100 protein-coding genes and 1 tRNA gene (1 of these 101 running past the window's edge) are annotated in these 115,343 nt (G+C 64.8%); 61 read left to right on the top strand and 40 right to left on the bottom strand.

Translation table 11 applies throughout. From position 1 onward, the window contains the following. The 5 genes from atpA to POM99_RS03790 form a co-directional block, all read right to left on the bottom strand. On the bottom strand, nucleotides 1-360 hold the start of the coding sequence (atpA, locus tag POM99_RS03810; protein WP_277275478.1) for a F0F1 ATP synthase subunit alpha. The gene continues 1,170 nt to the left of window position 1, outside the view; the window shows 360 of its 1,530 coding nt (coding positions 1-360); the start codon lies at nucleotides 358-360; the stop codon falls past the left edge of the window. 31 nt (nucleotides 361-391) lie between these two features. Beyond that, nucleotides 392-949, bottom strand: a complete 558-nt coding sequence (locus POM99_RS03805; protein WP_277275477.1) for a F0F1 ATP synthase subunit delta — start codon at nucleotides 947-949, stop codon at nucleotides 392-394. Nucleotides 950-1,128: 179 nt separating this feature from the next. Further along, complete coding sequence (locus tag POM99_RS03800) at nucleotides 1,129-1,416, bottom strand: type II toxin-antitoxin system RelE family toxin (RefSeq protein WP_277275476.1); 288 nt, start codon at nucleotides 1,414-1,416, stop codon at nucleotides 1,129-1,131. Next, nucleotides 1,403-1,651: a type II toxin-antitoxin system Phd/YefM family antitoxin gene (locus POM99_RS03795; RefSeq protein WP_277275475.1), complete on the bottom strand. Its 249-nt coding sequence runs from the start codon at nucleotides 1,649-1,651 to the stop codon at nucleotides 1,403-1,405. Before POM99_RS03795 ends, POM99_RS03800 begins: the two co-directional genes overlap by 14 nt. Nucleotides 1,652-1,682: 31 nt before the next feature. Beyond that, a complete protein-coding gene (locus tag POM99_RS03790; RefSeq protein ID WP_277275474.1) occupies nucleotides 1,683-3,236 on the bottom strand; it encodes a S1C family serine protease in 1,554 nt (517 codons plus the stop codon). A gap of 98 nt (nucleotides 3,237-3,334) precedes the next feature. Here POM99_RS03790 and ada point away from each other — a divergent pair, with 98 nt between their 5' ends. From ada to POM99_RS03775, 3 genes are all read left to right on the top strand, one after another. Then, entirely contained in the window at nucleotides 3,335-4,378 is a 1,044-nt protein-coding gene (gene ada, locus POM99_RS03785; protein WP_277275473.1) for a bifunctional DNA-binding transcriptional regulator/O6-methylguanine-DNA methyltransferase Ada, read from the top strand. A 53-nt stretch (nucleotides 4,379-4,431) separates the two neighbouring features. After that, nucleotides 4,432-4,932, top strand: coding sequence for a hypothetical protein (locus POM99_RS03780; protein WP_277275472.1), 501 nt, complete (start codon nucleotides 4,432-4,434; stop codon nucleotides 4,930-4,932). A 67-nt stretch (nucleotides 4,933-4,999) separates the two neighbouring features. Further along, nucleotides 5,000-5,230, top strand: coding sequence for a hypothetical protein (locus POM99_RS03775; protein ID WP_277275471.1), 231 nt, complete (start codon nucleotides 5,000-5,002; stop codon nucleotides 5,228-5,230). 1 nt (nucleotide 5,231) lies between these two features. On the opposite strand, the gene POM99_RS03770 is transcribed toward POM99_RS03775, so the two are convergent. Next, the gene (locus POM99_RS03770) at nucleotides 5,232-6,791 is read right to left on the bottom strand and encodes a cryptochrome/photolyase family protein (RefSeq protein WP_277275470.1); all 1,560 of its coding nucleotides are present in this window, start codon (nucleotides 6,789-6,791) and stop codon (nucleotides 5,232-5,234) included. 102 nt (nucleotides 6,792-6,893) lie between these two features. Continuing rightward, nucleotides 6,894-9,059: a primosomal protein N' gene (locus POM99_RS03765; protein ID WP_277275469.1), complete on the bottom strand. Its 2,166-nt coding sequence runs from the start codon at nucleotides 9,057-9,059 to the stop codon at nucleotides 6,894-6,896. Nucleotides 9,060-9,135: 76 nt separating this feature from the next. On the opposite strand from POM99_RS03765, the gene POM99_RS03760 reads away from it, so the two are divergent. The 17 genes from POM99_RS03760 (at nucleotide 9,136) to POM99_RS03680 (ending at nucleotide 33,411) form a co-directional block, all read left to right on the top strand. Next, the gene (locus POM99_RS03760; protein WP_277275698.1) at nucleotides 9,136-9,804 is read left to right on the top strand and encodes a DUF4197 family protein; all 669 of its coding nucleotides are present in this window, start codon (nucleotides 9,136-9,138) and stop codon (nucleotides 9,802-9,804) included. A 203-nt stretch (nucleotides 9,805-10,007) separates the two neighbouring features. After that, nucleotides 10,008-10,661, top strand: a complete 654-nt coding sequence (gene fsa / locus POM99_RS03755) for a fructose-6-phosphate aldolase (protein WP_277275468.1) — start codon at nucleotides 10,008-10,010, stop codon at nucleotides 10,659-10,661. Nucleotides 10,662-10,826: 165 nt separating this feature from the next. Further along, nucleotides 10,827-12,644 carry a cobaltochelatase subunit CobT gene (gene cobT, locus POM99_RS03750; RefSeq protein ID WP_277275467.1) on the top strand — a complete coding sequence of 606 codons (1,818 nt, stop codon included), beginning with the start codon at nucleotides 10,827-10,829 and terminating at the stop codon, nucleotides 12,642-12,644. 132 nt (nucleotides 12,645-12,776) lie between these two features. Continuing rightward, a complete protein-coding gene (locus POM99_RS03745; protein WP_277275466.1) occupies nucleotides 12,777-14,801 on the top strand; it encodes an adenylate/guanylate cyclase domain-containing protein in 2,025 nt (674 codons plus the stop codon). Further along, nucleotides 14,788-15,537 carry a hypothetical protein gene (locus POM99_RS03740; RefSeq protein WP_277275465.1) on the top strand — a complete coding sequence of 250 codons (750 nt, stop codon included), beginning with the start codon at nucleotides 14,788-14,790 and terminating at the stop codon, nucleotides 15,535-15,537. The genes POM99_RS03745 and POM99_RS03740 overlap by 14 nt, the downstream gene beginning before the upstream one ends. Before the next feature lie 20 nt (nucleotides 15,538-15,557). Next, entirely contained in the window at nucleotides 15,558-16,331 is a 774-nt protein-coding gene (locus POM99_RS03735; RefSeq protein WP_277275464.1) for a hypothetical protein, read from the top strand. A 48-nt stretch (nucleotides 16,332-16,379) separates the two neighbouring features. Beyond that, entirely contained in the window at nucleotides 16,380-17,861 is a 1,482-nt protein-coding gene (gene cysS, locus POM99_RS03730) for a cysteine--tRNA ligase (protein ID WP_277275463.1), read from the top strand. Then, nucleotides 17,858-18,352: a DUF3828 domain-containing protein gene (locus tag POM99_RS03725; protein ID WP_277275462.1), complete on the top strand. Its 495-nt coding sequence runs from the start codon at nucleotides 17,858-17,860 to the stop codon at nucleotides 18,350-18,352. Before cysS ends, POM99_RS03725 begins: the two co-directional genes overlap by 4 nt. A 96-nt stretch (nucleotides 18,353-18,448) precedes the next feature. Then, the gene (locus tag POM99_RS03720; protein WP_277275461.1) at nucleotides 18,449-18,574 is read left to right on the top strand and encodes a type II toxin-antitoxin system HicA family toxin; all 126 of its coding nucleotides are present in this window, start codon (nucleotides 18,449-18,451) and stop codon (nucleotides 18,572-18,574) included. Next, nucleotides 18,571-18,969, top strand: a complete 399-nt coding sequence (locus POM99_RS03715; protein WP_277275460.1) for a type II toxin-antitoxin system HicB family antitoxin — start codon at nucleotides 18,571-18,573, stop codon at nucleotides 18,967-18,969. Before POM99_RS03720 ends, POM99_RS03715 begins: the two co-directional genes overlap by 4 nt. Before the next feature lie 23 nt (nucleotides 18,970-18,992). Next, the gene (locus POM99_RS03710) at nucleotides 18,993-19,916 is read left to right on the top strand and encodes a D-2-hydroxyacid dehydrogenase (RefSeq protein WP_277275697.1); all 924 of its coding nucleotides are present in this window, start codon (nucleotides 18,993-18,995) and stop codon (nucleotides 19,914-19,916) included. Between the two features lie 165 nt (nucleotides 19,917-20,081). Continuing rightward, on the top strand, nucleotides 20,082-21,761 hold the full coding sequence (locus POM99_RS03705) for an acetolactate synthase large subunit (protein WP_277275459.1): 1,680 nt from the start codon (nucleotides 20,082-20,084) through the stop codon (nucleotides 21,759-21,761). 110 nt (nucleotides 21,762-21,871) lie between these two features. Then, a complete protein-coding gene (locus tag POM99_RS03700) occupies nucleotides 21,872-23,308 on the top strand; it encodes an aldehyde dehydrogenase family protein (protein ID WP_277275458.1) in 1,437 nt (478 codons plus the stop codon). 200 nt (nucleotides 23,309-23,508) lie between these two features. Next, entirely contained in the window at nucleotides 23,509-24,927 is a 1,419-nt protein-coding gene (locus POM99_RS03695) for a multiheme c-type cytochrome (RefSeq protein WP_277275457.1), read from the top strand. Continuing rightward, on the top strand, nucleotides 24,927-26,900 hold the full coding sequence (locus POM99_RS03690) for a heme-binding protein (protein WP_277275456.1): 1,974 nt from the start codon (nucleotides 24,927-24,929) through the stop codon (nucleotides 26,898-26,900). Before POM99_RS03695 ends, POM99_RS03690 begins: the two co-directional genes overlap by 1 nt. Next, nucleotides 26,897-28,840 (top strand): hypothetical protein, encoded by a 1,944-nt coding sequence (locus POM99_RS03685; RefSeq protein ID WP_277275455.1) that lies wholly within the window; start codon nucleotides 26,897-26,899, stop codon nucleotides 28,838-28,840. The genes POM99_RS03690 and POM99_RS03685 overlap by 4 nt, the downstream gene beginning before the upstream one ends. Further along, nucleotides 28,840-33,411 carry a hypothetical protein gene (locus POM99_RS03680; RefSeq protein WP_277275454.1) on the top strand — a complete coding sequence of 1,524 codons (4,572 nt, stop codon included), beginning with the start codon at nucleotides 28,840-28,842 and terminating at the stop codon, nucleotides 33,409-33,411. The genes POM99_RS03685 and POM99_RS03680 overlap by 1 nt, the downstream gene beginning before the upstream one ends. Nucleotides 33,412-33,476: 65 nt before the next feature. On the opposite strand, the gene POM99_RS03675 is transcribed toward POM99_RS03680, so the two are convergent. Beyond that, a complete protein-coding gene (locus POM99_RS03675) occupies nucleotides 33,477-33,887 on the bottom strand; it encodes a hypothetical protein (RefSeq protein WP_277275453.1) in 411 nt (136 codons plus the stop codon). After that, nucleotides 33,877-34,065 (bottom strand): hypothetical protein, encoded by a 189-nt coding sequence (locus POM99_RS03670; protein WP_277275452.1) that lies wholly within the window; start codon nucleotides 34,063-34,065, stop codon nucleotides 33,877-33,879. Before POM99_RS03670 ends, POM99_RS03675 begins: the two co-directional genes overlap by 11 nt. A 102-nt stretch (nucleotides 34,066-34,167) precedes the next feature. Between POM99_RS03670 and POM99_RS03665 the strand changes: the two genes are divergently transcribed. Continuing rightward, nucleotides 34,168-34,890, top strand: coding sequence for a S24 family peptidase (locus POM99_RS03665; protein ID WP_277275451.1), 723 nt, complete (start codon nucleotides 34,168-34,170; stop codon nucleotides 34,888-34,890). Between the two features lie 235 nt (nucleotides 34,891-35,125). Then, the gene (locus POM99_RS03660; RefSeq protein WP_277275450.1) at nucleotides 35,126-35,791 is read left to right on the top strand and encodes an MBL fold metallo-hydrolase; all 666 of its coding nucleotides are present in this window, start codon (nucleotides 35,126-35,128) and stop codon (nucleotides 35,789-35,791) included. Between the two features lie 297 nt (nucleotides 35,792-36,088). Here POM99_RS03660 and POM99_RS03655 read toward each other — a convergent pair whose 3' ends face one another. Beyond that, nucleotides 36,089-36,478 carry an MAPEG family protein gene (locus tag POM99_RS03655; protein ID WP_277275449.1) on the bottom strand — a complete coding sequence of 130 codons (390 nt, stop codon included), beginning with the start codon at nucleotides 36,476-36,478 and terminating at the stop codon, nucleotides 36,089-36,091. A 217-nt stretch (nucleotides 36,479-36,695) separates the two neighbouring features. Between POM99_RS03655 and rpmF the strand changes: the two genes are divergently transcribed. The 5 genes from rpmF (at nucleotide 36,696) to POM99_RS03630 (ending at nucleotide 39,877) form a co-directional block, all read left to right on the top strand. Continuing rightward, nucleotides 36,696-36,875 carry a 50S ribosomal protein L32 gene (gene rpmF, locus POM99_RS03650; RefSeq protein WP_147091317.1) on the top strand — a complete coding sequence of 60 codons (180 nt, stop codon included), beginning with the start codon at nucleotides 36,696-36,698 and terminating at the stop codon, nucleotides 36,873-36,875. A gap of 29 nt (nucleotides 36,876-36,904) precedes the next feature. Then, nucleotides 36,905-38,008, top strand: coding sequence for a phosphate acyltransferase PlsX (plsX, locus tag POM99_RS03645; protein ID WP_277275448.1), 1,104 nt, complete (start codon nucleotides 36,905-36,907; stop codon nucleotides 38,006-38,008). Beyond that, nucleotides 38,005-38,982: a beta-ketoacyl-ACP synthase III gene (locus POM99_RS03640; protein ID WP_277275447.1), complete on the top strand. Its 978-nt coding sequence runs from the start codon at nucleotides 38,005-38,007 to the stop codon at nucleotides 38,980-38,982. Before plsX ends, POM99_RS03640 begins: the two co-directional genes overlap by 4 nt. Before the next feature lie 134 nt (nucleotides 38,983-39,116). After that, the gene (locus POM99_RS03635; protein ID WP_277275446.1) at nucleotides 39,117-39,416 is read left to right on the top strand and encodes an integration host factor subunit alpha; all 300 of its coding nucleotides are present in this window, start codon (nucleotides 39,117-39,119) and stop codon (nucleotides 39,414-39,416) included. Nucleotides 39,417-39,421: 5 nt separating this feature from the next. Beyond that, nucleotides 39,422-39,877 carry a MerR family transcriptional regulator gene (locus POM99_RS03630; RefSeq protein ID WP_277275445.1) on the top strand — a complete coding sequence of 152 codons (456 nt, stop codon included), beginning with the start codon at nucleotides 39,422-39,424 and terminating at the stop codon, nucleotides 39,875-39,877. Between the two features lie 93 nt (nucleotides 39,878-39,970). On the opposite strand, the gene POM99_RS03625 is transcribed toward POM99_RS03630, so the two are convergent. Next, nucleotides 39,971-40,516, bottom strand: a complete 546-nt coding sequence (locus POM99_RS03625) for a SixA phosphatase family protein (RefSeq protein ID WP_277275444.1) — start codon at nucleotides 40,514-40,516, stop codon at nucleotides 39,971-39,973. Next, a complete protein-coding gene (locus POM99_RS03620) occupies nucleotides 40,513-43,248 on the bottom strand; it encodes an ATP-dependent DNA helicase (RefSeq protein ID WP_277275443.1) in 2,736 nt (911 codons plus the stop codon). Before POM99_RS03620 ends, POM99_RS03625 begins: the two co-directional genes overlap by 4 nt. Before the next feature lie 322 nt (nucleotides 43,249-43,570). Here POM99_RS03620 and POM99_RS03615 point away from each other — a divergent pair, with 322 nt between their 5' ends. Both POM99_RS03615 and POM99_RS03610 read left to right on the top strand, forming a co-directional pair. Continuing rightward, nucleotides 43,571-44,020 (top strand): DUF2442 domain-containing protein, encoded by a 450-nt coding sequence (locus tag POM99_RS03615; RefSeq protein ID WP_277275442.1) that lies wholly within the window; start codon nucleotides 43,571-43,573, stop codon nucleotides 44,018-44,020. Between the two features lie 160 nt (nucleotides 44,021-44,180). Further along, entirely contained in the window at nucleotides 44,181-45,062 is an 882-nt protein-coding gene (locus tag POM99_RS03610) for a flagellin N-terminal helical domain-containing protein (RefSeq protein ID WP_277275441.1), read from the top strand. 274 nt (nucleotides 45,063-45,336) lie between these two features. Here the strand turns inward: POM99_RS03610 and POM99_RS03605 are convergent, their stop codons facing one another. The 3 genes from POM99_RS03605 to POM99_RS03595 form a co-directional block, all read right to left on the bottom strand. Beyond that, a complete protein-coding gene (locus POM99_RS03605; RefSeq protein ID WP_277275440.1) occupies nucleotides 45,337-47,532 on the bottom strand; it encodes a putative bifunctional diguanylate cyclase/phosphodiesterase in 2,196 nt (731 codons plus the stop codon). 88 nt (nucleotides 47,533-47,620) lie between these two features. After that, complete coding sequence (locus POM99_RS03600) at nucleotides 47,621-49,402, bottom strand: hypothetical protein (protein WP_277275439.1); 1,782 nt, start codon at nucleotides 49,400-49,402, stop codon at nucleotides 47,621-47,623. 113 nt (nucleotides 49,403-49,515) lie between these two features. Next, on the bottom strand, nucleotides 49,516-50,094 hold the full coding sequence (locus tag POM99_RS03595; RefSeq protein ID WP_277275438.1) for a hypothetical protein: 579 nt from the start codon (nucleotides 50,092-50,094) through the stop codon (nucleotides 49,516-49,518). Nucleotides 50,095-50,208: 114 nt separating this feature from the next. On the opposite strand from POM99_RS03595, the gene POM99_RS03590 reads away from it, so the two are divergent. Further along, the gene (locus POM99_RS03590) at nucleotides 50,209-51,804 is read left to right on the top strand and encodes a lysine--tRNA ligase (RefSeq protein WP_277275437.1); all 1,596 of its coding nucleotides are present in this window, start codon (nucleotides 50,209-50,211) and stop codon (nucleotides 51,802-51,804) included. Between the two features lie 10 nt (nucleotides 51,805-51,814). Next, a complete protein-coding gene (locus POM99_RS03585) occupies nucleotides 51,815-52,417 on the top strand; it encodes a DUF1003 domain-containing protein (RefSeq protein WP_277275436.1) in 603 nt (200 codons plus the stop codon). Between the two features lie 3 nt (nucleotides 52,418-52,420). On the opposite strand, the gene POM99_RS03580 is transcribed toward POM99_RS03585, so the two are convergent. From POM99_RS03580 to POM99_RS03570, 3 genes are all read right to left on the bottom strand, one after another. Continuing rightward, nucleotides 52,421-53,521, bottom strand: coding sequence for a S41 family peptidase (locus POM99_RS03580; RefSeq protein ID WP_277275435.1), 1,101 nt, complete (start codon nucleotides 53,519-53,521; stop codon nucleotides 52,421-52,423). An 87-nt stretch (nucleotides 53,522-53,608) separates the two neighbouring features. After that, the gene (locus POM99_RS03575; protein WP_277275434.1) at nucleotides 53,609-55,495 is read right to left on the bottom strand and encodes a DUF885 domain-containing protein; all 1,887 of its coding nucleotides are present in this window, start codon (nucleotides 55,493-55,495) and stop codon (nucleotides 53,609-53,611) included. Then, nucleotides 55,486-56,163 carry a prolyl hydroxylase family protein gene (locus POM99_RS03570; RefSeq protein WP_277275433.1) on the bottom strand — a complete coding sequence of 226 codons (678 nt, stop codon included), beginning with the start codon at nucleotides 56,161-56,163 and terminating at the stop codon, nucleotides 55,486-55,488. Before POM99_RS03570 ends, POM99_RS03575 begins: the two co-directional genes overlap by 10 nt. 339 nt (nucleotides 56,164-56,502) lie before the next feature. Here POM99_RS03570 and POM99_RS03565 point away from each other — a divergent pair, with 339 nt between their 5' ends. Beyond that, nucleotides 56,503-56,865, top strand: a complete 363-nt coding sequence (locus tag POM99_RS03565; RefSeq protein ID WP_277275432.1) for a MarR family winged helix-turn-helix transcriptional regulator — start codon at nucleotides 56,503-56,505, stop codon at nucleotides 56,863-56,865. A 214-nt stretch (nucleotides 56,866-57,079) separates the two neighbouring features. Here the strand turns inward: POM99_RS03565 and POM99_RS03560 are convergent, their stop codons facing one another. Both POM99_RS03560 and ettA read right to left on the bottom strand, forming a co-directional pair. Next, complete coding sequence (locus POM99_RS03560) at nucleotides 57,080-58,117, bottom strand: RcnB family protein (protein WP_277275431.1); 1,038 nt, start codon at nucleotides 58,115-58,117, stop codon at nucleotides 57,080-57,082. Between the two features lie 219 nt (nucleotides 58,118-58,336). After that, the gene (ettA, locus tag POM99_RS03555; protein ID WP_277275430.1) at nucleotides 58,337-60,016 is read right to left on the bottom strand and encodes an energy-dependent translational throttle protein EttA; all 1,680 of its coding nucleotides are present in this window, start codon (nucleotides 60,014-60,016) and stop codon (nucleotides 58,337-58,339) included. Between the two features lie 150 nt (nucleotides 60,017-60,166). Here ettA and POM99_RS03550 point away from each other — a divergent pair, with 150 nt between their 5' ends. Together POM99_RS03550 and POM99_RS03545 are read left to right on the top strand one after the other, a co-directional pair. Further along, on the top strand, nucleotides 60,167-61,360 hold the full coding sequence (locus POM99_RS03550) for a calcium-binding protein (protein ID WP_277275429.1): 1,194 nt from the start codon (nucleotides 60,167-60,169) through the stop codon (nucleotides 61,358-61,360). A 40-nt stretch (nucleotides 61,361-61,400) separates the two neighbouring features. Continuing rightward, nucleotides 61,401-62,717 carry a M28 family peptidase gene (locus tag POM99_RS03545; RefSeq protein WP_277275428.1) on the top strand — a complete coding sequence of 439 codons (1,317 nt, stop codon included), beginning with the start codon at nucleotides 61,401-61,403 and terminating at the stop codon, nucleotides 62,715-62,717. Between the two features lie 4 nt (nucleotides 62,718-62,721). Here the strand turns inward: POM99_RS03545 and POM99_RS03540 are convergent, their stop codons facing one another. Beyond that, the gene (locus POM99_RS03540; protein WP_277275427.1) at nucleotides 62,722-63,723 is read right to left on the bottom strand and encodes a sensor histidine kinase; all 1,002 of its coding nucleotides are present in this window, start codon (nucleotides 63,721-63,723) and stop codon (nucleotides 62,722-62,724) included. A 93-nt stretch (nucleotides 63,724-63,816) separates the two neighbouring features. Further along, nucleotides 63,817-65,064, bottom strand: coding sequence for an acetyl-CoA C-acetyltransferase (locus tag POM99_RS03535; RefSeq protein WP_277275426.1), 1,248 nt, complete (start codon nucleotides 65,062-65,064; stop codon nucleotides 63,817-63,819). A 122-nt stretch (nucleotides 65,065-65,186) separates the two neighbouring features. Between POM99_RS03535 and POM99_RS03530 the strand changes: the two genes are divergently transcribed. The 4 genes from POM99_RS03530 (at nucleotide 65,187) to POM99_RS03515 (ending at nucleotide 68,867) form a co-directional block, all read left to right on the top strand. Then, a complete protein-coding gene (locus POM99_RS03530; RefSeq protein ID WP_277275425.1) occupies nucleotides 65,187-66,386 on the top strand; it encodes a M20 metallopeptidase family protein in 1,200 nt (399 codons plus the stop codon). A 168-nt stretch (nucleotides 66,387-66,554) separates the two neighbouring features. Continuing rightward, nucleotides 66,555-67,634 (top strand): PAS domain-containing protein, encoded by a 1,080-nt coding sequence (locus POM99_RS03525; protein ID WP_277275424.1) that lies wholly within the window; start codon nucleotides 66,555-66,557, stop codon nucleotides 67,632-67,634. A gap of 62 nt (nucleotides 67,635-67,696) precedes the next feature. Further along, the gene (locus POM99_RS03520) at nucleotides 67,697-68,047 is read left to right on the top strand and encodes a response regulator (protein ID WP_277275423.1); all 351 of its coding nucleotides are present in this window, start codon (nucleotides 67,697-67,699) and stop codon (nucleotides 68,045-68,047) included. Nucleotides 68,048-68,090: 43 nt separating this feature from the next. Continuing rightward, nucleotides 68,091-68,867, top strand: a complete 777-nt coding sequence (locus POM99_RS03515) for a tyrosine-protein phosphatase (protein ID WP_277275422.1) — start codon at nucleotides 68,091-68,093, stop codon at nucleotides 68,865-68,867. Between the two features lie 6 nt (nucleotides 68,868-68,873). On the opposite strand, the gene POM99_RS03510 is transcribed toward POM99_RS03515, so the two are convergent. Beyond that, nucleotides 68,874-69,605 carry a hypothetical protein gene (locus tag POM99_RS03510; RefSeq protein ID WP_277275421.1) on the bottom strand — a complete coding sequence of 244 codons (732 nt, stop codon included), beginning with the start codon at nucleotides 69,603-69,605 and terminating at the stop codon, nucleotides 68,874-68,876. Nucleotides 69,606-69,771: 166 nt separating this feature from the next. Here POM99_RS03510 and trxB point away from each other — a divergent pair, with 166 nt between their 5' ends. Next, nucleotides 69,772-70,743 (top strand): thioredoxin-disulfide reductase, encoded by a 972-nt coding sequence (gene trxB / locus POM99_RS03505; protein ID WP_277275420.1) that lies wholly within the window; start codon nucleotides 69,772-69,774, stop codon nucleotides 70,741-70,743. Between the two features lie 57 nt (nucleotides 70,744-70,800). On the opposite strand, the gene POM99_RS03500 is transcribed toward trxB, so the two are convergent. Genes POM99_RS03500 through POM99_RS03485 form a run of 4 tightly spaced genes read right to left on the bottom strand, consistent with a single transcriptional unit; the run spans nucleotide 70,801 to nucleotide 73,601 of the window. Beyond that, nucleotides 70,801-71,595 (bottom strand): hydrolase 1, exosortase A system-associated, encoded by a 795-nt coding sequence (locus POM99_RS03500; protein ID WP_277275419.1) that lies wholly within the window; start codon nucleotides 71,593-71,595, stop codon nucleotides 70,801-70,803. Further along, nucleotides 71,592-72,263 (bottom strand): alpha/beta hydrolase family protein, encoded by a 672-nt coding sequence (locus tag POM99_RS03495; protein WP_277275418.1) that lies wholly within the window; start codon nucleotides 72,261-72,263, stop codon nucleotides 71,592-71,594. The genes POM99_RS03500 and POM99_RS03495 overlap by 4 nt, the downstream gene beginning before the upstream one ends. Further along, nucleotides 72,260-72,520, bottom strand: a complete 261-nt coding sequence (locus POM99_RS03490) for an acyl carrier protein (RefSeq protein WP_277275417.1) — start codon at nucleotides 72,518-72,520, stop codon at nucleotides 72,260-72,262. Before POM99_RS03490 ends, POM99_RS03495 begins: the two co-directional genes overlap by 4 nt. Before the next feature lie 34 nt (nucleotides 72,521-72,554). Beyond that, nucleotides 72,555-73,601, bottom strand: a complete 1,047-nt coding sequence (locus POM99_RS03485) for a GNAT family N-acetyltransferase (protein ID WP_277275416.1) — start codon at nucleotides 73,599-73,601, stop codon at nucleotides 72,555-72,557. Nucleotides 73,602-73,632: 31 nt separating this feature from the next. On the opposite strand from POM99_RS03485, the gene POM99_RS03480 reads away from it, so the two are divergent. The 13 genes from POM99_RS03480 (at nucleotide 73,633) to POM99_RS03420 (ending at nucleotide 91,738) form a co-directional block, all read left to right on the top strand. Then, complete coding sequence (locus POM99_RS03480; protein ID WP_277275696.1) at nucleotides 73,633-75,162, top strand: acyl-CoA ligase (AMP-forming), exosortase A system-associated; 1,530 nt, start codon at nucleotides 73,633-73,635, stop codon at nucleotides 75,160-75,162. Continuing rightward, on the top strand, nucleotides 75,159-76,397 hold the full coding sequence (locus POM99_RS03475; protein ID WP_277275415.1) for a pyridoxal-dependent decarboxylase, exosortase A system-associated: 1,239 nt from the start codon (nucleotides 75,159-75,161) through the stop codon (nucleotides 76,395-76,397). Before POM99_RS03480 ends, POM99_RS03475 begins: the two co-directional genes overlap by 4 nt. 187 nt (nucleotides 76,398-76,584) lie before the next feature. After that, nucleotides 76,585-77,232 (top strand): XrtA/PEP-CTERM system exopolysaccharide export protein, encoded by a 648-nt coding sequence (locus POM99_RS03470; protein ID WP_277275414.1) that lies wholly within the window; start codon nucleotides 76,585-76,587, stop codon nucleotides 77,230-77,232. Between the two features lie 22 nt (nucleotides 77,233-77,254). Continuing rightward, nucleotides 77,255-78,772, top strand: a complete 1,518-nt coding sequence (locus tag POM99_RS03465) for an XrtA system polysaccharide chain length determinant (protein WP_277275413.1) — start codon at nucleotides 77,255-77,257, stop codon at nucleotides 78,770-78,772. A 14-nt stretch (nucleotides 78,773-78,786) separates the two neighbouring features. Continuing rightward, entirely contained in the window at nucleotides 78,787-79,767 is a 981-nt protein-coding gene (locus POM99_RS03460) for an AAA family ATPase (RefSeq protein WP_277275412.1), read from the top strand. Beyond that, nucleotides 79,764-81,470 (top strand): preprotein translocase subunit YajC, encoded by a 1,707-nt coding sequence (locus POM99_RS03455; RefSeq protein WP_277275411.1) that lies wholly within the window; start codon nucleotides 79,764-79,766, stop codon nucleotides 81,468-81,470. The genes POM99_RS03460 and POM99_RS03455 overlap by 4 nt, the downstream gene beginning before the upstream one ends. Before the next feature lie 12 nt (nucleotides 81,471-81,482). Beyond that, nucleotides 81,483-82,718 carry an XrtA/PEP-CTERM system-associated ATPase gene (locus POM99_RS03450; RefSeq protein ID WP_277275410.1) on the top strand — a complete coding sequence of 412 codons (1,236 nt, stop codon included), beginning with the start codon at nucleotides 81,483-81,485 and terminating at the stop codon, nucleotides 82,716-82,718. 17 nt (nucleotides 82,719-82,735) lie between these two features. After that, complete coding sequence (locus POM99_RS03445) at nucleotides 82,736-83,623, top strand: XrtA system polysaccharide deacetylase (RefSeq protein ID WP_277275409.1); 888 nt, start codon at nucleotides 82,736-82,738, stop codon at nucleotides 83,621-83,623. Beyond that, nucleotides 83,620-84,681: a FemAB family XrtA/PEP-CTERM system-associated protein gene (locus POM99_RS03440; RefSeq protein WP_277275408.1), complete on the top strand. Its 1,062-nt coding sequence runs from the start codon at nucleotides 83,620-83,622 to the stop codon at nucleotides 84,679-84,681. The genes POM99_RS03445 and POM99_RS03440 overlap by 4 nt, the downstream gene beginning before the upstream one ends. Continuing rightward, complete coding sequence (locus POM99_RS03435; protein WP_277275407.1) at nucleotides 84,678-85,895, top strand: TIGR03087 family PEP-CTERM/XrtA system glycosyltransferase; 1,218 nt, start codon at nucleotides 84,678-84,680, stop codon at nucleotides 85,893-85,895. The genes POM99_RS03440 and POM99_RS03435 overlap by 4 nt, the downstream gene beginning before the upstream one ends. After that, on the top strand, nucleotides 85,885-87,447 hold the full coding sequence (gene xrtA, locus POM99_RS03430; protein ID WP_277275406.1) for an exosortase A: 1,563 nt from the start codon (nucleotides 85,885-85,887) through the stop codon (nucleotides 87,445-87,447). The genes POM99_RS03435 and xrtA overlap by 11 nt, the downstream gene beginning before the upstream one ends. A 9-nt stretch (nucleotides 87,448-87,456) precedes the next feature. Then, nucleotides 87,457-89,346: an XrtA/PEP-CTERM system amidotransferase gene (locus POM99_RS03425; protein ID WP_277275405.1), complete on the top strand. Its 1,890-nt coding sequence runs from the start codon at nucleotides 87,457-87,459 to the stop codon at nucleotides 89,344-89,346. A gap of 148 nt (nucleotides 89,347-89,494) precedes the next feature. Then, nucleotides 89,495-91,738: an EAL domain-containing protein gene (locus POM99_RS03420; protein WP_277275404.1), complete on the top strand. Its 2,244-nt coding sequence runs from the start codon at nucleotides 89,495-89,497 to the stop codon at nucleotides 91,736-91,738. Between the two features lie 296 nt (nucleotides 91,739-92,034). On the opposite strand, the gene zapE is transcribed toward POM99_RS03420, so the two are convergent. The 3 genes from zapE to POM99_RS03405 are packed head-to-tail and all read right to left on the bottom strand — an operon-like array spanning nucleotide 92,035 to nucleotide 94,443. Next, entirely contained in the window at nucleotides 92,035-93,168 is a 1,134-nt protein-coding gene (gene zapE / locus POM99_RS03415) for a cell division protein ZapE (RefSeq protein WP_277275403.1), read from the bottom strand. After that, nucleotides 93,165-93,635, bottom strand: coding sequence for a PaaI family thioesterase (locus tag POM99_RS03410; protein WP_277275402.1), 471 nt, complete (start codon nucleotides 93,633-93,635; stop codon nucleotides 93,165-93,167). The genes zapE and POM99_RS03410 overlap by 4 nt, the downstream gene beginning before the upstream one ends. A gap of 25 nt (nucleotides 93,636-93,660) precedes the next feature. Then, nucleotides 93,661-94,443 carry a succinate dehydrogenase iron-sulfur subunit gene (locus tag POM99_RS03405; RefSeq protein ID WP_277275401.1) on the bottom strand — a complete coding sequence of 261 codons (783 nt, stop codon included), beginning with the start codon at nucleotides 94,441-94,443 and terminating at the stop codon, nucleotides 93,661-93,663. 192 nt (nucleotides 94,444-94,635) lie between these two features. Here POM99_RS03405 and POM99_RS03400 point away from each other — a divergent pair, with 192 nt between their 5' ends. Beyond that, nucleotides 94,636-96,597, top strand: coding sequence for an alpha/beta hydrolase family protein (locus POM99_RS03400; RefSeq protein ID WP_277275400.1), 1,962 nt, complete (start codon nucleotides 94,636-94,638; stop codon nucleotides 96,595-96,597). A gap of 142 nt (nucleotides 96,598-96,739) precedes the next feature. After that, nucleotides 96,740-98,155, top strand: a complete 1,416-nt coding sequence (locus POM99_RS03395) for a porin (protein WP_277275399.1) — start codon at nucleotides 96,740-96,742, stop codon at nucleotides 98,153-98,155. Between the two features lie 63 nt (nucleotides 98,156-98,218). Here the strand turns inward: POM99_RS03395 and POM99_RS03390 are convergent, their stop codons facing one another. Both POM99_RS03390 and POM99_RS03385 read right to left on the bottom strand, forming a co-directional pair. Beyond that, a complete protein-coding gene (locus tag POM99_RS03390; RefSeq protein ID WP_277275398.1) occupies nucleotides 98,219-100,726 on the bottom strand; it encodes a TonB-dependent receptor domain-containing protein in 2,508 nt (835 codons plus the stop codon). 214 nt (nucleotides 100,727-100,940) lie between these two features. Then, nucleotides 100,941-101,123, bottom strand: a complete 183-nt coding sequence (locus POM99_RS03385; RefSeq protein ID WP_277275397.1) for a Flp family type IVb pilin — start codon at nucleotides 101,121-101,123, stop codon at nucleotides 100,941-100,943. A gap of 194 nt (nucleotides 101,124-101,317) precedes the next feature. Between POM99_RS03385 and POM99_RS03380 the strand changes: the two genes are divergently transcribed. Next, entirely contained in the window at nucleotides 101,318-101,947 is a 630-nt protein-coding gene (locus POM99_RS03380) for a class I SAM-dependent methyltransferase (protein ID WP_277275396.1), read from the top strand. A gap of 110 nt (nucleotides 101,948-102,057) precedes the next feature. Here POM99_RS03380 and POM99_RS03375 read toward each other — a convergent pair whose 3' ends face one another. From POM99_RS03375 to pdeM, 5 genes are all read right to left on the bottom strand, one after another. Beyond that, entirely contained in the window at nucleotides 102,058-103,467 is a 1,410-nt protein-coding gene (locus tag POM99_RS03375; protein WP_277275395.1) for an NAD(P)H-dependent flavin oxidoreductase, read from the bottom strand. A gap of 188 nt (nucleotides 103,468-103,655) precedes the next feature. Then, entirely contained in the window at nucleotides 103,656-104,783 is a 1,128-nt protein-coding gene (gene prfB / locus POM99_RS03370; protein WP_277275394.1) for a peptide chain release factor 2, read from the bottom strand. A 210-nt stretch (nucleotides 104,784-104,993) separates the two neighbouring features. Next, nucleotides 104,994-105,551: a peroxiredoxin gene (locus POM99_RS03365; protein ID WP_277275393.1), complete on the bottom strand. Its 558-nt coding sequence runs from the start codon at nucleotides 105,549-105,551 to the stop codon at nucleotides 104,994-104,996. Nucleotides 105,552-105,668: 117 nt separating this feature from the next. Next, the gene (gene infC, locus POM99_RS03360; RefSeq protein WP_039335224.1) at nucleotides 105,669-106,190 is read right to left on the bottom strand and encodes a translation initiation factor IF-3; all 522 of its coding nucleotides are present in this window, start codon (nucleotides 106,188-106,190) and stop codon (nucleotides 105,669-105,671) included. 132 nt (nucleotides 106,191-106,322) lie between these two features. Continuing rightward, nucleotides 106,323-107,021 carry a ligase-associated DNA damage response endonuclease PdeM gene (pdeM, locus tag POM99_RS03355; RefSeq protein WP_277275392.1) on the bottom strand — a complete coding sequence of 233 codons (699 nt, stop codon included), beginning with the start codon at nucleotides 107,019-107,021 and terminating at the stop codon, nucleotides 106,323-106,325. A 64-nt stretch (nucleotides 107,022-107,085) separates the two neighbouring features. Here pdeM and hemF point away from each other — a divergent pair, with 64 nt between their 5' ends. From hemF to POM99_RS03335, 4 genes are all read left to right on the top strand, one after another. Next, complete coding sequence (hemF, locus tag POM99_RS03350) at nucleotides 107,086-107,949, top strand: oxygen-dependent coproporphyrinogen oxidase (protein WP_277275391.1); 864 nt, start codon at nucleotides 107,086-107,088, stop codon at nucleotides 107,947-107,949. A gap of 398 nt (nucleotides 107,950-108,347) precedes the next feature. Then, a complete protein-coding gene (locus POM99_RS03345; protein WP_277275390.1) occupies nucleotides 108,348-108,524 on the top strand; it encodes a hypothetical protein in 177 nt (58 codons plus the stop codon). A 119-nt stretch (nucleotides 108,525-108,643) separates the two neighbouring features. After that, on the top strand, nucleotides 108,644-109,168 hold the full coding sequence (locus POM99_RS03340; protein WP_277275389.1) for a winged helix DNA-binding protein: 525 nt from the start codon (nucleotides 108,644-108,646) through the stop codon (nucleotides 109,166-109,168). Between the two features lie 47 nt (nucleotides 109,169-109,215). Beyond that, nucleotides 109,216-109,848 carry a GNAT family N-acetyltransferase gene (locus tag POM99_RS03335; protein WP_277275388.1) on the top strand — a complete coding sequence of 211 codons (633 nt, stop codon included), beginning with the start codon at nucleotides 109,216-109,218 and terminating at the stop codon, nucleotides 109,846-109,848. On the opposite strand, the gene POM99_RS03330 is transcribed toward POM99_RS03335, so the two are convergent. Continuing rightward, nucleotides 109,835-111,013 carry a glycosyltransferase family 87 protein gene (locus POM99_RS03330; RefSeq protein WP_277275387.1) on the bottom strand — a complete coding sequence of 393 codons (1,179 nt, stop codon included), beginning with the start codon at nucleotides 111,011-111,013 and terminating at the stop codon, nucleotides 109,835-109,837. The genes POM99_RS03335 and POM99_RS03330 overlap by 14 nt on opposite strands. 170 nt (nucleotides 111,014-111,183) lie before the next feature. On the opposite strand from POM99_RS03330, the gene POM99_RS03325 reads away from it, so the two are divergent. Continuing rightward, a complete protein-coding gene (locus POM99_RS03325) occupies nucleotides 111,184-113,277 on the top strand; it encodes a RelA/SpoT family protein (RefSeq protein ID WP_277275386.1) in 2,094 nt (697 codons plus the stop codon). Nucleotides 113,278-113,297: 20 nt separating this feature from the next. Next, a tRNA-Ser gene (locus POM99_RS03320) sits at nucleotides 113,298-113,382 on the top strand. A 526-nt stretch (nucleotides 113,383-113,908) separates the two neighbouring features. On the opposite strand, the gene POM99_RS03315 is transcribed toward POM99_RS03320, so the two are convergent. Next, complete coding sequence (locus POM99_RS03315) at nucleotides 113,909-114,502, bottom strand: Swt1 family HEPN domain-containing protein (protein WP_277275385.1); 594 nt, start codon at nucleotides 114,500-114,502, stop codon at nucleotides 113,909-113,911. Continuing rightward, nucleotides 114,499-115,343, bottom strand: an 845-nt coding sequence (locus tag POM99_RS03310; protein WP_277275384.1) for a DUF5343 domain-containing protein, incomplete at its 5' end; no start/stop codon positions are given. The genes POM99_RS03315 and POM99_RS03310, both read right to left, overlap by 4 nt.

Here is a 115,343-nt window from a genome sequence, read left to right as displayed (position 1 = left end):
CGGGCCCTTGCCGTCGATCGGGTTGCCCAGCGCGTCAACCACGCGGCCCAGCAGGCCCTTGCCCACGGGCACGTCCACGATGGTGCCGGTGCGCTTGACGACATCGCCTTCCTTGATCTCGGCGTCCGAGCCGAAGATCACGACGCCGACGTTGTCGGCTTCGAGGTTCAGGGCCATGCCCTTCACGCCATTGGCGAATTCCACCATCTCGCCGGCCTGGACCTTGTCCAGCCCGTGGATGCGGGCGATGCCGTCACCAACCGACAGCACCGAGCCGACTTCCGACACCTGCGCGTCGGTGCCGAAGCTGGCGATCTGGTCCTTGATGACCTTCGAGATTTCAGCGGCGCGGATTTCCATGTTCTGTCCTTCCTGGAACCTTTGCGGGCCGTTAGGCCTTCATCGCCTGGGCGAGAGAATTGAGACGGGTGCGGATCGAGCTGTCGATCATCTGGCTGCCGATCTTGACGACAAGGCCACCGAGGATCTCGGGATCGACCGTGGTCTTGAGCTTCACCGTGCGGCCGCTTTCGCGGGCCTGCAGCTTGGCGGTCAACGCGGCCAGCTGGGCATCGTCGAGCGGGTGCGCGGTGGTGACTTCGGCGGTCACTTCGCCGCGCATGGCGGCGGCGATGGTGAAGAAGGCGCGGATCACGTCAGGCAGGGCCGACAGGCGGCGGTTGCCGGCGAGCACGCCAAGGAAGTTCCGGGTGGTCTGCGACAGGCCAAGCAGCGCAGCAACGCCATCGACCGCGCGGCCGGCGGCTTCGCGGGTGACCAGCGGATTGCGGATCAGGCCGGCAAGGTCATCCGATTCGCGGATCGCGGCAGACAGCTTTTCGAGGTCCGATTCCACGGCCGCGACGAAGCCCTGTTCGCTCGCCAGTTCATAGAGCGCTGAAGCGTAACGCCCTGCCAAGCTGGCCGTAATGCCGCCGGAAATCTCCACGCGCCTGAATCCCTTTCGTACCGATGAGCCGGGCAGGCCACCTGACGCGCAAAAGTCACGCAACGGCCCGCAGACGGGGCGCGCCTAGCAACGTCGGTACCGAATGACAAGACACCAGTTGGCCGCAGTTGCATTCCGCTGTGCAGACGTATGCGTGAAGCCAGTGTTGCGCTGCCCCTTCAGAGCCTTTGCGAGGCCTTCTGGTATACCATGTTCCTGTTGCGCTGACCTACGGCGACCACGACGACCGTCACCCGCATATCCTCTACGCGATAGACCAGACGGTATCCCGCAGCCTTCAGCTTGATCTTGTAGCAATCAGGCATGCCGGGCAGTTGCGCTGCGTCCACGCGCGGATCGTCCAGCCGTTCGCGCAGCTTCTTCCGGAACTGCGTGCGCACGGTTGCGCCCAGCTTGTCCCACTCCTTGCGGGCGCTGGGCAGGAATTCGAGCTTATAGGTCGTCAATGTCGACCGGGATTGGCGTCTCGTCAGACCTTGCCTTCACGATCCGGGCAAGTTCCACATCCTCGACGATGTCCATCAACTCTTCCCATGCCTCTGCAGGGACAAGGTAGGCGGCCGGCGAGTTGCGATTGAGGATGGCGACTGGAAAGCCATCCGCCGCAGCGATCACTGCGGACGGATTCTTCTTGAGATCCGAGATGCTGACGCCCGTTGGCGCAAGAAGCGGTCTGTTCATGACCTGTTTATAGGTCTTTTAAATGGTCATTTCAAGGTGCCGCCTGGCAGCTGTATCGCATCCGCTCGTTCGGCTCTGCCGGCAACAGCGCCTTGATCGTCTGTTGTGCCGCGCCGAACTGGCGGGCCATGGCTTCGCCCGAACCGCAGGCGGGCACGGTGATCTTTGCCCGTTCGCCGCGCGCCTGTTCCATCGCCTCAAGCCCCATCAGGAAGCGTTCGACGGTATAGCTGCGGCTGGCCGGGTCGTAATGCGTGACCGAGATCGTATCCTCGCCATTGGGCACCAGCACGCGGCTCCACCCGTCCTGCGCCAGGCCATATTGCGTGCGACCGTTGACGCAGCCATCGGCGCGCCAGTCCAGCGGCACATCCGTGATATCGGAAACGGTCACCCGGCTGCGCTGCGGATCGAGCACGCAGATCATCTTGCCGGCGCCGTTAGTGGCGGCATCGGCCACCGGCTCGGCCGATGCGGATGATTCGGGCGCAGGCTCGGCCAGGATGTCCTTCGCGCGCTCGTCGATGGAATCGAGGCCCGGCCGCAGCAGCCAGACGAGGATCGCGCCGAGCAGCAGCACGCCCGCCGCGCCGCCGGCGATCTTCAGGTGGCGCTGGTGGGCGCGCTGCGCGGAAAGGAAGGCGTAGCCGCCCGCCGCCAATGCGCCGACCAGCAGGAGTGCGGCCAGCGCCATGCCGTTGTCGCGTTCTGAAAGCACGGCCAGCTCCGCCTCGCGCCGGGCGGATTCGGCCTTCTTCTCCTTGGCGGCAAGGCGCGCCTGCGCTTCTGCCGCCATGCGCGCCTGGTCGCCCGCCGCGCGTGTTGCATCGGCGCGGTCAAGATCGGCGATGCTGGTGCAGGGCAGGGCGGAAAGGTGCGCGGAGACCCCGGCCTGCTTCAGGAACGAGGCCAGTTCGCGCATCGAAATGGCGAAATAGAACGAGGAATCGGTGCCGTTGTCGCTGATCGTGCCGAAGCTGTTGACGCCGATCACACGCCCGCAGGCATCGAGCAGCGGCCCGCCCGAATTGCCCGCGCCTATCGGGGCGGTGTGCAGGATCGTGTCATACTGGCGCGATGTGCGCCCGGCCGAGACATAGCCGCGCGTCTTCACCGCAGCCTGCGGGCTGACCATCTCGTCCATGCCCAGCCCCTGCGCCAGATCGACATTGCCGGGATAGCCGACAGCGGCCACTTCCTCGCCATCGGTCACCGCGCCGGGAAACAGCGAGAGCGCGGGCAGGCGCGCGCCATTGCCCACTTCCAGCAGCGCGAGGTCGTTACCCGGCGAAAAGGCGACGATCCGCGCGGGGAAACCGCCGCGCCCTTCGGGCGGGACCACGCCCGCCACCAGCGCCGAATTGCCGCGCAGGTCCTCCACCACATGGGCGTTGGTGACGACAAGGTTCGGCCCCACGGCAAAGCCGGTGCCATGCCCCACCAGCCGCGCCACCTGCCCATCGCTTTCGATCAGCACCACGCGCACCACGCCGCGGCTGGCGGCCGCGATATCTGCCGGATCGGCCAGCGCCGGTGCGGCGATGAACAGGGTGAGGAGGGCGAGGAGCAGGCGGAAGGCGGTCATGACCGGCTTTCTTGCCGCAATCGGCTTTGACCGCAAGACGCGGGACGCATCGGCGCAGGGAACATGGCAGGTCCTTTCGGGATCGAAGGAGACCTGCCATGTTGCCTGCCGTGACGACCATCGACCTTTCCGATGACGACTGCTGGACCGCCGTGAAGGCGCGTGACCGGGCGTTTGACGGGCGCTTCGTTACGGGGGTGCTCTCCACCGGCATCTATTGCCGGCCGAGCTGCGCGGCGCGGCATCCGCGGCGGGAGAACGTGCGCTTCTTTGCCGATGGCGCGGCGGCGCAGGGCGCGGGGTTGCGGCCCTGCCGGCGCTGTTCGCCCGACGAAGTGGCGCGCGACGAGCGCGCGGTGCTCGATGCCATCGCCGCGATCCGCTCCGCCGGGCAGGTGCTGGCGCTGGGCGATCTGGCGGCGCGGGCGGGATACAGCCCGGCGCATTTCCAGCGGGTGTTTTCGCGCCATACCGGCCTTTCGCCCGCCGCCTATGCCCGCGCCCTGCGCGCCGGGCGCGCGGCGGATGCGCTGTCCACGGGCGGACGGGTGACCGATGCGATCTATGATGCGGGCTATTCCGGCCCGTCGCGCTTCTACGCGGCCAACGAAGGGAGACTGGGCATGGCGCCATCGGCATGGGCCAACGGCGGGCGCGGGGTGACGATCCGCTGGGCAGTGGTGGAGACCGGGCTGGGGCAGATGCTGGTGGCGGCGACCGACAAGGGCGTGTGCCGCCTTTCGTTCAACGAGGGCGAGGCGGACCTGCGCGCACGCTTTCCGCAGGCGGAACTGGTGCAGGGCGGGGCCGAGTTCGCGGCGTTGCTGGCGCAGGTGATCGCTGCAGTGGAGGCCCCGGCAACGGGGGCGCACATCCCGCTAGACGTGGCAGGCACCGCCTTCCAGGAAGCGGTGTGGCAGGAACTGCGCCGCATCCCGCCCGGCGAGACGCGCAGCTATGCGCAGATCGCCGCCGCAGTGGGAAGGCCAGGCGCGGTGCGTGCAGCGGGCAGCGCCAACGGGGCCAACCACGTGGCGGTGCTGATCCCCTGCCACCGCGTGGTGCGCAGTGACGGCACCCTGGGCGGCTATGCCTATGGGCTTGATATCAAGCAGCAGTTGTTGGACCGGGAAAGGTCTTAACTGCACAATTAAGGTATGGCATGGTCGGGGCATAAGCAATTGGGAGAACGATCATGTCCGTTGCACTCGAACCCGGCTGGCCGCAGTCCATTGGCGAGGCCTTTGCCCATATCGGCACGGTCAAGGCGCCCAGCGTGGATGACCTGAAGATCATGGTGCTGGTCGAGGCGGCGAGCGAAACGCTCTATCGTGCGACTGCCGAAGGCACCGACCGCGCCGACGTGATCGAGCTGCTGCACCATAACGGGCGCGAGGAGATGAAGCACGCCCAGCGGGCCTCGCAGGCGGTGGCGCTGCTTGGCGGTGGAGAGTTCCCGCCGCCTCTGGCCGATGAGAACCCCTATCTGGCGGCGGGCAAGTTTCCCTTTGCGCCGGTCACGCCGGAAGGCTTGCGCAAGCTGGCCCAGGGCGAGTTCGGCGGCGAAGCGCTCTACGAAGGATGGGCGGCGAGCCTCGACAATGCCGAGGCGGCGACGCTGCTGCGGCTGAACGGCAAGGAAGAGACTGATCACGGCAACCGCCTGCTGCAGGCGGCAGCGCTGCTGGAAGGATAAGGGTAGACTTGACGGGGGTGGCGGCCTGCGCTTGACGCGGGGCTGCAACCATTCACGAGGCACCGCTTTGACCGCGCCCCTTTCCCCGTCAGATCGGCGGGATCACTTCGCCCACTGCGTCCAGGTGTTCGGCGGGCCGACCCCGGCTTCGCGGCGGCTCGACATAGACCAGCGCGCGATCCGGCGGTTCGTCAGCGGCGAACTGCCGATCAGCGACAGCCTGCTGGCCGATACCGCCAAGGCCCTGCGCGCCCTGATCGAGGAGGCGACGGCGGCCGAGGCGGCGATCGACCGGTAGATCAGGCTTCCCGCGCCCAGCCGGGCTTTGCGGGCATGAGCGTGGCGAGGAAGGCTTCGGCGCTGGCAAGGTATTCCGCCTGCCTGTCCGCGCCCATCCGCCGCCAGTTGGCATAGGGCTGAAACAGGCGGGCGTTGCCGGCCAGGCGCTTTTCATTGCGGGCAAGGAAGTGCCAGTAGAGCGCGTTGAAGGGGCAGGCATCCGGGCCGGTCTTGACCTTCACCTTGAAGGCGCAGGTGCCGCAATAGTCGCTCATCCGGTCGATATAGGCGCCGCTGGCGGCATAGGGCTTTGACGCGAGGCGGCCCCCGTCGGCGTGCAGCGCCATGCCCGCCACGTTGGGCAGTTCCACCCATTGATAGGCATCGGCATAGACCGCGAGGAACCAGTCGGCCACTTCCTGCGGGCGGATGCCGGCGAGCAGGGCAAAGTTGCCGAGCACCATAAGTCTTTGAATGTGATGGGCATAGGCGTTGTCTCGCGTGGTCCGCACCGCTTCAGACAGGCAGCGCATCCGCGTTTCGCCGGTCCACCAGAAATCGGGCAGGGGGCGCGTGGCGTCTAGCGCATTGGCCTCGGCCATGCCCGGCATGTCCAGCCAGTACATGCCCCGGATGTACTCGCGCCAGCCGATCACCTGCCGGATGAAGCCCTCCACCGCCTCGATCGGCGCGCGGCCCTCGCGCCACTCCGCCTCGGCGCGGCGGCACAGCTCCACGGGATCGATCAGGCCCAGGTTGAGCGCGGGGGAAAGCAGGGCGTGGAACATGGAGTCCTGCCCCGCCACCATCGCATCCTGATAGCGGCCGAACAGCGGCAGGCGTTCTGACAGGAAGGCCGCAACGGCCCGATCGGCTTCCTCTGCTGTGACGGGCCAGTTGAAATTGTCGAGCGTTCCGAAGTGGTTGCCGAAGCGGTCTGATACGAGATCGAGCACATCGCGCGTCAGGCCATCGGGTTCGAAGCGGGGCGGCGCGGGCGGGGTGAGGCCGGATTCCGGGCCGCCGCGGTTTTCGGGGTCGAAGTTCCAGCGGCCTCCAGCAGGCTTGTCCCCCTCCATCAGCAGGCCGGTCTTGCGGCGCATGTCGCGGTAGAACCATTCCATGCGCAGTTCGCGGCGCGCGGCGGCCCACTGGAAGAAATCGGGCAGGGGGCAGACGAAGCGGGTATCGGGCAGCACCCGCACGCGCACCCCCAAGTCCTTGCGCCACTTGTCAAAAATACGTGCGAGCCGCCATTCGCCGGGCTCTGTCACCTGCACCCCGCGCGGGGCGTGGCGGGCCATGGCGCGCTGCACTTCGCCGGTGAAACTGCCGGTGTTGGCGGGATCATCGAGCGTCACATAGTCCACCTTCCAGCCCGCTTCGCGCAAGGCAGCGGCAAAGTGGCGCATGGCGGACAGCACCAGCGCGATCTTGGCCTTGTGGTGGCGGACATAGGTGGTCTCTTCGGCCACCTCCATCATCAGCACGATGGTATCGGCCGGAGTCCGATCGGCCAGGCTGGAGATCGATCGGCTCAGCTGGTCACCGAGGATGGGGACGAGAACGGGGGCGGTCATGGCACCGAATTGGGCCCCTCCCAGCCGGGTTCAACCTGCCTTCAAGGGCTTTCAACCCGTCTCAGTCGCTCTCAACCCCTTCTCAGTCGTTCTCAATCTACGTCAAACGAAGCTGTAGGGATCGATATCCACGGCCACGCGCACGCCGGGCGGGAAGCGCAGCGGTTCCAGCCATTCGCGGATCACCTTCTGCACCTCGCTGGATCGGCGGGCGTTGATCAGCAGGCGATAGCGATAGCGGCCGCGCAGCAGCGAGAGCGGGGCAGGGGCGGGGCCGAGGATCATCACGTCGTTGAAGTCTGGCCGGGTGCCACCGATGGCGCGGGCGGCTTCCTTGGCCTCGGCCTCGTCCTCGCTCGATACGATGATCGCGGCCCAGCGGCCGAAGGGTGGGGCGCCGGCATCGCGGCGGGCCTCGGTCTCGGCCTCGTAAAACGCGTCGCGGTCTCCACTGGCCAGCGCGGCGATCACGGCGGCTTCGGGATGGCGGGTCTGGATCAGCACTTCGCCCGGCTTTTCGGCGCGGCCGGCGCGGCCGGCGACCTGGGCGATCTGTTGATAGGTGCGCTCTGCGGCGCGCAGGTCTCCGCCTTCCAACCCCATGTCGGCATCGATCACGCCGACAAGGGTGAGATCGGGGAAGTGATAGCCCTTGGTGACAAGCTGGGTGCCGACGATCACGTCGATCGCCTTGTTCGCCGCCATCTCCACGAATTCGGCCGCCTTGGCCGGGCTGGTCAGGGTATCCGACGTGACGAGGGCGACGCGCGCTTCGGGCACGATTTCCGCCACTTCGTCGGCAATGCGTTCAACGCCGGGGCCGCAGGCGACGAGGCAATCGGGCTCGCCACATTCGGGGCAGCGTTCGGGCGTCGGCACCTCGTGCCCGCAGTGGTGGCAGGCAAGGCGGCGTGACAGGCGGTGTTCGACCAGCCAGGCCGAGCAGTTCGGGCACTGGAAGCGGAAGCCGCAATGGCGGCAGAGGGTGAGCGGGGCATAGCCGCGACGGTTGAGGAAGAGCAGGCTCTGCTCGCCGCGCTCAAGCCGCTCCTTCAGCGCCTCGACCAGTGGGGGGGCGATCCAGCGGCCGCGCTCGGGCTGCTTTTCGCGCAGGTCCACGATGTGGATTTCGGGCAAGCTGGCACCGCCGAAGCGCGCGGGCAGGACCAGCCGTTCATAGCGCCCGGCCTCGGCCATCTGCAGGCTTTCCAGCGCGGGGGTGGCGCTGGCGAGGATCACCGGCACCTTCTCGAAATGCCCGCGCATCACTGCCACGTCGCGCGCGTTGTAGCGCACGCCATCATCCTGCTTGAATGAGATCTCGTGCGCCTCGTCCACCACGATCAGGCCGAGGCGCGGGAAGGGCAGGAACAGCGCGGAGCGCGCGCCGACAACGACCTTGGCCTCTCCGAAGGCGACCTGCCGCCAGGCGCGGCGGCGTTCGGATGACTTGAGCGAGGAATGCCAGCTGACTGGGGCGACGCCGAAGCGCGCCTCGAACCGTTTGAGGAAGCTTTGCGTCAGAGCGATTTCGGGCAGGAGCACGAGCACCTGCCGCCCGGCCTCGATGGCGGCGGAGACGGCTTCGAAGTAGGTTTCGGTCTTGCCCGATCCAGTTACGCCATCGAGCAGGAAGGGCTGGAATTCATGGGCCTTTACCGCCGTGACCATGCGGTCTGCCGCGCCGCGCTGGTCCGGCGAAAGGTCGTGCTCGGCAAAGTGGGGGTCCGGCTCGGGATAGGGGCGATCGCTGTCCACCAGCACGGGTTCGAGGATGCCGGTGTTGACCATGCCGCGCAGCACGCCTTCGGAAACGCCGGCGATCTCGGCCAGTTCGCGGATGGTGGCCTGCTGGTCGTGCAGCAGGTCTATCGCCTGCAGGCGTTGCGGCGTGAGGCGGGCGGGTTCGTGGCCGGTGAGGCGGTATTCGGTGACGGTGCCGCCGCCGCGCAGGGCCGCGCTGCTCGAAAGGGCCATGCGCGCCACGGCGGCGAGCGGGGCGACGTAATAATCCGCGCACCATTCGATCAGGCGGCGCAAGGGCGCAGGCAGCGGCGGCACGGGCAGGACATGCAGGATCGGGCGCAGCTTGTTGGCCGGAACCTCGGTGGCGGGCAGGCGTTCGGCCTCCCACACCACGCCGATGATCTGGCGCGGGCCGAGCGGTGCGACCACCACGCTGCCCGGCTCCACTTCAACGCCTTCGGGCACGCGATAGTCCAGCGGACCAAGCGCGGCATTGAAGACGAGGCATCGGATACGGTTCATGTTGAGGCGTCTATATGGGGGACCACGCCGCAGGGGAAACCCTGCGCCCACGAAATCCGAGGAGAATGCCGTGCCGATGCAGAACCGCCGCCTGTTCCTGGGCTCCGTTGCCGCCACGGCCGCCGTGGCCGGGCTTTCCGCCTGCACCAGCATGGGCGGGTTCAGCCTGACCGAGGCGGTGCGGCGGCTGCTGCAATTGTCGGCCAACCGCGCGTTCGACCGGCTGCTGCAGCCCGAAGGGTTCTGGGACGACCAGGTGACGCGGCTGGCCCTGCCCGACATGGTGGGCAACGGGCGCGGCGATGTGCTGGCGCGGATCCTGACCGGGCCGATGTTCAAGGACCGGCTGGCCCACGCCTTCAACCGCACTGCCGCCCGCGCCGCGCGCAACGCCGCGCCTGCCGTGGCAGAGGCGGTGCGCGGCATCGGCATCCGCAACGCGCTGGCCCTGCTGCACGGGCGGCCCGACGAGGCGACGACATACCTGCGCGGCGAGATGGCCGGGCGACTGATCGACGTGATGCTGCCCGAATTCGGCGATGCGCTGCACACCGCAAGCGACCCGCTGATCGGCGAGGTGATGGCCGCGCTTACGGGCGTGAACACCGCCGCGCTGGCCAATGACCTGGCGGTGAAGGCCGACGACGCGATATGGCGCGCGATCGGGCAGGAAGAGGCCGCGATCCGGGCAGATCCGCGCAGCACCAACGATCCGGTGCTGATCGGGGCGCTTTCGGTGCGGTGAGGTTTCGGGATGTGTTTGCGGGCGAGGGAGCGCTGTGATGGTTCGACAGGCTCACCATGAGCGGTTTCAATATGGCCAGGCCCGATCCGCTCATCCTGAGCTTGTCGAACGATAGCGCTCACAGGGCAAGGTGACGCGGGGGCCGAGGGTGGGTATAGGGCCGGGGAATCATTCCTCCCCGCCGCAAAGCAGGATTGCCCACCATGAAGTTCTTCGTCGATACCGCCGACACTGCCGAAATCGCCGACCTTGCCGCAACCGGCCTGCTGGACGGGGTGACCACAAACCCGTCGCTGATCGCCAAGTCCGGCCGCGACTTCATCGAGGTGACCAAGGAAATCTGTGGCCTGACCAAGGGTCCGGTCTCTGCCGAAGTCGTGGCGCTGGACCACGAAGGGATGATGCGCGAGGCCGAAATCCTGCGCAAGATCGCCGACAACGTGTGCATCAAGGTGCCGCTGACCATCGACGGGCTGAAGACCTGCAAGGCGCTGACCGGCGATGGATCGATGGTCAACGTGACGCTGTGCTTCTCGGCCAACCAGGCGCTGCTGGCGGCCAAGGCGGGCGCGACGTTCATCTCGCCGTTCGTGGGCCGTCACGATGACAACGGCTTCGACGGCATGGACCTGATCCGCGACATCCGCCTGATCTATGACAACTATGCCTTCGAGACCGAGATCCTCGTCGCCTCGATCCGCCACGGTGTGCACATCCTGGAAAGCGCGAAGATCGGCGCGGATGTGATCACGGCGCCGCCGGCGGTGATCAAGGGCCTGTTCAAGCACGTGCTGACCGAAAAGGGCATCGAAGGCTTTCTTGCCGATTGGGCCAAGACCGGGCAGAGCATTGGCTGAGCGGGCCGCACTTCCGCCCAGGCGGGCCTGCAAAGCGCGATTTTCTCCGTTCCGATGCTCACGTACTTTAATTACGCTGTGCTTCGGTACTCGAAAATCACGCTTTTCGGCTCCACCTGAACGAAACAGCGACCCACTCAGGGGAGCAACAACACGGCAGATTTGATGCGCGACGACACGCCCCTCGACCAGTTCCGTTCCGCCCTAGCCGGCACCGCGCGTGCGCTGTCGGACGAGCCGGAGATCGAGGTGGCGTGGACCGCCGACGCGGCGAGCCAGACCGGCGCGCACCTGCGCGTGCCGATGCCGGGCCGCGCCCTGCCGGCCGAGCAGGTGGCGGAGGCACGCGGCTTTGCCGATTCGATGGCGCTGCGGCTGCGGCTGCACAACGATGTGCTGCACCAGCGCGGCGCGCCCAGCGAGCCGCTGGCGCGCGCCGCCTATGACGCGGTGGAGCAGGTGCGCTATGAAGCGCTGGGATCGGAAGGTTATGCCGGGATCCGCGGCAACATCGGCGCGGCGACCGACATGCGCATGATCTCCGACCCGATCGCGCGCGCCAGCCGGCCCGAGGAAGTGCCGCTGCCCACGGCGCTGGCCATGCTGCTGCGCGAGAAGCTGACCGGCCAGCCGATCCCCCAGGCGGCGCGCACGGGCACCGACATGGTGCGCAGCTGGATCGAGATGAAGGCCGGCGGCGACTTTGCCGCGCTGGCCAGTTCGCTGGACAACCAGAAGGCGTTCCAGCAGCTGACGCTGGACATGCTGGGCCACCTGGACCTGACGCAGGTGGCCGAGAACCCCGAGCCCGAGAACGAGGACGACGAGGGCGAGGACGAGGAAGACACCGGCGAGGAACAGCCGGAAACGTCGGAAGACAACCAGGAGCAGCAGCCGAGCGAGGTGGCCGGCGACACCAGCGAGGGCGACCAGGACGGCGACGAAGAGCAGGAGATCGACCAGCAGGAAGATTCCGCCGACGCCGACATGGCGGACGAGGGCGAGGAGGGCATGCTGCCCACCCGGCCCAACCGCCCGTGGACCGACCTGCCCGACACCTTTGACTACAAGGCCTATACCGAGCAGTTCGACGAGGTGATCGCCGCGACCGACCTGTGCGACGAGGAAGAACTGACGCGGCTGCGCGCCTATCTCGATACGCAGCTCAAAGGGCTGCAGGGCGTGGTCACCAAGCTGGCCAACCGGCTGCAGCGGCGGCTGATGGCGCAGCAGAACCGGTCATGGGATTTCGACCAGGAAGAGGGGCTGCTGGATGCGGCCCGGCTGGCGCGCGTGGTGATCTCGCCCGGCCATTCGCTGAGCTACAAGATCGAACGCGACGTGGAGTTCAAGGACACCATCGTCACCCTGCTGATCGACAATTCGGGATCGATGCGCGGGCGGCCGATCTCGATCGCCGCGATCAGTGCCGACATCATGGCGCGCACGCTGGAACGCTGCGGGGTGAAGACCGAGGTGCTGGGCTTCACCACGCGCGCGTGGAAGGGCGGACAGAGCCGCGAGGCCTGGCTGGCGGGTGGCAAGCCGGCGCATCCGGGCCGCCTGAACGACCTGCGCCACATCGTTTACAAAAAGGCGGACGAGCCGTGGCGGCGCGCGCGCAAGAACCTGGGCCTGATGATGCGCGAAGGCCTGCTGAAGGAAAACATCGACGGCGAGGCGCTGTTGTGGGCGCACACCCGGCTGCTGGCGCGGCCCGAGGACCGGCGCATCCTGATGGTCATTTCCGATGGCGCTCCGGTGGACGATTCGACGCTTTCGGTAAACAACGCCGGCTATCTGGAAACGCACCTGCGCAAGGTGATCGACTGGATCGAGAAGCAATCGCCGGTGCAGCTGGTGGCCATCGGCATCGGCCATGACGTGACCCGCTACTATCGCCGCGCTGTGACGATCATGGACGTGGAGCAGCTGGGCGGCACCATGGTGGAACAGCTGGCCGACCTGTTCGAGGACGATTGATCGGCGCTCCTTGGCGCAATCTCCATTCCCGTCGCATCCGTACAAGCCCGGAGGGCCTGCCTGTGCCAGACGGCATAGGCAGGGGGGGCCGGACGCGATAAGACCGGCGCAAAGGTTGGGGAGCCAGTGCGGATGCCGGATTCGGCGGGGAACGTTGCGCAAGGGGTAAGGCGCGGGCTGAAGCAGCTCGGGCCGCAGCGGATGGTGGTGGCGGCGGTGCTGCTGGCGCTGGCGCTGTATCTGGCGCTGAACAGCTGGAAGCTGCCGCTGCTGGGCGATGCCGAGCGCGCGCTTTATGACATCCGCGCGACGTCATTCGCGCCCGCGACCGACCCGGACCAGCGGGTGACGCTGGTGGTCTATACCGCCGACACCAACCGCAAGACCGGCAAGATCTCGCCCGTGGACCGGTCCATCCTGGCCAAGGCGCTGGCGCAGATCGACGCGATGGGCGCGAAGGGCGTGGGCATCGACATCCTGTTCGACAGCCCGCAGGTGGAGGATGCCGAGCTGCTGGGCGTGGTGCATGGCATGAAGACGCCGGTGTTCCTTGCCTATGCCGACAACAAGACCAATCCCGAGGCGATCACCTGGGAGCAGGAGCAGGACCTGCGCCGCTTCATCGCCACGGCGAAGACCACGGTGGTGCAGCCCGCCAGCATCCTGCTGGAGACCGACGCGGACGGCGTGGCGCGGTACTGGCCGCGGCAATATGCCGGGCTGCCGCCGCTGCTGTCGCTGGCGCTGACCAACCGCACCGGCGATGCCGATCCGCAGTTCGCCGGCTATCGCGGGCGCATCCGGTATCGCACCCCGACGTCCGTAGACCGCCCGGTGTTCGACAAGATCCCCATCGACATGCTGGCCGACCCCGATCTCGCGCCGCTGATCGCAGACAAGGTGCAGGGGCGTTACCTGCTGATCGGTGGCGACTTTTCGGACTTTGACCAGTTCTACACCCCGTTTTCGCGCACCGGCAACGCGGTGACGGGCGAGACGCGGATGATCGGCGTGGAAGTGCACGCATCGATGCTGGCGCAGCTGCTGGACAAGGCGATGCCGGCCACGGTGCCGGGCTGGGCCAAGCTGATCGGCGCGCTGGTGGCGGTGGGGCTGGGCGTGGCGACGGCATTGGCGCGCACGCGCACCTGGGTGCTGGCGCTGGCGGTGATCGCGCAGTTCGCAGGCTTCCTGGTGTTCCCCTTCGTGGTGGAGCGGGCAGGGTTTGACACGCTGGGCTTTCCCGCCACGGGCTGGGTGGTCGGCTGGCTGGTGGCGTTCACTGCGGTGTCATCGGCGCTGCGCGCGATCAACGCGGCGCAGCGCGAATTCGCGCAAGGGGCGCTGGGCAAGTACCTGCCGCGATCGATCGCCAGCGAGATCATGCGCAATCCCGAGCGGCTTTCGCTGCATGGTGAAAAGCGCGAGATCTTCTGCCTGTTCAGCGACCTGGAAGGGTTCACCAAGCTGACCCATGCGGTGGCGCCGGAGATGATCGCGCGGTTGCTGAACGATTATCTCGACCGGCTGAGCGCGGTGGTGCTGGAGCATGGCGGCACGCTGGACAAGTTCGTGGGCGATGCGGTGGTGGCGTTCTGGGGCGCCCCCTTGAGCAAGCCCGACGATGGCGAGCGCGCGGTGAAGGCGGCGCGGGCGATGTATCTGGCGGGCGAGGAATTCCGCCGCAACGTGCCCGAGGGCGTGCCGCCGATCGGGCGCACCCGCGTGGGGCTGCACTTCGGCGAGGCGATCGTCGGCAATTTTGGCGGCGAGGGGCGCATCCAGTACACCGCGCTGGGCGATGCGATGAACACCGCCGCGCGGCTGGAAAGCGCGAACAAGCCGCTGGACACCACGGTGCTGGTCAGCCGCGAGGCGATGGAGCGATCGGGGCTCGACTGGTTCCGCCCGATGGGCCGCGTGACCTTGCGCGGGCGGGCCCAGCCGGTGGAGGTGTTCGAGCCGGTGCCCGACGCCAGTGACGAGGCGAAGGCGCTTGCGGGCGAGATCGTGGCGGCGCACGATGCGGGAGACGCGGCGGCAGTGCGGCGCCTCACAGCACGAATCGACGAGATCGCGCAGAGCGATCTGGCATTGAAGAATCTCGCCGGCAGGCTGGCGCAGACGGAAGAAGGAGAGAGCCATGTCCTTGGTTAGCCGCAGGCCGATGAAGGCACTGGCATTGGGCATTGCCGCAGCCACGATGGTGGGCGGCGCAGCGCAGGCGCTGGCGCAGGCGGTGGTGGTCCGCTCCACCGGGCCATCGGCCGCCGCCTATCCCATGGGCAAGAAGCTGCCCGCGAACGCCAGCGTATCGCTGAAGCCCGGCGATCATGTGACCGTGCTGGACAAGAGCGGCACGCGCGTGCTGTCCGGGCCGGGCATCTTCACCATGACCGGGGCGGTGGACCGCAATGCGGGCGTGGGCACCGCGCTGGCCAGCCTGATGGCGCGCAGCGGCGGCGCGCGCACCCGCACCGGGGCGGTGCGCGGCGCACCGACCGAAGCGCCCGTGGGCCCGCCCGCGCCCGAAAGCGTGTGGTACATCGACGTGAGCAAGGGCGGCACATACTGCGTGGCCGATCCGGCGCAGGTGATCCTGTGGCGCCCCAACCGCGATGCCGACGGCACGGGCAAGCTGGCCGCACCCGATGGCGCCATGGCCGATGTGGCGTGGCGCGCGGGCAATGCGCTGAAGCTGTGGCCGGCGGCGAGCGTGCCGGTGACGGACGGGCAGACATACAAGTTCGTGAACCCGGTGGGCCAGACCGTGCAGATCACCACGAAGGTGCTGGCCAGCGTGCCGGAAGACCCGCTGGAAGTGGCGAACCTGCTGGCCGACGATGGCTGCACCGCGCAGCTGGGCCTGATCGCCAACGCGGCCGGTAACTGACAGGCGCAGGGGAAGGGACCATGACCATGCGCAAGACGATTGCCGCCATCGCGCTGCTGCTGGGGACAGGAGCCTCTCTGCCCGTACTGGCACAGGCCGTGGTGGTGCGCTCCACCGGGCCTTCCGCCGCGCAGTATCCGCCGGGCAAGCGGCTTCCTTCGGGAACGGCGGTGGCGCTGCGGGGTGGCGATGTGGTGACCGTGCTGGACCGCGTGGGCACGCGCGTGCTGAAGGGTGCGGGCAACTTCACCATCGAAACGCAGATTACCCGCACCTCAGCCACGGCGGCGCTGCTGGCGCGTTCGCTCAGCATGCCGCAGGCGGTGCGTGCAGGGGCGGTGCGCGGCGAAGGGGGGACTTTGCCTTCTGATGCGCCGGTGCCGGTTTCAGTCTGGCTGGCCGACATAGACAAGGCGGGAGCCGGCGGCGCGCGGGTGTGCCTGCCGCGCGGCAGCGACCTGTATCTGTGGCGCGGCAACACGCAGGCGCGCCGGTTCATCTGGCTTGGCGAAGCGGACGGCGGCGGCACGGTGCGCGTGGCCATGCCGATGGGCACGGCGGGTGTGGCGTGGCCCAAGGCGATGCTGGGCCTGGCCGAAGGGCACCACTATCGCATGACGGACGAGGCCGACCAGACCAAGTCGGTGGAGTTCGAGCTGGTGATGCTCGACCCCGAAGCGGTGCCGGCGGATGCGGCGAGCCTTGGCACGCTGTTGCTGGACAACGGCTGCAAGGCGCAGTTCGACGCGCTGGTGGATGCGGTGGAGCGGATCGACGGGACAGCAGGCGGATAATCGCGAGAGGTTGACCGGAGAGGCCCGGGCAGGGCAAGGCCGCGCACCATGACCGATGCTGCTTCTACCCCGCTGACGCTGTTCAACAGCCTGACCCGCCGCCTCGAACCGTTCGAGCCGGTGCATCCGGGCGAGGCGCGCGTCTATTCCTGTGGGCCCACGGTCTATAACTATCCCCACATCGGCAACATGCGCGCCTATGTGTTTGCCGATGTGCTGGGCCGCACGCTGAGCTTCAAGGGCTACAAGCTGACCCACGTGATCAACATCACCGACGTGGGCCATCTGACCGACGACGCCGACGCGGGCGAGGACAAGATGGAGCGGATGGCGGCTGCACAGAAGCAGTCGATCTGGGACATCGCCGAGCATTACAAGCAGGCTTACTGGGCCGATGTGCGCGCACTGAACATCCGCCAGCCCGCGCAGTGGACTGTGGCGACCGACTACGTGCCGCAGATGATCGACTTCGCCAAGGGCATCGCGGAGCGGCACTGCTACGAGCTGCCGAGCGGGCTCTATTTCGACGTTTCGACCGTGGCCGATTATGGCCGGCTGGCGCGTGCGGCGACCGAAGAGGGTGAAGGGCGGATCGAGCAGGTGGACGGCAAGCGCCACCAGGCCGACTTCGCCATCTGGCGCAAGACGCCCGAGGGCGAGACGCGGCAGATGGAGTGGGACAGCCCGTGGGGCAAGGGTGCGCCGGGCTGGCACCTGGAATGCTCCGTGATGTCGGGCGCGGTGCTGGGTTTTCCTTTCGACATCCACACCGGCGGGATCGACCATCGCGAGATCCACCACCCCAACGAGATCGCGCAGAACCAGGCGCACTGCTGCACCAATGGCCTCGACGTCCCGTCGAATTCCGGCGCGAAGATGTGGATGCACAACAACTTCCTGGTCGAACGCAGCGGCAAGATGTCGAAGTCGAGCGGCGAGTTCCTGCGGCTGCAGCTGCTGATCGACAAGGGCTACCACCCGCTGGCGTACCGGCTGCTGTGCCTGCAGGCGCATTACCGCAGCGAACTGGAGTTCAGCTGGGAAGGGCTGGGTGCGGCGCTGACCCGGCTGAAGCGGATGCTCAACCAAGCCGAGTTGCTCGCCAATCCGCCTACAGAACCGCTTATCAGACACCCCAAGTTTGAAGCCGCACTTGCCAAGTTCGACGCCGCTATCTCCGATGACTTGAACACACCGTTGGCCCTTACCGCGTTCGAAGAGGCGCTCGCTATTAAGAAGGTCGACGAAGCCATCAAGCGCAGCGTTATTGCCCACATGGATTCGGTGCTCGGCCTCGGCTTCTTCAGCTCCTACGGCAGCAACGAGGAACTGGAGCGCAAAGATCTGCGCATCCGCCCCAAGTCCGCCACCATCACCGAAGCCGAAATCGAAGCCACGCTCGCCGCCCGCAAGGAAGCGCGCGCCGCCAAGGACTTCGCCCGCTCTGATGCGCTCCGCGATGAACTGGCGGCGAGGGGCGTCGAAGTCATGGACGGCGATCCGCTCGGCTGGGAATGGAAGTTGGGGTGATCGGGCGCTGCGTCCTCGCGCTTGCCTTGGCGGCGGCGCTGCTGCCGGCTGCGGCCGTGGCAAAGCCCGCGCCGGGTTCGATCGATGCCGCCCTGGCCAAGGCCTATGGCCCTTACTACACTGAAAGCGGCGGGGAATCCGATTGGGACCGCCCCGTCTGGTCCACCTCCACCCGCCGCCTGATCCAGGCTTGGAAGCGCCACATCGGCGAGGAACTGACCGGCCTATCCGACTATGGCTGGTTTTGCGATTGCCAGGACTGGTACTGGAAGCAGTTCGCCTATCGCCGCATTGCCTTGCGCCAGAAGGGGCAGGATCGCGCCGAGGTGACCGTGCGCGTCACCGTGATGCGCGGCGCGGTGGTGACGCAGCGGCTGGCCATGGTGCGCGAAGGAAAGCGCTGGGTGATCGACGACCTGTTCAACGACAGCGAGCCGAAAGGCGTGAAGGCCTCGCTGCGGCGGGAACTTCGGGAAAAGCCGGGCGAGTGAGGCCCACTTGATTTCTGCGGCGGTTGTGTAAATATATACACATGGAGCGACAGCCGACAGATTGTCCAACGGCTGCTCGCGGATGGATTCGTGCTGGTGAGCGTGAAGGGATCGCACCACAAGTTTCGCAAGGGCAGGCTGGTGGTGATTGTCCCGCATCCGAAGAAGGACCTGCCCACCGGAACCGCACGCAGCATCGCCAGAATGGCAGGATGGGAATGAAGTACTTCTACGCCGTGGTCCACAAGGACGCAGACAGCGCCTTTGGAGTGCATTTCCCGGATTTGCCCGGCTGCTTTTCTGCGGCTGACGAGGTTGAGCAGCTTGTGCCCAATGCGTGCGAGGCGCTGGAACTGTGGTTCGAGGATGCCGACGGAGAGGTAGAGCCGCGCAGTGTGGAGGCCATCAGGCAGGCGGTTGCCGAAGAACTGGCCGTCGGCGCCTTCCTCATTGCCGTTCCGCATATCCGGCGGACGGGCAAGCAGGTGCGCGCCAATATCTCGATGGACCGTGGCATGCTGGATGCGATCGACCGCGCTGCGGCGGAACGCCACCTGACGCGCAGCGCCTTCCTTGCCGATGCCGCGCGCAATGAGATCGAGCAGAGGCGCGCCTGATCGTGACCAAGACAGTTCTGGTCATGAACGCCATGGCGGCGCCGGTGATCGCGCCGCATCTGCCGGAGTGGGTGGAGCCGCATTACTTCAGATCGACCGAGGAACTGTTCGAACTGGCGCCGCAAGCCGAGATCGGCTGGTTCGACCTGTACCAGCCGCAGGGCATGGCCGAGGCGATCCGGCGGGCGGGGCGGCTGCGGTGGCTCAATTCGATCTATGCCGGCGTCGATTTCTTCCCGCTGCCGCTGCTGGCCGAGCGCGGCGTGGTGCTGACCAACGGGGCCGGGATCAACGCCATCACCATTGCCGAATACGTGGTGATGGGCATGCTCACCATCGCCAAGGGCTATCGCGAGGTGGTGCGCGCGCAGGACCGGCACGAATGGCTGCTCGATTCGCCGGGCAAGGTGGAACTGGCGGGCAGCCGCGCGCTGATCCTTGGCGCGGGCGAGATCGGCGGGCGGGTGGCGCGGATGCTGGCGGGGTTCGAGGTGGAGGTGACCACCGTGCGCCGCGCGCCGGGCGAGGGCACGCTGACGCCGGACCAATGGCGCGCGCGGCTGGGCGAGTTCGACTGGGTTATCCTGGCCGTGCCCGCCACGCCCGAGACCGACGGCATGATCGGCGCAGCGGAACTTGCCGCGATGAAGCGCTCCGCCGTGCTGATCAATGTGGCGCGTGGGACGGTGGTGGACCAGGAAGCGCTGATTGCGGCGCTGGAGGACAAGCGCATTGGCGGCGCGTTCCTCGACGTGACCACGCCCGAGCCGCTGCCGGCAGAACACCCTTTGTGGAACCTGCCGAATGCGCACGTGACCATGCATCTGTCCGGCCGGGCGCAGGACCGGATGTTCGTCCGTGCCGTGCAGCGTTTCCTCGCCAATCTCGGCCGCTTCCAACGTGGTGAGCCTCTCTCGCATCGGGTGGACCTTTCGCGCGGTTACTGACGAAGGCGCAAACGGGGTGACTCCCGCCACCATGCCTGTTACCTCCCTGCACCAAGGGGCAAGGCAGGGTGGCCATAACGACATCGCCAGCTCCACGAGGTCGCACCGGATTGGGGAGGGGACGCGCCGCGATGGCCGCGCGTGTCCCGTTGGTGGAGTAACACGATGTCCGAAGGTGGTGGGTCCCAAGGTGGTGCCGGAAAGAAGGCGTCCGACCTGTTTATCGAATGCCTTGAGGAAGAAGGCTGCGAATACATCTTCGGCGTTCCCGGCGAAGAGAACCTCGATTTCCTCGATTCGCTGTCCCGGTCGAAGAAGATCAAGCTGATCCTCACCCGGCACGAACAGGGTGCGGGCTTCATGGCCGCCACGTATGGCCGCCACACCGGCAAGACCGGCGTGTGCATCGCCACGCTGGGGCCGGGTGCGACCAACTTCGTCACCGCCGCCGCCTATGCCACGCTGGGCGGCATGCCCATGCTGATGATCACTGGCCAGAAGCCGATCAAGAAATCAAAGCAGGGCCGCTTCCAGATCCTCGACGTCGTCTCGATGATGGGGCCGATCACGAAGTTCACGCACCAGATGGCATCGTCTGACAACATCCCCAGCCGCGTGCGCGAGGCCTATCGCCTGGCCGAGGAGGAAAAACCCGGCGCCACGCATATCGAGCTGCCCGAGGACATTGCCGACGAGCACACCGAATCGGTGCCGCTGAAGCGCAGCCTGGTCCGCCGCCCCAATGCCGACGCCAAATCGGTGGCGCAGGCCGTCCACGCGCTGCAGAACGCCAAGGCCCCGGTGCTGGTGATCGGCGCGGGCGCGAACCGCAAGATGACCGGCAAGATGCTGCGCGAGTTCGTGGAGAAGACCGGCATCCCGTTCCTCACCACCCAGCTGGGCAAGGGCGTGATCGATGAACGGCATCCCAAGTTCCTGGGTTGCGCCGCGCTGTCCGCCGGAGACTTCGTCCACCGTGCCGTGGAGGATGCCGACATCATCATCAACGTTGGCCACGACGTGATCGAGAAGCCCCCGTTCTTCATGCGCGAAGGCGGAACGCCGGTGATCCACGTTTCCACCAAGACGGCGGAGGTCGACCCGGTCTATTTCCCCAGCATCGAGGTGATCGGCGATATCGCCAACGCCATCTGGCAGATGAAGGAAGCGATCACGCCCAACCCGGCGTGGAACTTCGACCACATGCTGGCCTATCGCGCGGCGGAAGTGGCGCACACCGCGCCGCTGGCGGCTGACACCCGCTTCCCCATCTTCCCGCCGCACCTGGTGCAGCAGATCCGCGATGCCCTGCCGGAAGACGCGATCATCTGCCTCGACAACGGCGTGTACAAGATCTGGTTCGCGCGCGGCTACACCGCCTATCAGCCCAACACCGTGCTGCTTGACAACGCGCTGGCGACGATGGGGGCTGGGCTGCCTTCGGCGATGATGAGCGCGATGCTCTATCCGGATCGCAAGGTGATGGCGGTGTGCGGCGATGGCGGGTTCATGATGAACAGCCAGGAGATGGAGACTGCGGTGCGCCTTGGCCTCAATCTTACCGTGCTGATCCTCAACGACAATTCCTATGGCATGATCCGCTGGAAGCAGGCCAACATGGGCTTTGAGGACTTTGGCCTCACTTATGGCAACCCGGACTTCGTGAAGTACGCCGAAAGCTATGGCGCCAAGGGGCACCGGGTGGAGAGCGCGGCGCACCTCAAGGAACTGCTGGCGCATTGCCGCGATACGCCCGGCGTGCACCTGATCGATTGCCCGGTCGATTATTCTGAGAACGACCAGATCCTGAACAAGGACATCAAGGCGCTGTCCAAGGCGCTGTAACGGTTGCTTGTTCCCCCTCCCGCTTGCGGGAGGGGGCAGGGGTGGGCATTGCGCCAGCCCCGGCCCACCCCCGACCCCTCCCGCAAACAGGAGGGGGGAGTTGAGACACCATGGTTCAATTGAAAGACGTCTACCCGCTTTACCTGAACAACAAGGCGGTGCAGCCCAACACCGATCTTGTCGTGACCGACAAGTACACTGGCGAGGTCGCCTTCCGCACCGCGCTGGCCACGCCTGACGTGATCGACGAGGCGATTGCCGGGGCCGTGCGCGCCGCACCCGCAATGGCAAAGCTTGCCAGCTATGAAAAGCGCGACGTCCTCGACCACTGCGTGCGCCGCTTCACCGAGCGCAAGGACGAGCTGGCCTATGCCCTGTGCGTGGAGGCGGGCAAGCCGATCGCGGATTCGGAAGGGGAGGTCGGACGTCTGATCGACACGTTCCGGATCGCTGCGGAAGAAGCGACGCGCAATTACGGAGAGATCCAGCCGCTCGACATCAGTCCGCGCGCCAAGGGCTATATCGGCATGTGGAAGCGCGTGCCGATCGGGCCGTGCAGCTTCATCAGCCCGTTCAACTTCCCGCTGAACCTGGCTGCACACAAGATTGCCCCGGCGATTGCGGTGGGCGCGCCCTTCGTGATGAAGCCTGCCAGCCTGACGCCGCTGGGCGCGATCATCATGGGCGAAGTGCTGGCCGAATGCGACGTGCTGCCCGAAGGCGCGTTCTCGATCCTCCCCGCCAGCCGCGACGGGGCGGACCTGTTCACCACGGACGAGCGGCTGAAGCTGCTGTCGTTCACCGGATCGCCCGGCGTGGGCTGGGACCTGAAGGCCAAGGCGGGCAAGAAGAAGGTCGTCCTGGAACTGGGCGGCAATGCTGCCGTGATCGTGGACAAGGACGCGGATCTCGATCACGCGCTCGCCCGCATCATCTTCGGCGGATACTACCAGTCGGGCCAGAGCTGCATCCACGTGCAGCGGGTGATCATCCACGCCGACATCTATGACACCTTCCGCGACATGCTGGCCGTCAAGGTGAAAACGCTGGTCTCGGGCGATCCCAAGAACCGCGACACCTTTATCGGTCCGATGATCTCGGAAAAGGAAGCGCGCCGTCTGAAGGGCTGGATCGATTCGGCTGTGAGCGGTGGTGCAACGCTGCTGGCCGGCGGGGGTTGCGAGGGCGCCATGCTGGAGGCCACGCTGCTCGAAGGCTGCAGTCGCACGATGGACGTCTACACCGAAGAGGCGTTCGGCCCGGTGGTGATCCTGTCGAAGTTCACCGACTGGAACGCGGCGCTGGAAGAGGTGAACGACAGCAAGTTCGGCCTGCAGGCGGGCCTGTTCACGCGTGACATCCACAAGGTGCTGGAGGCGTGGGACGATCTCGACGTGGGTGGCATCGTGGTGAACGACGTGTCGAGCTACCGCGTGGACAACATGCCCTATGGCGGCGTGAAGGATTCCGGGCTGGGGCGCGAAGGCATCCGCTTTGCCATGGAAGACATGACGGAAATCCGCAACATGGTCATCCGGCGGGCCTGACGGGATGAAAGCATTGCAAGGCAAATGCTTGGGGTTGTTGCGAGTTTTTCGCAGGTGAAGGGGGCAATTCCGGTCTTGAACCGCACACTCCGGATGGATAGGGTCACATCCACAAGGGGTCGCATTGCGGTATCATCGCCGGGCGCTGGCCAGGGGCAAAAGCTCCGGTTGGCGGGATCGATGGCGGGGAACGAGGGGCAATGCAGGGCATAACCATGATCATCCGGCGGCTTGCCGCTGTGTGCCGTTCGCTTCCGCGCCCCGCTGGGGCGGCGCTTTTCCTGTGCCTTGCCATGGCAGGCGGCGCACTGGCGACCGCGTGGGCGGTTGCGCCCGCGCCGGTCCGTGCCGAAAATCCTGCCGCCTCGCTGCGCGCGCACATGGGAGTCGCCAGCTGTGCCGGCTCCACCTGTCATGGCCGCTCGGTCGCCAGTGGCACCCCGGTGCGGCAGGACGAACTGCTGCGCTGGCAGGAAGAATCCAGCCCCACCGGTGCGCACAGCCGTGCGTGGCGCGTCGTCACCGAAGCGCGCGGGCAGGCCATCGCGCGCCGGCTCGGGCTTGATGGTGCGGGCGTGGTGCGCGAATGCGCCGGCTGCCATGCCTCGCAGGGCGCCAAGAACCTCAACGATGGCGTCGATTGCGAAGCCTGCCACGGCAATGCCGGCGGCTGGCTCTCGACCCACTATACCGTCGGCGCCAGCCACGCGCGCAACGTGGGGCAGGGGATGGTGGACCTGACCGCGCCCAAAGTGCGCGCCGGGGTCTGCCTCGATTGCCACCTTTCGGGTGACGGGCAGGGCCAGTTCATCGCCCACCGCATCATGGCCGCAGGCCACCCGCGCATCTCGTTCGAGCTGGACCTGTTCTCCACGCTGCAGGCCCACCACGATGAGGACGCGGACTATATCCAGCGCAAGGGCCACCGCACCAATTCGATGCAGATGTGGGCCGTGGGCCAGGCCGAAGCGGTGAAGCGCGGGCTTGAGCTCTACAGCCAGCCGGCCAAGGCGCAGGACGGGATCTTCCCCGAATTCACCTTCTACGATTGCCATTCGTGCCATCGTCGCATCACCGACAACGAAGACGGCGCAGTCACGGCGGTGCCCAATCCGGGCCGGCCGATCCACCTCGGCATGCCGCCCTACAACGACGAGAACATCATCCTGCTGCTCGCCGCGGCAAAGGTGGTGGCGCCCGATCTTGCCGCGCAGTTCGACGCGCGCAGCAAGGCGTTCCACCGTGCGATGGGGGCGAACCGGGCAGAAACGGTGGCTGCGGCGCAGGCGCTGCGCCAGTCGGCGGAGGCCTTGGCCAGCCGCATGGGCGGGGCCGACTTCAGCCGCGAACGCACCTTTGCAATCATGGACGCCATCGCCAGCGAGGCGATTTCCGACCGCCTGACCGACTATCAAGGATCGGTGCAGTCGGTCATGGCCATTGACACGCTGCTGAACGGCATGGTCAATTCCGGCATGGTTTCCGCCGGGGCATCAACCGGCCTGCGCGGCCAGATCAACCAGGCCTATGCCGCGGTGCGCGATCCCAACGGGTTCCAGCCGATCGGCTTCCGTCGCGCACTTGGTGGCGCGATCCGTTCGATCCGGAGCCTGCGCTGATGGGTTTGCAGGCGCTTGTCCGCTGGCCGGTGGCGGTTGCCGCCTCGCTGTCGCTCGCCGTGGCCGGTTGCGGCGGCGGGGATTCGGGTGGCGGCACGCCAGCACCCACGCCATCGCCCAGCCCGGGCCGCGTCTATGTCGCTCCGGCGCAGGTCTCGCTCAGCGTTTCCGATGTGCAGAAGATCGTCGCCCAGGCGGTGGGTGAGGCCAAGGCACGGGGCAAGCCGGGCATCATCGCGGTGACCGACCGCGTGGGCAACGTGCTCGCCGTCTATCGCATGAACGGCGCGCCGATGCAGATGACAACCAGCCGCCTGACCGGCGCGGGAACCGAAAACCCTGCGTCCTTCATGCTGCGCGGCGTCACCGTCGACGCCTCGCTTGGCGCCATCGCCAAGGCGGTGACCGCGGCCTACCTTTCGTCCAGCGGAAATGCGTTCTCCACCCGCACCGCCAGCATGATCGTACAGCCGCACTTTCCGCCCGCGCCCAGCACGCCGGGGCTGGAAAGCGGCCCGCTGTTCGGCGTGCAGTTCAGCCAGCTGCCCTGTTCCGATCTCAACACGCGCTACGTGTCTGGCAATGCGGGCAGTGCCGCGTTCATCGGGCCGAAGCGTTCGCCGCTCGGCCTGGCGGCAGATCCCGGTGGGCTGCCGCTTTACAAGAACGGCGTGGTCGTGGGCGGTATCGGCGTGATGGCTGATGGCGACTATGGCTTTGATCCCAACGTGCTTGATACCGACAGCGACGACGAGGAATTCGCCGCGCTGGCCGGCACGCAGGGGTATGAGGCACCAACCGCCATTCGTGCGGAAAAGATCACCGCCGACGGCACCTCGCTGCGCTTCTCGGATGCGACGACGAAGGGGCTTCACACCCTGCAATCGAGCTATGCCGCGATCGACGGCGTGGGTGGCGCGCTGATGGCGGTCACCGGCTATTTCGATGGCGCATCCATCGTCGCCGGAGTCGCCTATGGCACCGAGGCTTCTGGCTATCGCTATGCCACTGCGGGCGAATTCTCGAATCAGGATGCCTATGTCCTCACCAACGGTTCGGGCGCTGATCGCTATCCCATCCGCGCGGGCACCGATGCGGCCGCCGTGGGGCAGGCGCTTTCCGCCGCCGAAGTGCGGGCCGTGCTGGAGCAGGCGTTCAAGGTGATGAGCCGCGCCCGCGCGCAGATCCGCCAGCCGCTCGATTCCCCGGCGGAAGTCACGATCTCGGTCGTCGATACCTATGGCACCCCGCTTGGCATCGTGCGTTCGCCCGATGCGCCGATCTTCGGCACCGACGTTTCGCTGCAGAAGGCGCGCACCGCCGCGCTGTTCTCCAACCCGGTGGCGGGGGCGCAACTGGCGGGTGATCCCGATCCGCTCGTGGCCGATTTCGTCGCCAAGGCTCGCGCCTTCATCGGCGATCCCACCGCGCTCACCGGCAAGATCGCCTTTGGCGACCGCTCGGGCGGCAACCTCTCGCGCCCCTATTACCCTGATGGCGAAGTGGGCAAGCCCAACGGCCCGTTCTCCGAACCCATCGACCAGTGGAGCCCCTTCGCCACCGGCCTTCAGACCGCGTTGATCCTGCAGGATGTGGTCACCCACGTCGGCTATGTGCAGTCGGGCGGTGCGTCTCCGGACGTGAAGCAGCAGTGCTCGAACCTGCCCGATGCGCCGGGCGGCAAGAAGCGCGTGGCCAACGGCATCCAGATCTTCCCAGGCTCGGTGCCGATCTATCGCGGCAATACGTTGGTGGGCGCCATCGGTGTTTCGGGTGACGGCATCGACCAGGACGACATGATCTCGTTCCTTGGGGCGCACAATGCCGGGGTGCAGGTCGGCTCCATCGGCAACGCGCCCAAGGCCATCCGCGCCGATACGCTGGTGATCAACGGGGTGCGGCTGCGCTATGTGAACTGTCCGTTCGCGCCATTCCTCGACACCAGCGACCAGAACGTCTGCGAGGGGCTGTGATCGTCTCCGCCGCCCTCATCGCCCCGGCGCTGGTCCTGTCGGAACCGCTGCGCCAGTCTGTTCCAGCCGCTGCGCTTGCCGCGTCGCAGGATCCCGGCGCCGAACCGCCAATCACTGCTGACGACGCGCTGATCGATGGTCGCCGCCGCCCAGGCCACCAGAAGGAGCTGCCGGACAAGGTCGAGCAGGACAATCCCGGCGCCGTCAACGCGCCCGAGCCCGAGGCGTTCTACGAAAAGTACGATGGCGACGGGCCGTTGGATGCGGACATGCTGGATACCGGCTTGCCCGATCGCTGGCGCATCGTCTCTTCGCTGTGCCCCACGCGCAGCGCGAGTGATCAGGGGCCACCGGCGATCTACACGCTGTTCCCCAAGCTCGCCTACATGTGCCATTCGAAGGCCGACCCCTTTCACCACAACACGCTGAAGGGTGACCGCCCTCTCGCGCGCGGCAAGAAACCCGGCTTCCTCAAGGGCGACGACTGGTTCTTCATCGCCAACGGCGTGTCCGACACGCTGGTGGAACCGCGCAGCTTCCCCATTCCGGTCGGCAACCAGACCACCACCGATTCCAACGAGATCGACGTGTTCGGCCGCAGCCACAGCCTGGTCCTGGCGCAGACCTTCGTCGCCGGCTTCTCGCTGCTCAAGGGCCTCACCGCGTTCAAGCCGCCGATCGTCGAATACCGCATCGCGATTGCCGGCAACATCAACCACGTGGAAGTGCCCGAACGCCGCGTGCTCTATGTGGAACCGTCAAAGGGCACCAAGCGTACCGATGGCTTTATCGGCCTGCAGGAAGCCTTCATCGACTATCACATCGGCCGGTTCGACACCAAGCGGTACGACTTCGTGTCCCTGCGCGTCGGCATCCAGCCGTTCCAGTCGGACTTCCGCGGCTTCCTGTTCAATGACAACCAGCTTGGCGTGCGCCTGTTCGGCAACCGCGACAACAACCGCGTGCAGTTCAACCTCGCCGCGTTCTGGCGGATCGAGAAGGACACCAATTCCGGCCTCAACGACATCGGCCAGCCGTTGCGGCGTGACTGGATCTTCACCGGCAACCTCTATCGGCAGGATTTCCCCGTCGTCGGCCTGACCAGCCAGATCTCGGTCACGTGGAACCGCAACCGCGAAACCAAGCTCTATTCCGACAAGAACGGCTTCCCCGTGCGCCCCGCGCTGCTCGGCACCCTGCGCCCGCGCACATATGACGTGGTCTATCTCGGCTATGGCGTCGATGGCCACATTGGCCGCCTGAACCTTACCGGCCAGGTCTATGGCGCGCTGGGCAAGGACCGCGACAGCTTCCTCACCAATGCCCCCGCCAATATTCGCGCGTGGTTCGCTGCGGCAGAGGCGAGCTATGACCGTGACTGGATGCGCTTCCGCGCCTCGGGCCTTTATGCCAGCGGTGACAGCAACCCTTATGACAATACCGAGGGCGGCTTCGACGCCATCCTCGAAAACCCGCAGTTCGCGGGTGCGGATGCTTCCTACTGGATCCGCCAGACCATTCCCTTTGCCGGCGGCGGCCGCGCGGTTTCGGTCAATGGCCGCAACGGCATCCTCAATTCGCTGCGCTCGTCGAAGGATCAGGGGCAGTCGAACTTCAACAACCCCGGCACCGTCCTCACCGGGCTCGGCGCGGATTTCGACCTCACGCCAAACCTGCGCGTGTCGGCTGACGCCAACCATCTGTGGTTCGCCAATACCAAGGTGATCCAGGTGCTGCGCAACGAAGGGTCGATTCCCAAGGATATCGGCTGGGACCTCTCGCTCTCCACCATCTATCGCCCCAAGGCGGCGCAGAACGTGATCTTCCGCCTGTCGGGCGCTATGCTTCAGGCGGGCAGCGGCTTCCGTGACCTGTTCGACAAGCGCGGCCACGGGCAACAGTTCTATTCCATCCTCGCCAACGCGACGCTGAGCTTCTGATGCGGGTTATCAACATGATCGGGCGGGCCCACACGCTTTCGCTGAAGCTGCTGTTCGTGGCGTTCCTGGCGCTGCTGGTGCCCAGCGCGCTGCTCGCCTCGGGCGAGGAAACGCCGCAGAAGATCACCTATGTCCGCGCCCCTGCCGCTCCGCGCGGCCAGCCGGGTGAGACGGCGGCAGAGCAGTGGGCCTATGTCGACAAGCAGAACGCAGGCTGCGTCTCCTGCCACACGGCCAGCGATCACAAGACCATGCACGCCAGCCCGGCGGTGGTCCTCGCCTGTGTCGATTGCCATGGCGGCAACCGGGAAGTGGTGGCGGACCGATCGTGGAACCGGCACTCGATGGAATATGTCGCCGCGCTGAAGCAGGCGCACGTGCTGCCGCGCTTCCCGGTGGCATGGGGTTGGCCCAGCTCGGCCAATCCCAAGCGTTCCTATGCCCTGCTGGCCAAGGAAAGCCCGGAATTCATCCGCTTCGTCAACCCTTCGGACTATCGCGTGGCGCGCGATTCCTGCGGCGCGTGCCACATGTCGATCATCGAGGCATCGGAACGCTCGCTGATGTCCACAGGCGCGATGCTGTGGGGCGGCGCGGCCTATAACAACGGCATCGTCCCCTTCAAGAACTACATGTTCGGTGAAAGCTTCACGCGAAAGGGCGAGCCTGCGCTGCTCAAGTCCGCGTCGAAGCAGATCGGCCCCGATGGAAAACCGATGTGGGGCACGGTGACTCCGGCGGAAAAGGCGCGTGGCGCGTTGCCGATCCTCTATCCGCTGCCGCGCTGGAACACCATTCCGCCGGGTGACGTGTTCCGCGTGTTCGAGGATGGCGGTCGCGTCATCAACCCGCAGTTCCCGGAAATCGGCCTGCCCAATTCCACCGGTTCCATCCAGAAGCTGGACGAACCCGGCCGGCCCGATCTGAAGCAGTCGAACCGCGGCCCCGGCACCGGCCTGCGCGTGGCGATCCCGGTGCTCAACATCCACAAGACGCGCCTGAACGACCCGTTCCTGTTCCAGATGGGCACCAACGATCAGCCGGGCGACTATCGCTCGTCGGGCTGTGCTTCGTGTCACGTGATCTATGCCAACGATCGCGAACCGCGCCATTCGATGAACTATGCGCAGTGCGGGCGTGACGGGCAGACCATCACGGCCGATCCCACCATCAATTCCCTGCGCGAAGGCGAACACCGCCAGGGCGCCTATGGCACCTATGACGCCGCCAAGGAGGAGCATCACGAACGCGTGCGCGCCACCGTGCTCGGCGGCAAGGGCAAGTACCTGGGCGGCGACGGCACCGATCCCGAGGAAAAGTCCGATCTGGCTGCCAACTGCGCCCGCGCGATCGCCTCGGCCGAACAGCTGACCTTCTCGCCGGCCGAGGGCCAGGCGCCGCACGGCACCAGCAGCGAGCATGCGATGAGCCAGGCCGAGGCGCATGCCGCAGCCGGGCTGGACAAGGACGGACATGCCGCCAGTGGTCATGTGGGCGGGCCTGCCGCCGATCACTATGTCGCCATGCAGGATCGCGAACGCGGCCACCCGCTGGTCCACGCTTTCACCCGCGCCATCCCCACGGCGCAGTGCATGAACTGCCACATGCACCAGCCGAACATCTTCCTGAACACCTACCTCGGCTACATCATGTGGGATTATGAATCCGATGCGCCGCGCATGTGGCCGGGGCCTGAGAACACCGCGCCCAAGCCCTCCGGTATGTCGGACGCCGATTGGCAGAAGGCGTTCAAGAAGCAGTTCCACCCCAACATGGCCGAACAGCGCGAAGTGCTGGACCGCAATCCCGAGGGCGCAGCCACCCGGGGCCTGTGGCGTGACGTGGAATTCCTGCGCAACGTCTATGACCTGAACGCCGAAAACAAGGACACCCAGTTCGCCGACTACCACGGCCACGGCTGGAACTTCCGCGCCATCCTCAAGCGTGATCGTCGCGGCAACCTGCTCGACGACGATGGCGACATGACGAGCTATGGCACCGACACCGCGCACATCATCGATCCCAACGATCCGCAGAAGTGGCGCAAGGCGGGCGAGGGCAAGTTCGTCCAGCCGGGCTATGACAACCCCGGCAAATCGGTCCACATGATGGATATCCACGCCCAGGTCGGCATGCAGTGCGCCGATTGCCACTTCGCGCAGGACAGCCACGGTAACGGCATGATCTATGGCGAAGTCGCCAACGCGGTGGAGATCGGCTGCAAGGATTGCCACGGCACGCCCGATGCATACCCCACGCTGATGACCTCGAACATGGCGGCGCCGGAAAAGGGCAACAACCTTGCCCTGCTGCGCAACGCCGATGGCCAGCGCCGCTTTGAATGGACCACCGAGGCCAATGGCCGCCGCGTGCTGATCCAGCGCTCGATCATCGATCCCAAGCTCAGCTGGCGCGTGTCGCTCGTCAAGGAATCGGTCGATCCGCAATATGCCGGGCAGACCGAGCCCGACGGCCGCCCCGTGTTCAATCCCAAGGCGGCGCGGGCGAAGCTCATGGCCAAGTCAGCCGCGGATGACGGCATGTACAAGTTCGGGCTTGGCGTGGCCAAGGAAGCGCGCGCCCATCGCGACGACGACATGGCCTGCTTCACCTGCCACCTCAGCTGGACCACCAGCTGCGCCGGCTGCCACCTGCCGATCGAGGCGAACTGGAAGAGCACGACGCACAAGTACGAAGAGGACTACACCCGCAACTACGCGACCTATAACCCTCAGGTTGCGCGCGATGACATGTTCCAGCTGGGCAAGCACCAGCGCAACAAGTCGTCCGGTTCCGATCCGGTGAAGTTCGATGCGGCGGGCAACCCGATCAGCGGCAAGGCGATCACCGCGCCGATCCGCTCCACTTCGGCGCTGATCCTTTCGTCCACCAACATCAACCGCGAACGCATCTATGTGCAGCAGCCGCCGATCTCCTCGATCGGTTACTCCTCGCAGGCCTTCGCCCCGCACTTCCCGCACACCGTGCGCAAGAACGAGACGAAGCAGTGCACCGACTGCCACGTCAGCCAGGATGACGACAACAACGCCATCATGGCGCAGCTGCTGCTGCTCGGCACCAACTACGTCAACTTCGTCGGCATGAACGCGTGGACCGGCCTGCAGGGCGGGTTCGAGGCAGTGCGCGTCACCGAATGGGACGAGCCCCAGGCCGTGATCGGCTCCTACCTCCATCGCTATGCCTATCCGGATTTCTACAAACTCCACGTCGAAAAGAACGATCGCGAGCTGAAGAACTGGACGCGCGGCGCCATCATGGATGGCAAGCTTTCGGGCGAGACCACGGGGCGTGAACAGTTCACCAACCCCACCAAGGGCACGGCCGATGCGGTCCGCTGCCTGCAGATGCGCGGCGAATACATGTTCGTGGCCGAAGGGAAGGGCGGCTTCCGCGCCTATGACATCGCGCAGGTGGGCGACAAGGGCTTCTCAGAACGCATCACCACCGCGCCGTTCTCGCCGCTTGGGCATGATACGCATGTGAAGACCAGCAACGCCACCTGCACGGCGCTGCCCACCAACCAGGCGATCGCGCCCACGCGCAATACGCCGGAACTTCGCGGCCTGAACCAGGAACAGCCGTTCAGCCCGGTCTATCACTATGCCTTCGTCACCGATTCCGTCGAAGGGCTGATCGCGGTGAACGTCGACACGCTGGCCGATGGCGAGTTCCGCAACAACTTCTTCAGCCGCGCGCTCACCTTCAATCCCGATGGCGTACTCACCGGCGCGCGCCACATCACGCTGGCGGGCGACTATGCCTATATCGTCACCGACAAGGCGCTGGTCACCGTCCACCTCCCGGATGCATGGAGCCCGGACAAGCCTTGCGAGGTGAGTGACAAGAACACCTGCCTCGCGCCGCGCATTACTTCGGTCGTGCCGCTGAAGGATCCGCGCGCCACTGCGGTGCAGTTCCGCTATCTGTGGGTCACCACCGCCAACGGGCTTGAACTGATGGATGTGACCAACCTCGCATCGCCGCGCCCCGTGCCGCAGGCCACGGTGCCACTGGCCGACGCCCGCCGCGTCTACCTCGCGCGCACTTACGCCTATGTCGCGGCCAAGGCGCAGGGGCTGGTGATCGTTGACATCACTGCGCCCACGCGCCCTTCGATCTACCAGGCCTATACCGCCAACGGGCAGCTGAACGATGCCGAGGACGTGATCGTCGCGTCCACCAACGCCTCGCTCTTCGCCTACGTGGCCGACGGGCGGAACGGGATGAAGGTGCTGCAGCTGACCTCGCCCGCCAGCCAGCCCAATTTCTACGGCTTCTCGCCCGAGCCGAAGCCCGAACTGATCGCCTGGGCCCGCACGCCCAGCCCGGCGCTCGCCATGTCCAAGGGGCTGGACCGCGATCGCGGCGTGGATGAAACCGGCGGGCAGATGGCCATCTTCGGCCGCCTCGGCTCCCGCCCGTTCAACCGGCCCGAGATGGAGGAGCTGTTCCTCAACAGCCGGGGCGAGGTGTTCCGCGTATCGAACAAGGTGGACATGAGCATGTGGGTCGGCGCGAAAACCGCCCCGCAACTGATGGCTCCGAACTGATCAGGGTTGGAGAGGAAGGCCGCGCCCCGGAATCGAGGGCGCGGCCACAATCTCATCCCGCCACGTCAGGCATCCTCAAGCAGCAGCAGCTCGATCTCCATCTCGATCCGCGGATCGGGCAGCAGGTGCTGCTCCATGCGTGCCACCGCGGCATCGGCCACCAGCACGTTGGGAATGGCAAACTCGTGCTCGGGCAGTGCCGCGATCAGGTGCTCGGCATCGTCGCAGGCTTCCCACCCTTCGAAGCGCAGAACCACCGTGTGGCGCGCGCCGGAAAAGGTCACGCTGGCCCATGGCACTTCGGCATGGCTCACCAGCTCGGCCCGCGATCCGGCCAGTTCCAGCACGCTGCGCAGCAGCCGCTCTCCAGAAGTCACGCGGCGGCGCTTGGGCGGCGGAACCTCCGCGGCCTCTGCGGCAAAGGGCAGGCTCTTGCGCTCGAAGGCTTGGGCAAAGTGGCAGAAATCAAGCAGCATGGCTCTTGCTCCGGTAAGTGTTCATGAAATGTTCCACGCGTAAGGTCAGCTTGGCACGCGGTTCCCGGCCATTGCGAAGGTCGCTCACCAGCCGCGGGTCTCCCGCAGCCAGGCGGCCGAACTTGGTCTCCGGCATCCCGCTGCGGGCGAGGTACCTTTCCACCTTCCAGATCAGCATGAACGATCTCCACGACTCGAAATAGGATTTTTCCTATGTTGACGGAGAAATCCTACATTGCTAGGAAAAGTCCTTCGAAATTGGTGCAAGGACTCGGTAAGCATGGCCACCACGGTCCAGATCGACGGGGAAGGGGAGGACGGGGGCGCCCGTGCCCGCCTGCTCGCGCTATCCACGCAGCGCGGGGTCAGCCTCTCCGCGCTCAGCGCACTGATTGGCCGCAACACCACCTATCTGCAGCAGTTCGTGCGCAAAGGCTCCCCGCGCAAGCTTGAGGAGAATGACCGCCGCACCCTCGCCGAATTTTTCGGAGTGGGGGAAGAGGAACTGGGCGCCCCCCCGCGTGGTGGCGTGATCACCATCGCCACGGCCGCTCGGCTCCCGGTTTCGCGCGCCACCGCCGCCACCGCCGCCACCATTGCCGAATGGGCCGATATTCCCCGCCTGCCGCTCGGTGCCTCCGCCGGTCCCGGCGCGCACGCGATGGAGGAAATCCCTTCGGGCGCGCTGCGCTTCAACAATCGCTGGCTCAAGGGGCAGGGGCTCGAACCCACGATGCTCTCGGTGATCGAGGTCGAAGGCGATTCGATGGAGCCCACCCTGCGCGATGGTGACGAGATCCTTGTCGACCGCACCCCCCGCCCGATGCGCGCCGGCATCCACGTGATCCGGCTGGACGACGTGCTGCTGGTCAAGCGGCTGGAGCCCGGCCCTGCCGGCACCCTGCGCGTGATCAGCGACAACCCCGCCTATCCCCGCATGGAACGCAGCCTGCACGACATCGAGATCATCGGCCGCGTCGTCTGGAAAGGCGGCCGGCTTTAGTCAGGTTCCGCGCAAAGACGCGAGGACGCAAGGGATCTGGTTCGCGCAGATTTCGCAGAGTTCGCTGGGAGAAGCATCAGCGGCGAAGCTGCCCCTATCTCGTCTTCTCTGCGTCCTCTGTGCTCTCTGCGCGAAACCCATTTCATCTCTGCGTCTTCGCGCGAACCAATCTTCTTTCCGCCCTCCGCCAGCGCAAAGCTTGCCATCCAGCGCAACCCGCGCCATCTCCGCACGCATGACCAACCAAGCCGAACCTCCGATGCGCGTGGCGATCATTCCGGTCACGCCGTTGCAGCAGAACTGCACGCTGGTGTGGTGCACCAAGACCATGCGCGGCGCCTTCATCGATGCCGGCGGAGACCTGCCGCGCCTGAAGCAGGCGGTGGAAAAGACCGGCGTCACCATTGAAAAGCTGCTCGTCACCCATGGTCATATCGATCACTGCGGCGGCACCGGCATCTTCGCGCGTGAACTCGGCGTGCCGATCGAAGGCCCGGAAGAGGCCGACCGCTACTGGATCGCCAAGCTGGGCGAAGATGGCCGGAAATACGGCATTGAAGGTGAACTGTTCGAACCCACCCGCTGGCTGCATGATGGAGACAAGGTCATCGTCGGCGAACTGGAGCTGGATGTCATTCATTGTCCCGGCCACACGCCCGGCCATGTGGTGTTCTTCCACGCCCCTTCGCGCTTCGCCATTGTGGGTGACGTGCTGTTCCAGGGCTCGATCGGTCGCACCGATTTCCCGCTGGGCAACCACCAGGATCTGATCGATTCGATCACGCAGAAGCTTTGGCCGCTGGGCAATGATGTCACCTTCGTCCCCGGCCACGGCCCGGTCAGCACCTTTGGCCAGGAACGCAAGACCAACGCCTATGTCAGCGACTACGCATTGAGCTGATCGATGTCTCGAAGGTTGCGCCAGCATCCTTCGACAAGCTCAGGATGGGCGGGACTCAGCGGTTACATCAACGCAAACCGCTCGTGGTGAGCCTGTCGAACCACCACAGCACAACGCGTGCCCCAAACAGTTTCGCGCAGAGCCCGCAGAGGCCGCAAAGAGACGACAAAAGCGGCGAAGCCACCCCAATCCCTTTCCTCTCTGTGCCTCTGCGCCTCTGCGCGAACCAATCTCTTCCTCTTCGCGTCTTCGCGTCTTTGCGCGAACCAAATCAATCCAAATGGCCGTCGTGGATTCTCACATATCCAGCGCGATCGTCACCGCCCACACGGCCAGGCCCAGCTGGCTCAGCATCGTGGTCAGCGTGCCCACGCTGCGGCCCGGGCCGAACACGCCACCGTCCATGCCCACGCCATGCGCCACGCGGCCCAGGGTATAGGCGGCCGCCACGCCCATCAGCCACGGATTGGGCCCGCGCGCCAGTTCCACCGCGGCGATCAGGACCAGTACGATCGGGGTATTCTCGATGAAGTTGGCCTGTGCGCGCATCCGGCGGATCAGACCTTCGTCGCCGCCGTCGCCGATGGAAATCTTCTTCTGGGTGCGGATCATGCCGATGCGGATCGACAGCCAGATGTTCAGCACGGCTGCCGCCGCTGCGGAAGCGAGTGTAATGGGCAGGATCATGTGGTTGTTTTTCCCTCTCCGTCTTGTCGGATTCTTCTAGCGGTCCAAAGCTTGCAAATCATCCAGAAATCCGTATAGGCGCGCCTTCGCCTGCGATGGGGCGAAAGGCCATTCCAGCATCTTCTGCGGCTGCGTTCGCACGGGGGTTGTGCGGCAAGGTGCTTTTCCCTATCGCGCCCAAGACAGACAGTTTGCAAGATCAGGAATAGGTGCCGAGATGGCCGTCCCCAAGCGTAAAACCTCGCCGTCGCGTCGCGGCATGCGTCGCAGCCACGATGCGCTGAAGGTTGAAGCATTCCACGAATGCTCGAACTGCGGTGAGCTGAAGCGCCCGCACAACCTGTGCACCGCTTGCGGTCACTACAACGGTCGCGAAGTCATCGCCGTCGGTCTCTGAAGGCCGGATAACGGGGGGATTGCCGGAACATGAGCCTGCCGCGTATCGCCGTTGATGCGATGGGCGGCGATGAAGGCGTGCGCGTTATGGTCGAAGGCGCGGCGCTTGCCCGTCGCCGCCATGATCAGTTCAAGTTCCTGCTCGTCGGGGACGAAGCGCGCATCCGGCAGGCGCTGGAAAACCACCCGAATCTTCGGGCGGCGTCGGAAATCCTTCACGCCCCCGATGTCGTTTCCGGTGATGAAAAGCCCACGCAGGCGCTGCGCCGGTCGAAGACGACCTCGATGGGGCTTGCCGTTGATGCGGTGAAGCAGGGCCTTGCCGGCGCTGCGGTCAGTGCAGGCAACACCGGCGCGCTGATGGCCATGTCCAAGCTGGCGCTGCGCACCATGCCCGGCATTGATCGGCCGGCGCTTGCCGCGCTGCTGCCCACGCTGGGCGAACACGATCTCGTCATGCTCGATTTGGGCGCCAACACCGATTGCGATGCCCGCAACCTGGTGCAGTTCGCCATCATGGGCGCGGCCTATTCGCGGATCGTCAACGGGCTCGAATCGCCCCGCGTCCGCCTGCTCAACATCGGCACGGAAGAGACCAAGGGTACCGGCGATCTTCAGGACGCCGCCGCCTTGCTCAAGCGGGCCGATGGCCAGCTCGCCTTCACCTTCGATGGATTTACCGAAGCGGACAAGCTTTCGCGCGGCGATGTCGACGTGGTGGTGACCGATGGCTTTTCCGGCAACATCGCGCTCAAGGCGATGGAGGGCGCGGCCCGCTTCGTGGCGGACCTGCTGCGCCGCAGTTTCTCATCGTCGCTGCGCTCGAAGTTCGGTTTCCTGATCTCGCGCCCGGCCACGGAGCTGCTCAAGCACCATCTTGATCCGAACAATCACAACGGCGCGGTCTTCCTTGGCCTCAATGGCGTGGTGGTGAAAAGCCATGGCAGCGCATCGGCGCTGGGCGTGGCGCATGCCGTGGCGGTCGCTGCCCGCCTGCTGGAGGAAAACCTGACCGAGCGTATTGCCGCCGACCTTGCCCGCGTGGGTGAGGAGGCCATCCGCACCTCGGGCCGCACCAACGGCAAGGCTGCTGTGAATCCGGAAGTGGCGCCTGCGGCGGAGAAGCGGGCATGACGGTGCGTTCCGTCATCCGTGGCAGCGGATCAGCCCTGCCGCGCCGCGCCGTCTCCAATGCCGAACTGGCAACGATGGTGGATACCTCCGACGAATGGATCGTCGAGCGCAGCGGCATCCGTACCCGCTATTTCGCGGGGGAAGGGGAAAGCACCTCCACCCTTGCCACCGACGCTGCAAGGCGCGCAATGGAAGCCGCCGGGTTCGATGCGAACAGCGTTGACCTGATCGTGCTCGCCACCTGCACGCCGGACCAGACCTTTCCTGCCACGGCGACCATCGTGCAGCACAACCTGGGCTGCAACGGCGGCATTGCCTTCGATGTCGCGGCAGTGTGCTCGGGCTTCCTCTATGCACTCGCCACCGCGGATTCGCTGCTGCGGACCGGGATGGCAAAGCGGGCGCTGGTGATTGGCGCCGAAACCATGAGCCGCATTCTCGACATGGAAGACCGCACCACTTGCGTGCTGTTTGGCGATGGCGCGGGTGCGCTGGCGCTTGAGGCGGTCGATGTCGATGCGTCCGATCCGTTGGCGCCGGGCATCATTTCCAGCCGGCTCCATGCCGATGGCAAGCACAACGAACTGCTCTATGTGGATGGCGGTCCGTCCACCACCGGCACCGTTGGCAAGATCCGCATGAAGGGCAAGGAAGTGTTCCGCCACGCGGTCACCAACCTCGCATCCGTGCTGGAAGAAGTGCTTGAAGAAGCGGGGAAAACCGCCGCCGATATCGATTGGGTGGTGCCGCATCAGGCCAATTACCGCATTCTTGATGCCACCGCGCGCAAGCTGTCGCTGCCTGCGGAAAAGGTCATCGTCACGGTTGATCACCACGCCAACACCAGCGCCGCCTCGGTGCCGTTGGCCTTCGACACGGCGGTACGCGATGGGCGGATCAAGCCGGGGCAACTGGTGATGTTCGAGGCGATGGGTGGCGGATTTACCTGGGGCGCATCGCTCGCCCGCCTCTGATCCGGCCCCCTGTCTCTGGTTCGGACAGGTTTGCTTCAGTAATAATCCTTCCCTTGCAAGGCATTGCATTGCGCTGCCGCGAAAACGCGTTATGTTCGATCCCCGGACCGTCATATCTGGGGGGATGTTTGGGGATGCGTTCTGTCGGTACTTTGACTCGCGCCGATCTGGCCGAGAGCATCAATCGTCGCGTCGGCTTGTCGCGCGCGGAATCGCTTGAGATGGTCGAGGCCATTCTCGGCCACATGTGCGAAGCGCTGGGCGAGGGTGAAAACGTAAAGATTTCAGGCTTCGGCACCTTCCTGCTGCGCGACAAGGCGGAGCGTGTGGGCCGCAATCCCAAGACCGGGGTGGAAGTGCCGATCACGCCGCGCCGGGTCCTGACCTTCCGTGCCAGCCAGATGCTGAAGGACCGCATCTGCGCCGGTAACTGACCGGAATGTCTGCGTCTTTCCAAGGGTTTGGCGACGGGAAGGAGCCCGGGGCGCTGCGCACCATCGGTGAGGTGGTCGCCGCGCTGGGGATCAAGGCGCATGTGCTGCGGTATTGGGAGGACCAGTTTCCGCAGCTCAAGCCGCTTACCCGCGCTGGCGGACGCCGCTATTACCGAGCGGAAGACATTGAATTACTGGTGGAAATTGATCGGCTGCTGCACCGCGAGGGCTATACCATCCGCGGTGCCAGGCAGGCCATGAAGGGTTGGCGCCCGGGTATGGGACAGGTTGCCGTCGAACCGCGCGAACAGGCGCATGAACCGCAGGAATCCGCCGTTTCCGCGCCTGTCCGGCTGGAATCCGAAGAGCCCGAGGACCAGATCGTGGAGGCGCTGAAGATCCTGCGCAGCCATCTGGAAGCGATCCGTGACCGGCTGGGCGGAGCGCTGGCGCAGGCCTGAAACGGCAAAAAAGACGTAAGTTGAGAACGACTGAGAAGGGGTTGAGAGCGACTGAGCGCGACTGAGACGGGTTGAGCCCGCCTTGAGATGCACTCAGGCGGGCAGTTCCGGGCCCAGTGCCGGGTCCAGATCGCGGGGGCGCTTCAATTCCACCAGCCTTGCGCAGCGATCGTCGATATCGGCCCAGGAATCGATCGCCAGTTCCATCACCGCAAAGGTCGCGGTCGGGAATTTCTGTTCCACCACATCGCGCAGGGGGCTGGACCCGTCATCGGGCACCAGATCGAAGATCAGGTCTTCAAGGCCGGGGTTGTGACCGACCATCAGCACCGCCTTGGGATCGCCCTCAAGATCGCGCAGCAGGTCCATCAGCGTGGCCGAACTGGCGAGGTAGATGCGGCGGTCCCATTCCACGGCAAAGGTGCGGCCCCATGCCTTGCTGGCGGTTTCGATGGTTTCGGCAACGCGCACTGCAGGGCTGGCGATCATCCTGTCAAAGCGATGGCCGCTGTCACGAATATAGCCGCCCATTGCCAGTGCGCCGCGCTGACCGCGCTCGTTCAGCGGCCGGTCGAAATCGCGCGCACGCGCATCCGTCCAGTCGCTCTTGGCGTGGCGAAACAGCGCGAGCGTTTTCAAGCGGTCCCCTCTGGCGCAGCCGGTGCAGGGGCCACTGAAACACCGGTCCCCACGCTTTGTAAAGCGACATCGAGCGTGACGCGACGAACCGGGGTGCCCGGCGGGAAGGCGGAGAGCAGGCGCGAGGGAAAAGCGGCGGAGAGCACGACGAAGTGGCCCCGATCGGTGCCAGAGCGGATCAGCCGGCCAAAGGCCTGCGCCAGGCGGGCGCGGATGATGCGGTCATCATGCGCCTGCCCGCCACCGGCAAGGCGGCGGGCGCGGTGGAGGATCGAGGGCTTGGGCCAGGGCACCTGCTCCATGATCACCAGCCGCAGCGAATCCCCGGGAACGTCCACCCCGTCTCGCAGCGCATCGGTGCCGAGCAGGCTGGCGCGCGGATCATCACGGAAAATGTCGACCAGCGTGCCGGTGTCGATCGGATCGACATGCTGGGCATAGAGCGGCAATCCGGCGCGGGCGAGGCGATCGGCAATGCGGCCATAGACCGCGCGCAACCGGCGGATGGCGGTGAACAGGCCAAGCGCGCCACCGCCCGAAGCCTCAATCAGCCGACCATAGGCGCCGGCGAGCGCGGGAATATCGCCCTTGGGCACGTCGGTGACGATCAGCACTTCGGCCTGGCTGGCATAATCGAACGGGCTTTCCGCCGAGAACATGCGCGGCGCGATGTCGAGGTGTGGCACGCCGCTGCGCACCACGGCGCTGTCCCAGTCGCCACCGTCGGTCAGGGTGGCGCTGGTCATCATCACGCCGTGGGCGGGGGCAAGCACCACTTCGGCAAAAGGCTTCATCGGATCGAGATAGTGCCGGTGCAGTCCGAAATCCCATTCGCGCCCTTCGCTGCGCTCCACCGCCAGCCAATCAACAAAATCGGGATCGGCTGGCCCGCCGAGCCGCGCAAGCAGGCCGATCCAGCCCGAAAGCAGATCGCACCGCCACTGGATGGCCCCGCGCGCGCCTTCGATACGGGCGCGGGCCGGGCCATCGAGCCAGTCAGGACCATCCTCGACAAGGGCTTCCAGCCGTGCGGACAGCTTCACCAGCGGCTTGCGCAGCACCTCCAGCGCTTCCTGTGCGCGGCCGGCCACTTCGATGAAGGCGCCATCGAGCTGGGCGACTTCGGTTTCAAGCCCATAGCCCGCTTCCTGCCCACCGCTTTCATCGCGCGCATGGACAAGGGCGCGGGTGGCGGCGAGGAGATCTTCCAGCGGGCCGGATGGGGTGCCTTCAACCACCCGGGCCAGCCAGCCATCACCGGGCAGGGCCTCGGCCGCCTCACGCGCGCGTTCGATGGCTAGGCCGCCTTCTTCATCATAACTGGCGACATCGGCCAGCCGGGCGGAAAGGCCGCGGCGGCGGCCCCTGCTCTTGCCTTCGGGGCCGATCACCCAGCGGCGCAGCTCGATCGCTTCGGCGCCGGTCAATGCGGCGGCAAAGGTTGAATCCGCCGCTTCGAACACGTGGTGTCCTTCGTCGAAGACTATGCGGGTGGGGCGCTGTGCGACATCGCGGCCCCGCGCGGCGTTGACCATGACCAGCGCATGGTTGGCGATGACGAGTTCAGCCTCTGCACTGGCGCGCGCGGCGCGTTCGATGAAGCACTTCCGGTAATGCGGGCAGCCGGCATAGACGCATTCGCCGCGCTGGTCGGTGAGGGCGGCGATGCCGCGCTTGCGGAACAGCGTGCCGAGCCAGCCGGGCAAGTCCCCGCCGATCATGTCACCATCCAGCGAATAGGCGGCCCAGCGCGCCACGAGCTGCGCCAGGATGGCGGGGCGGCCCTGAAACCCGCCCTGCAGCGCGTCTTCGAGGTTCAGCAGGCAGAGGTAGTTTTCGCGCCCTTTGCGGACCACGACGGCCGGTCTTCCATCACGGTATTCGGGAAAGGCGCGGCGGCTTTCACGGCGCAGCTGGCGTTGCAGGGCCTTGGTATATGTGGAGACCCAGACCGTGCCGCCGCTGCGTTCGCTCCACAGCGAGGCGGGTGCGAGGTAACCCAGCGTCTTGCCGGTGCCGGTGCCGGCCTGGGCCAGTACCACGTGCGGCTGGCGCGCGGTGGTGCGGGGGGCGAAGGCGTGGCCTGCTTCGGCGGCATAGCTGCGCTGTGCCGGGCGTTCCTCGGCCCCTTCGCCGGTCAACGCGCCGAGACGGCCGACGATTTCCGCATCGGTGAGCGCAACCTGCGCAGGCTGGGGCCGGTCACGCGCTTCCTCCCATTCCGGCAGCTTGGAAAAAAGCCACTTTTCGGCCCGTTCGGGCCGGCGGATGCAATCAGTGAGGACATTGGCCCAGGGCCAGCGGAGGCGAACCAGCGATTGCAGCGCGGTCCATGCGCCTTCGCGTTCGGCCCAGTCTTCGCTGCGGCAGGTTTCCATCAAGGCGCCCGCCGCCTGTTGCAGCAGCAATGCCACGGCATCGTCACCCGCCGGTTCGGGCAGGCCGAGCGCATGGGCCAGCCCCTTGGGCGTGGGCACCACGAAGCGCGCGGGATGGACGAAGGCGTAAAGCTCAAGCAGGTCAAGCCCCGAGAGATCGGGATAGCCAAGGCGGCTGGCCACGAGCGGGGCATTGAGCATGAGCAGCGGCGTATCGGCCGCGGCCATGATCGCCTCGCCCTTGCCGATCGCACGGGTAACCATGCCGCCCGCGCGCCCTTCGCGCAGCCAGCACCCGCCATGGCTGGCATGGATAGCGGGCAGGAGCAGCGCGGAATCGCCAGTTTCGGGCATCAGGGCAGCAGTGAACGAAAACGGAACGGGCGGCAAGGGGGCGGAGATAAGGGATGCGTCTGCCTTGAAATGGTGCAACGAATGCACTAGTTTACGGCATCGTCACCCTGTTCCGCGCGCAACGCTGGAAGATCGCCGTTTATGCGCGGGACCATGGCGTACCCCATTTTCATGTAGAGGGTCCGGACTTTCGTTGATCGATCAGCATAGCTGACCTTGATGTTATTGTTGGCAAGGCGCCGCCGGTCGTTTTGCGTGATGCAATTGAATGGGCCATTGCGAACAAGCAGGTGCTGGTTGAAACTTGGCAGGAGTTGAACGGATGAGCGGCGACACGATGCGCGTGATCAGCGCGGTTCAAGCTATTGCCCCGGCCTCGCTGGCCCTGACATGGTCGGATGGCAGCAAGGCCGAGGTCGACCTTTCTGCTTGGCTTGACCATCCGGCGCTCCATTCGCTTCGAGACGTCGATCGGTTCAGGGCGGCGGAACTGGGTGACTGGGGCCACAGCATCGTCTGGCCGGGGGACGTGGAACTTGGAGCCGATGCGCTGTGGCTCGAGACGCTTTCCGCCAAGGGGCAGGGAGATACCCGTGCCTTCCTGGAATGGCGCATGCGCAACAGGCTGTCGTTGACGAAGGCGGCGGAGGCACTCGGGCTTTCCCGGCGCATGATCGCCTACTATTCGAATGGCGAGAAGAAGGTGCCCAAGGCGATCCTGCTGGCATGCACAGGGTGGGAAATGGGCAAGGGGCTGCATCAGGCAGCGTGATCGCGGGCCTGAGTGGACAATCTTAACCAAGCAGAAGCGCGGGTTTGGGGGTTTTTGCTGGCCTAGAAAAAAATCCCCTTAATATCCCTTACCGCGTGCCGTCCTTCACCGTGGGACATGTACCGGGGTACCCGCCCGGACCCATAGTGGAGAATGGGACATGGCAGTTATCAACACGAATATCGCGGCCACGCGTGCCGCGAATGCATCTAATAGTGCCTCAAAAATGGCGGGCGTTGCAATGGAACGCCTTTCGACCGGCAAGCGCATCAACGGCGCCAAGGACGACGCCGCCGGCCTTGCGATCACCACGACGATGACGTCGCAGATCAAAGGCATGGGCCAGGGCATCCGCAACGCCAACGACGGCATCTCGTTTGCACAGACCGCAGACGGCGCGCTGAACGAAGTGACCGCGATGCTGCAGCGCATCCGCGAACTGGCCATCCAGGCAAAGTCGGGCACGTATTCGACACAGGACCGCACATCGATGCAGGCCGAAGTGGCGAACCTGACCCAGCAGGTCAGCGACGTGCTCAACCAATCGGAATTCAACGGCAATCCGCTGTTCACCGTTGTCGGCACCACGCCGGCGGCAAACGGATCGGACGACGCCATCGTGACCATCCAGACCGGCAGCAACAGCACCGACACGGTGGACCTGCGCAGCAAGGCCATGGACGGTTCGGCGCTGTTCGGCACTGGCCTGACCGCCTATGACCCGCTTGCCGCGACGCAGGCCCTGGACGTGAGCGACCCGACGCTGGCCGGCACGACCATGGACAACGTGGACACCGCGCTCAACGCCATCAGTGTGGCGCGTGCCGAGTACGGTGCGGGACAGAACCGGCTGGAATCGGTCATCAACAACCTGACCGACAACGTGACGAACCTCTCGGACGCACGCAGCCGCATCCTCGACACCGATTATTCGGCGGAAACGACGGCGATGGCCAAGGCGCAGATCCTGGCGCAGGCTTCGACCGCGATGATCGCCCAGGCGAACCAGGCCCAGCAGAACGTGCTGTCGCTGCTCAAGTAAGCAGCAGCGACAGGCACCTGGAGCCTTCTTAACCAGAACTTCCAGGACACTGGCCGGAATTGCCCTCCCGGTCAGACTCCACGGGAAGGCGGGGAGCCCTTGCTGGCGCCCCGCCTTTTCGTGCTTGTGTTTTCTGGGGGCGGCGCGCCTTTCGATACGTGTCTCGACCTCGGGCTATGCCCGAAGTCCATCCCGAGCTTGTCGAGGGGCTCGACACGAACGGCGGTGGGACGAGGCGGAATGAGAAGCGGGGCGTTGGCCCGCGTGGGTGCGTTCAGCCGCGGACGAGGCGGGGGCGCCTGGGGCCGATGTTGAGGTGCTGCTGCGCGAAAGCCGCAGCGGGGCAGGGGGCGCCGAAGAGGAACCCTTGCGCCTTGTCGCAGAAGTGGCGGCGCAGGAATTGCGCGGCGGACTTGGTTTCCACGCCTTCGGCAATCACCTCAAGCCCGAGTTCGCGGGCGAGGCGGATCACCCCGGTGACGATCGTGCGATCGCGCGGGGAGGACTGCATCGACTGAATGAAGCTGCGGTCGATCTTGAGCAGCCCCACGGGAAAATCGCGCAGCATGGTGAGCGACGCGAAGCCCGTGCCGAAATCATCGAATGACAGATGCACGCCCATGGCGCGCAAGGGGCGCAGCTGATCCAGCACGCTGTCCTGCCCGTCGAGGATGATGTTCTCGGTGATTTCCAGTTCCAGCGCCTCTGCCGGCAAGCGGTGCCGTTCAAGCACATCGCGGACGGCGGAGGCGAGGTCACCTTCACGGAACTGCGAGGCGGAGAGGTTCACGCTCATGCGGAAATCGGGATCGGCCTCGCGCCATTCGGCGGCCTGGGCGCAGGCGGTATCGAGCACCCATTGCGCCACGGGGAGGGCGAGTGGCCCTGCTTCGACCGCAGGCAGGAAGGCTGCCGGATCGAGCAGGCCGTGCGCGGGGTGGCGCCAGCGGATCAGCGCTTCGGCCCCGGTCAGCTCGGCGGAATGGAGCGAGACCTGCGGCTGATAGAACAGTTCGAGCTGGCCATGTTCCAGCGCGGTGATGAGGTCCGCCTCCACCATGCGGCGGGCGACCGCGCTCGCGCGCATGTGCGCGGCGAACATGGCGGCTTCGTTATGCCCGCCCTTGCGCGCCTGCAGCAGGGCGAGTTCGGCATTGCCCATCAGTTCGTCGGGCGTATCGGCATGATCGGGCGCCATGGCCATGCCGCAATCGCTGCCCACGCGCACTTCGCCATCGCCCGCGAGCATGGGGCGGGCCAGCGCGCGGTTGATCGCCCGCGCTGCGGCACCGAGCGTGAGCGGATCGCGCAGGGGCAGCATGGCGGCGAATTCGTCTCCACCCAGCCTTGCGAGGTGGGCATCGGGCCCGGCTGCGTCGCGAATGCGGGCGGCGGCCTGGCGCAGTACGTCGTCGCCTGCGGCATGGCCCATTGTGTTGTTGATGTCGGTAAAGCCGGAAAGGTCCGCCACGATCAGCCCCACCGGCTGGCGCGCGGCAAAGGCGGCTTCGAGATGCTGCATCAACAGCGCGCGGTTGGGCAGGCCGGTGAGCGGATCGTAGTAGGTGAGGCGGTGCAGCGCCTCGTCCTCGCGCAGGCGGAAGGTCAGATCATCGACCACGAGGCCGAAGTGGATGCGCTCACCCTCCGGCGTTTCCTCGTGCCAGTGCGAGAAGTGCAGCTCGGCCTTGAAGGGCAGGCCGCCGGGGCCGATGGCGGTGACGATGGTGCCCTGCGTGATCGGCAGGGTGCCGTTGCGCGCCTGATCCAGGCCATGATGCACCAGGGCGCCATCGGCCGCGGCAAACAGCTGTTCAACCGGGCGATCGCGCAAGGCTTCCTCGCCATGGCCGAACAGGGCGCAGGCGGCCGTGTTGGCCGAGGTGATCAGGCCGGCCTCATCGCATGAGAGAATTGCGCCGGAACTGGTGCTCGCCATGGTGCGGAAGGGATCGGCGCCGCCCTGCGCGGCGACTTCGAGACGGCGCAGCTCAAGCTTGTCTGACACCAGGCGGGCGAGCGCGGCGAGGCGTTCACGGTCGGGCGGGGTGAAGCCTTCGTGCGGCTGTGTGTCGATCACGCAGAGTGCGCCGAGCGCATGGCCCGAGGGCGCGCGCAGGGCGATGCCGGCGTAGAAGCGGATCATGCCGGCGGAGACCAACGGGTTGTCGTTGAAGCGCGGATCGCTGCGCGCGTCCTCCACCACCATCACCTCGGTCTGGTTGATGGCGTGGGCGCAGAAGCTGGCATCGCGCGAATGATCGAAATCGCCCTCGATCCCGAAGCTGGAGGCGAGGAAGACGCGCTCCTCACCCACCATGTTCACCGCCGCAGCCGGACAGCCGAACAGGCGCGCCGCCATGTCGACGATGGCGTCGAGGCTGGGCAGGCCGTCGGCCTCGTCAATGCTGTACTCGGCAAGCGCGCGCAGGCGGCCGGGCTCGTCAGGTGAACGATCAGGACAACGCAAGGGGAAAACCTCCTCACGCGTGGCCTAACCCGATGATGGGAAACAATTATCGAGGATGTAGATACGTAGTTTTGTCAGGAGAAAGACGCTACTCGAAGTTGTGGTACCGGCACTTGTCCTGCGTACCATCAACGGCCATGCGGGCGTTGCTGATCAATTCGGTGTAGGCAAGGGCATTGGCCACCGGATTGGCCGCGCCCACCACATCCGCGGTTCCGTTCGCGCAGGTTAGCCGCACACGAAGCTGTTGCGAGATGTCCTCTTCCTCGAAGGTGACGATGAACGCCAAGATCGAAGGGAGCTTCGCGTTGCGATGCAGATCTTCCATCCGCACGCTGAAAGAATGATCGACGCTCGGCGTTTTAAAGATCGGGTTCGTCCGCCCCGACAACCAAAGGTATTGCGATGTACGCTGATATTCCTGCGTGATGGAATTGCGTTTGTCGCTTGCTTCCCCATCGCCAAATTTGATCGTGGAATTTGGATGCGGGCGCTTGCCACTCCTTGGCGTGCCCTCATCTTGCGTCGCTTCCTTCGAGGGCGCGGCGTGACGGTCCCTAAGCGCTTCAGCTTCAAGCTTATTTGAGTCTGCTGCCCGATCTTGCGCGGATTGCCTTTTCCGCGAGGGATTAGCGCTATTTCCGTTCAACTGGTCCGCTGCGTTCACGGTGTACGGTCGTTCGGAATTGGCAAGTGAGTCCTCCCACTGTTCGGTCGCCGTGCCATCGCGATAAACGATCTTCGCGTTGGGTCGCTGATTCAGGCAGATTTCCGCGAGTGACTTGTTGATTGCCCACGCGTCGGCGAGGATCGACAGGGTTGGTTGCGTGATGTCCCGCCTGCCGCCTTCTTCGTGTTTCCAACGGAAGTCTATGACCTGGGGGCAAATGCGGGATTTGAACTTTGCATTTTCGGCCCGCCCGACCTTCGGCTTTCGGATATCCCGCCGCATCTTCTCCATCGCGTTGGCAAGCCGCGTGCTCGCGTCACGGAAATAGACCTGGGTGACGGTTGGTTGCATATCCAGCGTGCAAAGCAGTTCACTGGGTGCATCCAAGTCATCCTCTGATTTGCATCCGGTTGACAAGCCATTGATTTCATGGACATCATTTGCCAATGCTGATGTGACGCCTTCCGCAGCGTTCGGGACTTCTGCTGGCGCCTTGTCGGTGGTCTGATCCGTGTCTTGGGGTGGAGCAGGGGACTTGGTGGCGCTATCAGAGGTCGGGGCTAGGGTGCTAAGCCTGTCTGGAGCCAGACCGATCAGCATCGCCCAGAATCGTGTTCCTCCAGCAGATCCCGTGATCTGAATTGGTGAGGACTTCAGCATCCCGCTGGTGTCCATGTTCGCAGCTGTCTGTCTCGCTGCGATCGAATATCCATAGCCGACCTGGTATTCGATCAATTCACCGGGTTCTCGTGATTTGTACGCACTCAGGAGAGTGGCATCTTTCGCTTCCTGGCTGGTGAACACCCTGTTAAACGGGATCTCGATTTCGGTGTAGTGCAGTTCCTGCCCTGTTCCCCAGAAGGCCTGTGCCCCGAATCCGAGGATGCCCGCTTTCCTCGAATGTTCCTTGTTTTCCCGGTAATACCGTTCAAACATCTGTGAACATTCTGCATCCGATCTCGCGCAGGCTTTCTTTATAAGCGTGATTTTTTCTGCAAATTTTATGCTATCCGACGATCTTTTGGGATCGGATAACTTGAAGGTCTTGAAATATTCGGGTATATTTTTAAACTTAAGAACTTCTTCAAGATCCTCTTTCTCGACGAAGATATCGACAGGTACACTGTCCGCTGCTGTTGCGCTGCCTCCGGCAGCGATAGCCGCCACGCTGCCGACCAAACCAGCCAAACGCGCTTTCATCGAATCCCCCAAGAGTCGGTATCGAACAGAGATTAGTATTTATACTTAGCTCGCTGCTGCAAAGCACAATCGACATCGTTTGTCCGAAATGGCGACAACTCTTTCTCTGTCGCTCAGCCAGCGGCCTTGTCGGTTCGCGCTCGCAGCAGGAGTTCTTCCAGCCTGGCGACATTGGGCACGGCGGGTACTTCGAAGCGCAGCACATGGCGGTCGCCGTCGCTGTCGATGTGGGTGCCGGTTTCGATGCGCAGGGTGCCGTACCCCTGGGCATCGGCGGTCACATTGATCGGGCCCATCTGGCTGAACAGGACGCTGGCTGATTCCCGCTTGCGGCCTGCCGTCACCTTCAGGATGCGACGGTCGGTGAGTCCGTAGATCGAGACGGAGGCCTGCTTGCGCGCGCGGAACGGGGTGGCCAGCATCCAGAAGCCAGTGAGCACGAAGGGCAGGCCGAACAGCGGGAAGATCACGCCGATCAGCATGGTGATCCCATCGGGCGGTCCATCCTTGGCGAACCACATGGACAGGGCCATCGTTTCCCAGAACAGGGCGAATACGGTCCATGGAATGGCGAAGAACCAGATGCCGAAAGCGGCCTTCATGCGCTGCGGATCGGGGCGACCGGTCCAGGCCAGCCGCTCACCCGGCAGAAGTTCGCGCCGCAGCACCGCTTCAAGTTCGAAATCGTTCATCGGTCCCCCTGCCGCACGCTATTGCATGGCAAGGTTACCGAAATGTCCAACTGTCGCCCGCCAGCCCAGCTTTTCCTTGCACTGGCGGCGCAGAATCGCGAAAGGGCGCGCATTATGACAGACGACGCCCTTATCGCCGCCGCGCAGGTCTCGAAGGCCTGGCCCTTCGAGGAAGCCCGCAAGATCATCAAGCGGTTCCCGAACGGCAAAGAGGGAGCGCCAGTGCTGTTCGAGACCGGATATGGCCCATCGGGCCTGCCGCATATCGGCACGTTTCAGGAAGTGCTGCGCACCACGCTGGTCCGTCGCGCCTATGAAACGCTGACCGGTGGCGCGCCGACGCGGCTGGTGGCGTTTTCGGACGACATGGACGGGCTGCGCAAGGTGCCCGACAACGTGCCGAACAAGGACCGGCTGGGCGAGTTCATCGGCCATCCGCTGAGCCGCATTCCCGATCCGTTCGGGAAGTTCGAGAGCTTTGCGCATCACAACAACGCAATGCTGCGTGATTTCCTGGATCGCTTCGGCTTCGACTATGAGTTCGTTTCGGCGTCGGACCGCTATAACTCCGGCGGGTTCGACGATGCGTTGAAGAACGTGCTGCGCCACTATGACGCGATCATGGGCATCATGCTGCCCACGCTGCGCGAGGAGCGCCGCCAGACCTATTCTCCGGTGCTGCCAGTTTCGCCCACCAACCAGCAGGTGCTGCAGGTGCCGATCGAGGTGGTGGATGCCGATGCCGGGATCGTGCGCTTTACCGACGTGACCGGCGAAGTGGTGGAACAGTCGATCCTTGGCGGCCAGTCAAAGCTGCAATGGAAGGTTGACTGGGCGATGCGCTGGGTGGCGCTGGGCGTCGATTACGAGATGTGCGGCAAGGACCTGACCGACAGCGTGACGCAGAGCGGCAAGATCGCGCGCGTGCTGGGCGGGCAGCGGCCCGAAGGCCTGATCTATGAACTCTTCCTCGACGAAAAGGGCGAGAAGATTTCGAAGTCCAAGGGCAACGGGCTGACCATCGAGCAGTGGCTGGAATACGGCAGCGAGGAATCGCTGGGCTTCTACCTGTTCCGCGAGCCCAAGAGCGCCAAGAGCCTGCACGTGGGCATCATTCCGCGCGCGGTGGACGAATACTGGCAGTTCCGCGAAAAGCTGCCGACGCAGCCGGTGGAGCAGCAACTGGGCAATCCGGTGTGGCACCTGCTGCGCACCAATGGCTATCACGGTGGCGAAGGGGACAGCCTGCCGGTGACCTATGGCCTGCTGCTGAACCTGGTGGGCGTGCTGGGCGCCAAGGCAACGCGTGAGCAGGTCTGGTCGTACCTTGGCAACTATGTGGAGAATGCCGATCCGGCGGCGCATCCGGCGCTCGACGGGCTGGTGACGCGTGCTCTGGCGTACAACCGCGATTTCATCGCGCCCACGCTGCAGCGCCGCAAGCCCGAGCCGAACGAGGCCGAGGCGCTGGCCGCGCTGGACGAGGAGCTGGCCGGGACCAGCGACGACGCCACGGCGGAAGAGCTGCAGAACATCGTCTACGAGATCGGCAAGGACCCGCACTATGGGATCGAATCCCTGCGCGACTGGTTCAAGTGTCTGTACGAGACGCTGCTCGGATCTGCGCAGGGGCCGCGCATGGGCAGCTTCATTGCGCTGTATGGTGTTGAAAACACGCGAAAGCTGATTGCGGAGGCGCTCGCCTCCTGAAGGAGACGGCTTGAAGCTAGACATCAGCCCGGAGGCGCTGGCGGAGGACCTGCTGGGTCGCTCCTATGATGATCTGGACGAGGCGGAGCAGCGCGCGCTGTGCCGCGTCGCCTCCACCGATATCCAGCTCGATCCTGATGAACTGGAGCAGGCCCGCGAGGGCTTGGGCGAACGGTTGGCCGATCGGGTGGCGCGGGTTGGCGGATCGTGGAGCTTCATCATCGGCTTTGGACTGGTGCTGGCGGCGTGGATGCTGGTGAACGGGCCGCTGTCGCCGTTCCTGCACCTGCAGTGGGACGCCTATCCCTACATCTTCCTCAACCTGATGCTGTCCACCCTGGCCGCGTTCCAGGCGCCGATCATCATGATGAGCCAGAACCGGGAGGCGCGGAAGGACCGCATCTCCAACCGCCACGATTACGAAGTGAACCTGCGCACGACGGTGGAGATCCTGCGCCTGCATCGCAAGGTGGACAAGATCTTCAACAAGCTGGGCCAGTTGGACCGGACGGTGGAAGAGGTGGCGGTGGTGACGGAGAGCGCAGTGGAAATGGCGATCGACATGCCGCCACCCGATCCGTCTGCCACACCCGCACAGCAGGCGGAGACCTGAACGTCAGACTGCGGTCTTGCGGCGCTCCATCGACTTGGCCGGAGCCACCTCGTCAGACAGCTTCTGCGCCTGTGCCGGGGCGATGCCTTCGCGTTCGAGCACGGTGACCAGCGCGTCCATGGCAGGAACGGCGATGTCTGGCGCAACGCCATTGCCTTCCCAGTCCTTGCCGGTGGCGGGGTCATAGGTGCGTCCCACGGGCACGAAGGCGACAAGCTGGCCAGGGAGTTCCAGGCCATAGCCGAAGTGGTTGGCTCCGGCGGTTGTTTCACCCACCAGCGTGGCGCGGCCGCTGATCTTCATCGCCAGCGAGAAATGTTCTGCCGCTGATGCCGTGCGGCCCGAGGTGAGGACATAGACCTTCGTCTTGCGCAGGCCCGTTTCGGGATCGGGCGTGATCCAGTGCTCCTGCGTGACGAAGGCGGGATCGCCCGGCACGGTGCGCAGCGAAGCGATGCCGTGCAGCGGGCCGCCATCACGATCATGGACAGACTTGCGCGTGGCCATGCGCACCAGCGGCGTCGGCTTGTCGAACAGGAAGGGGAACAGGGCGTCCATTTCGGCCAGGCCGCCGCCGTTGTTGGTGCGCAGGTCCACGATCAGCACGTTCGCGCCGAGATGACCGAGCGCGAAGGCCCGGGCATTCGCAGCGTCGGCATCTTCACTGGCCATCAGGTTGAACCGGACGAAGGCGAGCCCGGGCGCGATCCAGCGGCCGGCCTCAAGGTTGGGCACCTTGACCGGTGCAGGGGTGGCCGATGGCCCCGCCGCAGGGGTTTCGGCAACAGATCGCACGCGCACGTGGCCATCGGCCTGAACCGCCTGAAGGTCTGCCGTCAGCCGCTCGGCAAGCGCGGTGCCGGCAAGCGCATCATAGGCACCGGCTGCAGCATTGGCGCGCAGCATTGCAGCATAATGCGCGCCGACATCGGGATAGACGAAATCGCTGCCGAGCGCATCGGCCAGTTCTGCCGCCACGGCGCGAGCGACAGGCTGTGCGGGCGTGGCGGGAGCCGGAGGTGCTGCAAGCGCATCGGCCATGGCGTGCAGGGGCAGAGAGGCGAACAGGGCGGCGAGCAGGGCAGGGGCCAGACGTGCGGTCATCAGCGTGTCTCCTTGCCAGCGTGATACTTTCACCGCCTTTTCAGGGCGATGCCGGATCGACCAACGGCCAACCGGCATCCACCGGTGTCAGCCCGCTTTCTCGGCGGCGATCCACCGGTTCACCTTGTCTTCCAGCACGGGCAGGGGAAGCGCGCCGCTGCCCAGCACCTGATCATGGAAGGCGCGGATATCAAAGCGCGGGCCAAGCTCGGTCTCCGCCTTGCGGCGCAGGCGCTGGATGGTGAGGCCGCCGACCTTGTACGCCACGGCCTGCCCGGGGTTGGCGATATAGCGATCGACTTCGGCAGCGGCATCGCTGCGCCCGATGCCGGAATTGGCGAGCATGTAGTCAATGGCCTGCTGGCGGCTCCAGCCCTGCACATGGATGCCGGTATCGACCACGAGCCGCATGGCGCGCAGCATTTCGTCGTCCAGCGTGCCCCAATGCTGCATCGGATCGGCGAACAGGCCCATTTCATACCCCAGCGTTTCGGCATAAAGCGCCCAGCCTTCGACAAAGGCGGTGTTTCCGTCGAAGCGCTGGAACGGGGGAAGGCTTTCATTCTCCTGCGCCAGGCTGATCTGGAAGTGGTGGCCGGGCTCGCCCTCGTGCAGATAGAGCGTGGTGATGCCAGTCAGATAGCGGCTCTTGAGATCGAAGGTGTTGTAGAAGAACACGCCGGGCTTGCTGCCATCGGGCGCGCCGGGGGCATAGCCGCCGCCAGCCTCGAACCGATCGCGATAGAGCGGATACGGCTGGATGGTCAGCGCCGTGCGCGGCAGGTTCAGGAAATAGCGCGGCACCAGCGCAGCCACGCGCGCGCCGACGCGGGCAAAGCCCTTTTGCAGATCGAGCGCGGTGCGTGGATGGTAGCGCGGGTTGGTGCGGATTTCGTTGAAGAAGGCGGGCAGTGGCCCGGTGAAGCCCAGTTGCAGCTTCACCTTCTCCATCTCGCCATGGATGCGATCGACTTCGGAGAGGCCCAGCTTGTGCACGGCGAGCGGATCGAGATCCTCTGTGGTGTGGAGGCGCACCAACAGGCGATAGAGCCGCTCACCTCCCTTCATCGCCGAGAGGCCCGGCGCCTCGCGCGCGGCGGGCAGGTACTGGTCCTGCAGGAATGCGCGGAAGGCGCGGTAGGCGGGCAGGACCTGCTGCTGCGTCGCTGCGCGAAACGCGGCGGCGATGCGGCGGCGTTCGGTGGGGCGCATGGTGGGCGGCAGGCGGCGCACGGGTGCCATGAACTGCGATTGCTCGACCGGCTGGGCCAGGATCGCATCAATCTGCGCGATCATGTTGGTCACGGTCAGCCGCGATTCCACAACGCCGCTGGCCATCCCTTCGCGAAAGCGCGCCTCGGCATGGGCGAGCACTTCGGGCAGGGTGCGCAGCAGGGCAATCCGCGCCTCGAAATCTTCAGCACGGTCAAGCGGCGTCGCCTCAGCTGCGGCAAGTTGTGGAAATTCCACATGGAAGCCGCCGAAGTGATTGAACGGACGCACGGCGACCAGCGCCTGCGTATCGGGAGACAGCAGGTCCGCCTCGTCGCGCTGCGCGGCGAGGAAGACATCATATGAGATGCGGTGTTCCTTGCCCAGCGCGTCACGGTCAATCTCGCGCAGGCGCTTCAGCGTGCGGGCATTCAATGCGCGCTGCAGGTCCGCCAGTTGGGGTGTGAACAACAGGCTGAAACGGTCAGGGTCCGGCGCGTCGCCACGCTCCAGTTCGCCCAGTGGGTCCAGCGTCTGCGCATCGCGCGTGTCGTCAAGGAAGATCCGATCGAGCGCGCGTTCCACATCTGGAGAGACTGCCTGGCGCTGCGGCGGGGCGACGGTGGTCGGCGGCGTGGGTGGCGCGTCGATCAGTGCGGGTGGCGGTGGAGGCGCAAGTGGAGGCGCCGCCTGCGGTGCCGCGCACGAGGCCAGCAGCAGCGCGATCACGCCGGTGGAAGCGGACCTGTGGATCAATGCCATGCGCGCGCACGGTACCACTTGGTCAGCACGTATTTCGTGCCGCGGATCACCGGCGTGCCGGCGTGCAGCGCCTTGCTGTTGGGCGTGCCATCGGGCTTCATGTTGTTCCAGATCAGCAACGCGCCGGGTTGTGGCGGGATGGACAGGTTCACCAGCGGGAAGTCGGTCGATCCGCCTTCATCAACGGCGTTGAGGTAAGCCATCGCGGTCCAGCTGCGTTGACCGCCGCGCGTCTGTTCATCCGCCCACATCTTGTGCGACGGATTGAAGTGGTCGTAATGCGGGCGGAATTCCTGCCCCACGCTATAGCGCTGGCCCTGGATGGTCTCGCCGAAATCCGGCTCGAAGCCGAGCAGGTCGTCAATCCGCCGCTGCAGCATGCGGATGAACGGGTCCAAGGGATCGACATCGCCGGAATAGCTGGTGCGGCCGTTATCGTAGACGTTGCCATAACTGAGCGATGGCACCGCCACATCGTCGACTATGCTGCGCAGGCGCGCGCATTCCTCGTCGCTGAAGAAGCCGGCCACACCATAGATCTCCAGTTCCTCCACCGGAAGGCGATAGGCCGCAGGGTCTGCATCGAGCCGCGCACGCACGCGCTCGCCAATGCGCCGCAGCGCCGCGGTATCGGGGTGATGGGCGGAAAGCCGTTCGCGCGAAGCCATTGTCCTTGCAGGCATGGCCCATGGCGCGATCGGGGGCAAGAGGGGAGGCGAGGGGCCTTCGGCAAAGGTCGGAACCAAAGATATCGGGCAGATGTGTCCCGATATCGTACCATTTGTTTTGGTCCGATCCGGACCTGACCCATTGCTAATTCTTTCCAAATACCGTGAATAAAGCTGTTGGGGAATACGTTCACGTACTGCGGTGGATCTAGGTCGCACGAGGCCACTACTTTAGTGGCGGGTGGGAACTGGCATACGGCAGGTGGATAAACCTGTTATGCCGGACAATCCGCTCTCGGGTCGGGTCCGTCGCGCAGGGGTCGCTAGGAGGTCGCGTTCTTGGAAGCTTTCGTGGAGATCGAGGCCGAGACATTTCGTCTTGCCAAGTCGCTTTACGCGCTGCGGCGCCGGCGAGATTCGGCATTACGGATCAAGGGCCTGTTCGGCGAACCCGCGTGGGACATCCTGCTGGACCTGTACATCGCACGCCTGAGCCGGGCCGAACTGCAGGTATCAAGCGTTTGCATCGAAGCGGGTGTGCCCTCGACCACCATCCTGCGCTGGATAGCACGGTTGGAAACCGAAGGACTGGTTTATCGCACCGCAGACAAGGTGGACGCGCGCAGGCGCTATGTCCGGCTGACCGACAAGGGCCACGAGACAATGCTCGAAGTGCTCCGGGCGATCGCCAACGGAGCCTGATCGAAGGGTCCCGCCACGCCGCGCAGGCTTTGCGCGGCGATATGGATCAGGGCGATCCTGCAAGTAATTCAGAAATTTCGTCTGGCGGACCCAAATAGAGAAAACGTAACGTTACGATCCAGGCGCAATGCCTGGCGCTTCCATGCTATGCTGAAGGCTCTCCGCCAGCCGTGCCGGCGAAGAGCCTCTGGATTCCTGACTTTACCCGGGTCGCCTACCAGAAGAAATCGTAGATCACGTCGACCACTTCGCCGCTGAAGGTATCCACCAGCATCACGTCGTCATAGTATCGCACCCAGCGGTAGGGGCCGTAAGCCGGCGGCAGGCGATACTGCCACGGATCAGAGATCCAGTAGCGATCCGCGTAGAACGGGGAGCCGAGGACGAAACCGATGCTTAGCCGGCTGTAGGAGTAACCGCGATAGGGGGCGTAGTAGTAGCCGCCGCGGAAAACATTGCGGTGGTTGTTGCGCCAGGATGACCAGTCATAGCGGCGGTCCCTGCGCCAATCGTGGTTGTTCCACCGGCGATAGTCATTGCCGCCCCGCCAGCCGCGATCGCCCCGCCAGCCGCGATCGCCCCGCCAGCCGTCATTGCTGCGCCAGCCGCGGTCGTTGCGCCATCCATCCTGGTTGCGCCAGCCGTTGGCACCGCGCCACCCATCGTTGCTGCGCCAACCGTTGTTGCCCTTCCAGCCGTTGTTGCCCTTCCAGCGATCACCATCGCGGTCGTGGGCACGGTCACGGTCACGGTCCCGATCACGGTCGTTGCGCCAAGCGGTCTGCGCGTTGTCGCGATTGCGATCACGGTTCCAGTCGCGACCATCGTTGCGGCGATCGGGATTGTCGGCACGCCAAGCGGGCGGACGATTTTCGCGGCGTATATCCGGGCGGGCATCGGCCCGCGCATCGCCCCTCACATCACCGGAGCGGCCTTGCCATGCCGGTTGCTGGCGCTGGAAGTCAGGCCGTTGGAAATCCGGGCGCGGTGTGTCCACGCGCGGCGTACGCGGCTGCGCATCGATCCGCGCCTGCGGAGCAGGGCGCGCCCAATCCCGTTGCTGCTGCATCTGCGCACCGCGGTTTTCGAACCCGCCGCCACGCTGGCCACGGTCACCCCGATCAGCGCGTTCGGCACGGTCCTGACGTTCCCAACCGGGCGCCGCGACTGCGGTGGCCGGAATGGCGGTAAGCGAGGTTGCAGCGATCAGCGCCGCCAGCATGCCCTTCCTGATTGTCGACCTGGCAGTCATGGCCATGTCTCTCCGATTCACGGGGCCGCGATTCATTCGCGCCTTGTATGACACCGGTCTAACCGAGTCGCGCTGTCGCGGTCCTGAACCAACCCAGCGTCATTTGTTAATCTTGCTGCACGGTTCTCTGAATGGAATTCTGCGAGCCAGAACGCAAGCGACCCGGAAAGGCTGTACCTTTCCGGGTCGCTTTCTGTCGCAATGTGAACGGCTTCGGCCTTAGCGGGTCAACTTCTTGTAGGCGAGCCTGGTCGGACGATCCGCGGCATCGCCAAGGCGACGGCGCTTGTCTTCTTCATAGGCGGCAAAGTTGCCTTCGAACCATTCAACATGGCTGTTGCCTTCAAACGCCAGGATGTGGGTGGCGAGGCGATCGAGGAAGAAGCGGTCGTGGCTGATCACCACGGCGCAGCCCGCGAAGTTTTCGATCGCGTCTTCCAGGGCGGCCAGCGTTTCAACGTCGAGGTCGTTGGTCGGTTCGTCGAGCAGCAGCACGTTGCCGCCCTGCTTCAGCATCTTGGCCATGTGCACGCGATTGCGTTCACCGCCCGAAAGCTTGCCGACGTTCTTCTGCTGGTCCGGGCCCTTGAAGTTGAACGCGCCGACATAGGCACGCGTGCTCATGTCCTGGCCGTTGACCTTCATGTAGTCGAGCCCGTCGGAGATCTCCTCCCACACGTTCTTCTTCGGGTCGAGGTCATCGCGGCTCTGGTCGACATAGCCGAGGTGGACGGTCGACCCGATCTCGATCGAACCGCTGTCGGGCGTTTCCTTGCCGGTCAGGATCTTGAACAGGGTGGACTTGCCCGCGCCGTTCGGACCGATGACGCCCACGATGCCGCCCGGGGGCAGGATGAACGAAAGGTCTTCGAACAGCAGCTTGTCGCCATAGGCCTTGGTGATGTTCTTGGCCTCGATCACCTTTCCGCCAAGGCGCTCTGGCACCTGGATGACGATCTGTGCCTTGCCCACCGGGCGATTGTCCTGCGCGTTCTGCAGTTCCTCGAACTTGCGGATACGCGCCTTGCTCTTGGTCTGGCGCGCGGCCGGGGTCTGGCGGATCCACTCGAGTTCGCGGGCCAGCGCCTTCTGCTTGCCGCTTTCCTCGCGCTCTTCCTGGGCCATGCGCTTGGCCTTGGTTTCCAGGTAGGTGGAATAGTTGCCTTCGTAGGGGAAGTACTTGCCCCGATCGAGTTCGAGGATCCAGCCCACCACGTTGTCGAGGAAGTAGCGGTCGTGGGTGATCATCAGCACCGCACCGGCATATTCCTTCAGATGGTGTTCAAGCCATTCGACGGATTCGGCGTCAAGGTGGTTGGTGGGTTCGTCCAGCAGCAGGATCGAAGGCTTCTGGATGAGCAGGCGTGTGAGCGCGATACGACGCTTTTCACCGCCCGAAAGGCTGTCCACCGGCCAGTCACCCGGCGGGCAGCGCAGCGCTTCCATCGCGATTTCCAGCTGGTTGTCCAGCGTCCAGCCGTCGACCGCGTCGATCTTGCCCTGCAGCTCGCCCATTTCCTCCATCAGAGCGTCGAAATCGACGTCTTCCGGCGGATCGGCCATGATGTTGGAAATCTCGTTGAACCGGTCGACGAGGTCGGCGGTTTCGCGCGCACCGTCTTTCACGTTTTCCAGAACGGTCTTGCTGTTGTCGAGCTGCGGCTCCTGCTCCAGATAGCCGACCGTGATGTTCTCGCCCGGCCATGCTTCGCCGGTAAAGTCCTTGTCGATGCCCGCCATGATCTTGATCAGGGTCGATTTGCCCGCGCCGTTCGGACCGACGATGCCGATCTTCGCGCCTTGGTAGAACTGTAGGCTGATGTTGTTGAGCACCGGCTTCTGCGCGCCGGGGAAAGTCTTCGTCATGTTCTTCATGACGTAGGCATACTGGGCAGCCATGTTGGGTCCTTGGTCGGTATGGCGAAAGTGTTGCCGCGCGCTCTACAGGGGCGCGGGCGGCGGAGCAAGCGTGGCGCGGTGCGGAGGCCGCCAAGGTGGATATCGGAGACGATATAAGCAATAATACTTATATCCTCTGGAGTCGGCGCAATGGCCTTCGTATCCGCTCAATCTGCATTCGACATTGCGCAATTAACCGATCCCGCACTTTATGATTTTTCCGACGGGCGACTTCTGCGGGACCCGGTCTTCGGGCTGTTTACCTTCAAGCGTGCAGTCGTGGTCAACACGCCGGGCGAGGGGGAAAGGCCCATGTCGGCCTTTGCTGGCTCTGGCTTCTCGTTCAGGGTCGATGGGACCGCTGAAACGGGTACGCTGACGGCCATCCTGCGGGGCGCCGGGGCAGGCGATTCCTTTGCGCGGCTGGACTGGGCGATCACGGGTCTTTCGGTCGATCTGCCCGCGGTGCAGGCCGCCGTCACGTCAGGCACGTATCTGCAGGTCGTCGGGGCAATGGCGAGCATGTTCTCGGCCAACGACGTGCTTCGGCTCTCGAACGAGCGCGATGTCGCCAAGGGATATGGCGGCAACGACGTGCTCTTTGGCAACGGTGGCAACGATTGGCTGCAGGGCGGCGAAGGGAACGACCGGCTCTATGGCGGCGCGGGCGTTGATTTTCTCGACGGTGGCGCCGGCAATGACCGATATTATGTCGACGATCCGCTCGACCACGTGCAGGAAAATGATCCGCAGGACGACGATTACCGTGATCAGGGCGGGTACGATCAGGTCTTCTCCACGGCGTCCTACAGCTTGGGCAATGGCAGCTCGGGAATGTATGTCGAAGTCCTGAAGCTGCTCGGGACTGCCGACATCGACGGCACCGGCAACTATCGCAACAACCTCTTGGTGGGCAATGAGGGGGCCAACACCCTGCAAGGGCGGGACGGCGCCGACGTCATCAAGGGCATGGGCGGGGCCGATCGCCTGCGTGGCGGCCTTGGCGCGGACAAGCTCTTCGGCGGAGCGGGGGCCGACACTTTCCTGTTCGACGATTGGGACCGCGCTTACCCCGCGCGTGACACCATCTACGATTTCAGCCGCGCCGAGGGCGATCGCATCGATGTTTCCGGGGTGGATGCCGATGCGACCAACAAGGGCACCAACGATGCCTTCAATTGGATCGGCGATGCGGTGTTCCATGGCGTGCCCGGAGAACTGCGCGTCGATCACACTGCGCGCAACACCTTCGTGCAGTTGGATTCCAACGGCGACGGCCTGGCTGACATCACGATCCGCCTGTCCGGCGTGATCGCGCTGCAAGCTTCGGACTTTGTGCTGTAAAGCGCTTGATGCGCCGGCCCTGGCCCGGCACTAGGAACGGATGAAACCAATCCGTCGCTCGTTCGCCGCGCTCGCCGCGCTTCTGCCCATCACTGCCCATGCCACCGACGGCACGGCGTGGGATATCGTTTCGGGCCTTACCACCGAAGTAGGCCCGCGCCTTGCCGGCAGCGAGGCCGAGGCGCGGGCCCGCGCGTGGAGCGTGGAAAAGCTGAAGGCGCTAGGCTTTCGCAATGTGCGGGCCGAACCGTTCACCATCCGTGGCTATGTCCGCGGGACCGACAGCGCGATGATCACGGCTCCAGTGCCGCAACGCCTGGCGGTCAGCGCGCTGGGTTTCAGCGGCGCCACGCCGGACAAGGGAGTGGAAGGTGAACTGGTCTACTTCGCCACGCTCGATGCGCTGAAGGCTGCGCCCGCTGGTTCGTTCAAGGGCAAGCTCGCCTTCATCGACCACGCCATGATGCCGGCGCAGGATGGGGCTGGCTATGGTCCCTATGGCAATGTGCGCCGGCAGGGGCCGGCAATCGCCGCGTCAAAGGGCGCGATCGGCGTACTGATCCGCTCAGCCGGCACCGATCATCACCGCAATCCTCATACCGGTGCCACCAACTGGCCGCAGGGTGCCGCGCCGATCCCGGCGGGCGCGGTGTCGGTGCCTGATGCGGAACTCGTCGCCCGGCTGGCCGCGCTGGGCAAGCCGCTGCGCGTGGTCCTTGCCCTCACTGGCAAGACGGTGGATGGCCTCCCTTCGGGCAACGTGGTGGGTGAACTGCCCGGCCGCGACCCTTCGCTGCCGCCGATCCTTGTTGGCTGCCATCTCGACAGCTGGGACCTTGGCACTGGCGCGATAGACGATGGCGCGGGCTGCGCCATTGTCACCGCCGCCGCCCTGCGCGCGCAGGCGGGGGGGCAGGCGCTGCGCACCATCCGCGTGCTGTGGGCGGGCAGCGAGGAACTGGGCGGCTTCGGGGGCGATGCCTATGCCAGGGCGCACGTCGCCGAACCCCACGCGCTGGCGATGGAGAGCGATTTCGGCGCGGACCGCGTGTGGCGGGTGGGCATGCGCATCGCGCCTGCGGTGGGCCAGCGTATCGTCGCTGCGCTCAATCCCATGGGCATCGTGCCCAGCCGCAGCAGCGAGGTGGAGGGCGGCACCGATGTTGAACCGATCATCGCGGCGCAGAAGCTGGCCGTGGTCGATCTCAACCAGGATGGCACGCGCTACTTCGACCTGCACCACACACCGGACGATACGCTGGACAAGATCGACCCGGCGCAGCTGGAACAGAACGTACAGGCGTGGACCGAAGTGCTGAAGATCGTGGCCAACGAGCCAGGCTCGCTGGCACCCTGACCGGTCAACCGGCGGAGAAGGTCACCACGGTGGTCACTCCGCCGTCACCGTCCACGGTCATCCGGCCGTTGAGCTGCGATACGAAGCCCCGGATGATCGCGGTGCCAAGGCCACGTGCTGCGGCGCCAACGGGCGCCTCGCCCAGGCCCCTGCCATTGTCGGCCACTGTCAGGCGCAGATTGCCTTGTGCGTCGTCGGCCAGTTCCACCAGCACGCGCGCATCCTCGTGCCCATCAAAGGCATGCTTGAAACTGTTGGTCAGGATTTCGCTGATCAGCAGCACCAGCGTCATCAGCCGCCCTGTTTCCAGCTTGATCGGCGCTATGCGAATATCGCAGGAAACAGGCCCTCGCGCCGTGACCTCACGCGTCTGCAGCACAACCTGCTCGATCTGTTCCCGCACGGAGAGCTCGCGCGCCAGCGGATCGTAAAGCTGGCGGTGGATGCGGCCCATCAGCTCGATCCGTGCATCGGCACGGTCGATCATTTCCAGCGCCAGCGAGGGGTCGCGCTCTATCTGCCGCCGCTTCAACCGCAGCATGGAAGCCACGCTGGCAAGGTTGTTGGCCACGCGGTGCTGCAGTTCCTTGAACAGCAGGGCCTGGTAATCGCCCATCGCCGCCAGTCGTGCCTCGCTTTCCTCCAGCTGCCGCTGGCGCTTCATCAGCCCGTCGATCAGCAGAACGTCGACCACCACGACAAAGGCGTAGAAGCCCATCGCCGTTGCACGTTGGCCATCGATCAGGAACGTGTGCTTGGGGGGAATGAAGAAATAGAGCGCGGCGAAACCGCTCAATACCCCGCAAAGCACCCCAGGACCGCGCCCCGCAAGGAAGGTCGAAAGGATCACCACCGGGAAGAACGTCAGGAACGGGAAACCCGGCGGGAACATCGGATCGAACGCATAGCGTACGCCGAAGCCCAGCAGGAACAGGGCGATTGCCACGCCATAGCCGGCAAGGCGACCGCGTATCGGCATGAACAGGGTGCGCGGCAGGCCGGTCATCGTCGGATGGCTTTTGCCCGCAGCCGGTTTCTGTTGCAACCGCGTAATTGACCGAACCGGCAGGCATCCTGCCGGTTCGGTCTTGGATTGGCGTCAGATGCGCTCGATCACGATAGCCGGGGCCATGCCGCCAGCGGCGCACATGGTGACGAGGCCATAGCGGCCGCCCGTACGCTCCAGTTCGTCGAGCACCGTGCCGATCAGGATTGATCCCGTCGCACCGATCGGGTGGCCCAGAGCCATCGCGCCTCCGTTCACGTTCACCTTGTCCCGATCGAGCTTGAGGTCACGGATGAACTTTTCCGCCACCACGGCAAAGGCCTCGTTGATTTCCCACAGGTCAATATCTTCCACCTGAAGGCCTGCCTTCTCCAGCACCTTCCGGGCCGCCGGAACCGGCGCGTTGAGCATCAGCGTGGGATCATCACCCTGGTTGGCATAGGCCACGATCCGGGCGCGTGGCTTCAGGCCATGCTTTTCGGCATAGGCGGGCGAGACGACGAGTATCGCAGCCGCGCCATCGACCACGCCGGACGAATTGCCCGCATGGTGGACGCCCTTCCATTCCAGCTCGGGATAACGGCGCTGGATCTGCTTGCGAAACGTGGTGCCGCCCAGGTCGAAGTCGGCAATCGAGTCAAAGCTGGCCCGCAGGCCGGCAAGGCCTTCGGCTGTCGTCTCGGGCCGCGGAAACTCCTCGCGATCCAGCGCCACCGTGCCGTCTTCGTTGTAGACCGGCACCACCGACTTGTCGAAGCGCCCTTCGCGGATCGCGCGATCGGCGCGCTCCTGGCTCACCAGCGCCAGCGCATCCAGTTCCTCGCGCGTGATGCCTTCGCGGGCAGCAATTGCATCACCGCACACCCCTTGGTGCGATTGCGGGTGGATTGCATCGAGCGCCATATTGCCCGAACCCATGCCAAGCTGCTTTATCCCGGCATTGGCCTGCTCGGCCCCGTACGCGGTCGTGAAGCTCATCGATTCGGCACCGCCGGCGATCACGCAATCCTCCATCCCGCTCATCACGCTGGCGCAGGCAAGGTTGACCGAGGTGATGCCGCCGCCGCAGAACCGGTCGAGCGTCACGCCGCTCGCGGAAATGTCGTAGCCGGCGGCCAGTGCGGCCATGCGGCCCAGGTCGCCCCCCTGCTTGCCCACTTGCGCCGACGTGGACCAGATGATGTCGTCCACCGTGCTGGTGTCGAGGTTGTTGCGGTCCTTCAGCGCCTTCAGCACCGTTGCAGCCAGTTGCTGCGGGTGAAGATGGGAAAGCGCGCCCTTGCCGGGCTTGCCGATTCCTCGCGGGGTGCGGACGGCGTCGATGATCAGTGCTTCGGGCATAGCAGATTCCTCCATTCGTTAATCGATCGATTAATGACATCCGGGCATTTGTGCAAGGAGGATGCTCGACAGCGCCGCCATGCCGGTCATAATGCGCCTGTTCGCCGGCAAAGGACCCAGCCATGCTACACGCGGATCTTCTTGAACAGGCACGCGGGTTCGGCCCGCAGATCGTCGCTTTGCGCCGCGCCATCCACTCCGAACCCGAACTGGGTCTGCATAACCCGCTCACGCGTGACAAGATTCGCGCCGCGCTGGCGCATCTCCCGCTCGAATGGCGCGAAGGGCCTTCCACCACCGGCCTGGTTGCAGTGCTCAAGGGAGGAGCAGGCGACGGGCGGCGCGTGCTCTTGCGCGGCGATACAGATGCCCTGCCAATGGACGAGGAAACCGGACTGGACTTTGCCTCTACCATTGCGGGCCGGATGCATGCGTGCGGACATGATACGCACACCGCCATGCTTGCCGGCGCCGCCGAAGTGCTTTGTGTGCGGCGGGAAAGCCTGGCCGGTGAGGTGATGTTCATGTTCCAGCCGGGGGAAGAGGGCTTCCACGGCGCACGCTTCATGCTGGGCGATGGGTTGATCGATCCTTTGCCGCAGGCCGCGTTTGCCTTGCATATCATGCCCAACAGCCCGCACGGTCTTGTCGCGGGGCGCAACGGTGCATTGCTGGCCTCGGCCGACCAGTTCGACATCATCGTCAGCGGTGCCGGCGGGCATGCCTCGATGCCGCATATGGCGCTTGATCCCATGCCCGTGGCAGCTGAAATCGTGACCGCAATCCAGGCCATGGTCACGCGCAAGTTTCCGGTGTCGGACCCCGTCGTCGCCACTGTGGCCAAGATCGACGGGGGCACGGCGCACAACGTAATCCCTGACAAGGTGCGCATGCGTGGCACTCTGCGCACGCTCTCGGTCGAAAATCGCGCACGTCTGCAGGAAGAATTGCATCGCCTGGCCGGCGGCATTGCGTCCGCCCATGGCATGGTGGCGGATGTCACCATCACGCCCGGATTTCCCGTTACTGTCTGCGATGCACGCGCGGTGGACCTGGGAGAATGTGTCGCCACGGACTTGGGCGGGGAAGGGCGCTTCCACCGCATGGACCATCCGATCATGGGCGCCGAAGACTTCTCCTATGTGCTGGAAAAGGTGCCGGGCGCTATGTTTTTCCTTGGCGTGTCGCATCAGGGGCAGGACTGGCGCAGCTGCTGCGGCATCCATTCACCCCGTATGGTGGTGGATGAAGCGGTGCTGCCTTTTGGCGCTGCCTTTCTGGCAGGCTGCGCGGAACGATTCCTCTCCCTTGGCTTTGAATGACGCAGTCCGGCAGTGCGGCTGATCATGCGACAATCTGGTCGCAATCGGCCAACAGGCTGAGACAACGTAAAAATCGTCACAAGTCGGGAACATGACCCGCCCCGAATGCATTAGCGCCCCCGGGGGATATCTTTATCGCGCAACATGGGCGTAATCGGGATTAGGTCGTTGTCAAAGTATCGGGAAGATCAGGCGCACAGGGCGTATGACGACAGCCCGGATCGCTTTCGGGCACACCATCCGGACGATGCGTTCGATGGCGCATCCGGAGTCCTGTTCGAACAGGCCATGGCACAGACACGCATGGCGATATGCCTGTGCGACCCGCACCAGCCCGATGCGCCGATCGTCTTCGCCAACCGGGCATTTCGTGCATTGAGTGGGTATGAAGAAGCCGAAATCGTCGGCCGAAATTGCCGTTTCATGCAAGGACCCGGCACGGACAGGGCCGCCGTTCGCCGGATCCGAGCGGCGCTAGAGCAGGAAGAGGTCATCGTTGTCGAGCTTCTGAATTATCGGAAGGACGGTTCCACCTTTTGGAACGCCCTTCACCTTGGTCCGATCTACGACGCTGAGGGGCGCCTTCTCTATTTTTTCGGGAGCCAGTGGGACGTGTCTGACGTTCGCGTCGCGCGTGCTGAGGAACGCCATGCGCGTGAACTCGCGCGCGAACTGTCTCATCGCATGAAAAACATGTTCGCGGTGATCGGCGGAATCGTGAACTTCACTGGCCGTACCCGTGGAATCGAAGCCGAGGCGCGGGAGATAAACGAGCGAATTCAGGCGCTTGGCCGTGCGTACGAAACCACGCTGGATGAAGCGTCGAGCGGGTTCATCGAAGTGGGGCAGGCCATCCGATCGGTGCTCGCCCCCTACGATCCGCAAGGGACCCGGATCCATTTCGAAGGCAATGGCCTGCGCAGCGATTTTTCTGCCGTGTCGGTGCTGGGCCTTTCCTTGCACGAGTTGGCGGCCAATGCCGTCAAGCATGGGGCTCTCAGTCGCCAGACCGGGCAGGTCACGGTTCGCTGGGCCCGCAATGGGGCACCCGGCGCACCGACCATCGTGATCAACTGGATCGAGCAGGGAGGTCCGCCTGTCGACCTTCAGCACCTGCTGCTGGAGTCACGCGATCCGGGAATTGTTGACAGGATGTTGGCCATGGCAAGGGGAAACATTATGCGCGAATGGCGGAAGGATGGCCTGTGGGCGACATTGCGGCTCCCATTGCGTGAAGATGTCGCGTGAACGTCGTTCAGCCGTTTCATGGACCTTGCGATGAGGGCAATCGCCACAGGTGCCGCGTCCTCGTGCTTGATGACGAGCCGCTGATCCTGCTTGACCTGGAATTCGCGGTTGAGGACGCAGGCTGCATTCCACTCACCGCTCTCGCCCTGGACGAAGCGCTGACCATCGTGCGTGACGAGGCCATTGCAGCGGCTATACTCGATGTCTCACTGGGCAAGGGCCAGACCTGCGAACCTGTCGCCCGCGAGCTTGCCGCGCGAGGGGTGCCCTATGTCCTTCACACCGGCGATCTCGATCGCATGGATGAAGGCGTGCGGCGTTTGGGCGGTCTTCTGGTCCCCAAGCCTACGCCAGCCGCAGTTGTTGTCGCGAGGGCGCTGGAAGGCGTGCGACCAGATCCTAACTTCGCATAAGCGGTGCTTGACCGACCGGGCGATTAGCTGGCACGGCACCATGATGACCGACCGCGTTCTCGATCTCGATGGCATCCACAACTTTCGCGATTATGGCGGTTATGCAGCCCAGGATGGCCGCCTGCGCCAAGGGTTGCTCTGGCGTTCAGGCCAGCATCGCGGCGCCAGCGTGAACGATCTTGCAAAGGTCCATGCCTTGGGCCTCGAAACGGTCATCGACCTGCGCGGCGATAGCGAACGTGCCGCAAACCCCTGCTTGCGGCACGACGATTTCGGCGCTGCGGTGCTGTTTCATCCAGGCGAGACGGCCGCCAGCAATTCGGGCCGCGCTGCGCATGAAGAGTGGGCAGATCAAGTCCGCACGGTAGAGGATGCGCGCAATGCCATGGTGCGCCTCTATCAAGGGCTGCCTTTTCGCCCGGTGCTGATTGGCTCTTACCGCCTCTTCTTTCATGCGCTCGCGCATGGTCGAGGACCCAGCCTGCTGCACTGTGTGGCCGGCAAGGACCGCACCGGCATTGGTGCCGCCCTGCTGCACACCCTGCTCGGCGTTCATCCCGACGATGTCATGTCGGACTACCTGCTGACCAACACCGCCGGTAACCAGGAAAGTCGCCTTGCAGCCTTGCGCAGCCACATGTCGAGCGATGGCCTCAACGAAGCCGCACTGCGCGTGCTCATGGGCGTGGAGGCCTCGTTCCTCGATTCCGCGTTTGACGAGATCCGCCAGCGGCATGGGTCGGTCGAACGCTATGCCGAGGCGGTCCTTGGCGTCGATGCAGACATGCGCGCGGCCATCGCCGCACGACTGGTCATCTGATCCGCATCAGAACTCGGTTTCCAGCACCAGCCTGAACTGGCCCTTGGTGTCGTCCCGCGCCTTGCCGAAAGCAAACAGGTAGCCGATCTCGACGTCGATTTCCGGACCAAGTCCCTCGATTTCGGTGAAGGCCACCGGACCGATGAAATGCTCTGCGCGTGGGGCAAAGTCCCTGAATGTGCCCAGTCCCCCAAAGGCCTTTGCTCCCACCTTGAACGCGTCACCGGCCACGGCATATTCAACGGCGGCCGCATAGCTCACTTCCACCGGCGCGCCTTGGGTCAGCGGCTTTTCCGCGATCAGGTTCAGCCGGGCGTCAAACTTTCCGCTGCGCTTTTCCAGCAGCAGCTTGCCCTCCAGAACGTCGCTGTTGCCGTTCAGCCCGATGCCGTATTCGCCATAGAAACCCACGTCGATTCCGGCCACCTGACCCAGCGCCAGCATGGTTTCAACTCCGGCTTCTTCTGCCTTGCGGGGGCCGCCGGGCTCTCGCTCGATCTCGACGAACGTCGCCACGCGCAGACGGCTGCTGGGGGAATAGGCGAATTCCAGCTTCACCGCGTTTTCGCCGGCGTCGGGCCCGCCGGCCAGCACGCCGCTGATCGCCTCTACCTCGAATTCGCCCCTGTTGGTCCGGGCCGAGTAGACTTCTCCCGCAAGCCCGGGTGCCGCCTGAGCAGTGACAGGCAGCATCTGCGCCGCCACGCCGAGCGCAGCCGCGCAAAGACTCTTCTTCATTGAAACCCCCTCCGTCCCCGATGCCCCGCTAATGAGAGGGACTTGCAATAGCAACAGGAGAAAGCCGGCCTTTACCTTGATCCAGATCAAATTGCGGGAATACCCCCGGTGCCGGACTCGTATTTCCTTCAGGCGCGTTCTATCTCGCGCGGCAACGGAGGATTTCATGGCGACCACCCATTCGACCCGCATGCTCATCATCGGATCCGGCCCGGCCGGTCTTTCCGCCGCGATCTATGGCGCGCGCGCCGGCATGCGGCCGATCGTGGTGCAGGGGCTTCAGCCGGGTGGACAGCTGACCATCACCACCGACGTGGAGAACTATCCCGGCTTTCGTGACGTTATCCAGGGCCCTTGGCTGATGCAGGAAATGCAGGCCCAGGCCGAACACGTCGGCACCCGCATGATGTGGGATACCATCACCGAAGTCAGCATGGACGGCTCGCCCTTCCGCGCCATCGGCGACAGCGGGGATGTGTACGAGGGTGACGTGCTGGTCATCGCCACCGGCGCGCAGGCCAAATGGCTCGGCGTGCCGGGTGAACAGGACTATTCGGGCAAGGGCGTTTCCGCCTGCGCCACCTGCGACGGGTTCTTCTATCGCGGCAAGAAGGTCGTGGTCATCGGCGGCGGCAACACTGCGGTGGAAGAGGCACTTTACCTCACCAACCACTCGCCCGACGTCACCCTGATCCACCGCCGCGATTCGCTGCGTGCGGAAAAGATCCTGCAGGACCGTCTGTTTGCGCACCCCAACGTGAAGGTGCTGTGGAACAAGGCGGTCGAAAGCTTCACCGGTGAAGGCGGAGGCCTGCTTCGTGCGGTCAATCTGGTCGATACCGTCACGGGTGAAAAGTCGGCGGTGGAAACCGACGGCGCCTTCGTCGCCATCGGCCATGCCCCCGCCACTGAACTGTTCAAGGACAAGCTCCAGCTTGATGAGAGCGGTTACATCGTCGTCCAGCCCGGTACGCCCAAGACGGCGATCCCCGGCGTCTTCGCCTGTGGCGACGTGATGGACCACACCTATCGCCAGGCTGTCACCGCCGCCGGCACGGGCTGCATGGCTGCGCTTGATGCCGAACGCTTCCTTGCCGAACTCGATTTCGAACGCGCGCAGGTCGCCGAAGTCGGCTGAGCGCTTTAGCAAAGCTGGTGCTGCAAGCCTTCGACGGATGTCGAAGGCGCACCAAACTCAATGGCGCACCGCTGTCGCCTCGATCAGCCGGTCAAACAGCCAGTCTTGCGCATCTTCATCGCTGAAGCTGTGCGAAGCGCTGTCATGCCGCTGCACCCGCACATCGCCTGAAGGCCAGTGTGCGGCAAAAACCTGCGCCACCCGGTCGCCCTCTGCCAGCAGGATGGCCACCGGCCCGCCAAAGCGAGCCAGCCCGGCCTGAATTTCCGCCGCCAGCCCGCTCGGCCCGCCCTTGCGCGTCGATGCTTTCAGCCCGCGCAACAGCTTGCCCATGTTGACCTTGCCGGTCAGCAGCCGAAGCAGCGCCACCGGATCGCGCAGCTTGTGCCAATAGCGGCGCCGCAGCGCTTCGGGCGCATGGCCGGCCGCGTCGTCCTCGTCTTCGATTGTCCACGGGTTTGCCAGCACCAGTGCGTCGATCCCCGGCAGATCGGCGGCGAACAGCGACAGTGCGCTCGCCGCGTCGCAATTGCCGAAAGCCACCACCCGGCGCAGGTGCGGGGCCGCCGCGCGGAACGCTTGCAACGCCGCGGCGATATCGGGCGCACTGCCGCGAAAACCCTTGTTGTCGCCCTCGCTCTCACCCACGCCGCGCCGGTCGTATCGCATCACCGGCACACCTTCGGCCGCCAGCCGCGCAGCCATGCGCGCTTGCCCGCCCCAGGCTCCGGCGCGGATTTCGTTGCCGCCCGAAACGATCAGCAGGCCGGTCGATCCCGCCGCGCTGGCGCTGTCCAGCGTTGCCGCCAGTGTCCGCCCTTCGCAGATGAAGTGCAGGTGCCGCCGGTTCATGCGGCAATGCCCTCGGCGATGATCGCGGCCAGCGCATTGGCTTGCCCGGGATCCTCACCAGGTTCGGCCCGCAGCCACAGCGCCCCGCCGCCAAGGTCCGATTGGCGGATCTCCCGCTGCCCCTCGTCCAATGGCATCGCCGATTCCAGCCCTGCCACCAACGCCGCGCCCAGCCGGTAACCCGCCAGGTCCAGCCCTTCTTCACGCCCGATCTCCAGCAACTCAGCGCTGCTTTCCGCCAGCCCTGCCTCGCGGCCGGCCAGGGTCCGCGCGCGCAGCATCTGGCGCAGCAGGCTGGCACCCTTCACAGGTTCCAGCACCCAGCCCGGCAGCGCATTGGGAAACACCAGCGCCCCGCCACGCACGGCCAGCACATGGCTGGCGCGGAAATGCGCCGCCGCCTGCGCCATCGCCTTGCGCCAGCTGTAAAGGCTCTGTGCCTCGAACGCCTGCACACTCTCGTTGCAGCCGGGCAGGTCGGGCAGCACGCTGTCCACGCCCACGATGTCCAGCCGCCGCATGGTTTCGATCAGGAAACGCCGCGTCCGGTTCATCTCGTCGAACAGCGGTGGTACGATCAGCAGCCGGTGCCGGCGCTGGCGGTCGAACGTGACAGCCAGTTCCTCGGTCGGCCCGCCTGGGCCGGGGCAGGGCCAGCCCGCGTTCACGCGCCTCGCTTGCCGTCCACGAAGGTCAGCAGTGCGCCAAAGGTCTCCAGCATTTCGCCATCCACCTCGTCGTCCTCGATGATGATGTCGAAACGATCCTCGATCTCGGTCAGCAGGCCCGCCACGGCCATCGAATCCAGCTCCGGCATCGCGCCGAACAGGCCGGTTTCGGCATCCAACGCGGCAGCCCGCTCTTCGGAAAGGCTCAGCACGTCCCGCAGGATCGTACGCAGCGTCAGGCCAGTATCGTTGCCCATATCGTTAACCCCTGTGGATCGCTCGGCCCGGCGTCTAACCAGCCGCTCGCGCTGAAACAAGGGCTTGCTCGCCGCTTGCCCCGCCGCGCAGAACGCGCCGGCCCACCAGTCTGGCCAATCCCTTCCAGTGCCGCACGGCCCCGGCGCGATAGGCTTCGATGGCAAAACGCGGCCTCACCGCCTCCATCCAGTCGCGCTTGTAGGGATCGTTCCCGGTGCCGAAGTCCACAAGCGCCACGCCATCGCGGTCGATTACCTGTTCGAACATCGCCGCGCTCAGCAGCGTACCCGGCGAATGCGCCTTGGCCCGCTCGTCATGTGCCAGCTTGTGGATGAAGGCCGTGCCTGCCTCCACTGTCCAGAACTGCGCCGCCACCGGCTGCCCTTTGATCTCCGCAATGCCCAGCCGCAGCGATCCCGCAGCACTTTCGTCTTCGGCCCATTGGCGCAGAAAGGCGGGGCTGCCTTCGCCGGGTTTCCAGCTCAGGCGGTACACGGTTTCATAGGCGTCCCAATCCGCCGGATCGAATACGCTGGCAATGCGCAGCGCCACCACGCCCTTCTTTCCCTTGCGCCGCACCGTTTCGCGCAGCGCACCCGGTCGGGCCGTCCAGTATTCGGCAAAGCTGCGCCCGCGCAGGTTCAGGATATGGTTCACGTCGCACTGTGCCATCTGCGCGATCCACCCGGCTTCCCGCAGTGCCGCCGCCATGGCCTGCGCTTCCATTTCGGGCAGGGCGGAAAGCCGCGCCGCGCCCGCAGGCGTCAGGCTTTGCGCAATCGCGGCCAACAGGCGTGGGGCCTTTGATTCCGCGTTCCACACTGGCCGCGCGGTAAAGCTGTACCAGTTGGCCAGCGAACGCACGCCGTCGTTGTCCTGCATCAGCGGCAGCACGGCCATCGCATCGCCGTCGCGCGCCACGGCCAAGAAGCAGCGTTCACCCGGCAGGCACGCGTCCGCCAGCATGCGCAGCCAGTCCAGCCTGTCGAACGGAGAACGCGCCGTCCCGCGCGCCATCAATGCGGCGATATCCGCATCGGCTTGCGCTTCGGCCAGTTCGGCGTGATAGACCGCGACCAAGACCTGTCCTTCTTCCAAGCTGTGCGAGCGCCTGTTGCCAGAGCCCGATTCCAACGTTCTGCCACTTGACCATCTGGCCCTGCGCGGGGCGCCGGATGCGCCCGCACTGCTGTTCAAGGATCGCAGCCTTAGCTTCGAGGCGTTAAATCGCCGTATAGGCCAGCTTGCGGCGTGGCTCTCGGCACAAGTGCCTGAACGTGGCGCGCGTATCGCCACTTGGCTTGCCAAGACAGAGCTTGCCTGCCTCATGCCGCTGGCCGCCGTCCGGGCCGGGCTGGTTCACGTGCCGGTCAATCCACTGTTCAAACGCGCGCAGCTCGCGCACATCATGGCCGATAGCGGTGCGGTGCTGCTCCTTTCGAACAAGGCCCGCCTCGATACGCTCGAACCCGGCGATGCGGCTGCCGTGCTGGAAGAAGCCGCCGTGTGGCAGGCCGTTGATCACCTCGACCCGCTCGGCCCTTCGGCTGGCGCTGCCGATGATCTCGCCGCCATTCTCTACACCAGCGGTTCCACCGGCCGGCCCAAGGGCGTGATGCTGTCCAACGCCAATCTCTGGCTCGGCGCGGTCAGCGTGGCGCATTACCTGAAGGTCACGCCGCAGGACCGCGTGCTCGCCGTGCTGCCCTTCGCCTTCGATTACGGGCAGAACCAGCTGCTTTCCACCTGGTTCGCAGGCGCCGCCGTCGCCCCGCTCGATTACCTGACCCCGCGTGACGTGGTGAAGGCGGTGAACCGCTTCGACGTGACCACCATCGCCGCCGTCCCGCCCTTGTGGGTGCAACTGGTCGAACAGGCCTGGCCGCCCGAAGTCGCCGCGCAGCTGCGTCGGCTCACCAACAGCGGCGGTGCGCTCACCCCCGGCCTCGTCCGCTCCTTGCGCACCCTGTTCCCGCAGGCCGATCTCTATCCCATGTACGGCCTGACCGAGGCGTTCCGCTCCACCTACCTTGAACCCGCGCTGGTGGATGAACACCCCACGTCGATCGGCAAGGCGATCCCCTTTGCCGAAATCCTCGTCGTCAACGATGCAGGCCATGAAGCCGCGCCGGACGAGGAAGGCGAACTCGTCCACGCCGGGCCGCTGGTGGCGCAGGGCTATTGGCAGGACGCGGCGCGGACCGCGGAACGCTTCCGCCCCGCGCCGCCCTTTGCGAAGATGGGTGGCATGGCGGTGTGGTCGGGCGACCGCGTCCGCCGCGATGCCGCCGGGCTGCTCCACTTCGTCGGCCGGCGCGATGCCATGATCAAGACCAGCGGCAATCGCGTTTCCCCCCAGGAGGTTGAGGACGCCGCCGTGGCCACCGGACTTGTGCGCGAGGCTGTGGCGCTGGGCCTGCCCGATCCTGCGCTGGGCCAGGCCATCCATCTAGTCGTCCGCGCCGAAGGGGATGATGCCAGCGATCAACTGCGTGCCGCGCTGGTGCGTGAACTGCCCAACTTCATGATTCCCAAGGCGATCCACTGGCGCGCCACCTTGCCGCTCGGCCCCAATGGCAAGCTTGATCGCACGGGCATTTACCGGGAATTATCCGAAGATCTGCAAGGGCAGGGCGCATGAAGCCACTCGGCCCCATCCCTCCCGGTTTCGCCGCCATCGATGGCGAGCTCGCCATCGCCGGTCGCAAGGCGAGCGATCTGGCGGCTGAGGCCGGCCGCACGCCCCTGTTCGTCTATGACGGTGGCCTCGTCGCGTCCCGCGTGGCCGCACTGCGCGCCGCCATGCCCGCGCGGCTCCATCTTCACTATGCGGTCAAGGCCAACCCCTTCGCCCCGTTGCTGGCGTTGATGACCGGCCTGGTCGATGGATTCGACATCGCCTCGGGCGGTGAACTCGCGCTGGCGCAGGCGGCTGGGCTCGATCCGGCGCGGATCAGCTTCGCCGGCCCCGGCAAGCGCGATGACGAACTGCAGGCCGCCATCGCCGCAGGCGTCACTCTCAACCTCGAATCCGCCCGCGAAGCTGATCGCGCGCTCGCCATCGGGGAACGTCTCGGCGTCACGCCCCGTCTTGCCATCCGGGTGAACCCCGATTTCGGCCTGCAGGGATCGGGCATGAAGATGGGCGGCGGTGCCAAGCAGTTCGGCATCGATGCGGTACTGGTCCCCGCGCTGGCCCGCCGCATCGTCGCGTCAGGCGCGGAATGGCGCGGCTTCCACATCTTCGCCGGCAGCCAGGCGCTCGATGCTGCCGCCATCGTCGAAACCCAGGCGCAGACCCTGCTGCTCGCCGCTCGCCTTGCGGAAGATGCAGGTGTCGCGCTGCCCCGGTGCAACCTCGGCGGCGGCTTCGGCATCCCCTATTTCCCCGGCGACAGGCCGCTCGATCCCGGCCCCATCGGTGCAGCCCTGGCCGAACGGTTCGAAACGCTGCCCGCCGTGCTGCAGGAAACCCGGTTCTGCCTCGAACTCGGCCGCTATCTCGTCGGCGAAGCAGGGGTTTACCTGACCCGGATCGTTGATCGCAAGGAAAGCCATGGCGAGGTGTTCCTCGTCACCGACGGCGGCCTGCATCATCAGCTCGCCGCCAGCGGCAACTTCGGCACCGTGGTCCGCCGCAACTATCCCGTCGCCATCGCCAGCCGTTTCGATGCCGAACCGGCAGAGGAAGCCAGCGTCGTCGGCTGCCTGTGCACCCCGCTTGATCGGCTGGCGGACAAGGCGCACCTGCCCCGCGCGGAAGAGGGTGATCTCGTCGCCCTTTTCTGCGCCGGGGCCTATGGCGCCACGGCCAGCCCGATGCAGTTCCTGGGGCAGGGCCCCGCGGCGGAAATGTTAATCGCGCCAGAACGTTAACACCTCCGCCAGCCGCTGTCCCGTAACGGGACCGGCGCGGAATCGTGCTTGTCCCGCAGCGCGTTGCCATCAAGGCTAACGGTATCTTCACCCTTTCCGGCGATAGCGCAGGGTGAAGCCGGCTGTCTGTCCGGTCCCGCTGCGGGACAGGAAAGGCAGGTTTTCCGGCCCGCGTGAAGGATGACCGATGCCGTTCGATAGCCGCCTTGCCCGCCTTCTTGCCGGCACCGCCGTCGCCAGCCTGACGCTGACCGGCTGCGCCGCGGGCGGCAGCACGGCGCAATTGCCGCCGGCCAGCTTCGTGGCGCTGCAGGAAGGCCCGGGCGAGGAATACGTGATCGGCCCGCTTGATGAGCTGACCATCTTCGTCTGGCGCAATCCCGAACTCGGCGCGCAGGTGCAGGTGCGGCCCGACGGGCGCATCACCACGCCCCTGATCACCGACATGCCCGCCGTGGGCAAGACGCCATCGATGCTGTCCGAAGATATCAAGCTCCAGCTCTCGCAGTATATCCAGGAGCCGATCGTCTCGGTCATCGTCAACAAGTTCGCCGGCACGTTCAGCCAGCAGGTGCGCATCGTCGGCGCCACCGAAAAGCCGGCCTCGATCCCCTATCGCGCCAACATGACCCTGCTAGATGCGATGATCGCCGTGGGCGGCCTGTCGGAATACGCCGCGGGCAACCGCGCCCGCCTCGTCCGCTTCGACAAGCAGACCGGCAAGCAGAAGGAATACGGCGTCAAGATCGGCGATCTGCTGCGCAAGGGCGATACCCGCGCCAACGTGATGCTGATGCCGGGCGACGTCATCATCATCCCCGAAAGCACGTTCTGAGGCGGATGGGGATCGCAGCGGCATGACCAACATCTACGAAGAAGTGCGCATCGCGCTCTATGGCATCTGGCACCGCCGCTGGCTGGCGCTCGCCATCGCCTGGGGCGTCTGCCTGCTCGGCTGGCTGGTCGTGGCGATGGTGCCCAACAGCTATGAATCCAAGGCGCGCATCTTCGTCCAGATCGACGACGTGCTGTCTGACCAGATCGGCATCGGCGGCGATCGCAAGCGCGACATCGAACGCGTGCGCCAGACGCTGACCAGCGCGGTGAACCTCGAAAAGGTCGTCCGCGCCACCCGGCTGGGAGACAAGGTCACCTCCGACAAGGAGATGGAGGCCGCCGTGCTCTCGCTCGGCAAGACGATCAAGGTCGTCAGCCAGCAGGACAACCTGTTCGAAATCAGCGCCACCTCCGGCCGTGGCGGCTTTTCCGATGCGGAAAATGCCAAGCTGGCGCAGGACACCGTGCAGAAGATGATCGACATCTTCCGCGAGGAGAACCTGGCCGGCGGGCGTGGCGAGATGAGCGATACGCTCGCCTTCATGGACCAGCAGCTGGCTGACCGGCAGAAGGATCTCGAAGCCGCAGAGCAGAAGCGCCAGGAGTTCGAAAGCAAGAACGCCGCGCTCATGCCCGGCACCGGCTCGCTCACTGGCAAGCTCGAAGGCGCGCGCAGCGAACTGCGCGGCGTGGAGTCCGATCTTCTCGCCGCCCAGAGCGCGCTGGCCTCGGTCAACGGACAGCTTTCCGGCACGCCGCCCACCATCATGGTCCCAGGCGTCACTGGCGGGGCCAAGGGCAGCCTGGCCCAGGCCCAGTCCGATCTTGGCGGCATGCGCGCGCGCGGCCTCACCGATTCGCACCCCGATGTCATCGCCATCAAGGCGCAGATCGCCCAGCTTTCCAAGGCTGCGGCCAACGAACCCGGCCACGCCGGCACGCCAAATCCGGCCTACACCAGCCTGATGTCGATCAAGGCCGATCGCGAGGCGAGCATCGTTGCGCTGCAATCGCGCAAGGCTTCGCTGCAGCAGGAAATCGCCGACTTCACCACGCAGCAATACAGCGAGCCCGCCGTCGCCGCCGAAGCCTCGCGTATCAACCGCGATTACGACGTGCTGAAGGAACAGTATGACAAGCTGCTGAAGGATCGTGAGGAGCTGCGCCTGCGCGGGCAGGTGGAAAGCGAACGCGATGCGGTGAAGTTCGAAGTCATCGATCCGCCAACCACCCCGCGCAGCCCATCTGCGCCAGACCGCCCGATGCTGCTGGTGCTGGTCCTGATCGTCGGCCTTGGCGCGGGTTGCGGCGGCGCCTTCGCCATTGCGCAACTGCGCTCCACCTATTCCACCACCGGCCAGCTTGAACGCGCCACCGGCCTGCCGGTTCTGGGTTCGGTGTCGCTGACCATGAGCCGCACCGCGCGCACGCTTTACTGGAAGCACCTCAAATGGTTCGCCGGGGCGGGCAGCGGCCTTCTCTTCGTGCTGTTCCTGCTGATGGCGGTCGAATTCATGAAACGCGGCATGGTGGCGTGAGCGGGGAAACAGGCATGACCGACCAGAGCAAGATCCCGCTTCCGCCCAAGGGCCCTTCGCTGATCGAGCGCGCATCCGGCACGTTCGACTTCCGCACCTATTCGCCAAAGCTGCCGCCGGTCCCGCCGGTGGCCGCGTCGTCTCCGGTTGCAGCCGTGCCTGTGCCTCCGCCTGCCGCGCCGCAACCCGTCATGGTCGCCGAAGCGCCCGTTTCGGAAAAACCTGCGCTGGAAGGCATCCCCGCCGCGCAGTCCTTCCGCGGCCAGTTCCACCCCATCGAACGCCGCCACCTGCGCGATCAGTGCCTGATCGAGCCCGAAGGCCCGGTCACCGGCCTGCTCGAGGAATTTCGCATCGTGAAGCGGCAGCTGCTGCTTGCCGCCGCGGAATCGCGGAATGGCCGGGGCGCACCGCATGGCGAACGCATCCTCGTCTGTTCGGCCCATCCGGGTGAGGGCAAGACCTTCTGCGCGGTCAACCTCGCGCTCTCCATCGCCGCGGAAAAGGACAACGAGGTGCTCCTCGTCGATGCCGATTTCGCCAAGCCCTCGGTGCTGTCCACGCTCGGTCTGCCGGGCGGACCGGGCCTTATGGACGCGCTCGCCGATCCTTCGATCGCGGTCGAGGATTGCGTGATGGGCACCGACATACCGGGCCTGTTCGTGCTGCCTGCCGGCAACTCCACCGGCGCGGATACGGAATTCCTCGCCTCTTCGCGGACTGAGGCCGTGCTTGGTCGGCTCACCGCCACATCGCCCAACCGCATCGTCATCTTTGACAGCCCGCCCGCGCTGGCCGCATCGCCCGCCAGCGAACTGGCCGCGCATGTCGGCCAGGCGGTCATGGTCGTGCGGGCGGATGTGACCGGCGAAGCCTCGCTGCGCGATGCGGTCAACATCCTGTCCGCCTGCGAAGATATCAAGCTGCTGCTCAACTGCACCCGCTTCTCGCCCACCGGGCGGCGGTTTGGCACTTATTACGGGTACAAGGAATGACCGGTCCCGCTTCCCGCGCACTTTCCGCGCTCGTCCTGCTTGCAGCCGCGCTGCCTGCACACGCGCAGATGGCCTATGGCGATGTCGACTCTGCCGATGCCCCGTCAGACGGGGCCGATGGCGGATCCGGTTCACGCGGCGGGCACAGCCTGCGCAGTGGCGGCGCGCGCACGCGCATCCAGCCCTATATCGAAGTCAATCAGGTCGTCCTTGCACAGCTTCAGGGCGGCGACGATGTGCTCACCTACACCGCCGTGGCTGCTGGCGTGGACATGACCCTGTCTGGCCGCCGCACCGAAGGCGCGGTCTCGGTCCGCTACGAACGTCGCTTTGTGGAAAAGGGCAACTTTGGCGATGGCGATACCATCTCCGGCCTTGCCCGCGTAAAGCACGATCTCGTGCCGCGCACGCTCAGCCTCGAAGCCGGCGGCTTTGCCGCACGCACGAGCGTGGAGCGTAGCGGCGCCGCCTCGCTCAACACGCTCGCCAATGCCGATGCGGTCAGCCAGGTCTGGTCGGTCTATGGCGGACCTGCGCTCAGCACCCATGCGGGTGATGTCGCGGTCAACGCCAGCTATATCGCGGGCTATTCCAAGGTCACGCAGAAGGAGGCCATCCTACTTTCGCCCGATGGTACGCGGGCCGATCTGTTCGATCACTCGCTGGCCCAGAATGCGCAGGTTTCCGCCGGGGTAAAGCCGGGCGATGTCCTGCCTGTCGGCCTCGTCGCCAGCGGCGGCTGGTCGCAGGAAGACGTTTCCAACCTCGATCAGCGCGTGCGCGAGGTGCGCGCCGGGCTTCAGGCCACGCTGCCTGTCACCATGTCGCTCGCGCTCGTCGGCGATATCGGCTGGAACGATGTCGAAGTCTCTTCGCGCGATGCCGTGCGCGGTGCCAATGGCCTGCCGGTGATCGGCAGCGATGGCCGCTATCGCACCGACAAGAGCCAGCCCCGCAGGATCGCCTATGATACCAGCGGCATCGTCTGGGATGTCGGCGTGATGTGGCGCCCCAGCCGCCGCACCGCGCTCTCCGCCTTTGTCGGCCGTCGGTATGACAGCACGACCTATTACGGCACGCTCAGCTACACGCCCAATGCGCGGCAATCGTTGAACATCGCCGTCTATGATGGCATCTCCGGCTTCGGCGGCGCGCTGACCAACGCAGTGCGGCAGATGCCCACCGATTTCGAAGTCGGCCGCAATCCGTTCAGCGGCGATATCGGCGGTTGCGCGCTCGGCTCCACCTCGGGTGGCGGCGGCTGCGTCAATGGTGCGCTCGGCTCGCTGTCCTCGGCAGTGTTCCGTGGGCGCGGCGTTACCGCAACCTATGGCTTCCAGCTCGGCCGCTCGCGCGCCGGCATCGGCATGGGCTATTCGCAGCGCAAGTTCATCGGTGCGCGTGGCACCGTGCTGGGCGCGGCCGATGGTCGCAAGGACGAAACCTTCTTCATCGACGCGGGCATTTCCGGCCCGATCGATCGCTATTCGTCCTACAGCGTCGCCGTGTTCGACAGCTGGTACCGCAACAATGCCTCCTCGCTGGCAGACGTGAATTCCTATGGCATGACCGCCGGATATTCGCGACAGCTGGCAGAACGGCTGGTCGGCAACCTCGCCGTCGGCCTGCAGGGTATCGATCGCAAGCTGGTGGAGGATGAACTCGTCGCCACCGGCCAGCTCGGCCTGCGCTACAATTTCTAAGGGAAAGCCGCGATGTACGACGATTTCTACCAGCTGACCGGCCGCCCGTTCCAGCTCACGCCGGATCCGGAATTCTATTTTGAAAGCAACACGCACCGCAAGGCGCTGTCCTATCTCGGCTATGGCCTTGCCCAGGGCGAAGGCTTCATCGTCATCACGGGTGAGGTCGGCGCGGGCAAGTCCACGCTCGCCGCGCACCTGATGGCCAGCATCGACCGCGAACGCCTCACCGCCGCGCAGATCGTCACCAGCGCGCTCGATGGGCAGGAACTGGTCCACGTCGCCGCACGCGCCTTCGGGCTTGATGTCGCGGGGCATGACAAGGCCAGCGCCCTCGCGCAGATCGAAGCCTTCCTGCACGAAGAGGCCCGCGCCGGCCGTCGCTGCCTGCTCGTCGTCGATGAATCGCAGAACCTCTCTGTAGAGGCGCTGGAAGAGCTGCGGATGCTCTCGAACTTCCAGCTCGGCGCGCATCCGCTGCTGCAGATCTTCCTGCTGGGCCAGCCCGAATTCCGCGCCCTGCTGCAATCCTCGCCGGCGCTTGAACAGCTGCGCCAGCGCGTGATCGCCAATCACCATCTCGATGCGATGGAACCGGGCGAAGTCGGCCCCTATGTCGAACACCGCCTTGCCCATGTCGGCTGGCGCGGCAATCCGGCCTTTGATCAGCGTGTCTATGCCGAACTGGCCAAGGCCACCGGGGGCATTCCCCGCCGCATCAACCAGGTGCTCAACCGCCTGCTGCTGATGGGCGCGGTGGAACAGCGCACCCGCATCGATTCCGCCATGCTGGGCGAGGTGCTGGCCGATCTCAACCGCGATGGCGCGCTGGGTGTCCAGCCCGCACCGGTCCCGGCCGAAGTTGCCCCGGTGATCGAACAGGTGGTGCAGGCTGCCCCTGCGCCGGTTCCGCCCGCCGTGCCGATGCATGAAACCGCGCCCGTCGCCGCGCTCAGCCAGGATCTGGCCGCCATGCTGGCGCAGCGGGACGAACAGATTGCCGAACTGCAGCAGGCGGTGATCGAACTCGCCGAAATGCGCACTGCCACCCCTGCCGACCTTGATGAAGAGGGCGAGGAAGAAGCCGATCCTCGCCTCGACGAACTCACCGCCGCGCTCACCGATGTGAACCAGCGCCTTGCCGCGCTTGAGGCCCGGACCGAGGAGCAGTCGCAGGCGATCCGCCATGTGCTGACCATGCTCATCGAATGGATCGAGAGCGAAAATCCGGCGCGCGCAGCGGCCTGAAAACGCGCTCTTGACCCATGCTCAGTCCGCCTCAGCCCCCCCTCAGTCGTTCTCAACCCCTTCTCAACGGCCTGTCCGTTGACGTTGAGGATTGGTTCCAGGTGGGTGCGTTCGAGCGGGTTATCGATCGGAAATCATGGGATTTTCTTGAATGCAGGGTCGAATCCAACGTCGATGCGATCCTTGCCCTGTTCGATGAGGCCGGCGCACGCGGCACGTTCTTCACACTCGGCTGGGTGGCGCAACGATACCCGGCGATGATGCGCCGCATTGCCGATGCCGGGCATGAAATCGCCAGCCACGGCTGGGATCATGCCCGCGTTTTCACCATGGATGCCAAGGGTTTCGCAGGTGATCTGCAGAAGGCGCGCGAGGTTCTGGAACAGACCTCGGGCCAGCGCGTCATCGGCTATCGCGCGCCCAGCTTCTCGATCGACACACGCACGCCTTGGGCGCATGAAGTCCTTGCAGATCAAGGCTTTGCCTACTCATCCAGCGTCGCCCCGATCGTCCATGACCACTATGGCTGGCGCGAAGCACCGCGCTTTGCGTTCCGCCCGGTGGCGGGCTCGCCGCTACTGGAAGTGCCTGTAACCACGGCAGAAATCGGCGGTCGCCGGATGGCAGCGGGTGGGGGCGGCTTCTTCCGCCTGTTGCCCTATGCCGTCTCGCGCTGGGCCATCGCCCGCGTGAACCAGCGCGATGAACGCCCCGCGCTCACCTATTTTCACCCGTGGGAAATTGATCCCGGCCAGCCCCGCGTGCCCGGCGCTCCACTGAAATCGCGTGTGCGGCATTACACCAATCTCTCGCAAATGGCACCCAAGCTGCGGAAATTGCTGAAAGATTTCCGCTGGGGTCGGATGGACGAGGTGGTCGCTCTCGAGCAGGCGCGAGTGGCATGAACGCCCCCTTCCGCCCCACGGTCCTCACCGTCCGCGCCGCCGATCCGGGTGATCGCGCCGCCATCGCACGGTTTGTAGAAACCTGCCCCGAAGCCACCGCTTTTCACCGGCCGGAATGGCTGGAGGCGGTGGAATCCGCCACCGGGCACATCGCGCACATCCTGCTGGCGGAGCGCGGCGGGCAGATTTGCGCGCTTCTTCCGCTGCACGCCGCGCATTCGCCGCTGTTCGGAAGCGCGCTGGTTTCCACCGGCTTTGCCGTGGGTGGGGGCGTGATCGGCGATGGGGCCGCGGCACCGCTGCTGTGCGATGCGGCCAGTGAACTGGCCCGTCGGCTTTCGTGCTCTACGCTGGAAATTCGTGGCGGGCCAATGCCTTGCGGGCCTGGATGGCATGTGAAGACCACCAGCCACGCCGGCTTCGTCACCCCGCTTGCCGCAGACGACGAGGCGCAGCTTCTGGCGGTGCCGCGCAAGCAGCGGGCCGAAGTGCGCAAGGGGTTGGCCCACGCCATGCAGATCCGCATTGGCGCATCGGCGCAGGATCGGGCGGATCACTATGCCGTCTATGCCGAATCCGTGCGCAACCTGGGCACCCCGGTGTTCCCGCGCGCCCTGTTCGATGCGGTGATGGACCGCTTCGGCGACGATGCCGATATCCTCACGGTGCTCCATGAAGGCCGCCCGGTGGCTTCGGTGCTCAGCCTCTATCATCGCGGCGCAGTGATGCCTTATTGGGGTGGCGGCGTGCATGAGGCCCGCGCGCTGCGCGCCAATGATGTGATGTATTACGCGCTGATGTGCCACGCCCGCACGCGCGGTTGCGATCGGTTCGATTTCGGGCGCTCCAAGACCGATACCGGCGCCTATCACTTCAAGCGCAATTGGGGGTTCGAGCCGCAGCCGCTGGCCTATGCGCATTGGACCGCCGATGGCGCGCCCCCGCGAGACGTCAATCCGCTTAGCCCGCGCTACAAGGCCAAGATCGCGCTTTGGCAGAAGCTGCCACTGGGCGTGGCCAACCGGCTTGGTCCGCTGATCGCGTCCGGGCTGGCGTGAAGGGCGAAGTCCTCTTTCTGGCGCACCGCATCCCGTTTCCGCCTGATCGCGGAGACAAGATCCGGTCCAACCACCTGCTGAAGGCGATCGCCGCGCTGGCGCCGGTCCATGTCGGCTGCCTGGCCGACGACGAGACCGACCTGGCGCAGGAGGGCGATCTTGCCACGCTTGCCGCCAGCCATTGCCTTGTTCGCCGCTCTACCCCCCTGCCGCTGGCCGCGCTGCGCGCCGTGGCGGCGGGAAAGCCGGTCAGCCTCACCGCGTTTGACAGTGCGAGGCTGCATCGCTGGGTCCGCACCACGCTTGCGACCCGGCCCATCGCCGCGATCTTTGTATTCTCTGGCCAGATGGCGCAATATGTTCCCGCCGACTTTGCGGGCCGCGTCGTGATGGATTTCGTCGACGTCGATTCCGCCAAGTTCGAAGCCTATGCCGCTGCCGGATCGCTGCCCGCCCGGCTGGTATATGGACGTGAAGCGCGGCTTCTGGCGAGCGTGGAAGAAGCCGCAGCGCGCCGTGCCGCCGCTTCGCTGTTCGTCTCCCCGCAGGAAAAATCTCTGTTCGAACAGCGCCTTGTCCGCCCGCAAGGGATAGCGGTGCAAGCGCTGGGCAATGGCATAGACGCTGCCTTCTGGAACCCTGAAGGCGTGATCGGTTCGCCGGAACTGGCGCAGGGCGGGCCGCATATCGTCTTCACCGGGCAGATGGATTACCCGCCCAATGTCGAGGCGGTGACCGTGTTTGCGCGCGATGTGATGCCGATGGTGCGCGCCGTGCATCCGCAGGCCTGCTTCCACATCGTGGGCCGTGCGCCTACAGGAGCGGTCCGCGCGCTGGCGGGCGTGAACGGTACGCAGGTGACCGGCGCGGTGCCCGATGTGCGCCCGTGGCTCGCGGGGGCAAGCCTTGTCACCGCGCCGCTGGCCATCGCGCGGGGCGTGCAGAACAAGGTGCTGGAAGCGATGGCCATGGCGCGCCCGGTGCTGCTGACCACGGCCGCCGCCACCGGCATTCCGGCAACGGATGGGGCGCATTTCGTCATTGCCGATGGTGCGCCCGCGCTTGCTGCGCGCGCACTGGCGCTGCTGGCCGATCCCGCCGCCGCGCAGGCGATGGGGCGGGCGGCCCGCGCCTTCGTCCTGCAATCCTGCGCATGGGAAAGCGTGCTTGCGCCGCTGCCCTGCCTGCTGTGGGGCACGGCCGATGCCGCCTGAAATTGCCAGCAACACGGCGCCGCTCGGACGCGTGCTGGCGCGCTTGCCGGCGGAATGGCGCGCCCCTCTGGCCCGGCTTGGCCTTGCCTGGGCGGCGATCCTGCTTGTCTTCCTGCCGGATTGGGCGGCGATGGCGGGGCAGTGGTGGGACAGTTCCACCTATAACCACATCCTGCTGATCCCGTTCATCATCGGCTGGCTCTCCTCGCAACGCATGGCTGCCACCCTGGCGCAGCGGCCGCAGGGCTGGTGGCCGGGACTGGCGCTGTTTGCCGGAGCCGCGTTCCTGTGGATGCTCGGCAGCTTTGCCGGCCTGTCCATTGCCAAGCAGCTTGCCGTGGTTGTGATGGCGCAGGCCGCGTTCCTTGCGCTGATGGGCCCGCGCGTTGCCGCAACGCAGCTTTTCCCGCTGTTCTACATGCTGTTCATGGTGCCTGCGGGCGATGAATTGATCCCTACGCTGCAGACCATCACGGCCAAGCTGACGATGGCGATGCTGCACATCACGCAGATACCGGCCACCATCGACGGCGTGTTCATCACCACGCCCTTCGGCTATTTTGAAGTGGCAGAGGCGTGTTCGGGCGTGAAGTTCCTGATCGCGATGCTCGCCTATGGCGCGCTGGTCTGCAACGTGTGCTTCCGCAGCCCGTGGCGCCGCGCCGGGTTCATGGTGGTTTCCGCAGTGGTGCCGATCCTCGCCAACGGGCTGCGCGCCTGGGGCACGATCTGGATTGCCGGGTGGTATGGCATCGAATTCGCCGCCAGTTTCGATCACGTGTTCTATGGCTGGGTGTTCTTTGCGATCGTCATGGCGCTGGTCATGCTGGTGGGGTGGAAGTTCTTCGATCGCGCCGTGGATGCCCAGATGGCCGATGCCGCGGCGGTTGAGGCAAGTCCGATCCTGACGCGCCTTTCCGCGCTGCGCCTTGGGCAGAACGCCGCCCTGGGCGGCCTGGCCGCGCTGGTAGCGCTGTTCGTGGGCTGGAGCGCGGCGGCGGACAGCCTGTCTGCCCCGCTGCCTTCGCGCATTTCCGTGCCGCAGGTCGCCGGGTGGACGATTTCGGATTCCGGCCCGACTACGGATTGGACGCCGCTCCACGCCGGCGCGGACCACCGGCTGAAAGCGCGTTATCGCGATGTGCAGGGGCGCACGGTGGACCTGTCCTATGCCCTCTATGCCGCGCAGGGGGAAGGGCGCGAGGCGGGCGGCTTCGGGCAGGGGGCCCTGCCGATGGACAGCCACTGGGCATGGGAAGCGCCCGGTCCCGATGGCTTCGGCGGCAAGGCCGATGTGATCCAGGCGCCGGGGCCGGTCCACCGCGTGACCGTGACATGGTATCGCACCGGCGACCTGCTGACGGGCAGCAATGCCAAGCTCAAGCTGGTCAACATCCTCGATCGGCTGCTGCTGCGCCGACGCCCCACGGCGGTGCTGATCCTGTCAGCCGAGGAAGGGCAGTCCGCCCCGGCTGAGCAACTGATCCGCGATTTCCTCTCCGCCACCGGCCCGCAGGCCGAATGGATGGACCGCATCGCGCGGGGAGGCTAGGCTCTTCGCATGTGCGGAATTGCCGGAATTTTCCATACCGAAGGGCTGAAGCCTGTCGACCCGGCGCGCGTGACCCGGATGCTGGACGTGGCGCAGCATCGCGGCCCGGACGGGCAGGGGGTGTGGACCGCGCCGGGCGTGGGGCTGGGCCATTTGCGCCTGTCGATCATCGACCTTGCCGGATCGCCGCAGCCGATGGCTTCGGCCGACAGCATGGCGATGATCGTGTTCAACGGCGAGATCTACAACTACCGGGACCTGCGGCGGGAGCTTCAGGCCGAGGGCGTGGAGTTCCGCACCAGCGGCGATACCGAGGTGATCCTCGCCGCCTACCAGCGCTGGGGCCTCGATTGCCTGCCGCGCCTGCACGGCATGTTCGCCTTTGCGCTCTATGACCTGCGCGAGCGCACGCTGCTGCTGGCGCGCGACCGGCTGGGGGTGAAGCCGCTGCACATGGCCACGCTGTCTGACGGCAGCGTGATCTTTGGGTCTGAACTCAAGCAGTTGCTGGCACACCCTTCGCTGCGGCGCGATCTCGATCCGCTGGCGGTGGAGGATTACCTGTGCTGGGGCTATGTGCCCGATCACCGGTCGATCCTGCGCGGGGTGGAGAAGCTGCCCGCCGGGCATTACCGCCTGCTGCGCCACGATGCGCCGCCCCCGCGCCCGGTCCAGTGGTGGGACGTATCGTTCACCGGCCGGGAAAAGGGTTCCGCCGCCGATCTTGGCGCGCACATGCTCCACCACCTGCGTGCCGCCGTCACCTCGCGCATGGCGGCGGACGTGCCGCTGGGCGCGTTCCTTTCCGGCGGGGTGGACAGTTCGAGCGTCGTCGCCTTGATGGCCGAGGCGAGCAGCGATCCGGTGAAGACCTGTTCGATCGGTTTCGACGTCGCCGCGCTGGACGAGACCGCGTATGCCGACCGCGTGGCCGCGCAATATGGCGCGGAGCATCGCAAGCGCATGGTGGGATCGGAAGATTTCGCACTCGCCGATCGCCTTGCCGCGATGTTCGACGAACCCTTTGCCGATGCCTCGGCGCTGCCCACGTTCCGGGTGTGCGAACTGGCGCGCGAGCATGTGACGGTGGCGCTTTCGGGCGATGGCGCGGATGAGGCCTTTGCCGGGTATCGCCGCCAGGTGTTCCATCACCGTGAGGAGCAGGTGAGGGGGCTTCTGCCGCAGGGGCTGCGCGGGCCGGTGCTGGGAACGCTGGGGCAGATATATCCCAAGGCCGATTGGGCGCCGCGGCCGCTGCGCGCCAAGTCTACCCTGCTCAGCCTCGCGCAGAGTGGCGAGGAGGGCTATGCGCGTTCGCTCTCCGTCATCCCCGATGATCTGCGCGACAGCCTCTACACGCCGGATTTCCTGCGGCTGCGCGGAGAATACCGGGCAGAGCAGCCGTTCATCGACCTGATGCGCAATGCGCCGGCGCGCAGCGGGCTGGACCGGGCGCAATACGCCGATCTCAAGTTCTACCTGCCGGGCGACATCCTGACCAAGGTGGACCGCACCAGCATGGCGGTGAGCCTGGAGGCGCGCGAGCCGCTGCTCGATCATCGCCTGGTCGAATTCGGCGCGCGGCTGCCCGAAGCGATGCGGGTGAAGGGATCGGTGGGCAAGTGGCTGATGAAGGACACGATGCGGCGCTACCTGCCGCAGGACGTGCTGTTCCGGCCGAAGATGGGCTTCGTCACCCCCATTGCCGCCTGGCTGCGCGGGCCGCTGGCCGGAGAAGCGCGCGCGGTTGCGCAGGGCGGGGAACTGGCACGCACCGGCTGGCTGGATGCGGGGCGCATCGCCGGGCTGGCCGAGGCGCATATCGCCGGCCGCGCCGATCACAGCCGCCTGCTGTGGCAACTGCTGATGCTGGAGAAGTCGCTCGCTCGCCTGAGCTGAAACGGCAGGGGGCTGACGAAAGTTGGAATTCACTTAACCGAACTTGGTTGACGGCCCGTAACCCACTTAAGCCGATGGTAACCATTTCGCCCTAAGCCCAAAGCGTAACCACGGCGCCGGGGCAATGCGACGTATATTGCGGACACCATTGGGTATATCCCTGCTGATCGCGCTTGTTGGCGCGCTGATCGGCATTGGTGAACCGATCAGCCAGATCTACTGGGCCCAGGTTTTCAAGATCGCGCCTTCGCATGGCGCGCCCAACATCGTCCTTGTCGATGTCGGCCAGCCTGACAGCATCACCACGGCGCAGCAGGCGCAGTTGCTCGATCGCCTGGCCTATGGCAACCCGCGCAAGGTCTTCCTCGACACCGAAATCGCCGTGGGCGCCAATCCGGAAGGGGACCGCGAGCTTGCCCGCGCGGTAGCCGCCTACAAGGAAAAGGTCGCTTTCGTCGCCCGTTCGGGCTCGTTCGACCAGTTCAAGGAATCGCGCTTCAAGATTCCGCCCGTTTCCATCGTGGGCAATGCGCAGGTTGTCGTGTCGGCATGGTGGAGCAACTATGCGTCCTGCGCGATCGTTGCGCCCTATGTCCTCAAATGGTCCAGTGGTACTTACCAGACGCTCGCCTCGGCAATCTCCGGCGTCAGCTCTGGCTTGGAAAGCCGGTACTACCCGGATTACACGCTCGATCCTTCACAGGTCCGCGTCGTCGATGCAGAGGAACTTGCCCAAGGCCACTTTGATCGCGATTCGATTGAAGGCAAGACGGTCATCGTCACCCCGCTGAAGCGTACCCCACTTGCGCATTACTACGGTCACGGCTTCGAACCGGAAATATTCGTTGATCTGGCTGGTGCCGCAGGGCTTGAAAAGCCGGTCTCCTTCGCTTTCTGGAACGATCTGTCGTTCGCCACCATCCCGCTTCTGCTGATTTGCGCTGGCTTCATCGCCTATGCACAGCGCAAGCGTGGGTTGCGGGCCGCTGCTGTCATCGCCGGAGCCGTTACCCTGACGTTTGTCACCCCCATCGCACTGCGCTATGTCGGCATCGTTGCCCCGCCCGATTGCGCATGGCTGATGATGCTGGTCTATGGGGGCCTTCGCCTGTGGGAACTGCGCAGTCGGCGTATCAAGCTGACCAGCGCGTCGGGCCTGCCCAACCTGCTGGCGTTCTCAGACAAGCCCATCGATGTCGGCCACGATGTGATCGTGGCCGCCATCGCGCGTTATGAAGAGATCCTTGCCACCCTGCCGCAGGACCTGCACGGCGAGTTTGCGGTGCAGATCGCCCGACGCATCTCGGTAGGCACGGGGTCTGACGAGATCTATCACAGTGATGGCGGCCACTTCGCCTGGACGGATGAGGCACGTCCGCTCGACGTGCAGTTCAGCCATCTCGAAGGGCTGCGCGCCCTCTTTTCCGCGCCGCTGCAGATTGGCAGCCACACGTTCGATACCAACATCCACTTCGGCATAGACCGCAACGAAGGGCTTGATCCGCTCACCCGCGTCAATTCCGCCCTGGCCAGTGCGAACGAGGCGCTGTCCAACGGCCGCGCGATCGAGCTGTTCGAGGCGCAGCGCCTGACCGATGCGCCCTGGGAACTGTCGCTTCACGCGCGCATCGACGAAGGCCTGCGCAATGGCGAGATCTGGCTGGCGTTCCAGTCGCAGTGGGACATTGCCAGCCGCACCATCTGCGGGGCAGAGGCCCTGATCCGCTGGGACCATCCCCTGCGCGGACCGATTGCGCCCGATGCCTTCATCCTGCAGGCAGAACGCGCGGGACGGATCGATGCGTTGACGTACTGGGTGCTGGAACAGGCGATCACCGCCGCGCTTGCGCTCAATGCGCGCGGCCCGCGTTTCCAGATGAGTGTGAACCTTTCTGCGCAGATGGTGGACAAGGCGGAACTGGTCACCAACTTTGCCGAGATCGTGAAACGGCGCGGGATCGATCCCAGCCTGCTGACCATCGAGATCACGGAAACCTCGAGCGTGCGCAATCGCCCTGCCGCGTGCCACAACCTTACCCAGTTGCGCCAGATGGGCTTTCGCCTCTCGATCGACGATTTCGGCACCGGTGAAGCCAGCCTCGCCTATCTGGCGGACCTTCCCTCGGACGAACTCAAGATCGACCGCCGGTTCATCTCCCGCCTGCTCGATTCGAATCGGGACAGGACAATCGTTGGCAGCACCATCGGGCTTGCCCATGCCCTGGGGCAGTCGGTGGTGGCCGAAGGGATCGAGGACGAGGCCACTTTCCACGTGCTGCGCCAGCTCGGGTGCGATCATGCGCAGGGCTATCTGCTCGGAAAACCGCAGCCCTTCGCCGTTTTTGAACAAGCCTACGATGCCTCGCTCCAACGCCAAACTGGAGTTGGTTAATCCTTGTTAACCAAGGCCATTAATGATACTTCCGTCCATGCAACCGTGGATGGAGGCAATTATGTGGCGTCTTGGAAAGGTGGTCGACCTCTTCTTCTTCTTCGCTTGAAGATGAAGGGCCCGATCCGTTGAAACAGGATTAAACCCCGGTTTTCGGCGGATTTAGAGGTAACAGATTAGCCCCGTCAGCACTCTGCTGCCGGGGCTTTCTTGTTGTCTAGCAAAGGGCGGTCCCGAACGGAGCAGCATGACGAATCGCCAGCGGGAATCGTTAACTCGGTGCCGGATTGCGGCTTTCAGTCTTCGCCGTGGCCCAGCGCCAGATAGTCCTGGCTCTGCATTTCCAGCAGGCGGCTGACAGTGCGGTCAAACATGAAGCGGCCTTCGTCGTCGCCGCCCGAGCTTGTGTCGTAAAGCGCATCGGGCTCTGCATCGGCGGTGGCGATCAGCTTGACCTTGTGCTCATACAGCGCATCGATCAGCGTGATGAAGCGCGCGGTCTCGTTGCGTCGCTCCGCTCCCAACTGCGGGATCGCAACCACGATCACAGTGTGGTAATTGCGCGCAATCGCCAGGTAGTCCGCTGCGCCGCGCGCCTCCGCGCACAGCCGCTTGAAGCTGAACACGCCCACGCCCTTCAGGCTCTTCGGCACATGCAGCATCCGTCCACCGCCAACGTCCAACTCCGCGCTGGGCACGTGGGCGCTGTCCTCGGGCTCGAAGTCGGTCAGGCGGAAGAACGCCTCGCGCACCTTGGCGGTCGATTCAGGCCCGACCGGCACGTGCCAGGTGCCCACGCCGCGCATGCGTTCCAGCCGGTAATCGACTGGTCCGTTCAGCGCCAGCACATCCAGCCGATCCTGCACCAATGCAATGAAGGGAAGGAAGTGTTCGCGGTTTAGCCCGTTCTTGTAGAGTTCGGCCGGCGCGCGATTTGACGTTGTCACCACCGTAACGCCTTCGTCCACGATCAGGGCGGTGAACAGCCGGCTCATGATCATGGCGTCCGCGCTGTTGTTCACCACCATTTCGTCGAACGACAGCACGCGGCATTCTCGCGCGATCTGCGCCGCCACTGGCAGGATCGGATCGCCGCCTTCCTTCTTGCGCTCTTCGCGCAGGCGCGCATGCACATCCAGCATGAATTCATGGAAGTGTGCCCGCCGCTTGGCGGCGATCTGCAGGTTGTCGTGGAACAGATCCATCAGCATGGACTTGCCGCGACCCACCCCACCCCACATGTAGATGCCGCGCGGTGGAGGAGGGGCCTTGCGGCCCAGCAGTCGGTCCATGAGACCCGCTTTGGGCGTTGGCTGCTCCAGCTCCTGCTGCAACCGGTCAAGCTGCTGCGCAGCCGCAGCCTGTTCAGGATCAGGTTTCAGCTCGCCAGCCGTCACAAGTGCGGCGTAGCGTTGGGATACATGCGTCATGAGGCGGAAGGCTTCCGAATGGTTCCGCTGAATGCGGCCACCATCGTGTCATCCTGCTCGACGATTCCGCGCAGGAACACCAGACGCCGGGTTTCCCGCAGCACTTCAACCACTGCATCCATCGGTTGGCCGATCTTGCCTGCGCCAATGAATTGGGTCGAAAGGTCCAGAGTCACCGCACCAGCCGCATCGCCATCCAGCAGAAAGCGGAAGCCTGCGAACAGCGAAACGTCGATCAGCGCCAGCGTAACCCCGCCATGCACCGCATCCATCACATTGCTGTGCCGTCGCTCCGCGTTCATTCGCAAGCGCAGGCATTGTTTGCCGCCAGGCAGTTCTTCCAGCCGGACCAGGGTCGATCCCAACGTCTGGCCGTTGAACCGGCTGTCGTCCGCCAGGTTCCAGGTGTGCCAGCCTGGCGCATGGGGCGCGGGCTCGAAAACAAAGCCTGTCTTCGGTTCACCCACGCCGACGTTCCTTACCAGACGCGCGTCAGATCGCGCGTTCGGCCTGCATCTTCTTGATCTCGGCAATCGCGCGCGCCGGGCTCAGGCCCTTGGGGCACACGTTGGCGCAGTTCATGATGGTATGGCAGCGATAGAGGCGGAACGGATCTTCCAACTCGTCAAGCCGCTCGCCAGTCATCTCGTCGCGGCTGTCAGCCAGCCAGCGATAGGCCTGCAGCAGGATTGCCGGGCCAAGGAACTTGTCGCTGTTCCACCAGTAGCTGGGGCACGAAGTGCTGCAGCACGCGCACAGGATGCACTCATACAGGCCGTCCAGCTTCTCGCGCTGTTCCGGGCTCTGCAGGCGCTCCTTGCCCGAAGGCGTGGGCGAAACGGTCTGCAGCCACGGGCGGATGCTGGCGTACTGCGCGTAGAAGTGCGTGAAATCGGGAACGAGATCCTTGATCACCTGCATGTGCGGCAGCGGGGTGATGCGGATTTCACCCTTCAGGTCCTCGATCGCGGTGGTGCAGGCAAGGCCATTGCGACCGTTCATGTTCATCGCGCACGATCCGCAGATGCCTTCGCGGCAAGACCGCCGGAACGTCAGCGTCGGATCCTGCTCACCCTTCATCTTGATCAGCGCATCAAGCACCATCGGGCCGCACTGGTCCAGGTCGATCTCAAAGGTGTCGTAACGCGGGTTCTCGCCGCTGTCGGGGTCATAGCGATAGACCTTGAATTTCTGGATCCGCCCGCTGGTTGCCGCCGCATGATGCCGCGCCTTGCCGGTGATCTTGGAATTCTTGGGCAGGGTGAAGGTCGCCATGTTCATTCCCTCAGGGTCTTTTGCTTGAGTCGTCCTTAGCGATTGCAGCACGCGGGGCAAGGGGTTCGAAAGGTCAGGGTGTTTGAAGGGCTGCGGCCAGCGCGTCCGCCTTCCTTGCCGCATTGGCTGCAGTTGCGTTTGCATTGGCGGGCGCCATGGGCAAGCATTGCACCAGACATTCGGGGGGGCCCATTGAATCGTTCGCTTGTCAGTCTTGCCGCGCTTGCGGCCGCGTTCTCCGTTCCTGCCTTCGGTCAGCAGGTTTCTCCCCAACCTGCACCTTCGGCCAAGGCCGCGCCTTTGGGAGCCGAAGCCTTTGCCGCCCTGCCGGCTTATGAGGACGCGACGATTTCGCCTGACGGGCAGCATATCGCCGGCAAGTTTCCCATTGGCGGGAAGCAGGTCATCGCGATCCAGTCCTTGTTCGATCCCGCCGAAAAGCCTGCGCTGCTGTCTGTCAGCGAGGAATCGCAGGCCGACTGGGTCCTGTGGGCGGGTAACGATGACCTCGTCATCCATCTCACGGCGCTTATCCCCCTCTACATGGGGGAGAAAGCCTATGTGAGCCGGCTCGTCGCGCTCAATCGCAAGACCGGGAAGATGACCAAGATCCTGTGGGACCGCATGGGGCAGGACGCGGCAGACGTCATCTGGATCGCGCCGGACAACCGCCCGGAAATCCTCGTCGCTGCGCAGAACTCGATCTTCGACGAGCTTGAGTTCTACCCGCGCGTGTTCCGCGTGAATGTGGCCACCGGCAAGCAGAAGGTGGCGATGAACCCCCGGACCGGCGTGCGCAACTGGGCGGCCGATGCATCCGGCACTGTGCGCACCGGTGAATATTACAGCGATCAGCAGCGTACCTTCCGGCTGCTGTATCGCGGAGAAGGGCAAGGCAGCGGGTTCAAGGAAATCGATCGCGCCAACACCCGCAAGAACGAGAGCCTGCTGAGCCCGATCCTGTTCGTGCCCGGCACCAACCATGCCGTGATCACCCGAACGCGCGATGACAACGGTGAAGCCCTGGTCGAGGTGGATCTCACCACCCAGCAGGACGTCCGCACCCTGTTCGATGCGCCTGCCGGGGTGGAGATCAACCGGGTTACCGTATCCGACGATGGCAAATCGGTCGTCGGCCTTTCCACCAGCGATGGTCAGGTCCATTGGCTGGATCCGCTGGTGAAGGAAACGCAGGATTCGCTGGACAAGGCCGTTCCCGGCCAACGTGCCAGGATCGTCAGCATGGCAAACGGGCGCAACGCCATGCTCGTCGCGCTCGCGCGCGCCGACACGCCGGGCATTCTCTATTACTACGACGCTCAGGACGGCCGGATGCAGCGGCTCGGCTATTTCAGCGATGCGATCAAAGCCGGTCGCATGGCCCCCGTGCGTACCGAACGGTACATCGCGCGAGACAATCTTTCGATCGAAGCGGTCGTGACCAGTCCGAAGGATCGCGCCGAAAAGAACCTGCCGGTCATCATCATGCCCCACGGCGGTCCCTGGGCGCAGGACCGTCCCGAATGGGATTACATGGCGCAATATGTCGCCAACCTCGGCTATCTGGTGATCCAGCCCAATTTCCGCGGGTCCACTGGCTATGGCACGGAATTCACCCGTCGCGGGGAAGGACAGATGGGCCTGGCCATGCAGGACGATCTGGTCGACGCGCTGAACTGGGCGGTCAGGAAAGGCCTGGCCGATCCCAAGCGGGCCTGCATCGTGGGCGCATCCTATGGCGGTTATGCGGCGATGTGGGGCATTGCCCGCGATCCCGATCTCTATCGTTGCGCCATCTCGATCTCAGGGGTTGCCAGCCTGCGGCGCGAGGTCAACGATTTCGGGCGTTACTCAATGGGCGGCAAGTTTGCCGACGACTGGAAGAAGATGACGCCCGATTTCACCGCCGTTTCCCCCGCCAACTTCGTGCAGAACATCAAGGCGCCGCTTCTGCTGATCCACGGCAAGCAGGACGTTACGGTCGATTTCGGCCAGTCCGCCCTGATGGAAGACCGTATGCGCGCAGCGGGCAAGAACGTGGAATTCCTCCGCCTTCCCGAAGCCGACCACTACTTCACCCGCGCCGCGGACCGCCTCGCCATGCTTCAGGCGATGGGCAAGTTCCTCGTCGCCAACAACCCGCCTGACCCCTGAGTGGAAATTCGTCACAATCAGGCAAGTTGAAAGTCACATAAGTGTCATAAAAATGTCTTAGTCGGCCTGCTCATCAACAGCGGGGGACCGACCTGTGACCTTTTCCAGGGCTTTTCGTGCGGCGCTTGCCGCAAGTGTTTTCGTGGGTGCCCCACAGGCTGCCTTTGCGTCGGAGCGCGATGACGCGCGCATCGCCGATCTTCAGCGGCAGGTAGATGAGCTGCGCGCCATCGTCCGCACGCTCCAGGCTGAGCGTGCTCCGGCGGGGATGGCTGCTGCAACCCCGGCCGCAACGCCCCTCGCGCCCGCCGCCTCATCCGCTGCTGCGGCCCCGGTCCAGCTCGCCGCTGCACCGGCGACCGTGCCGGCGCCAGTCGCCGCGTCGGCCAAGCCCGCCGCCCCCAAGAAGGCATGGTATGAAAAACTCCAGCTGCGCGGTTACACCCAGCTGCGCCTGAACGAGATCGTCTCCGGGCCCAAGAACGCCGCTTCCGGCCTTGCGCGCATCCGGTCCGTGCAGGATTCCGGCATCAACGACACCGGCAACTTCTCAATCCGCCGCGCGCGTCTGGTGGTGCAGGGGGATCTCTCGGACCGCGTCTCGCTTTATCTGCAGGGTGATTTCGCCGGCGCGGTCAACAACCAGTCGGCCAATGAACCGCGGCAGAACTTCTTCCAGCTGCGCGATGCCTATGCCGATCTCTATCTCGACAAGCACAAGACGCTCAAGGTCCGGCTGGGCCAGTCGAAGGTGCCGTTCGGCTGGGAAAATCTCCAAAGCTCGTCCAACCGCCTGCCGCTCGATCGCACCGATGCGATCAACGCGCCTGTTCCCGGCGAGCGCGATCTGGGCGTTGTCGCCTATTATACCCCGCCTTCGATCCAGAAGATCTGGGACGAGCTCAGCCATGATGGGCAGAAGCTGTTCGGGAACTACGGCGCATTCGGCGTGGGGGTTTTCAACGGTCAGGGCACCAACCGCGTCGAAAAGACCGAAGGGCTGATGACCGTGGCCATGGCCACCATGCCGTTCCGGCTTGATGGTCTGGGCGATGCGTTCAAGGGGCAGGTGGCCGAAATCGGCGTCTATGGGCTGAAGAACAAGTTCCGTCCCGAGATCCGGGCAGGCGGTGTCTCCACCGAATCATACCAGGACGATCACATCGGCTTCCACGCCATGCTCTATCCCAGGCCAATCGGCTTCCAGGCTGAATGGACCTGGGGCAAGGGGCCGCAGTGGGACAGCGCGACCAGCACCATCCGTTCCAGCCGGTCCACCGGCGGCTATGTCATGGCGCTGGGCCGCATCAAGGAAAGCCCGATCGGCCAGATCATGCCGTTTGCCCGCTGGCAGCATTATCGTGGCGGCTGGAAGGTTTCGGTCAACGCGCCCCGTCTGGAGACGGACGAATACGAACTCGGCGTCGAATGGCTGCCGCTCAAGGAGCTGGAGTTCACCTTCTCGTGGGCGAACGTCAACCGGGCGGAAGCGGATGAACGCCGCACTGGCCGCGCCAAGGGCGATATCCTGCGTACGCAGGTGCAGTGGAACTATTGAGATGATCAATCAAGGCGGCGGGGCGCATCGCAGGTGCAGCGCCCCGCCGCTTTGATTTTTTTGTCAGAAGAACACGCGGGCCGATGCGGTAATCGTCCGTCCGGTCAGCGTGCGGGCCAGCGCTACGCCCGAAGCCGGGATCGTGGCGTCGCCGATGTCGACAAAGGCCATCTTGTTGAACACGTTGGCGGCATTCACGCCCAGCACCAGCCGATCGATTGGCCGAACCTGCGCGAACAGGCCGACCAGGGTATAACCCGGCATTTTCAGCTGGTTCACGTCCTGCGAGAAGCTTGAGGTCTGGCCGGTCACATTGGCGCCCACGGTGAACAGGTCGGTCTCGTACTGCGGGATCACGCTGTAGACCAGACCGGCCTGGTGGCGCGGCTTCTTGCCCACGACGGCAGGATCGTTTGCCGCCGTGATCTTGCCACCGGCCAGCGTGCCATTGGCGGACAGGCTGAACGGCCCGTGGCGGAAGCGCGTTTCCAGTTCAGCGCCATAGGTGCGATAGGACCGCTGCACCACGCCGAATACCTGGTTGCCGTTTTCGTCGTTGTAGATCTGGGTGTTCGTCTCGCGCGTCTTCGCCAGGAACCCGGTCAGGTTCACCATGATCCCGCCCGAGCGATACTTGAAGCCGCCTTCCAGCTGGCGAACCGGGTCATAGCCTGCGCTCCGGTCCAGCAGCGTGCCCGCTGCGCGATCCAGCGCTGCAGAGAACACCACGCTGTCTGCGCCGGCCCTTGCGCCACGGCTGTACCGGGCGAACACCGAAAGCGCTTCGGCAACGCGGTAATTCAGACCGGTCGAATAGGACACGTAGTGATAGTTGTAGTTGAGCGGCCATGCTGCCGCCGGATCGACAAACGGCACCGCCGCTTCGGGTCCGTTGAGGTCGATCACCCCGTCGCCGTTCATGTCCTGCGCCCGGGTCGTCTGGTCATCCACCCCGGTGCCGCGCACCTTGCCGGCGTCAAAGCGGATCGAACCACCCAGCGCGAACTTGCCCTTCTGGAAATTGAACGAGGCATAGGGCGCGGTGATGTCATATCGCACGTCGGCATACCGCGAAACGCCGGGAAGGCCGAGGAAGCCATAGCCGCTCACGCCGCGCTGCGTCGCAGCAGTGCCATCTGCACGGGTGATGTCGACCAGGGCGGATTGGCCATGCCCCACCACATCCTGCACCACCGTCGTCATGCCTTCGGTCGTGTTCAGGTCCTGCAGCGACTTGTAGATGCCCGCCGTCGTGGTCAACGCACCACCGCCAACCTGCCACACCCTGCTGGCGCGGAAGTCATTGGTCACGATGTCCATGCTGTTGATGCCCGCCCGATAGAGCCCGGTTGCGGTGAGCAGGCCGTTGCCGTTGAGGTTGGCCGGATTGATCACCGTCCCTGCCTTGGGCCCGGTGGCATAAGTCAGGACATTGCCCGGCTGGCCTGCCAGCATCTCGGCGATATCCGCCGCCTGGCCCACGGCAACAGGCACCACTTGAAGCAGCACACCGGAATTGTTGGAATAGCGGAAGCGCTCGGTCAGCGTCCAGCCGCCAAGCGTGAACTGGCCTTCCACGCCGAAGGTCTTCGATTTGGCCCGCATGTCATCATGCATGTTGTCGGTCGTGATCGCACCGTTATAGCCAGGCGCAAGCCGGGTCGTGAGATAGCGTGATTGCGCCGTGTCGCGCACCGCATCGAAACCCGGCACGCTGGTGAACTTCGGGTTGTCGTTGGTGCCGCTCACGCCCACCGGATAGGTGAAGTAATAGGGAAAACGGTCATCGAGCAGCTTCATGTTGAAGCGGATGTAGCCGTTGTCGAACTGCCGGGTGATATTGGCTTTCACCTGCCCACCCTTCAGCGTGTCATACCCGGCACGGCGCGGTCCTTCGCCCTGGCGATAGAAGCCGCCAACGTGGAAACGCCATCCGCCACCCAGCTGCCCGCCGTAATCGAGGTCGATGCGATTGGTGTCGAAATCGACCCCGGCCGATGCCTGGATCGATCCGCCTTCGACCTCGCCGGTCTTGGAAACGAGGTTCACCACGCCACCGGGCGCGTTGGAGGCGAAGGTGGAAGCCGATCCGCCGCGGATCGATTCAACCTGGGCGACGCTGAGGTCCACCCGCACGAAGATGTCTGATGGCGCAACAAAGAAGTCGCCGAATTCCAGAACCGGAAGGCCGTCTTCCTGCAACTGGAGATACTTGGCCCCAGCGTTGACCAGTGGCAGGCCGCGCACGGTATAGCTGTTGTTGGCGATGCCTGTGCCAGCCTCGGTGCGGATGCCGGGCACGTTGCGAAGAAGCTCGGCCAACGAGGCAGGGGCGAGGGTGCTGACATCGCGTTCCTTGATCGCGCTGGTCGATGTCGCGCTGTTCAGTGGATCGCGCGCTTTGGCCACGCCGGTCGTTACGGCTGCGTTGTCGTCGATCGTACGATTGGCTTCCCAGGCGGTCTTCGCTGGTGCCGTATCGTTGGCCCAGGCCATGCCCGGCAATGCCGCGACGACAAGGGCGACCGTCGATGCGCCAAGGGAAAGTCGTAGAGAAACGGAGATTGTCATAGAACCCACCTGTCCGAAGATATCGGAGCGTTCCCTACGCGCAGCGGGCCGAAGACCGGGTTTCCGAACGATAAGTGTAGTTACCGAATCGTTGTTGCTGTTTCTTCTCGTGCAGCATGCGTGGTGCCAAAGGCCGCAAATGACAAAGAGAAGGGCGGGGAGCCGAAGCCCCCCGCCCTGTTCTTACGCGGAGACTGAAGCCGCGATCAGATGATTAGAACGTGCCGTCCTGCGCGTTGTTCATGTCGTTCGACACGAGCGAGAACGTGTTGGAGAGCGAGTTGCCGAGCGAACCCATCGCAGTGATCGCTGCTACGGCGATCAGAGCGGCGATGAGGCCGTATTCGATAGCGGTGGCGCCGTCTTCGTTGCGGAACAGGTTCTTGAAAACATTCATCTTTCGTCTCCTGAGATGGCGCCCCCCCGGCGCCACTCACCCCTTTTTGGATGTCCGGATGAGTGTCATTGGTAATACCCCTTAGGGCTTAAGAAACGACTAATGAGAGTGAAATTTGAAACTTTAGTTGATGGTCTTGCAGTGCGATCCACCCTCCGGCACCTTCTGCTGAAGAACAGCAGGTGGGGGCGGTGATGATAGGTGCTTTGTGGGATCGGCATGTGCTGCCGCGGGTGATCCGCGCGGCATGCGGATCGGATGCGATCATGGAGATGCGCGCCAAGGTGGTGCCGGCTGCAACCGGCGCGGTGTTCGAGCTTGGCTGTGGCGGCGGGCTGAACCAGCGGTTCTATGATGCCGGGGCCGTCACCTCGTTCAGTGGCGTCGACCCGTCAGGAAAGCTGCTCGACTACGCCCGCGGTGAGGCGGAAAAGCGCGGTTGGGTGGCGGATATCCGCGAGGGCGTGGGCGAGGATCTCCCGTTTGCCAGCGACAGCTTCGATACCGCCGTGTGCACCTACACCCTGTGTTCGGTTGACGATCCGGCGCGGGTGCTGACCGAACTGCGCCGGGTCCTGAAGCCCGGCGGGCGGCTGCTGTTCCTGGAGCATGGTCGCGCCCCCGATGCAAAGGTGGCGCGTTTCCAGGCGCGGATCGAACCGCTGTGGAAGCGCGCGATGGGCAATTGCCACCTGACCCGCCCGGTCAGGGAAAGCGTGGCCGCCGGAGGCTTCCAGCTTGATCAGCCGCAGGGCGTCTACATGGAAGGCATGCCGCGTTTTGCCGGGTGGATGGAGTGGGGTGCCGCCATCAAGGCGGGCTGAGCAACGATCGCAACGAAGGTGAGCGGCGGATAAACGAAAGGCCGGAGGGATGATCCCGTCCGGCCTTGCAATCGCTGCGGCGTGGTTAACGCCGCCTCGGCGGATCGCGTTCAATCGCCGGTCAGGATGCGATCGACCAACTGCTTCACCGTGGGAGTGAAGTTGTTCGAATAGAACGGGTCCTGCTTGAAGCGGTAGGCGGCGTGGCCAGCGAACATCAGGTTCTGATCGATGTCGCCGCCGTGCGCGATGTCCTGCAGCGTCTTCTGGATGCAGAAGCTGCGCGGATCGGCCAGGCGGCCCGTGGTGTAATCATCATGGTCCTTCCATGACGAAAATCCGCAGTGCGACAGGCAGCCCATGCAGTCTTTCTGGTCCTGCTGGATCTCGTCGCGTTCCGAAGGGGTGACGAAGACCATGGTATCGTCGGGCGTGCGCAGCGCATGGGTGAACCCTGCGCCAAACCATTCGCGCGCGCGGGCGAGGTCGCCCGGCGTGACCCAGAAGTTCTTGCCCCGCACGCCAACGTCCAGCTGCGCGGTGTGTTCGCCCGCCGCCACCCGCGAATAGGGGATCTGGCGTTCCGAGCGCGCTTCCAGCGATTGCAGGAACGGATTGCGCACCGCCGAGGAGTAGAACCCGGTGGGTGAGAAACGGTGGAGCAGCACGTCGCCCGGCTCCAGCGTGCGCAGGTGGTCCTTCCACGGCTGCGGGATCGGGCTTTCCTCGGTCAGCAGCGGGCGCGTGCCGAACTGGAAGGCAATGGCGCCAAGCTCCGGATTGTCGATCCAGTTGTTCCATTCGCGCAGGTACCACACCCCGCCCGCCATCACGATCGGCACGTCATCCGAAACGCCTTCGGCGCGCATCGTGTCGCGCAGTGCCTTCACGCGGGGGTAGGGGTCTTCCGGCTTGCGCGGGTCTTCGGCGTTCGACAGGCCGTTGTGCCCGCCGGCCAGCCACGGGTCTTCATAGACCACCGCCGCCAGCAGGTGCGAAACCTTGTGATAGGCCCGCTTCCACAGCGCACGGAACGCGCGGCCCGACGATACGATCGGCAGGTAGTTGACGTTGAACCGCGCCGCGATTTCCGAAAGCTTGTAGGGCATGCCCGCGCCACAGGTCACGCCGGTAACCAGGCCGCGGGTCTTTTCCAGCACGCCTTCCAGCACCGCCTGCGCGCCGCCCATTTCCCACAGCACGTTGATGTTGATCGCACCCTTGCCGCCGGCGATGTCATAGGCGCGGCGCACCTGCTCCACCGCGCCGTCGATGGCATAGCGGATCAGCTGTTCGTGGCGTTCCTTGCGGGTAAGCTGTTCATAGACCTGCCGGACGATCTTGCCCTCGGCGTCATAGCTGTCGGCGTTCACCGCGCTGACCGTGCCGATTCCCCCGGCCGCGGCCCATGCGCCCGAGCTCATGTGGTTGGTCGCGGCGACACCCTTGCCACCCTCGACCAGCGGCCAGACTTCACGGCCACCGTACAGGATCGGCTTCAAACCCTTGAAAACAGACATACACCACTTTCAACACACGACCGCCCGGCGCAAACCCCGGCCAGCGGCCCAGAACCCTTTTCCCGATCGGGCGCCTGACGCGCCCACCACGGCATATTACCCGACGCTGAACGACTTAAGCCACATTGAGATGAAGCGAAAGAGTGCAGGGCGCGAAGCGGAAAAATCCACTGTCCCGCCCGCCCGGCTCAATCGTCGTCCGAAACGTCGACCTTCTCGCCCGTCACCTTCTGCGAAAGCGCCGCCGCCATGAATGGATCGAGCGCGCCGTCGAGCACCTCGGTCGGGTTGGTGGAAACCACCCCGGTGCGCAGGTCCTTCACCTGCTGGTAGGGCTGCAGCACATAGGAGCGGATCTGGTGGCCCCAGCCGATCTCGGTCTTGGCCGCATATTCGCCGCTGGCGGCCGCCTCGCGCTTGGCCAGTTCGGCCTCATAGATTCGCGCCTTCAGCATGCCCATCGCGGTGGCGCGGTTCTTGTGCTGGCTGCGGTCGTTCTGGCTGGCCACGATGATCCCGGTCGGCACGTGGGTGATGCGCACCGCGGAGTCCGTGGTGTTCACGTGCTGCCCGCCCGCGCCCGAAGCGCGATAGGTGTCGATCTTCAGGTCCGCCGGGTTGATCTCCACCTCGATGTTGTCGTCGATCTCGGGATAGACCCAGACCGAGCTGAACGAGGTGTGGCGCCGGGCGGAGCTGTCATAGGGGCTGATCCGCACCAGCCGGTGCACGCCGCTTTCCGTCTTGGCATAGCCATAGGCGTAATCGCCCTTGATCAGCAGCGTTGCGCTCTTGATCCCGGCCGCTTCGCCCGCGTGGTAATCCACCAGGTCCACCTTGTAGCCATGGCGTTCGGCCCAGCGGGTATACATGCGCTGCAGCATCTCCGCCCAGTCCTGGCTCTCGGTGCCGCCGGCGCCGGCATGCACTTCGAGGAAGGCGTTGTTGGCATCGGCCTCGCCCGCCAGCAGCGCCTGGATCTTGTCGTTGTCGGCGCGTTCGGCCAGCGCGGCAAGCGTGGCCAGCCCCTCGTCGATGGTGGCTTCATCGCCCTCCATCTCGCCCAGTTCGATGAACTCGATGGCGTCGGCCATTTCCTGGCCGATCTGGTTGACCGCACCCACCGCTGCTTCCAGCCGGCGGCGTTCGCGCATCACTTCCTCGGCCTTCTTGGGATCATCCCACAGCTTGGGGTCCTCGACGCGCGCGTTCAGCTCGTCGAGCCGGCGCACGGCGCGGTCCCAGTCGAGGAACTTGCGCACCAGCGCCAGCGCGGCGTTGATGCGGTCGATATGGGCCTGCCCTTCGGCACGCATGGCGGATACTCTCCAAACTCACGAAAACGAACGAGCCGCTTAGCGGAGCCGCCCGGCATGTAAAGGGTGGACGTGCTGTGGCGGGCTTCACCCCATCCACGCTGCGCAAGCGGGTTGCGCCGGCAAGCTGCGCTATCCTTGCTCCGTCGTGAAGGAAGGAAAGACTTGGCCGCTTGCGGCCCGGGCAACGCTGGATGGTGGTGAATGAACCTACTTCGCCAGCTTCTTCACCGCTGCCAGCGTCATGGACACATGCTGGCTGTAATCCATGTCAGAGTGGACGAAGGTCACCTTGCCGCTCTTCGAGATCACATAGCTGGTGCGCTTGGTGTAGCCGGTGGACTTGCCATCGCGCTGCAGGTCCACGTCGTAGGCCTTGATCACTGCCGGGCTGGCAGCCGCCACAGCAAACTTGTCTCGGCATTCGGCGGTGGAAAACTTCTTCAGCGTGTCGATGTCGTCGTTCGACATGCCGAGCACGGTGGCCCCGGCCTTGCGGAACTCGTCGGTCGCCTCGGCAAAGGCGTGCGCTTCCAGCGTGCAGCCTTGGGTGAAGGCCTTGGGATAGAAATAGAGCACCACCGGTCCCTTGCGCAGCAAGGCGTGGAGGGCAACCGGCATGGCCTTGCCCGCCAGCGCGCCCTGCGTGGTGAAGTCGGGCGCCTTTGCGCCAACGGCCAGCTCCGCATGTGCGGCGCTGGGAAGGGCAAGGCTGCCGGCAAGCAGGGCGGAGGCCGCGAAGGCGGCTGTCAGGTGGTGCGGGATCATGGGGCGCAAGCCTATCACAGCGCCGTGCCCGCTCAAGTGCCATGCACGAAAAGGAAGGCGAAACGAAAAAGGGCGCCCGCAGGCGCCCTTCTCGTCGTCAGCTGGGATGCCTCGCGCTCACTTGGGCGCAAGAACCATCAGCATCTGGCGGCCTTCCATGCGGGGGAAGGCTTCGATCTTGGCGATCTCGGCCACATCGTCCTGCACCTTGCGCAGCAGGTTCATGCCCAGCTGCTGGTGCGAAAGCTCGCGCCCGCGGAAGCGGAGGGTGATCTTCACCTTGTCGCCTTCACCGATGAACTTCACCACGTTACGCATCTTGGTGTCGTAATCGTGGTCATCGATGTTCGGACGCATCTTGATCTCCTTGATCTCCTGCGTCTTCTGGCTCTTGCGGGCAAGATTGGCCTTTTTCTGCGCTTCGTAGCGGAACTTGCCCACGTCGAGGAACTTGCAGACCGGCGGATCGGCATTGGGAGAGACTTCGACGAGATCGAGGCCGACTTCGGCCGCCTGCTCGATGGCCTCACGCGTGTACATCACGCCGAGATTTTCGCCATTCTCATCGATCACGCGCACCTTCGGCACGTTGATCATCTGGTTATAGCGGGGTCCGCTCTTGACGGGGGGCGCCATCATGCGCCGGGGTGGGGGGGCTATTGTGCTTTCTCCTGCGGTTTTCGATAAAATGCGGCTTTGGGCGCGCACATACCATAATGGCGGCGCGAATAAAGGGCCTTGGTCACCAGATGGTGAATCTGGGTCTTATAATCAAGCAGCTCGCCAAAGTGGGAAGCGCGCCACGCGCCCCGCAGCAGGCACCAGCGCGTCGATCGCGCTGGCCGGCTGCAGCGCGGCCAGCAGGTCCGGGTGCGCTGCATCCATCCCCCCGGTCAGCGCGCCGAACGCGGGCAGCACCAGCCGGGTATCGCTGGCCACGGCGCAAGGGCGGGCAATGCGCCGGCCCCGCGCGGTCACGCGCAGGCGCGGGTGGAAATGGCCGGAAAGCTCGGGTCGCGCCTCGCCCCGCTGCGCATGGTGGCGCAGCACAAGGCCGCGCGTGGCGAGTTCGGGCAGGTAAGCGCCAGGGGCTGGGCGCTTTCCATCGGCGCCCTTTTCGTCGTGGTTGCCGGTGATCCACACCCAGTCAGTCGCGCGGGCCAGCGCATCAAGCATCCCGGCCGCGTGTGGTTCCAGCCGTGAAGGACCATCGGCATCGTGAAAGTTATCCCCCAGGCAGAACACCCGGCGCGCGCCGGTTTCGCGCAGCGCAGCCGCAAGGCGGGCCAGCGTTTCCCGGCTGTCATACGGTGGCAGCATCTGCCCGGTGCGGGCAAAGAAGCTGGCCTTTTCAAGATGAAGGTCCGCCACCAGCAGCGCGTTCTCCTCTGCCCAGAACAGCGCGGACGACGTGCCGAGTCGGAATTCCTGCCCATGAAAGGCAAAGGGGGCGAACGAAACGGGAACCATGCCTGCCCCTTGCCGGAAGGCGAATTGCTTGGCAAGTCCGGCGGGACGAGAGGATGACTGCCCGATGACCGACTGGACCCCGCATACCGCCCGTGCCCGCACCTGGTTCGAATCGCTGCGCGACAGGATCTGTGCCGAGTTTGAGGCGATCGAGCGCGAAGCGGGCAGTGACGCCAGCTTCACCTACACCCCGTGGCAGCGCGAGCATGAGGGTGAGCCGGTCGAGAACGGGGGCGGCGGCGTGCAGGGCCTGATGAAGGGCAAGGTGTTCGAAAAGGTAGGCGTCAACGTCTCTACCGTGGGCGGCGCATTCTCAAAGGAATTCGCCGGTTCGATCAACGGGGCCAGTGCCGATAATCCCGGCTTCACCGCCACCGGGATCAGCCTGGTGGCGCACATGGCCAATCCGCATGTGCCCGCGGTGCATATGAACACCCGCTTCCTCACCACGCAGAAGGCGTGGTTTGGCGGAGGCGGCGATCTCAACCCGCCAATACCCTATGACGAGGACACGGCCGATTTCCACGCCGCCTACAAGGCCGCCTGCGACCGGCACCATCCGGAATACTACCCGCGCTTCAAGGCCTGGGCAGACGACTATTTCTATATTCCCCACCGCAAGGTGCATCGCGGTGTGGGCGGCATCTTCTACGATCACCTCGAATGCGCCGATGATGCCGGTTTCGAAGCAAACTTCGCGTTGACGCGTGATGTGGGCGAGGCCTTCCTCGCCGTATTCCCCATGCTGGTGCGCCGTCGCATGGGAATGGCCTGGAGCGATGCGGAAAAGCTGCAGCAACTGCAGTGGCGCGGTCGCTATGCCGAATTCAACCTCGTCTATGACCGTGGCACGCTGTTTGGCCTCAAGACCGGCGGCAATATCGACGCCATCCTGATGAGCCTGCCGCCGGAAGCCGTCTGGAGCTGACCGAATCTCGCTGGTTCTTTGCAATTTGCCCCTTGGGGCCAGGCGGCACCCTTCCCAGATAGTTAACGCTCACTAACGTTAGCAAAGGTTTGCCTGCGCTACGTATGTTTGTGTGACAAGTGTTTTATTTTGGTTTGTCTGCAGTCATTTAGGACAGGCGTCCCGGTTCGGAACCGCGCCAAGACAAACGATTTCTCGCCATTTTTTTCCGCATGTGCGAAAAGAGATGCTGCGTAACCCAGCGCAAGGTAAATAGTAGAAACTCCGCCCATATAGGCTGTTCTGTCAGTTGGGTGCGAGAAGCCTGATTGGCTGAATTAAAAACACCATTTTGAAGCAAAATTGCGGCGTCAGGTTGAGGGGTCGATCTGGCCAAATCCGCAAAGGGGATGCGAACTATGGACGAGGGAAAGATGGGAGCGGAGCGGAAGTCGGTTTATCGACAGTTTGCCGGAGATCTGGACCAGATGGCCACGCGGGTCGCCGAGATGGGTGACTTGCTGCTGGCAGCACATTTGCAGGCAGCGCTCGATCACCTGCGCACGGTGCTTGTGTCGGATGAGGCGGCGGGCTGAACGGTCTCTGCGCCGTTCCTTCACGACGCGCTGGAACCATATAGGTAGTTGTCCGTATGTGACATTACCACGGATCGGTCGGAAATGGACTATGGGTGGTGCAAGACCCTTAGACAGGAATGACCGTGACCTCGACCGACATTCTGCGATTGCGTGCGCGCAAACTTATTGCATCCGCGAACGAGCTTCTGGCCATTGCGCGGGAACTCGAACACATCTCGGCCGTGCCGGAAGGCACTTCGGATGCCGGGCAGGGCCTGCCCGCTTTGCCGGAAGACCATCCCCACTGGCTTGAACTGGCGCGCCGCGCCTATGCCGATCGCCGTCGTCGTGCGAAGTTGTTTGACCCGTCGCTGTTCGGGGAACCGGCGTGGGACATGCTGCTCGATCTGTTCATCGCTGCCAAGGAAGGCAAGCGGGTCAGCGTCACCAGCGCCTGCATTGGCGCAGACGTGCCCGCCACCACCGCCTTGCGCTGGATCGCCGTGCTGGAAAGCCAGGGGCTGGTGGTGCGGGAAAGCGATCCCAAGGACGCGCGCCGCGCCTTCATCCATCTTACCGCAACAGCCTATTCGAAGATGATCGAATACCTCTCGCACGATGTGCCTGTGGCGAACGATGCGGGCGAGCACGAGGCGGCCTGACATCGATTCGTCGTGAAAGTCGGCCGCGCGCTTGCTATGCGCGCGGCATGATACCCGATCATCCCCTCCCGCTTGCCGAAGGTTACCACGCTGTCGCCCCGGGCGATCTCGCCTGCGTGGTCACCGCGCTCGAAATGCTCGCGCCGCCTGCCGGGCTGAAGCGCCTCGTCCCCGAAGGCGACGTGCCGGTGCAACTGGTACGCTGGAAGGATTGCAGCGCGGCCAAGTATCGCCTGCTCTACAGCCGCGTCGGCGCACAATGGCTATGGTGGTCGCGCATGGCCAAAAGCGACGAAGAGCTTGAGGGGATCATCCGTGATCCGGCCGTGCAGCTCCATGCCGTCATCGATCGCGCCCGCGTCGAAGTGGGGATGCTCGAACTTGATTTCCGCGTGGCCGGCGAATGCGAGATCGCGTTCTTCGGCCTCATCCCCGGCGCCACGGGCAAGGGGCTGGGCAAGTGGCTGATGCGCAAGGCCTTGCAGCTCGGATGGGGCGGGGAAGGGGTGCGGCGGATGTGGGTCCACACCTGCACGCTCGATGGCCCCACCGCGCTGCCGTTCTACATGGCGCAGGGCTTCGTGCCCTATGCCCGCTATGTCGAGATCTTCCGCGATCCCCGCCTTGCCGGCATCCTGCCGGCTGATTGCGCCAGGCAGCAGCCGGTCATTTCCGGCTGAGGCGGGTCCACACCAGCGCCAGCAGCGCCGCGGCGGCCAGCGGCATCAGGTTGATGCCCAGCGGCAGCGCCGCCGCCCGCGTTGCCAGTGGCGCCAGCCACAGCAGGATCAGCGCCTGTTTTTCCCAGGGCCGCCAGCCCGTCCGCCGTGCCTCGGTGGCCAGCCAGAACACCGGCTGCACCAGGAACGCCAGATCATAGGAAAACAGATAGGGTGAGGCGAGCGCCGTTGCGGCCAGCATCATCGCCCCGGTCGCCTGCGCATCGGCGCTGCGCCGCCATGCCAGGCACGTGATGGCGATCCCGCCCAGCGTGATAAACCCCTGAAGCACCACGGCAATTGCCTGCCCCGCCAGCACGTGTACCGCGGCATAGGGCGTGCACATCCGCACGAAGAATTCGCCCCCGCTCTGCGCCATCAGCACCCGGCTGACATGGAAGCTCTGCGGATAGGCGGCCCAGGTTTCCGGCCCGAACACCAGCAGCGACAGCAGGCACAGACCGATGGCGGAAATCGCCGCCCCCCCGATCGCCCGCCACTGCCGCCCCGCCAGCAGCCAGAAGGGGACCAGCAGGGCGAGGTGCGGTTTTATGATCAGGGCGCCGAACAAGGCCCCGGCCAGCCACGGTTTTCTGGGCAGGAACAGCACCCCGCCGACGAGCAGGGCGGCGGTGAAAAAGCCGTTCTGCCCGTGACTTGCGGCAAGATAGGCGACCGGCGAAGCCAGGATCGCCAGAGCATGTCCAGGCGCAATCCGGCGCGCCACCAGGAACCACGCGGCCCAGCCGGCAAGGCCCCAGGCGACCCAGGCAACCACATAGGGCAGCCATCCCAGGGGGGCGACGAGGAAGAGGTAGGGGGGCGGATTGACATAGGCGACGAGTTGCCCGGTGCCCGATGCAGCCTGCGCCGCCTGTTCCGCCAAGAGGTTGTAAACATTGGCGGGATTTCCGCCGGCCAGGATCCTGCCAGCGCCCCAGAAGGCGAGGAAATCGCTGCCGGCACCCCCGGTGGCCTCGAAGAACACCTTCGCCAGCATGGGCACCCAGGCGATGAGGAAAAGGACCGAAAAGCCCTTTACCCGTGCGGAATCGGGCCAGTGGCCGTTGCGCGCGGCATGAAGGGCGCGCTGCAGCCGGTTCTGCCCCATTTCAACCCCGTTCAAAGCGGCTCACCCCCCGGTCAGTCGATCTCAACCCCATCTCAGTCGTTGTCAATTTACGACCTCGCAAGCGGCTTCGGGTCTCTCAATAGCAACACGGGCGTGAAAGAAACGTGTGCGCCATGCCATTTTGCCTTGCGGCATGTGGTCGGTTTCTCCCATCTTGGGTCCAGATGCTACGCCAGTACGAACTTGTCGAACGTGTGCTCGCCTATGATCCCGATGCGGACGAGGCGATGCTGAACCGTGCCTATGTCTATACCGTGCAGAAGCACGGCACCCAGAAACGCGCCAGCGGCGACCCGTACTTCAGCCATCCGGTGGAAGTGGCCGGCCTGATGACCGAGCTGAAGCTGGACCAGGAAACCATCGTCACCGCGCTGCTGCACGATACGGTGGAAGACACGCTGGCCACCACCGAAGAGATCGAGCGCCTGTTTGGCGGCGACGTGGCCCGGCTGGTGGACGGGGTGACCAAGCTTTCCAAGATCGAGACGATGACGGAAAGCGAACGCGCGGCCGAAAACCTGCGCAAGTTCCTGCTGGCGATGAGCGAAGACCTGCGCGTGCTGCTGGTGAAGCTGGCGGACCGGCTGCACAACATGCGCACGCTGCACTTCATCAAGAGCGAGGACAAGCGCCGCCGCATCGCGCGCGAGACGATGGAGATCTATGCCCCGCTGGCCGAACGCGTGGGCATGTACGAATACATGCGCGAGATGCAGCTGCTGGCCTTCGAGCAGCTGGAGCCCGAAGCCTATGCCACGATCACCGGGCGGTTGGCCGCGATCCGCAGCGAGGAAGGATCGCAGGTTGGCGCCATCGCGCTGGAAGTGAAGCAGGTGCTGGCCGAAGCGGGCATGAAGGTGGAAGTTTCGGGCCGCGAGAAGCACCCCTATTCCATCTGGCGCAAGATGGCGGAACGGCATGTCAGCTTCGAACAGATCACCGACATCATGGCGTTCCGCGTGCTGACCGAAAGCGAGGACGAATGCTATCGCGCGCTGGGCATCCTGCACCGCGCGTGGCAGATGATCCCCGGCCGGTTCAAGGACTATATCTCCACGCCCAAGATCAACGGTTACCGCAGCCTGCACACATCGCTGATCTATAACAACGCCATGCGCGTGGAAGTGCAGATCAAGACCAAGGACATGCACGAGACCAACGAATACGGTCTTGCCGCGCACTGGAGCTACAAGCAGGGCGGGGTGCCGCCCGATGCGCAGGTGGGCTGGCTGCGCGACCTGATCGAGATCCTGGACGCCAGCCACGATCCCGAAGAGCTGCTGGAAAACACCAAGATGGCGATCTACCAGGATCGCATCTTCGCCTTCACCCCCAAGGGCGCGCTGTTCCAGCTGCCCAAGGGCGCGACGCCGATCGACTTTGCCTTTGCCGTGCACACGAACCTGGGCGCGCAGGCGGTGGGGGCCAAGATCAACGGCCGCCACGTGCCGCTGCGCACGCCGCTGGGCAATGGCGACGTGGTGGAGATCATCAAGAGCCGCAATTCCGAGCCGCAGCTTTCATGGCTGGGCTTTGTGGTGACGGGCAAGGCGCGCGCCGCGATCCGCCGCTTCGTGCGACAGAAGGAACGCGCCGAAGTGGCCGCGATCGGCCGCAAGCTTTACGAGGAAATCGCCGAGCGGCTGCCCAGCAAGATCGGCAAGAAGGCGCTGGCCGATGCGGTGAAGCGGCTGAAGATGGGCGGCGAGGAAGACCTGATGGTTGCCATCGGCGCCGCCAAGATCGACGACCGGCAGGTGATGGAGGCGCTGGTTCCCGGCAGCGCGGCAAACCTGCCCGCCAGCGAGGAATGGCCGCGCCAGCAGCGCGCCATCGCGGTGCGCGGGCTGACGCCGGGCATGGCGTTCAAGCTGGCCAACTGCTGCCACCCGGTACCGGGCGACCGCATCGTGGGCCTGCGCCGCCCCGGCAAGGGGGTGGAAGTGCATTCCATCGACTGCATGACGCTGGCCGACGGGGTGGACGCCGACTGGATCGACCTTTCATGGGACGCGCGCACCGATGGCGCGGTGGGCCGCCTGCGCGCCGAGCTTTACAACCGCCCCGGCACGCTGGCGGAAATGGCCGGCATCTTTGCCAAGAACCACGCCAACGTGGTGAACCTGGAAATGACCCAACGCGAAAACCCGTTCCACACCTATGAGGTGGACCTCGAAGTGCGCGATCTGGCGCACCTGACGCGGATTGTCAGCGCCTTGCGCGCGAGCGATGCGGTGGCGCAGGCGGAGCGGATTTGAGGGGGCGGCACAATTAGAAGGGGCGGATTCAGACGTTAGCGCCCGACTTGGAGTAGCTGACTCTTAATCAGCGGGTCCTAGGTTCGAGCCCTAGTGCGTCCACCACTTTCCTCAGCATTTACAGTAACTTACCCATCTACGGGGTCACTCTTACCCAAGGGCCGCAAGCGTCGTGTAAGAGCAGTGTAAGAGTACACAATAAAGCTGCCGGGCGGCTTGAAACCGCAGTTGCGGCTCGCCATCTCCTAAGCACGAAATAGCCGAAGCGTGTTTGAGGTCACCCCCGGGCCAACGGAAAAAACCTCACTACGCTGGCCTAGCGCACCCCGTCGGCTACGACATGGGTCCGGGTGCGAGATAGAGGAGAACACTATGGTGTTCCTCACTATCGAAGCCAGCAAGCCGAACGGTGCCTCGTACCGTCTGGCCATCGGGTGCAATATGCTCCTGCTGGCTTCGTGGTTCGCGAGTATCGGCCGGATGCTCTAAGGGAAGGGCGCCTCAGCAATGGGGTGCCCTTTCTCGCTCCGTTATAGGGTCGGGGTAGCAGTCAATTCTTGGCGATGCCGGCTGCGTCGCCATCTTTTTAAAACGCGCGCGAATTTGCTCGATTTTACCGATCGGCGATCGCTCAGCTCTTCGGCCCTTCCAATACCCTGAACCAATCCCGGATCGCGAGCTTCAAGCGGTCAACCTCGTCTTCTGCCAAAACTCCGCAGTGGGCGATCGTTCCCCGCAGCATGTTGAGCGCTGCCATCACCCGAGACACCGCCGACTGATTGCTGAGCATCCCCGCAAAATCGGACCAGTTGGCACGGATAATGTCTCCGAGCTGGCCAAAGGTCGTGTAATCGATATCGTCCTCTGAACGGACGGACACGGCAGCCTGCGCCTCCCGATCGCGATTCTTTCGCACTTCCTCGAGGACGCCGGGTGGCACGCGGGTGTCCCACCATTTCGCACCGTGCGCCGATTCCATCGTCTCTACGATTAGACGGCGGATGTCGTTCTCAAGAAGGTAGAATATCTCGTAGTAGCGGGACATGTGAGCAGCGTTCTTGCGGTTTGCTAGATCGAACTGCTTGATGAAGGGTTCGAGTTGCTCGTTATCTGCCTGGCTAAGCCCACGAGACTGGGCGGTGTCATACTCGGCCAAAGTCGTCCGCAACCCTGCCTCTATGACGGCGCACTTGAGCACGAACAGTTCGACCGTGTGGTCACTCATGACAAGAGGTTCGCCTTGAGGCTCTTGAAGATGGCGTTGTAGACCTCGACGTTCGTCGTCTCCGGCAGAACCACGTTGATATTATAGGCAAGCTGAAGCCGCCCGTTGCCACCGCCATTCTGGTCAGAGGGCGGCGGGGGTGGGGAATCGTGCGACTGACCAGCGTCGTTTAGGTCTTCGGCCTTGCCATCCTCACGCGCCTGCTTCGCGTAATCCTGAAAGGCTTGGAAAGTGTTCAGGATGTAACGGACAATCCCTTCCTTCTTGGGAAGACCAGTGATCGCCACGATAACGTCAACGAGCGCGGCTTCATCCGCTTTGTGTGCATATTGGTTCCGCCTGAAGATCTCCGCAAACCCGTTACGAAGCGCCTTAAGTGCGGCGGCCGATCGGCCTGCGTCCGTCTGGAACTGAGCATATAGTTCGGTCGGCGCGCCCGTCTGATTAAGCAAGCCGGTGGCTTTTAGAATGGGAATGATAGGCCGCGCGGCTCCGCCTGTCGCCCCCATCACGGTCCCCAGAAAGTCAGTATTGAACGTGCCGGGCTTTTCGGAGGTCGGAATCTTCTCCAACACCCTCTTCAGCACCCCGGGGCTTGAGGTGTAAGGAAGCCCGCCAGGTATCTTGCGACGAGCAGTCTTTTCCGAATTGGCGGCTGAAGCCGCCGCCTCTGCGGGCGCTGCCGCAGCCTTCTGTTCAGTTGCCAAGTCAAATCCCCCTAGGTTGTGTTGACAAAGAGGATTCCCAAATCGCGTAAGTTCTGATTCATGGTAGTTTTTGAGGAGGCTACCTTGATCCGTGGTTTGATGAGCGATGAGGAATGGGCCTTTCTTAAACCGTT

It is taken from the genome of Novosphingobium cyanobacteriorum (assembly GCF_029436685.1).
In the GTDB taxonomy this organism is placed as follows: domain Bacteria; phylum Pseudomonadota; class Alphaproteobacteria; order Sphingomonadales; family Sphingomonadaceae; genus Novosphingobium; species Novosphingobium cyanobacteriorum.
This window is presented reverse-complemented; position numbering and strand designations above follow the sequence as displayed.

Coding starts and splice junctions, on each gene's coding strand:
- POM99_RS03795 (WP_277275475.1), bottom strand. CDS start 1,651: ATGAACAGACCGCTTCTTGCGCCAACGGGCGTCAGCATCTCGGATCTC.
- POM99_RS03790 (WP_277275474.1), bottom strand. CDS start 3,236: ATGACCGCCTTCCGCCTGCTCCTCGCCCTCCTCACCCTGTTCATCGCC.
- ada (WP_277275473.1), top strand. CDS start 3,335: ATGTTGCCTGCCGTGACGACCATCGACCTTTCCGATGACGACTGCTGG.
- POM99_RS03780 (WP_277275472.1), top strand. CDS start 4,432: ATGTCCGTTGCACTCGAACCCGGCTGGCCGCAGTCCATTGGCGAGGCC.
- POM99_RS03770 (WP_277275470.1), bottom strand. CDS start 6,791: ATGACCGCCCCCGTTCTCGTCCCCATCCTCGGTGACCAGCTGAGCCGA.
- POM99_RS03765 (WP_277275469.1), bottom strand. CDS start 9,059: ATGAACCGTATCCGATGCCTCGTCTTCAATGCCGCGCTTGGTCCGCTG.
- POM99_RS03760 (WP_277275698.1), top strand. CDS start 9,136: ATGCAGAACCGCCGCCTGTTCCTGGGCTCCGTTGCCGCCACGGCCGCC.
- fsa (WP_277275468.1), top strand. CDS start 10,008: ATGAAGTTCTTCGTCGATACCGCCGACACTGCCGAAATCGCCGACCTT.
- cobT (WP_277275467.1), top strand. CDS start 10,827: ATGCGCGACGACACGCCCCTCGACCAGTTCCGTTCCGCCCTAGCCGGC.
- POM99_RS03745 (WP_277275466.1), top strand. CDS start 12,777: ATGCCGGATTCGGCGGGGAACGTTGCGCAAGGGGTAAGGCGCGGGCTG.
- POM99_RS03740 (WP_277275465.1), top strand. CDS start 14,788: ATGTCCTTGGTTAGCCGCAGGCCGATGAAGGCACTGGCATTGGGCATT.
- POM99_RS03735 (WP_277275464.1), top strand. CDS start 15,558: ATGACCATGCGCAAGACGATTGCCGCCATCGCGCTGCTGCTGGGGACA.
- cysS (WP_277275463.1), top strand. CDS start 16,380: ATGACCGATGCTGCTTCTACCCCGCTGACGCTGTTCAACAGCCTGACC.
- POM99_RS03715 (WP_277275460.1), top strand. CDS start 18,571: ATGAAGTACTTCTACGCCGTGGTCCACAAGGACGCAGACAGCGCCTTT.
- POM99_RS03710 (WP_277275697.1), top strand. CDS start 18,993: ATGAACGCCATGGCGGCGCCGGTGATCGCGCCGCATCTGCCGGAGTGG.
- POM99_RS03705 (WP_277275459.1), top strand. CDS start 20,082: ATGTCCGAAGGTGGTGGGTCCCAAGGTGGTGCCGGAAAGAAGGCGTCC.
- POM99_RS03700 (WP_277275458.1), top strand. CDS start 21,872: ATGGTTCAATTGAAAGACGTCTACCCGCTTTACCTGAACAACAAGGCG.
- POM99_RS03695 (WP_277275457.1), top strand. CDS start 23,509: ATGCAGGGCATAACCATGATCATCCGGCGGCTTGCCGCTGTGTGCCGT.
- POM99_RS03690 (WP_277275456.1), top strand. CDS start 24,927: ATGGGTTTGCAGGCGCTTGTCCGCTGGCCGGTGGCGGTTGCCGCCTCG.
- POM99_RS03680 (WP_277275454.1), top strand. CDS start 28,840: ATGCGGGTTATCAACATGATCGGGCGGGCCCACACGCTTTCGCTGAAG.
- POM99_RS03675 (WP_277275453.1), bottom strand. CDS start 33,887: ATGCTGCTTGATTTCTGCCACTTTGCCCAAGCCTTCGAGCGCAAGAGC.
- POM99_RS03670 (WP_277275452.1), bottom strand. CDS start 34,065: ATGCTGATCTGGAAGGTGGAAAGGTACCTCGCCCGCAGCGGGATGCCG.
- POM99_RS03665 (WP_277275451.1), top strand. CDS start 34,168: ATGGCCACCACGGTCCAGATCGACGGGGAAGGGGAGGACGGGGGCGCC.
- POM99_RS03660 (WP_277275450.1), top strand. CDS start 35,126: ATGACCAACCAAGCCGAACCTCCGATGCGCGTGGCGATCATTCCGGTC.
- POM99_RS03655 (WP_277275449.1), bottom strand. CDS start 36,478: ATGATCCTGCCCATTACACTCGCTTCCGCAGCGGCGGCAGCCGTGCTG.
- rpmF (WP_147091317.1), top strand. CDS start 36,696: ATGGCCGTCCCCAAGCGTAAAACCTCGCCGTCGCGTCGCGGCATGCGT.
- plsX (WP_277275448.1), top strand. CDS start 36,905: ATGAGCCTGCCGCGTATCGCCGTTGATGCGATGGGCGGCGATGAAGGC.
- POM99_RS03640 (WP_277275447.1), top strand. CDS start 38,005: ATGACGGTGCGTTCCGTCATCCGTGGCAGCGGATCAGCCCTGCCGCGC.
- POM99_RS03635 (WP_277275446.1), top strand. CDS start 39,117: ATGCGTTCTGTCGGTACTTTGACTCGCGCCGATCTGGCCGAGAGCATC.
- POM99_RS03630 (WP_277275445.1), top strand. CDS start 39,422: ATGTCTGCGTCTTTCCAAGGGTTTGGCGACGGGAAGGAGCCCGGGGCG.
- POM99_RS03620 (WP_277275443.1), bottom strand. CDS start 43,248: ATGCCCGAAACTGGCGATTCCGCGCTGCTCCTGCCCGCTATCCATGCC.
- POM99_RS03615 (WP_277275442.1), top strand. CDS start 43,571: ATGAGCGGCGACACGATGCGCGTGATCAGCGCGGTTCAAGCTATTGCC.
- POM99_RS03610 (WP_277275441.1), top strand. CDS start 44,181: ATGGCAGTTATCAACACGAATATCGCGGCCACGCGTGCCGCGAATGCA.
- POM99_RS03600 (WP_277275439.1), bottom strand. CDS start 49,402: ATGAAAGCGCGTTTGGCTGGTTTGGTCGGCAGCGTGGCGGCTATCGCT.
- POM99_RS03595 (WP_277275438.1), bottom strand. CDS start 50,094: ATGAACGATTTCGAACTTGAAGCGGTGCTGCGGCGCGAACTTCTGCCG.
- POM99_RS03590 (WP_277275437.1), top strand. CDS start 50,209: ATGACAGACGACGCCCTTATCGCCGCCGCGCAGGTCTCGAAGGCCTGG.
- POM99_RS03580 (WP_277275435.1), bottom strand. CDS start 53,521: ATGACCGCACGTCTGGCCCCTGCCCTGCTCGCCGCCCTGTTCGCCTCT.
- POM99_RS03575 (WP_277275434.1), bottom strand. CDS start 55,495: ATGGCATTGATCCACAGGTCCGCTTCCACCGGCGTGATCGCGCTGCTG.
- POM99_RS03570 (WP_277275433.1), bottom strand. CDS start 56,163: ATGGCTTCGCGCGAACGGCTTTCCGCCCATCACCCCGATACCGCGGCG.
- POM99_RS03560 (WP_277275431.1), bottom strand. CDS start 58,117: ATGACTGCCAGGTCGACAATCAGGAAGGGCATGCTGGCGGCGCTGATC.
- ettA (WP_277275430.1), bottom strand. CDS start 60,016: ATGGCTGCCCAGTATGCCTACGTCATGAAGAACATGACGAAGACTTTC.
- POM99_RS03550 (WP_277275429.1), top strand. CDS start 60,167: ATGGCCTTCGTATCCGCTCAATCTGCATTCGACATTGCGCAATTAACC.
- POM99_RS03545 (WP_277275428.1), top strand. CDS start 61,401: ATGAAACCAATCCGTCGCTCGTTCGCCGCGCTCGCCGCGCTTCTGCCC.
- POM99_RS03540 (WP_277275427.1), bottom strand. CDS start 63,723: ATGACCGGCCTGCCGCGCACCCTGTTCATGCCGATACGCGGTCGCCTT.
- POM99_RS03535 (WP_277275426.1), bottom strand. CDS start 65,064: ATGCCCGAAGCACTGATCATCGACGCCGTCCGCACCCCGCGAGGAATC.
- POM99_RS03530 (WP_277275425.1), top strand. CDS start 65,187: ATGCTACACGCGGATCTTCTTGAACAGGCACGCGGGTTCGGCCCGCAG.
- POM99_RS03515 (WP_277275422.1), top strand. CDS start 68,091: ATGACCGACCGCGTTCTCGATCTCGATGGCATCCACAACTTTCGCGAT.
- POM99_RS03510 (WP_277275421.1), bottom strand. CDS start 69,605: ATGAAGAAGAGTCTTTGCGCGGCTGCGCTCGGCGTGGCGGCGCAGATG.
- trxB (WP_277275420.1), top strand. CDS start 69,772: ATGGCGACCACCCATTCGACCCGCATGCTCATCATCGGATCCGGCCCG.
- POM99_RS03500 (WP_277275419.1), bottom strand. CDS start 71,595: ATGAACCGGCGGCACCTGCACTTCATCTGCGAAGGGCGGACACTGGCG.
- POM99_RS03490 (WP_277275417.1), bottom strand. CDS start 72,520: ATGGGCAACGATACTGGCCTGACGCTGCGTACGATCCTGCGGGACGTG.
- POM99_RS03475 (WP_277275415.1), top strand. CDS start 75,159: ATGAAGCCACTCGGCCCCATCCCTCCCGGTTTCGCCGCCATCGATGGC.
- POM99_RS03470 (WP_277275414.1), top strand. CDS start 76,585: ATGCCGTTCGATAGCCGCCTTGCCCGCCTTCTTGCCGGCACCGCCGTC.
- POM99_RS03465 (WP_277275413.1), top strand. CDS start 77,255: ATGACCAACATCTACGAAGAAGTGCGCATCGCGCTCTATGGCATCTGG.
- POM99_RS03460 (WP_277275412.1), top strand. CDS start 78,787: ATGACCGACCAGAGCAAGATCCCGCTTCCGCCCAAGGGCCCTTCGCTG.
- POM99_RS03455 (WP_277275411.1), top strand. CDS start 79,764: ATGACCGGTCCCGCTTCCCGCGCACTTTCCGCGCTCGTCCTGCTTGCA.
- POM99_RS03450 (WP_277275410.1), top strand. CDS start 81,483: ATGTACGACGATTTCTACCAGCTGACCGGCCGCCCGTTCCAGCTCACG.
- POM99_RS03445 (WP_277275409.1), top strand. CDS start 82,736: ATGCTCAGTCCGCCTCAGCCCCCCCTCAGTCGTTCTCAACCCCTTCTC.
- POM99_RS03440 (WP_277275408.1), top strand. CDS start 83,620: ATGAACGCCCCCTTCCGCCCCACGGTCCTCACCGTCCGCGCCGCCGAT.
- xrtA (WP_277275406.1), top strand. CDS start 85,885: ATGCCGCCTGAAATTGCCAGCAACACGGCGCCGCTCGGACGCGTGCTG.
- POM99_RS03425 (WP_277275405.1), top strand. CDS start 87,457: ATGTGCGGAATTGCCGGAATTTTCCATACCGAAGGGCTGAAGCCTGTC.
- zapE (WP_277275403.1), bottom strand. CDS start 93,168: ATGACGCATGTATCCCAACGCTACGCCGCACTTGTGACGGCTGGCGAG.
- POM99_RS03405 (WP_277275401.1), bottom strand. CDS start 94,443: ATGGCGACCTTCACCCTGCCCAAGAATTCCAAGATCACCGGCAAGGCG.
- POM99_RS03390 (WP_277275398.1), bottom strand. CDS start 100,726: ATGACAATCTCCGTTTCTCTACGACTTTCCCTTGGCGCATCGACGGTC.
- POM99_RS03385 (WP_277275397.1), bottom strand. CDS start 101,123: ATGAATGTTTTCAAGAACCTGTTCCGCAACGAAGACGGCGCCACCGCT.
- POM99_RS03380 (WP_277275396.1), top strand. CDS start 101,318: ATGATAGGTGCTTTGTGGGATCGGCATGTGCTGCCGCGGGTGATCCGC.
- POM99_RS03375 (WP_277275395.1), bottom strand. CDS start 103,467: ATGTCTGTTTTCAAGGGTTTGAAGCCGATCCTGTACGGTGGCCGTGAA.
- prfB (WP_277275394.1), bottom strand. CDS start 104,783: ATGCGTGCCGAAGGGCAGGCCCATATCGACCGCATCAACGCCGCGCTG.
- POM99_RS03365 (WP_277275393.1), bottom strand. CDS start 105,551: ATGATCCCGCACCACCTGACAGCCGCCTTCGCGGCCTCCGCCCTGCTT.
- infC (WP_039335224.1), bottom strand. CDS start 106,190: ATGATGGCGCCCCCCGTCAAGAGCGGACCCCGCTATAACCAGATGATC.
- pdeM (WP_277275392.1), bottom strand. CDS start 107,021: ATGGTTCCCGTTTCGTTCGCCCCCTTTGCCTTTCATGGGCAGGAATTC.
- hemF (WP_277275391.1), top strand. CDS start 107,086: ATGACCGACTGGACCCCGCATACCGCCCGTGCCCGCACCTGGTTCGAA.
- POM99_RS03345 (WP_277275390.1), top strand. CDS start 108,348: ATGGACGAGGGAAAGATGGGAGCGGAGCGGAAGTCGGTTTATCGACAG.
- POM99_RS03340 (WP_277275389.1), top strand. CDS start 108,644: ATGACCGTGACCTCGACCGACATTCTGCGATTGCGTGCGCGCAAACTT.
- POM99_RS03335 (WP_277275388.1), top strand. CDS start 109,216: ATGATACCCGATCATCCCCTCCCGCTTGCCGAAGGTTACCACGCTGTC.
- POM99_RS03325 (WP_277275386.1), top strand. CDS start 111,184: ATGCTACGCCAGTACGAACTTGTCGAACGTGTGCTCGCCTATGATCCC.
- POM99_RS03315 (WP_277275385.1), bottom strand. CDS start 114,502: ATGAGTGACCACACGGTCGAACTGTTCGTGCTCAAGTGCGCCGTCATA.